A 115,343-nucleotide genomic window follows, 5' to 3' on the forward strand; every position below is an offset into this window, starting at 1 on the left:
TCCGAAAACAGGTTCTGGTTATTCTTACATCTTTGACACGTTAAAAAACGGCTCTGATGTGACAAAAGGTAAAAAATCTGTCGACGAACTCGGTGTTAAAGCAATCGATGACAAAACGTTAGAAGTAAAACTTGAGCGTCCGGCTCCTTACTTCCTCTCATTGACATCTTTCGGTACGTACACGCCAATTAGCGAAGATTTCTACAAAAAGAATGAAAAAGACTTCTCACTTAAACCAGATAAATTGCTTTATAACGGTCCTTTCGTTTGGGAATCGTGGAAAACGGATTCAAAACGTGTTCTGAAAAAGAACGATAACTACTGGGATAAAGATGCCGTCAAACTTGATGAAGTTACGATCAGTGTCGTTAAGGATACGTCAACAGTAGCGAATCTTTATGATTCAAATGAGATTGATTATGCAGCTCTGACTTCAGAGCAAGTTGAAGCTTATAAATCGAAGCCGGAATTCAAAACAGCTCTTCGCTCTTCGATTGCTTATTTGAAATTCAACAACGAAGATGCAACGATGAAGGACGTGAATGCACGTAAAGCCATCGCTCGTGCGATCGATCCAAAAGGAATCACGGATACGCTTCTTGCGAACGGATCGATTCCAACAACAAGCTTCATTCCAAAAGAATTTGTCAAAGATGCATCAGGAAAAGACTATACAAGCGACATCAACTGGTTCGATCGTGATGCTAAAGAAGCAGCAGATCTTTGGAAAAAAGCAAATGGTAACAAAAAAACAACGATTGAATTGCTCTCATTCGATAGTGAAGATGCGAAAAAAATCGGTGAGTATATGAAAGGTCAAATCGAGAAGAATCTTCCAAACGTCACAGTTGCCATCAAGCAACAGCCGTTTAAGAATAAACTCGATCTTGAAGCAAAAGGAGATTATCAAATCTCTTACTCACTTTGGGGTCCAGACTACCAAGATCCAATGTCTAACCTCTCGATCTTTGAATCAACAAACAGCCAAAACGACGTCAAGTATAAATCCTCTGCTTATGATAAATTGTTGAATGCAGCGAATGAAGAGTCAGATTTAACAAAACGTCTTGATCTCTTTAAACAAGCGGAAGCACAATTGATCGAAAAAGATCAAGCGATTGCTCCAATTTATCAAGCTGGTTCTGCATATTTAAGCCGTCCGACGGTCAAAGATTTCAACCGTCAATTGTTCGGAGCAGATTTCCAATACAAATACGTTGACATTAAGTAATCGAGAATGGGAGCGTCCCCTGATCAGTTCGGGTACGCTCCTGTTTTATACTACTTTTTCTGAATGGAAACTCATTTTTTACGAAAATGTGAAAGTTTCGTAAAAAAGTAGTTCTAATTACTTTGTTAGCAAAGTATAATGGAATCAAACGAAAAATTCTGACTATTGGATGAAATTAGAAAAACATCCAAACGAACATCAAATCAAAGCACAATAAAAAAGAATTTTTAAATTTTTATGACAAAATTCTTGAATGTTCCGACAATTGTGGGTCATACTGATTTTATTGATGTTTCGAAAAAAACAGAAAATCTTTATAGGGGGTGCCATCTTATGGGCCGTTATTTAGCTCAACGCCTGATCTACGGCGTAATGACGTTTTTACTCATCGCTTCGTTCACTTTCTTCTTGATGGATCTGCTACCAGGTTCACCGTTCCAAAACCAGGAGAAACTTTCTCCTGAACAGTTGAACATCCTTCGGGATAAGTACAACTTGAATGATCCACTTCCGCAACGCTACGCAGCGTACATGGTCAACTTGTTCCAAGGAGATCTTGGTATTTCATTTAAGTATGATAGCCGTCCGGTAACGGATCTGATCTCTGAACGAATTGGACCATCGGCTCAACTTGGAGTTCAGGCGTTGATTCTTGGCGTCCTACTAGGGCTTGTACTTGGTGTTATCGCGGCGCTTCGTCACAACACAGTGATTGATTATGGTGCGATGTTCGTATCGGTTATCGGGATCTCAGTACCTTCCTTCGTATTCGCCTCACTCCTTCAGTACTATGTCGGCGTGAAATGGGGCGTTTTGCCAGTCGCGTTCTGGGAAAGCCCGGCGCATACTATTTTACCGACCATATCGTTATCACTTGGGGTCACGGCCTCGATTGCTCGATTCGTCCGTACAGAGATGTTGGAAGTTACAGGTCAGGATTACGTCACGTTAGCTAAAGCAAAAGGCCTAGATGGTCAAGCGATTACTTGGAAACACATGGTTCGGAATGCTTTGATTCCGGCAATCACGATTCTTGGACCGATGACAGCTGCGCTAATCACAGGTACGCTTGTTATTGAAAAAATCTTTGCGGTACCAGGACTGGGTGAGTTATTCGTATCATCGATCACACAAAATGACTACACGGTTATCATGGGAACGACGTTATTCTTCTCGGCAGTCTTCATTCTCATGATCTTAATCGTCGATTTACTGTACGGTGTCGTTGATCCACGGATTCGTTTGGGGGGTAACAAATAATGGCTGAACAAAATTCAAATGCAAAATCAGAACAGTTTGATTCGTCACTGTTCCAACACGTTGAGTTCAATGAACAGGCGGGAGAACGCCTTGCTGGTAAAAGTTTAAACTTCTGGCAAGATGCATGGATGCGTTTGCGTAAGAACAAAGCGGCGATCCTATCGTTAGCGGTCATCATCATCATCGCGATCATGTCACTAGTGGGTTCTTCACTTTCTGGTAATGATCCTTATACCCAAACAATCACACAGGCTAAACTTCCGCCTAAAGTTTCAGGGTTAGAGTGGGCTGGTTTTGATGGTATGGCAACACTTGGTGAAACACCGATTGATTTTTATAAACAAAAACAGGTGACAGAGAACTTCTGGTTTGGTACGGATCACCTTGGTCGTGATCTTTGGTCACGTGTCTGGGAAGGCACAAAGATTTCCTTATTCATCGGTTTAATGGCAGCAGTCATTGACGTTCTCGTAGGTGTCACATACGGTGGTATCTCTGCTTATTATGGTGGACGTGTCGATAACATCATGCAACGGATTGCTGAAATTTTGACAGGTGTACCGAACTTGATCTTAATTATCTTGTTCATCTTAATTCTTGAACCAGGGATTACGACGATCATCCTTGCGATGACGATTACCGGCTGGATCGGGATGAGCCGACTTGTTCGTGGTCAAATTTTGAAACTAAAGAACCAAGAGTTCGTTCTTGCAGCACGGACACTTGGTGCTTCTAGCACACGGTTGATCTTCAAACACTTGATTCCAAATACCTTGGGAACGATCATCATCTCACTCATGTTCACGATTCCAAGTGCAATTTTCTTTGAAGCATTCTTAAGCTTCATCGGTTTAGGACTTGCACCACCACAACCGTCACTTGGTACTTTGATCAACGAAGGGTATAAAGAACTCAAAACGTTCCCTTACTTGCTCGTTGTTCCATCGACGGTCATCGTACTCCTCATGATCAGCTTCAACATGTTGGCAGATGGATTACGTGATGCGTTCGACCCACGTTTACGACGCTAACGGAAACTAGAGAGGAGCTCATTCACAATGGAAACTATTTTATCTGTTCGCGACCTGAATGTCGCTTTCCATACGTATGCCGGGACGGTTCAAGCCGTCCGCGGTGTATCGTTTGATTTGAAAAAAGGCGAGACACTCGCAATCGTTGGTGAGTCTGGTTCTGGTAAGTCAGTTACTTCAAAAGCAATCATGCGTTTGATTCCAAACCCACCGGGTGAAATCACGAAAGGCGAGATTTTATTCGAAGGTCGTGACTTAGTTAAGCTTTCCGATAAAGAGATGCAAAAAGTCCGTGGTCGTGATATCGCAATGATCTTCCAGGATCCAATGACATCACTTAACCCGACGATGACAATCTATAAACAAATCGCTGAAGGCTTAAAACGTCACCAAGGTTTAACGGGTGACGCAGCGAAGAAACGTACACTCGAACTTTTGACACTCGTAGGGATTCCAAACCCAGAAGCGCGTCTGAAACAATACCCACACCAATTATCAGGTGGGATGCGTCAACGGATTGTCATCGCGATCGCACTTGCTTGTAACCCGAAAGTATTGATTGCGGATGAGCCGACAACTGCACTCGATGTTACGATTCAAGCTCAGATTCTTGAGTTATTGAAAGACATCCAGCAAAAAACGGGTACAGCGATTATCTTCATTACACACGATTTAGGTGTCGTAGCGAACATGGCTGACCGTGTAGCCGTCATGTATGCTGGTAAATTGATTGAAAAAGGAACGGTAGATGAGATCTTCTATGAGCCACGTCATCCATACACATGGGGACTACTTGGTTCGATGCCACGTCCATCGGATGACCGTTCGCAAGATCTTCCAGCAATTCCTGGAACGCCACCGAACTTGATGCACCCACCAGTAGGTGATGCGTTTGCACCGCGTAATAAATACGCGATGAAGATTGATTTCGAGAAAGAACCACCTTTCTTCAAAATCTCAGATACACACGAAGCGGCGACGTGGTTGCTACATCCACAAGCACCATACGTCGAACCACCTGCAGCAATCCGTGACTTGGCATTAAAATACCGTCCGGACAGCGTGTTCTCAAAATCGCTTCTGAAAGGCGGTCTGAAGTAATGGAAAACCGTAAGAAACTACTTGAAGTAAAAAACTTAAAACAACACTTTAATATTGGTCGCGGTCGTGTCGTTAAAGCAGTCGATGGTCTCTCGTTTGATATCTATGAAGGAGAAGTGCTCGGTCTTGTAGGGGAGTCAGGCTGCGGTAAATCGACAACTGGTCGTTCGATCATCGGCTTGTATGATGCGACAGACGGCGAAGTCATGTTCAAAGGTGAAAACGTACACGCGAAAAAATCGCGTAAAGAGAAACTGAAGTTTAACCGTGCGATGCAAATGATCTTCCAAGATCCATATGCCTCTTTAAATCCACGTATGACAGTCGGTGATATCATCGCTGAAGGTATCGATATCCATGGCTTAGCGAACTCGAAAGAGGAGCGTAATAACCGTGTGTATGATTTACTTGAGACTGTTGGTTTAACGAAAGAACACGCGAGTCGTTACCCGCATGAGTTCTCAGGTGGTCAGCGTCAGCGGATTGGGATCGCACGCGCACTTGCTGTAGAGCCGGACTTCATCATTGCGGATGAGCCGATTTCAGCACTCGATGTATCGATTCAAGCCCAAGTCGTCAACTTGATGAAAAAACTACAACGGGATCGCAGTTTGACATACTTGTTCATCGCCCACGATTTATCGATGGTCAAGTATATCTCAGACCGGATCGGTGTTATGTATCAGGGTCACCTCGTTGAATTGTGTGATGCAGATCGTCTGTATGAGAATCCAGTTCATGCGTATACGAAGTCACTTCTATCTGCGATTCCGCTTCCGGATCCAGAGCACGAGCGGACACGTAAACGGATTATCTTTGATCGTCCGACGAGTGGACCGGTTGGTAAATCGGATGAAGATTCGAGCATTCCACCACTTCGTGAAATCGAGCCAGGTCACTTCGTTTCGATGACGGATGCAGAACTTGAAGCGTATCAAGCGCAACTCGTATAATTTTTTAAAATAAAAGGCATTTCCACGTTGATCGTGGAAATGCCTTTTTAATTTTCTGATGCGATACGCGGTAGATGAGCAAATCGGTGGACGACTGAATCGATCGCATCAAGACGACGCATGGCTTCTTCAAAGTCAATTTTTTCGTAATGATGGAGTCCGCCCGGCTGTTCTTCCAGCGTATCCGCATCATGAACAAGTTGTTGAAGAGGTGTTCGGTTGATCGCACCTGGTGGGAGATAGGAATCCGTATGCAAAAGAACAGCGAGAGCAATTTCTTTTGCGCGTGCTGGTTCTTCACCAAGGCGAATCAATAGTTTATGAGCACGTTCAGCTCCTTTAATGGCATGAATATCATTTTGGCGATATAAATCATAGTTCCAAGTGCCGTCTGTATACCATTCGTAATGACCAATATCATGTAAGAGTGCTGCCTTCGTAGCAGTGTCAGCATCTAAACCACGTTTCGTAGCGAGTGTCAGTGCGCGTTCCGCTACTGAAATCGCATGATTCAAGCCAGAACGAGATAAATATTTTTGAGCGATCGGATGATCGAGAATCGTAACGAGTGTTAATGCCATGAATGAAAAACTCCTTTCTGAGCGTTGATATTTCTATATACTCTACAGAAATTTGAAAGAAATTGCAACTATTTTTCATTTATCAATCGACAATCTCACATATTTAATTGCTTAAAGTAGGAATAGATTTTTGAGATACGTGGTATACTTACTAGTGTAGAAGATGATTTATTCGCTTTCGTATGGTTGTTAGTTCTGTTTCGGGCCGAATGGGGTGTCGGAATATGAAAGAACGTGACAAGAAGAAAAAGCTGAAGAAGCGCCTTTTGCGGGACATTTTAGAGAAAAAACTGAAAGAAATGAAACTTCCTAAAGCAAAAGAGACGATTTCTCAGCCATTTGATCACACGCCAGCTTGTTAAAGCCACGTGGTGGCTTTAACAAGCTTTTTTACGAAAAGTTCTTTCATCTTTAGAAAAAAGCTAGGTTTTCTGCTTTATTAGATGTAAACTGTCAAGTAATAGAACCATCATCAATATCTGCTTATTCACATAGGTGTTGAATGATGTTAAATCAGGGGGAGGATGTTTTTCAATGGTAACACTCTATACTTCACCAAGTTGTACTTCTTGTCGGAAAGCACGCGCGTGGCTTGAAGAACATGAAATCCCGTTCGTAGAACGTAATATCTTTTCTGAACCATTATCGCTCGATGAAATCAAACAGATTCTTCGTATGACGGAAGATGGAACGGACGAGATTATCTCAACACGTTCAAAAGTCTTCTCGAAACTCGATGTTTCCGTTGAAAACTTATCGTTGCAACATCTATACGATTTGATTCAAGAATACCCGGGATTATTGCGTCGCCCAATCTTGATTGATGAAAAACGCCTTCAAGTGGGATACAACGAGGATGAAATTCGTCGATTCTTACCTCGCAAGGTGCGTACGTTCCAACTTTTGGAAGCGCAGCGTCTTGTCAACGAGTAATTTCAAAAAGCACGCTGCTTCGTGAGCAGTGTGCTTTTTGTTACCGATAAAAAAGGTTAAAATAAAGATAACAAAGGAATAGAAATATATCCTTCGGATTCAAAACCATGAATCCAAGTTATGTCCTCGTTCGTATTCTAGATAAGGAACGAGAAGAAAGGAGTGGACAGTTTGAAAATCGAACGCGTCAATGACAATACGGTCAAGTTCTTCATCACGTACACCGACATCGAACGCCGTGGTTTTGCCCGAGATGAGATTTGGTATAACCGGGAACGGGGAGAACAGTTATTCTGGCAGATGATGGACGAAGCGAATGAAAAAGAGTCCATCTCCTTCGAAGGTCCACTGTGGATACAAGTGCAAGCATTTGAAAAAGGTCTTGAAGTCACTGTAACGATCGCGAAAAATGCAGTTGATGGCGAGCAAGTCGATGAAGACGAACTCGATTCACTTTTACGATCAGCGATGTCTGAGACAGAAGATAAAGATACAGAGTTAAGCCAAGATGTTTTATTTGAAACTCGCGATTTCGAACATATCATCGCGCTCAGTCAATATGCGAATGCTCCTGTATTCGCAGAACTTGAAACAGCGCTTTATCAAAAAGATGGGCTCTATTTACTGCATGTTCATTTCGAAGATGATGTGAACGTAGAAGCGCAAGAAAACGTCATGAGTTTAATCGCAGAGTATCTCCAGTTCAGCGAACAAACAATACATCCTGTAGCTGAATACGGGAAACAGATCATTGCTTCAGATGTCTTTCCGTTCATTCGGAAACATTTTCCGAACTAAGGTCAGAAAAAGTGCGAGGAAAAGGAGGATCACATATCGTGATACCTCCTTTTGTTCTGGTATTAAGTGAGGGTATAGCCTCCATCTACGATGAGCGCTTGACCGTTGATGTAACTCGCTTTGTTTGATAATAAGAAACAAACGACCTCAGCGATTTCAGAAGGTTGTGCAGGCTCACCTCGAAGGTGATGTTTCATTGCGAGGTCAAATTTATCTTTCCCGCCATATAACGCATGACTGAGCGCTGTATCGACTGGTCCCGGGCAAATCGCATTAAATCGGTACTTACCATGGAAGCGGGCGGCGTATGTCTTTGTTAGCGTCAGTAAAGCACTTTTAGACGAAGCGTAAGGCAGTAGCATTGCTGGAAACTTAACATGACCTACGATGGCGCTATTATTGACGATGGAAGCACCTTTTGAAAAGCGTTTCGTCGCGAGCTGGATGATTCGTTCGGGTGCGTGATAGTTCACTTGGAATACTTCTTTTTGTTGATCGGAGACACGTTCAGGTGCAACGGGTTTACCGAAAGTACCTGCATTGTTGAAAATACCATCGATTTCTGGGAAATCTTCTTGTGTTTCTTCAAAGAACGCATCGATTGCAGAGGAATCAGTTAAGTCGACAGGGAAGAAATATAAACGTCCTTCTCCATTTGATTCAAGCGAGGATCCTTTATCTTCATTACGACCAATCGCAAGGACAGTATGTCCCTCTCGGATGAGTTGAAGCGCAGTTGCCTCACCAATTCCACTTGTTGCACCAGTAATGATATACGTACCCATTTAAACGCTTCCTTTCTGTCATCAGTTTAAATACGATTTGTACTACTTACATAAAAGGAGGGGGATTCATGCTACGACGTGTACAACTTCTCATGACCCTCATCTTGACCATCGGCTTGATTGCCTTTTTATCCTACTATTGGAGTGTCTACATGGTAGGTTGGCTGTCCATCGTCATCATTTTGGTCGTCATGAGCGTGTTCGTCATCATTCTACTCGAAAATCGGAACCCAGAACGAACGCTCGTCTGGGCACTCGTCATGATGGCATTGCCTGTCGTTGGCGTATTCGTGTATTTCACATTTGGTCAGAACTACCGCCGAAAACGAATGTTTCGACTGAAGGCAATGCTTGATGAGGAGTCTTACATTAAATATCGTACCCAGTTTAAGGCAGGGGTACACCAATCAGTGTTCCAAGAAGGGCGTTATGGAAAAGTTGTGACACTTATCGATTCAATCAGTCGTCTTCCGATTTCGTATAATACACATACAAGAATCTTGACGAATGGTCAGGAAAAGTTTCCGATTCTTTTAGAAGAGATTCGTCAAGCACAGCATCATATTCATTTGGAGTACTATATCGTACGGGATGATCAACTTGCGCTTCAGCTACAGGAAGCGTTGATTGAAAAGGCCGAGCAAGGAATCGAGGTCCGTTTTCTTTATGATGCAGTCGGATGTTTTTCGACGGATAAGCATTATTTCAAGAAGATGCAGGCGGCTGGCGTTGAGGTTCGCGCGTTTTTCCCTGTCGTCTTACCGTTTATTTCGAGTAAATCGAACTACCGGAATCATCGGAAAATTGTCGTCATCGATGGAACGGTTGCATTTACAGGCGGAATCAACATTGGGGATGAGTATATCGGTCGCGATCAACATTTTGGTTTTTGGCGTGATACCCATCTTCTCGTAAGGGGAGAGGCTGTCTCTGAACTCCAACTGATTTTTCTCCAAGACTGGTATTACATGACAGGTGAACGGCTGTTTACACCGTTTTACATGGAGCCACTTGAGTACGTTGAAGAAGCAACAGGGGGTGTTCAAATCATTGCGAGCGGTCCTGATGAGCCACATGAGGCAATGAAATCACTTTACTTCGGGCTCATCACGGAAGCGCGTGAATCAGTCTATATTGCTTCTCCGTATTTGATACCGGATGAAGACCTGATGACAGCACTGAAGACAGCTGCTATGGCAGGGATTGATGTCCGTATTTTGCTACCGAGCTTTCCAGACCATAAAATCGTATTTTTTGCGAGCCGTTCTTATTTTGATGACTTGCTACGAGCTGGTGTGAAAATTTACGAATACAATAAAGGATTCATGCACTCGAAAGTCATCGTTGTGGACGACGCCATCGCAACGATTGGGACAGCGAACATGGATTTACGTAGTTTTCATTTGAATTTCGAAGTGAATGCTTTCTTATATGGAACGAACTCTGTCCATGAACTAACACGTGATTTTTATGAAGATTTTAGCCATTCGACACAAGTTGATGCTGATATGTTCCATCGGCGTCCATTACGCCGTCGATTGATTGAATCGATTTCACGTTTATTCTCACCGTTACTCTAGAAAAAGGGGACGATTCAGATGTTTGAAGCCATTGATGCTTCTGGTAAACGCATCATGATTCACAGATTTCCCATCCATGAATTAAAAGCGATGTCCTTACGTTGTCCGTATTGCCTGAAGCCCTTGCGCGTCAGGCAAGGACGACGACCACATTTTGCACATATCTCAGCTTGTTCAGGAGAAAGTAGTGTGCATATGTCCTGGAAAAAGCGCATTGCCGATTCTTTAATAAATGCAGGTATCCAAGTCGAAATTGAATGGGTGACTGGAGAGAGACGTTTTGACCTGTGGATACCAGAACAGAAACTTGGAATTGAGATTCAACGTTCTCCGATGTCGGCAGAAGAATGGATTAGACGAGCATTACTTGATGCGAAACAAGAACAAACGGTTCGGTGGATCGGATTTCATCCTTCACATGGTGTCACGTTGCGATTGCAGGGTTGGATGCGACAAGCATTTTTACAAAATGATTATTTGGATCTGATCGTCGAGAATCAAATCCGGAGATTTCGACATCCAGTTCCTTTTGCAAAACACCATGTCTATTGCACGGTTCAATCGCTCTCGTTATCTGATTTTCTCTCGACAGAGCCTTCATCATTTCCTCGGAAATTTTCAATCGCTCGATGGCAAGGGATCGTTCATCGCTATCGGAGACGTCCTTTTTATCCTTCATTACCTCCACGCATTCTCAAGACCCCACTGTATCAAGCAGGTCTCCATCTACAAAACCTTCCCTCATTTGTGTTTCTTCCGATCACACGTCTATTATTTCTCCCTGTCCATCCCTTTGAATTTCAAATCGCAGTCTTTTTAAAGCTAAAAGGGAGATATACTTCAATCCATCTAGAACATGCCATAAATCAACTGCTTTACCAATTGAATCTATCGATTGAAAGAGATTTGATTGATGCTCTCGTCGGAGAATGGATGGAACGGATCGAGGAGGCGAATAAGCTGTTTTAGCAGGAGCACTTCGATTGTTTGTCGAAAAGAAAACAGGTATAACTGAATTAAAGGAGTGAGGGAAATGGCAGAAGTATTAACACGTCAAGATGTTGACGTTACAGAAACATGGAATCTAGAGTCGATTTACGCAACGAACGAAGCGTGGGAAGAAGAATTCGAATCGGTGAAAGCGATGCTTCCATTACTCGTCGAGTATAAGGGTCGTCTTGGACAGAGTGCAGAAACACTCTATGAAGGGTTACAGTTACGCGACGAAGTCTCAAGACGCCTTTATAAGCTTTATACATACGCGCACATGCGTTATGACGAAAATACAGCAGACAGCTTCTACCAAGCTATGAATGACCGTGCTCGGACGCTCGCGTCGCAAATCGGAGCAACACTTGCTTTCATGACACCAGAATTGTTAGCTGTACCTGAGTCAACGATTGAGACGTATCTTAATGAGAATCCAGATCTTGCGATGTATCGTCATGCATTTGATGAATTGAATCAAGAGCGTGAACACGTCCTGACGGAAGCGGAAGAAGCGATTCTTGCAAAGGCAGGAGAAGTACTCGGTCAATCCGGTACGACGTTCGGCATGTTGAACAATGCAGATCTGACATTCCCGAAAATCAAAGGGGAAGACGGAGAAGAGACAGAGTTGACACATGGTCGCTTCATCACATTCCTCGAGTCATCTGATCGTTCGGTCCGTGAAGCTGCATTTAAAGCGATGTATGGAACATATGCAAAATACACGAATACGCTCGCTTCGACACTTGCTGGGTCAGTTAAGAAAGACAACTTCTATGCGGATGTCCGGAAGTTCCCATCGGCACGCGCAGCAGCTTTACATGGTAATGCGATTCCTGAGTCAGTCTATGATGGATTAGTTGAAGCGGTACATGAGCATTTACCATTACTCCATCGTTACGTCGCTTTACGTAAGCGAGTACTTGGACTTGATGAACTACACGTGTATGATATGTACACACCGCTCGTTTCTGAGGTGGAGATGAAAGTCTCTTACGAGGAAGCGAAACAATTGATGGTTGAAGGACTTGCACCGCTTGGAACAGAGTATAAGCACATCCTCGAAGAAGGATTGTCTGAACGTTGGGTTGATGTCCGAGAGACGCGTGGTAAACGGAGTGGAGCCTACTCTTCTGGTGCTTATGATACACAGCCGTTCATTTTGATGAACTGGCAAGACAACATCAACAACCTCTTTACACTCGCACATGAATTCGGACATTCTGTCCATAGTTATTACACGCGGAAGTCTCAACCATATCCATATGGTGATTATTCAATCTTCGTCGCAGAAGTTGCCTCAACGACGAATGAAGCATTGTTGAACGACTATCTATTGAAGAAAGTAACGGATCGTAAAGAAAAACTCTATCTATTAAACAATCAACTCGAAACATTCCGTGGAACATTGTTCCGACAAACGATGTTCGCCGAGTTCGAACATGCAATTCATGATGCGGCTCGTCTTGGCCAATCGCTGACACCGGAATTCTTAACGTCAACGTATTATACGTTGAATCAAAAATACTTCGGAGAAGAAATTGTATTGGATGAAGAAATCGGTCTAGAATGGGCTCGGATTCCACACTTCTATTACAATTATTATGTCTATCAGTATGCAACGGGCATTTCTGCTGCCGCTGCTTTGACGGATCAGATTCTAGAAGAAGGACAACCTGCTGTAGAGCGATACATTAACAATTTCTTAAAAGCGGGATCAAGTGATTATCCAATCGAAGTATTAAAAGCTGCGGGTGTCGATATGACAACAAAAGCGCCAGTTGAAGCAGCATTGCGTCAATTTGAACGTGTCCTAGATGAATTTGAAGCTTTGTTAGCAGAGTGACATCTTTGTGACAAAGTGAACAAAGAGTGGAAAAGAGGCGAAGTCCACGATATACTTATATTGTGAAGAGGGTCACGTTCCCCAGTCGATTCTCTTTTTCCCCCATCCAGTGGTCAAAAGAAAAGTCCTTCTCGTCATGAAGGACTTTTTCTTATTCTATGAGTAAATACTAAAAAGGGACAGTGAAGAATTCTTCACTGTCCTTTTTATTGTTTTTATCATGCGTGTGCCGAATCTTTTAAATGACGCCATACTTTTCCATCACAGTACGATAGAGAAGCACATTTTTGTTGCAAGACCAGTTTTTTTAATTCGTGTTCAATCTGGGATTCAGGAGCATCATAAATAAAGGCGATTTCAGCCGTTGTTGCTGTTTCATACCGTCTCAAGAATTGTTCGAGTGGTGGCTTCGGTTGTTTCTCGATCGTATGATCTAGTAATTCACTTAAGATCGAGACATACACCAAATACTCATAAGGTCCTTCTGCTTTGATCGCTTCTTCGTCTCCGACAAAAGCGAGTGTTGGAAGAATCCGAACATCCCAATCGGTGACTAGTTCGGTTTCTTTCTCGAGCATTTGCTGAATCGTATCCGACGAGACATCACGATGAAACTCTTCTAAATCCAAACCATACTCCGTTAATGCCTCTGCTAGCCGCATCAATGATGGGCGACTATAAGCACTTTCTCCTTCGACGTTATGAAGCATTCGAAGGCGTCGCATGAATCGCATACCAAACGTCTTTCCTTGAAGCTCAATTGCTTTTAGAATGACGAGTGGTGACATATCGCATGCAGATCGTGATGGAGCACATGGAATCGTTGCAATCGTCCGAAGACGGAACAGATGACCATATTCTAGTTCTAGCTTCTTGAGGACGGGTATCAACCGTAAACCATCCGTTTGTGTCACATCTAGAAAATGATAGATTTCCAGAGGTTTCGTCGGTTGTTGAATCGATGGTTCGTCCAATGAACAATAAGATCCGTTACATTGTGAGTGTTCCATCCGTTCACCCCTTCCTGTTGTTATCGTTACCCTATTTTAGCAACGAAAAAAAAGAAAGAGCAAAGGTTTTGCTTGTTCATTCTTACACGAAAAATCAAGAAAGCGCTTTACGCTCCATGAAGCGAACGATTTTGTTTTTTGTTTTGCGCTGGGGAATGTCATGTTCTGAAAGAAGTCGCTCGAAATCCTTTTGCCCTTGTTCGAAGTTACTGACCTCAAACTCTAACTCATAATCGGTGTGTCCGAGATAGCGACTTTTATCAAGGACAAGCAATCCTTCCGGGAGCACGGTTTCGATTCGTTCTGTCTCTAATCGACCTAAATGCTCCAAAGATCCCTGTAAATCAAATGACTTTAGCTGTTCGTTCATCTCTTCGGAATGAATTAGACCGTATTTGAACAGATCTTCTGCTTCAGTTGATGATAACGTGACATGCGTTTCAAGCAACCCTTCCTCATGGGGTTGTTTTAAAGTCAGGACGAGCCCTTGTTTTTTCTCACGAATCCGTAATGCAGCACCTTTTTTTCGAAGTTCAAAATCTGGCGTATCAAAATAATCATTTGCTTGCCAAATGGGTTGTTTAGCTGATGCATAATGGGTAAATAACGATAGATATTCTTGTTCAGACAATAAGTTCTTAAATTCGATTTCCAATTCTTGTCTAATCGGAATCACGCCTTTCTAGTTGAATGTCTGAAAATATGATAACATGAATGAGGTAGGAACAGGCAGTGAACCAATACTATTCGATTAAAAGTGGTGACAAATCAGATGACAAAAGAAAATTGGGATTTATTTCTTGCACCGTATCAGATCGCGGTCGATGAGTTGAAAGTTAAGCTAAAAGCGATTCGTAAACAATTTCAGCAACGGGGAGAACATTCACCGATTGAATTTGTCACAGGACGGGTCAAACCTGTAAAGAGCATTCTTCAAAAAGCGGAACGAAAAGCAATTGCGCGTGAGTCATTAGAACAAGACATGCAGGATATCGCCGGATTACGTATCATGTGTCAATTCGTCGATGATATCATTCATGTCCTTGAGCTGTTGCGCTCGCGCGGAGATTTTAAAATCGTCGAAGAACGGAACTACATTACGCAAAAAAAGGATAGTGGCTATCGATCGTATCACGTCATCATTGCCTATCCGGTACAGACGATCGAAGGTGAAGTTCCGACGTTAGTCGAGATCCAAATTCGAACGCTTGCGATGAACTTCTGGGCAACGATTGAACACTCGTTGAATTATAAGTACCAAGGAAATATTCCGGAAGAGACGCGTGAGCGTCTGCGTCGTGCAGCAGAGGCAGCATTTTTGCTTGATGCGGAGATGAGCCAGCTGAAAGTAGAAATCCAAGACGCACAACTCGTCTTTCAACGCGACGCTAAGGCGTCTGAACGATTAAAAGAGTAGGGGGATGACCATGCGTTTTGCAATCACGGCTCGTGATGATGAGCGATCTCATGCGCTGAAACAGCAACTCGAGCAGGCATTGACGGATCGGGGATGTATTCTTGATGTCAGCCAGCCGGAAATCGTCGTCTCGATTGGTGGAGACGGAACGATGCTACAGGCGTTTCATTCGTATCTCGATCAAGTAGAGACGATCACGCTTGTTGGGATTCATACGGGGCATCTTGGTTTTTATGCGGATTGGCGCCCTGAAGAAATGGATGAACTGATTGATCATATCGCGAAGCAGGATTTAGCGACGGTTCAATACCCGTTGCTTGAACTCTCGATTGATTATGCGGACGGTTCACACAACCAACTGCTTGCCTTGAATGAATGTACGATTAAAAGTTTTAATCAGACGCTCGTTTGCGATTTATCGATTCGAGGCGACTACTTTGAGACATTCCGAGGTGATGGACTGTGTGTATCGACACCGTCTGGTTCGACAGCGTACAATAAGGCACTCGGCGGAGCGATCGTTCACCCGGCGCTCGAAGCAATTCAAATTACAGAGATGGCTTCCATCAACAATCGTGTCTACCGGACGATCGGCTCACCGATGTTGCTACCCAAACATCATGATGTCGAAATTCGTCCCGTTAATCCGATTGATTTTCAGATGACCTATGACCACTATGCTTCGATCATTCATCAAAACGTGACATCGATTCGGTGCCGGGTCTCTGATAAAAAAGTGAAATTTGCTCGTTTTCGTTCTTTCCCGTTCTGGCAACGGGTGCGGGAATCTTTCCTGGCAGACGAAAGACGTTAAAGTAAAGGAAATGGAAACATGAATGGATTTCAGCTACAACAGATCGTGACTGACATTGAGGATGGCTGGCGTGTCAGTCATTTTTGTACGACCCGCTTAGGGATTTCGCGGAAAATGTTAGTATCGATTAAAAATCATGGGGATATCACGCGTAATGGTCAGCATGTTAACGTCCACGACGTCTTACACGCGGGTGATCGTGTCCATGTCTTCTTCCCGGAAGAGACACCAGCACCGGATATGGTGGCGACAGAAGGGGAACTTGATATTTTGTTTGAAGATGATTGGTTGCTCGTCGTCAATAAACCGCCGGGAATGGCATCGATCCCGTCACGACTGCATCCGGAACGCTCATTATCGAACTATGTGCTTGGTTATTACCGAAAACAAGGAATTCCGTATGCAATCCATATCGTTAATCGGCTCGATCGTGATACGAGTGGTCTTGTCTTGTTCGCGAAACACGGGCTTGCCCATCACCGGATGAGTCTCATGCAACGATCTAATGAATTAGAACGACATTATTTAGCGTATGCACCCGGAAACGTACCGGTACAAACGATTGATCAACCGATTGGTCAAACCGATCATTCCTTTATGGAACGGATGGTACGACCAGATGGTCAACGTGCCATCACTCATATCTTAAATAGCCGTCTAGTTCGAGCCTTTGACCAAGAAATTTCATTACTCGATATCCGACTAGAGACAGGTCGGACACACCAAATTCGTGTCCATCTTGCTTTTCTTGGGCATCCCTTGATTGGCGATACGATGTATCAAGGGAACCCGTTACTTCCGCGTCAGGCGCTCCATAGTGCGTCAGCAACGTTCCTTCATCCTGCGACGGGAGAACGGGTTCGTTTTGAAGCACCACTTCCTGAGGATCTTCGATTGGAAGGATAAAGTACACAAATAAAAGGCAATGGACTCGGTCCACTGCCTTTTATTTGTGTTTAGTCTTCATCGAACATGGAAATCCGAGATTGAGAGGCGATTGCCATGATCAATCCTAGACCGACGAGGTTTACGATCATCGTTGATCCCCCATAACTGATGAACGGTAAGGGAAGACCTGTGATTGGTAAGACACCAATCGTCATCCCGATGTTTTGGAAGATTTGGAACGTAAACATCGCGACATATCCTGTCACGATATAGGTACCAAATGGATCCGCTGTCTCGAGAGCAATCTGAATCAAGCGATAGACGAACAGGAACAAGACGATCAAGACGATGGCAGCCCCGATGAAACCGTAGTGTGAGGCAATCGTCGTAAAGATGAAGTCTGTATGCAATTCCGGAACGAACACTTGCAGTTTCCCGTATCCAACGCCGAACATTTGCCCTGAACCTGTTGCGTTGATTGCTTGGACGAGTTGGTACGACAGATCATCCGCATATTCGAACGGTTGCAACCAAGCCATGATCCGGTTCATCGCGTGACCTGGGAAAAAGGTTGCGAGTAAATCGTTTTGGAAAAAGAACAGGTAAAAGAAGATGATGACGGCTCCTGCGAACAGACCGAACATCGTCAAAAGCCATTTCCAGTTTAGTCCGGATAACAACATCGCACATGCTAAGATGACGCATAGAATCAAACCGATCCCTAGATCGGGCTGAATGATGATAAGACCGAGCGGTAAGGCTGTAACCGCGACCAACTTGATAAGTAACAAGAGATCTCTTTCATGTTGAACATAACGCGCATTGTGCTCGGTAATGACGGCAGCGAGCGTAACGATCAAAAAGAACTTCATGAACTCAGCCGGTTGAACCGTACCGATAACGGGGAATTGATACCAACCGTATGCCCCTTTGATTTCAGTGACGATTGGTGTGTTTCGAAGAACGACAAGACCGATCAATGACACGATACCTGCTCCATATAAAAACCAGTGGAATCGCTTCAACTGTTCATAATCGATGAAAATGACGACGGATAACGCCATGAAGCCGATGACATACCATTGAATTTGTTTGGCAGAGAAGTTAATGGCACTGATCGCACCTTTAAGCGAAGGTTGTGCTGTATAGATGGCGATGATACTGATGACCATCAGACAGGCGAGTAAAAAAAGCAACGTATGATCATAACGTTGTGTAAATGATTTGAATCGATTCATTTCATCCCTACTTTCTATCTCTTTCTATATTACCGTAATTTATCAAATCCGCAATATCAAGAGCGATGGTTGACAGAAGCGTTACGTTTTTGTAACCTGAAGATAGGTTTTATTACCAGGTACTAATTCAAGGGGGACTTTATCATGAATATTTATCCTTCACTCGAAGGCAAGACGTACGTCGTCATGGGCGTCATTAACCAACGTTCGATTGCATGGGGTATCGCACGTGCGCTCGACGCTGCTGGAGCAAGCCTGGCATTTACATATGTCGGAGAACGTTTCAAGGCACCACTTGAAAAATTAGGACAAGAATTATCACGACCGGCTTCTTATTATACGTGTGATGTCACGAGCGACGAAGAGATTGAACAGGTCTTCCAAACGATTCATGCGGACCACGGTAAGATTTCAGGGATCGCTCACTCGATCGCATTCGCGGATAAAGAAGCGCTTCGCGGTGAGTTTTCTGGGGTAACGCGTGAACAGTTTGCGCAAGCACTTGATATCTCAGCCTACAGCTTAACAGCAGTCGTCAAGGCCGCGAAGGATTTCTTCACGGAAGATGCATCCGTCATCACGTTGACATACCTCGGTGGTGAGAAAATGGTTCCGAACTACAACGTCATGGGTGTTGCGAAAGCCGCATTAGATGCAAGCGTTCGTTATCTCGCTGCTGAATACGGTCAGCAAGGCGTTCGTGTCAATGCGATTTCAGCTGGTCCAATTCGGACAGTATCCGCAAAAGGTGTCGGCGACTTCAATTCCATTCTTGATAGCATCGAAGAACGAGCGCCACTTCATCGTAACGTGACGACGGAACAAATTGGTCAAAGTGGATTGTTCTTGCTTTCGCAAATGTCGAGTGGGGTGACAGGAGAAATTCTTCACGTCGATAGCGGATTCCACATTCTTTAATAAACGATCGATTAAGCCAGGCTTTCCCATGCGGGAGGCTTGGTTTTTTTTGTGCTCGATCGGGGAACTACCAAATATAAGTGTCACTAGAAGGAGAGAGGAAGTGCAGAGGATGAACGCAATCGATTTTACAGTCGTACAATATGTCAATCGTCAAGTACGTGTCGATCCACAGCTAAAGACTGAACCAGTCGCTCGAGTTCAACCGATACGCCCAACTGACCCTTACCGCGAACACGAAGCGGACGACTTTTTAGAAGAACAGGCAAATGCATACGGTGTATTACCAGAACTAAAACTTCCCGGTCGAAGCTTCGACCGGGAAGTTTAATCATTCATTGACCTGTGAAGCGGAATGTCTCATAGACACTCCAAGCACCGTTCTCCAGTTCATACAATAAAGCCATTTTCGTGACGTCCTCTTGGAAACGGATATCTTCCATCTTGAGACGTTCTAGTACATCGAACAGTTCGACATCCGACAGTTCTTGACCGATTGTGATGTGTGGCAAGAAATCGTATTTCGGCTTATGTTCGAGTGGTCCCGTATGCAAAGCGCGATGTAATTGTTCTAACTCATCCGTCGGCATTACTTTAAGGAACAAGACATTGTTCGTCGGATGGAACGAACGAGCTCCTTGGATGTGCAAATTGACAGGCTTCGTTTCGGACGCGATTCGATTCAACTCCGTCACGATGTGGTCTAATTCTGTCTCATCAACTTCCATCCGCTCCCGTAGCGTGATATGAGGTGTGATCAGTGCATACTTCGAGTCATATCTCTTTCGGTATGAATTTGCAAAATCTTGAACGCGTTTCGATGGAAACAATACAACCCCGATGTTCATCGAAAATCCCCTACTTTCCCCTGAAATGATAACGCTTTACAAAATAATCATGACGGATTCTGGCGTCGATGTCAAAGAAGTTTGAGAGGAGCTTCAGAATCCGTGTATACTAATGAAGTACTTTGTTGGAGAGGTGGATATAGTCATGAAGAAAACACATTCAAAAGAGGTCAAACAGGCAGCTATCGATAAGTTACATGAACGTGGGGTGACGATTCATGCAATCGCTGAGATCGTGTACCAAATGCAGGCCCCCTACACGGTGGATCTGACAATTGAAACATGTGTCAGTTCAGTAGAACGTGTTCTTGAAAAACGTGAATTACAACATGCGATTCTCGTCGGAGCAGAACTAGACATCCTGGCGGAAAAAGGGTTATTATCAGAACCCCTCCTGTCCATCATCCAAAGCGATGAAGGGCTATTTGGCGTAGATGAGACGATTGCGATTGGTGCCGTCAACACGTATGGTTCGATTGCGGTTACGACATTTGGCTATTTGGATAAAGCAAAGGTCGGTATCATCAAAGAACTCGATACGAAACTTGGGGACGGAAAAGTCAATACGTTCATGGATGATATCGTCGCAGCCATCGCAGCAAATGCATCCGGACGACTAGCGCATCGTTTGCGAGATAAGGAAGACTATTCAGCAGAAGAATTAGAAGAACGTAAGGGGACATACTGATGCGGGGTGCGAGAGGGGCATGGATTGGTGCATCCATCGCTGTCGTCTTATTCGTGATCATCGCTGTCTCCATTCGGACGACAGGCTATTTTTTATTTGATGCTCAATTATCGTCATATATGTCGCAACACGTCCCAGGGGATTACGTTTCTTGGTTCACTCAACTCGGATCAGGTCCAGGGGCGATGACGATGACGGTGTTACTTGGAATACTGAGTTATGTTTTGTGGCGGGATCGCATTGCAAGTATCTGGTATGTAATCATGGCAATATCAGTAGGTGTATTGAATCAAGTCGTTAAATTCGCTTTTGTCCGAGAGCGCCCCTCATTAAATGAATTGGTTGGTGGCGTAGGATACAGTTTTCCGAGTGGTCACTCAGCGATGGCTTTTGCCGTCTATACTGGGTTTCTCGTCGTTGCGTTTCGTCATTTGAAAACAGGTGGGAAGGTACTTGTATCGATCGTGACGATTGGATTATTCCTCGCCATGGGAGCTTCTCGAATCATTTTAAACGTTCACTATTTCTCAGATGTCATCGGTGGATATTGTTTTGCCGCGATTCTTTTATGTAGCTCCTATGCATTCATCGTCTCCCGTAGAAAAAAAGGAGTGGCTTGATGTTACTGTTAGATGTTGATCATAGTTTATTATTTGATGAAGAAACGATGCGCTCCATCGACAAGCCGACGTTGCTTGTCGAGCGAGTCGCTGGGCGACCTCGTTTCATGACGATGCGAGCGCATCTTAGATTAAAACGGTTAGTATCGATTAACGGTGTTGTTCCGGTGACGAAACGAACGATGGAAGAGTACCAGCAGTTGGAACTCTTTCAAATCGATGCGCCACCGAAGTGGGCGATCATTGACGGTGGAAAGATTTTGCTTAAAGAAGGAAAAGTGGATCGTCGATATGAAAATTGGCTTCGTCAATTCAATAAGGAGACATCACTTGATTCCATCCTTGAGTATCTCATCGAAATGGAACAAGTTTCGATTGATGTATATCCTTCTGAGACGTTATCCAGTGTAATCACGCTTCCGCATGAGCCGATTCAATGGACGACGGACGAAGCCGTATTATTAGAAGAACTATTTCGTAAGTATGAAACGACATGAAAAAACCGGACGGTCTCAAGCAGACCGTCCGGTTTTCATCGTTTCGTGCAAGCTATCAAGTTGTTGGTAAAGGAATCTCATCAAACCAGTACACACCGACCGTCTCAGCGCCAGCATGTGCCAAGATGGAAGGACCAAATTGGGTAATGCGTACTTGAAGCTCCGGATGTTCTGTAGAAATCAAGCGCCGTAATTCTTCAGCAGCGGCATGAGCGAGCGTATGACTGACATAAAGCGTCCGATCATATACACCATGAGCACTGACTTTTGATGAAATTTCACTGACCATTTCTTTAAAAGCTTTTTTGATGGAACGGACTTTTTTAAATGGGACAAGTCGTCCTTCCTCATTAAATTGAGCGATTGGTTTAATATTGAGCATGTTTGCTAGTAAAAATTGACTTCCTGAGACACGTCCGCTCCGTCGCATCGTCTCCATATTTCCGATGATCAGATAAAAATGCGATTTGTGTTTGAATGTCTCAAGCGTAGACATGACTTCATCTGGACCTTTACCAGCAGCAACGAGTCGTTGTGCGATCCGGACAAGTTCTTGCTGATTCGCAGCACCTGTATACGAATCAATCGCGTATAAGGGGAAACCGACAGCTTCAGCTGCAGCGACGGAACTCGAATATGTGCCGCTCAGTCCACTCGTGATATGAATCGCATACCCATAATCATAGCCATCTTCAAGCAATTGTTCATACAAGGTTACGAAGTCACCGAATGATGGTTGAGAAGTCGTCGGTGAAACGTGAGAATCTTCTCGCATTTTTTGATCAAGCTGTTCAATCGAGATATCGACATACTCCCGGTAAGACTCTCCGTTCAAGATGAGTAAAGTCGGTATCACATGGACTCCGATTTTTTCAGCCTCTCCTGGCTCAAAAAAAGCCATGCTGTCGGTAATCCAAGCAATCTTATCCATGTATATGACGCCTCCATTAATAGAACCATTTTGTTCATCATACCATAGCGATGAAAGCGGAATCACTAGCTAGCGCGTTTTTGTGTGATAGAAGCACTGGAAACGTGTCCAAACCATGAACTGATACCGAAGGCGATGAGTGTTGGGAATAACCATTCTAAACTTTGATCCACTAAAGGTAAGGATTGATAGAATGTCTTAAGATTTCCCGGGAAAAGCGAAAGTTGATTCAACGCACTACAGAATGAGAAGAAAATTGTTACACTAAGAGTTGATTGATAAACAACCGACTTACGACGGAACAGATGACGCATGAATGTCAATGCGATCAAGACGATAACGATTGGATAAAGGAACATCAATACCGGAACAGCAATGGATAACAATGTTTGCAATCCGACGATCGATACCGTAAGACCAAGAGCAGTCGTGAAGATACTTGCCGCTTTTAAAGATACACGGTTGGAAATCGTCATCATATATTCTGCAAATGCGGTGACGAGACCAACTGATGTCGTCAAACATGCAAGCAGAATTGCAAGACCAAGTACAGCTAAACCGATTGAGCCGAAGGCAGTATTTGCATAATGTTGAAGAAGTGCTGGACCATCAACTTTTCCGATGGTGGCAAATGTGTTACGTCCGATCATTCCAAGTCCGACATAGACGAGAGTCAAAGCAGTGGCAGCGATGATTCCGGCACGAGTGACGACTTTAAATTGTGCTTTTCGTTCATGAACGCCTCGGCTTTTCAATGTATGCAGTACGACGACACCAAATACCAAGGCACCGAGTGCATCAAGCGTTAAGTATCCTTGAAGGAAACCTTGAATGAATGCCTGTCCAGTCGTCTCATACGCTTCGTTTGGTGAAGTGACGCTCGAGAGTGGCGAAATGATGCTACTGATGCTTAATGCAGCAAGAGCAATCAGTAATAATGGTGTGATGAAACGCCCGATGATCTCAAGTAATTTTCCTGGTCGTAGTACAAGATAAAGTGTGGCAAGGAAAAAGAGACTCGATGAGATGATCAACGTCATTTGTGAGGGAGCACCAAGAAATGGTACGACTCCGAGCTCATACGTGACAACCGATGTGCGCGGAATTCCGAAAAAGGGACCGATCGCAACATAGAGTGCGAACGTCAAGGCAGCACCTACAAAACGAGGGAGTGGTGCAGCAAGTGTTTTGATGCCACCCCCGATAGAGGCAACTGCAAGTAAGCCGAGCAAAGGAAGACCGACACCCGTTACGATAAAACCAAGGATGGCAGGAAGGAACTGTGAACCCGCAAGCGCACCGAGTTCCGGTGGGAAGATCAGGTTACCGGCACCGAAAAATAAAGCAAAAATCATAAATCCTAAAGCAAATGTATCTTTTGTCTTAAACATGTGTTGTCCTCCATTCATCCTAATTTCATAAAAAAAGCCTCATCCACTAAGTTTGTGGATAGGCGTCGTTTGCTCAGACGCCTTGTCGAAATGACGAAAAGGGCCTGGATCTTCATTTTCTCAAACGAGAAATGAATCTTCAGTCCCTACTTTTAATCACAATCAGTCGTTCTTGGATGAGCGTTGCGTGTGTCATGTTTAAAACCTCCTGTTTGAATTTTTCTAAGGATAACATGAAGAATTTAATAAAACAATATTTTCTGAAAATTCATCACCGAATTTTTGAAAATAAATAACGCCTCTAGTAGAGATGAGGTTCTCTACTAGAGGCGTTTCGGATTACATATCAGCTCGTTGCAATCGAGCGCGTTTTTTTGTGGCGTTTCAATTTATGGAGGAGCCAAGCGTGAACGACCTCACAGGATTGACGTGGTAACGTCAGTTCAACAAGCGATTCCTGCTGTTGCCCTCTAATGATGAAAAGTCCATTTTCTTCATCGACAGGGGCGATGGTCATTGAACTCGCTTCATTCAGCGACAATTTCACTTCACCGAGTGTCGCATCCTTTAATTTCAGGATGTTCCCATTTGTCGCAAATTTCGTGAATGAGCCAATTCCGTTCACTTTTAACTGATCCATATTGAATTCCTCCTTCTGCTGATTCCAGTACTATCCCTATAAAAAACAGGGTCTAACTTCTATCTTGAAAAGGTTATCCTCATTATAGCGAAGTCTTCACAAGATGCTAGTCTTATTTTGTGTGAAAATTCGAAAAATTTTTTAACAATATTGTCATATGGATAGGAATACCTGTTAAGAGGCAATCGTGATATGAAATTCAAATAGAACAAAAGCATCCTTTTCCAAAAGAAAAAGATGCTAAAGGTCAATCTAACTCAAAACTCCATTTCTTTTTGCGACAAACAAGCGATCCACGTCGAAGGATCGATTCTTTCTCTGCTTCAAAATCTTCATGTAATACGTTCATGTCTTCGTACCGTCCTGCTACATAGACGGGAATCGTGATATTTCTTGAGAAAACAGACCGTTTTGCACTTTCGAAATCAATCAATACTCCTTCTTTGAGAAGATGACGGATATGAATCATGATTTCAGCTGTTAAAGCGATCGAGGCGACGGATCGTGCGTGCTGACGAAATTTCCGTTGTACGAGATCAGAGATAAGTTGTTCTACCCGTGACCAATCCTTCAAGTAAACAGAAGCATGAAGACCATCGTGTTCGCTAAAATAGACCAGTTCATTCTCGATCGAGTCAAGGAAAGGAAGCGGTGTCCCTCGTTTCATATGCATTAAAAATAATAACTCCGCGATTTCGACATCCGTCAATACATCAAGCGAATGAGAGGAGCGAATATCAATAGCAGTCAAAGGATGACGCTGGACATCCGTTGATTGTGAAAACTGTTCGATCTCATGCGCTTCGATGTAATGAAGCATCGTTCGAAACGATTGTTTCGTCTGTTTGAAATCACTTCCTGAAATGAGTAAAGGACGTTTCAAATCGACGGCTGCAGCGAAATCAGAGAAGTGTACTCCTGACATCGTTAATCGTTGATTTTCCTCGTCCTCATATAAGTAAAGTAACGCACTCGACATACCACTTCGCTTCCTTTCCATGACTAACTCCTTCATAATTTAATAGTAGCAAAACTTCGAATTGCCTGAAAGGATATTTACTTCTGAAAACGGGCATACTACATAGAGAAGCATAAAGAGAGGTGATGGAGCATGTGGGGCTTGCGAAAGCCTTTCCCGGAATTGCGGACCGAGCGCTTCATATTACGTGAGCTCGAAAACCGTGACGCACGCGAATTGTTTAAAATCCTATCGGACGATAAAGTCATGTATTATTACGGATCAGATCCGCTCGTGACGGTCTATGAAGCTAAAAATGTCATCAGTTACTTTAAAGAACAGTTCACGCAAGGTAAAGCGATTCGCTGGGCAATTGCTGATGCACAAACGAATCAATTGATCGGTACGATCGGTTTTCATAACTGGCTGTCTCAATACCATCGGGCTGAAATTGGTTTTGAAGTTAGTCAAGATTATTGGCAACGTGGTGTCGCTTCGGAAGCGGCAAGAGCTGTTCTGACATATGGCTTTGAAGAATTTGCTCTCCATCGAATCAGCGCCCTCGTCGCACCTGAAAACCTCGCTTCTAACGCATTGGTTCAAAAATTAGGATTCAAAGCAGAAGGATTACTAGAAGATTATGCATACAGTCATGGTCGTTTCATGGATTTGACGATGTACCGTATGCTCGCATCTGAATGGAAGGGATGAGGTAGTCAATGGAAAAACAAACACTTGTACTCCTGCATGGATTTACAGGAGGAACAGATTATTTTAATCGGGTAGAGGCAAATTTACGACATTCCTTTGATGTCTTACCACTAAGTTTACCGGGGCATGAGGGACTTGATGTTGGTCCGGATACGATTGAAGGCTTTGCCGAATGGGTCATGCATGAACTTGATCGACGTGGTATCAAAAAGCCGATCATCATCGGACATTCCTTTGGTGGATACATCACAGCTGCAATCGTTGAAGGGTATGCGGATCAAATCAGTGGATACGGTCTTGTGTATTCGACAGCTAAAGCAGATGATGAACAAGCGAAACAAAAACGAAATCAAAACATCACACGCGTTGAAGAAGTCGGTGTCAGAGAATTCGTCAATGGTCTTGTTCCATCCTTATTCGCTGAAGGGGCAGATGAGTTCGCTGTCGCTGAAGCACTTGAAATCGGGTACATGATGACGGTCGAAGGAGCGATTCGTGCGCTCTCTGCGATGCGAGATCGGCGAGATATGACGAAGGTCTTGACGAGGTCAAACGTGAAGGGTGTCATCATTCACGGCACGAAAGATCAACTGATTTCAGAGGAAAGTGCATTTGCACCAAAGAATGATCATCTCATACATCGGTCAACAGACAGTGGACACATGGGGATGCTTGAGACACCGGATGCTTTCGTTGCAATCATCGAAGAGGCATTCAAGTAAGTTTTTGCCCTACAGTCACGTCTGTAGGGCATTTGCTTTGCATTTCAGATGAGATATCTGAAATGATAGAAATGGAGGGGATACACATGAAAATCGTAGCGATTGAACCAACACCAAGTCCAAATAACATGAAAGTCATCGTTGATGAGGTCTTTTCGGAAAAGGGGCAGACATTCGAGCATGCCTTTGGCGCACCGGAACACATTCAGCGATTACTTGAAATACCTGGCGTTAAGTTCGTTTATCAGGTCAGTGACTTTTTATCGATCGAGCGTTATCCGAAATATGATTGGCGCTCGCTTGTCATCGATATACGACGTGCGTTCGGTGAAACGTTGAATGATGTTGAACAGCACGAGACAGATGCTGAGTATGAGCCTGTCCATCTATTCGTGCAGTTCATTTTAGGCGTACCGATGCAAATCAAAGGTGTGAAAGGATTAGAAGAAAAACGAGAAGGACTGTCGGAACGTTTCCGAGAAGCAGCGCTATTCGTCCAACCATTCGTTCAGAATGTCATTAGCGATCGACGCTGGGTGGAACAAGCACCTCGATACGGAGATCTTGACGAAAGTTTGCGTGAAGTAGCGAATGAGATTGAGATTGCCTATCCAGTCGAACGTATCGAACGTCTCAAGTCGCTCGCAGCAGGAGAAGATATTACGTTTAGCGGTCAAGCGATTCAATCATCCGATTGGAAAGAACGATTCGCGGCGCTCGATGAATTACCTGTTGAGATGGAATGGGTTCCAGCTTATGCTCGCCTGTTACAGGATGAGAAGATGCAAATTCGGCGTCAAGCGATTGTAAAGCTTGGGATGTTCGAAGATCACCGAGAAGAACTGTTAGAGTATTTGACGAGTGCACTGCATGATCCGTCAGGGATCGTTCGTCGGACAGCAGGCGATACGATTTCAGATTGGGCGATGCCAGAAGCTGAACCAATGATGATGGAAGCGTTAGCGGATAAAAATAAATTAGTACGCTGGCGAGCTGCACGCTTCCTGTTTGATGTCGGAACGGAACAGTCAATCCCAAGACTGCGTGAAGCAAGCCGAGACCGGGAATATGAAGTAGCTCTACAAGCCGAACTCGCATTAACGCGGATCGAGAGTGGGGAAGAAGCACTAGGAACGGTTTGGCAGCAAATGAATCGAATGATAGATGAAAGTTCATGAGAACTTAAAAAATAATTGAGTGAGAGAATCATTCGACAAAATGAGTCACTAATTGTCTAGGTATATATTCCCTGTTTCCTAAAAATACTGGTAAAATAATCAAAATCATGTTGTCATCTTTTTGAAATCGAAATGAAATGTGTTGGAAATGCTTATTAAAACGCTTGCATCTAACAACTAAATGGATTATTCCAAAATATCCCTGATGAAATTGAAATATTGTTTTGAAATGAAATGTCGAATGACAATTTTCTTCTTTTTTCTGCCCTTTGGTACAGTTAACCTACAATAACGAATTCGGAACATGTAGGTCATCTCTTGGCTGGGCATTATGAATGAGAAAAGGGGAGAATCGGGGATATGTTACTTTTCGCTGAAACTGATTTAGCAGTAGGATATAAGGAACGGACAAAAACAGGGGTATATGTAACGATCGAAACAATCGACAGTCGTACGATTACATTAGTCGCACCAGCAAACGCGGCAGAGGATATTTGTGACGAACTGTTTGCGACAGGACTAGAGCAATTGTTTTCATTCAAGATGAATCCATCGACTTTACCTGTGGCATAAGTGAATAACCGTGCGAGAGAGGAGAACCCTCTCTCGCTTTTTTTGTGATAAAATTATTAGAGATAAAAGGAGGGATGAGATGAAACGTCTCGTTTTCATTCTGCTACTGCTTTCTGTTTGTTTAGCAGGTTGCCAAGAAAAGAAACAACAGGCAACAACAACTACGAACGAACCGATTCGGATCGCAGTCAAAACGACAAAGCAGGACGACATGATGCAATTAGACATTTCTTTAACGAATCCAAATGATCACAGTGTGAACGTGACGTATCCTTCCTCACAACGTTTTCAGGCTCAATTGATTGATGCGAAACAACACGTAACGTATGATTTTGAGAAAGAGCAAGTATTCACGCAAGCGATTGAAAAAGATACGTTCACGAAACATGAAACGAAACAGTATACGGTTGAATTACCAATCTCCTCTTTAGGTGATAGCACGGAAGTTCGCGTATCGACAATCCGTCAATTCAAGGGAGCAAGTGCAAAACAAACGACGGATCAACAAATGATTGATTCAAAATGACGATCAACACAATGTGAAGGAGTGAAGCGATTCATGCAAAAAGAAATCATCCAAGTAACAGGAGTAAAGCCTGTCATTGACCCAGCACAAGAAGTAAACGAGCGGGTAGCCTTCTTGAAAGCGTATCTCAACCATACAGGAGCAAAAGGATTCGTATTGGGCATCTCAGGGGGACAAGATTCTTCGCTCGCAGGTCGTCTGTGCCAACTGGCAGTTGAAGAGTTGCGAAAAGAAGAGGGGAAAGATGTCGCATTTTATGCGGTCCGCTTGCCTTACGGGGAACAACAAGATGAAGCAGACGCACAGACAGCCTTGACGTTCATTCAACCGGATCATTCGCTTCGTGTGAACATTAAACCAGCAGTTGAAGCATCGATGCAGGCGTTCAAAGAAGCGACAGGTGCAGAACTTTCCGACTTTAGTAAAGGAAATACGAAAGCGCGGGAGCGAATGAAAAGCCAATATGATTTAGCTGCTCATTATGGCTGTTTAGTCGTTGGAACGGATCATGCAGCTGAATTCGTGACGGGATTCTACACGAAACACGGTGATGGTGCATGTGATTTGACGCCATTGACAGGACTGAACAAACGGCAAGGGAAACAACTCTTACGTTACTTGAACGCACCAGAAGTCTTGATTGAAAAAGTTCCGACAGCAGATCTTGAAGAAAATCGTCCGGCATTACCAGACGAAGTGGCACTTGGAATGACATACGAAGAAATTGATGATTATTTGGAAGGAAAGACGATTTCAGAAGCAAGTCAAGAAAAGTTAGAGACGCAGTATAAACGTGTTGGACATAAGCATCATATGCCCGTTTCACCACTCGATGAATGGTGGAAAGCCTAATCCAAAATAAGGAGACGTGATTTCAATCGTGAAATCACGTCTTTTTTCATGTTCTTCGATTCTTCTTCAATTGTTATGGGAAAAGAAGAGAAACGATGATTGAGGAGGCGAGAGTATGACGATTGGGATTATAGGTGGAGGGTTATCCGGCTTGACGGCAGCTGCATTATTCGCAAAACAAGGAACGCCGGTCACGCTTTGGGATGCGGGATTACTTGGAGGACGTGCCACCTCTCAAACCGTAAAAGGATTTACGTTTAATTACGGTGCTCATGCGATTTATGGACGCGATCAATCGATTCTTCGCAAATTAACGAAACAGCTTGGTATCGAAGTGACGTGGCTGGATTTCTCAGCGAGTCGTGCGAAATATGAGTTTTCAGGTCATTTGACGGCAGTTCCTGCGAATGCCTGGGGATTATTGAAAACAGAAGTCATCGAAGGAACGAACAAAGTACGTTTCACATGGGAAATCATTAAAACGATTTTACGAGTCGAACGAGGGGATCCGCAACAATCGATCGGGCAATGGTTAAAAACAGAACGAGTCGATGAACAAGTGGCACAGTTGATGCTTGATTTGGCATCAACGAACTTTTTTACGGCAGAACCCGAAAAAATTCCGTCAGACGTCTATTTCGAGTATTATCAAAAACTTTTTCGGACGCGCAAGCCTGTCTCATACATCGAAGGGGGGTGGCAAGGGTTAGTACAGGAGTTGGAACGGATCATTCTAGAGAACCGCGGAGAGATTCTGAAAAAAACAAAAATAACAGCAGTCGAATCGACTACGACAGGATTCTTAGTACGTGATCGAAAGAAACAAGAATGGAACGTCGAACGGATCATCTTTGCCGTACCACCGCGTGAAATCTTAAAAATGGCGACCCCAACTGCCATTCAACGATTTGTTACACCGTATGCAAGTCATGAACCGGTAGAAGTATTCGTGTATGATCTTGGACTTCATCCGTATATCCAAACACCGTATTCATACATCTACGACCGTTCGCATCGAGCGTTCATCACGGATTTATCACATTATGATGCAAGTCTTGCACCGAAGGATGGTCAAGTCCTTCAAGCAATCGCCTATCTTGAACACGATCGACTTGAGGATCCTGATTATATTGGACATGTCCGAACAGGAATCGAACAGATGCTTGACGTTCATTTTGCAGATTGGCGACAACGTATCGTCGCAGAACGAACGATCAAACGAGCAGTCGTACAAGAAATCAAATGGAAAATGGGGCAAGCGCCGCTTGCGACTCATATTCCGGATCATGCAGGTGTCGCTTTCGTCGGGGACTGGTGTGAAGGTACGGGACAGCTCTCAGAGCTTGCGTTCTCAAGCGCCGTCAGCGTCTTCAATCGATGGGCGTGATATCAAACGACAAAAAAGAGAAGTCGAATCGACTTCTCTTTTTTGTATCTTATGCTTCATTGTTCGAACGTGCTGGATAGAACGCTAGAATCAAGAGTAATGTAAAGGCAATGAGACTCATCATCGGAATCGTCAAGAAACCAAAATAGTTGACCCACTTGATGAGACAGCCGCTTGTACATAACGCTTCGCCATCGGGTAAGCGCTCAAGAATGACGTGGTACAAGGCGACACCAAAGCCGGCAAGCACATACAGGCGGACGAAGAGTGGATCAATCGTTTTCGACCGGAATAGCGAGATGAGCAAATAAAAGGCAGTCGTATACATGAATAGTCGTTGCCACCAACAGAGAGGGCAGGGGATGAATCCACGAATTTCACTGAAATAGAGACTGCCAAGCGTTGCAATCGTTGAGATGATGAACATAAAATGATAGCGTGTCATATGTATCGTCCTTTCTAACGTGTTAAACTAATGCCATCTTATATCATGAGGAGTCGAATCTCACATTGCAAGTGTCGGAAATGGAAATGTTGATCACCTTATCGGAAGAATTGAATATGAGGCGCGCTGCCGAACGATTATTCGTCTCGCAACCTGCGCTTAGTCAACGTCTCGTTGCGATTGAAAGACGCTGGGGAACAAAATTATTCATTCGTTCATCGCGTGGGTTAAGCATCACACCACAAGGAGAAAAAGTAATCGGTCTCGCAAAAGAGATGAATCGAAAGGAACTTGAGTTAAAAAGTGAATTGACAGCAGAAGAGGGTGCCGTTTATGGAACGCTTCGGATTGCCGTCGCTTCCATCATGGGGCAATATTGGCTCCCTCGTGTCTTGAAACGATTCGTTGAGCGTTACCCGCATGTCCGTGTTCAGCTTGTCACGGGATGGTCCAGTGAGATGATGCGTCATATGTTAGAGGAACATTTTCATATCGGGATCATTCGTGGAAACCCGGACTGGAAAGGTGTTAAAGAACGTCTTTTCTCGGATCCGCTCTATTTAGTCGATAGTGAGTTGACGTCAATCGAACAGTTACGCGTGACGGATCGACCATTCATCCAGTTCAAGAGTGATTCAACGTACTATCAAGAAATTTTAGAATGGTGGCAAGATCGGTTCGCAAGTCCACCATCTCGGACGCTGGTCGTCGATCAAATCGAGACATGTAAGCAGATGGCTCTACATGGAATTGGATTTGCGATTTTACCCGAGTCGACGATCCAACAATCAAATGAAGTCATGCAGCTTCCGTTAAAAACATCGTCCGGAAAGATATTAAAGCGAGATACATGGATTTTGTCTACGGAATCGATGCTTGAACTAAAACAAGTTCAAGCATTTTGGGACATCGTAAAAGAAGAAGGAGGAAGTCAGTCAGATGGAATACGCCATTGAAATGCGGCGCGCGCTTCATAAAATACCAGAACCAGGGTTCAAGGAATTTAAGACGCAAGCTTTTATATTGGAACAAATTCGTGCTTATCCACCAGATCGTGTCACGTATGATACGTTTGAAACGGGTGTTTTCGTTCGAGTGAAAGGATTGACTGGGAATCGGACGATTGGATACCGGGCAGACATTGATGGGTTACCGATTGAAGAAGCGACAGGTCTTCCATTTTGCTCGGAACATCCAGGCTTCATGCATGCCTGTGGTCACGATATGCACACGTCGATTGCGTTGGGATTGATGAAACGAATCATTGAATTGCCGGTCATGGATGATGTCGTCTTTTTATTCCAACCAGCGGAAGAAGGTCCGGGCGGGGCAGAACCGATGATTAAAAGTCCGTTGTTTGAAAAATATCGTCCAAGTGAGATGTATGGTCTTCACGTCGCACCGGAGTATCCAGTCGGTACGATTGCAAGCCGTCCCGGCGTCTTGTTCGCGAGTGCTCGAGAAGTCCATATCACGATCTATGGTCAAAGTGGTCACGCGGCATTTCCTCATTTGACGATTGATACGGTCGTTGCGCAAGCAGCCTTGATCATGCAATTGCAAACAATCGTCAGCCGATCCATCAATCCGATGAACTGTAGCGTCATCACGATCGGAAAGGTCGATGCCGGGATTCGAGAAAACGTCATCGCCGGTAGAGCTGTTCTTGACGGTACGATGCGCGCACTCAACGGGGAAGACATGGAAAAACTGGAACGACGCGTTCGTGACATCATTCGAGGAATCGAAGCTTCCTTTGGCGTCAAGATTGATCTGCAATTCGGAAATCGTTATTACGAGGTCGTCAATGACCGACACATCGTTGATAAATTTTCATCATTCGTCAAGATGAATGCGAACTACATTGAATGTGATGCAGCAATGACAGGAGAAGACTTCGGATTCATGTTGAAGGAAATTCCAGGGATGATGTTTTGGCTTGGAGTCGACAATCCGACATCTGGACTTCATCAACCAACCTTGAATCCGGATGAATCCGCGATTCCATTTGTGATTGATTTACTCGATCATTATTTCCGAGAATATGTTTAAAAAAGTTTTATGAAATAATGAAGGACATTAAGCTTTCCCTTTCGAAATCAAGAATGGGAAAGCTTTTTATATATGTAAGAATAGGAGTTTTCGAACATTTTGTGAAAAAAATCACGTGCACATGTGAACAATTTGTTACATCAAACATTATAAACAGACATAAAGGGTTATGTTCTCTATGATACGGTTATAGACCATATAGAGAAGTATGTTTTAGGAAGAGGGGGCTATATACATGTTCAATGATCCCGTATTGCTCAGTCGATTGTTGACAGGGCTCACATTAGCGTTTCATATTATATTCGCGACGATTGGCGTCGGGGTACCACTTATGGTACTCGCAGCTGAATTCATCGGTCTGAAACGCAAAGATCCGGATTATATTTTATTAGCAAGACGGTGGACGCGTGGATACGTCGTTACCGTCGCAGTTGGTGTCGTGACAGGGACGGCCATCGGATTGCAATTATCACTACTTTGGCCGTCACTCATGCAAGTAGCTGGTCAAACGATCGCACTACCGCTATTTATGGAAACATTCGCATTCTTCTTTGAAGCGATTTTCCTCGGTATTTATCTGTACACGTGGGATCGGTTCAAAAACCCATGGTTACACTGGTTGATCGGGATTCCGGTCGTCATTGGTGCGACAGCATCAGCATTCTTCATTACGACGGTCAACTCTTTCATGAACTCACCAGAAGGATTTAAGATCGTCAACGGAACGCTAACGCAAATTGAACCATTAAAAGCAATGTTCAATACAGCAACACCTACAAAAGCAACACACGTCATCGTATCGGCTTATTTAACAGTCGCCTTCATCTTGGCGGCAATCGCGGCGTTCCACTTACTCCGCAAAAAAACACTCTCAGCAGCGGAAACAGCGTATCATAAAAAAGCACTTCGCTTAACGGTCATGGCTGGATTGATTTTTGCTTTCTCGACGGCACTTGTCGGGGACTTCTCAGGGAAATACTTGGCGAAATATCAGCCAGAGAAACTCGCGGCTGCTGAATGGCATTTTGAAACGACAAGTGAAGCAGAATTGATTTTTGGTGGGATACTTGATCAGCAAGAAGACGGCAGTTATGAAATCAAGGGAGCCGTCAAAATCCCATATGCACTCTCGATCCTTGCGGGTGGAGCTCCAGATACAGAAGTCATTGGTCTAAATGAGTTCGCAAAAGAAGATCAAGCACCGCTGATCGTTCACTATTTCTTCGATATCATGGTTTCGATTGGTATGTATTTGGCTGCCATCTCTGCCTTGTTCATCTTGGCATTCCGTTTGAAAAAATTAAATCCTTATAACAAATGGATTTTAAGAGGTGTCTTCATCGGTGGACCTCTGGCGATGATTTCAATTGAAGCAGGTTGGATGTATGCTGAAATTGGTCGTCAACCTTGGACACTGTACGGCATCATGCGGACAGCAGATGCGGCGACGACATCAACTGCTGTTGGTCCGATGTTGATTCTATTCAGTGCCTTGTACTTGATGCTCGGTACGATTTGTACAGTCGTATTATTACGGATGTTCAAGAAAAACCCGGTTGGAAAAGAACTTCAAGAACTTGCTGAAAACCACCACGCGCGTGGGGAAGCTATGTTCGTGGATGATAACAAGTAAGGAGGGAACGATTTGGACGTTCAAACACTAGGAATTACGGTCCTTTGGACTTTCCTGTACGGATATCTCATCGTTGCCTCAATTGACTTCGGTGCTGGATTTTACGCCTTTTATTCAAAATATACGAAGCGGGATCATTTAACGAATCGATTGATTCTTCGTTATCTCTCACCAGTGTGGGAGGTAACGAATGTCTTCTTCGTATTCTTCTTCGTCGGACTAGTCGGGTTCTTCCCGGATACCGCTTATTATTTCGGTACGGCACTGCTCGTGCCAGCCTCAATCGTTCTCGTATTAATTGCGATTCGTGGTAGCTTCTATGCATTTGCCAATTATGGATCAAACGACAGCATGTTCTATACGTTCTTATATGGAGCAACTGGTCTATTGATTCCGGCGGCGATGTCAACGACTTTGACGATCAGTCAAGGTGGATTCATTCGTAAAACGAATGAAACAGTCGAGTTTTTAGGAACAAAATTATTTACGAACTTTTACTCTTGGTCGGTCGTAGCACTCGCTATCGTATCCGTCCTCTATATCAGTGCGATGTTCCTCTTGTTCTACGCAGATAAAGCGAAGGATGAAGGGGCTACTCCGCTAATTCGTAAATGGGCACTCTTCTGGAGTGGTCCAACGATTCTAGTCTGTGCACTCGTTTTCTTTGGATTGAAAAATCAAGCGGCATGGCACTATGAGAACATCTTAAACGGGAACTGGTGGTGGTTCGCTGCTAGTTTCATCTTCTTCCTTGTTGCGGTGACACTCGTCTACATGAAGAAGAATTACGGAATTGCTTTCGTCGCGGTCATGCTACAGTATGGAGTGGCATGGTTCGGTTACGGTTATACGCACTTACCATATATCTTGTATCCATATATCGATATCAACAAAGCGGTCGTTAACGAAACAATGGCTTCCGCACTCGTCGTTGTCTTCATCTTCGGACTCTTACTCTTGATTCCGGCGTTGTACTTGATTTTACGACTCTTCTTGTTCGATAACGATTATGTACGTGGGAAATCCTCAAAATAATGGATGAATACACGCCTCTGCGAATCGCAGGGGCGTTTATAGTATTTTTAAATTGAATCAGGTACACTACTAAGGAAGAGCGATTGTGAAGGAGAGTTGTGAAAATGAATGGAGAGTTTGCAGTAATTGGACTAGGGCGCTTTGGTGGCTCGATTGTCCGTGAATTATCGAAAAATGGGTACGATGTCTTAGCGATTGACTCCGACGAGGAGCGCGTCAATGAATTCATGGGAATTGCGACGCATTCCGTCATCGCGGACACGACGGATGAGAATGTCTTAAAAAGTCTAGGAATCCGAAACTTCGACCATGTCATCGTTGCCATCGGGGAAAATATTCAAGCATCTATCTTGACGACATTGATCTTAAAAGAGCTCGGGGTACAATCGATCACCGTTAAAGCGACGAACGATTACCACGAAAAAGTATTACGAAAAATTGGAGCAGATTTCATCGTTCACCCCGAACGGGATATGGGAGTCCGGATTGCAAATGGTTTAATGAGTTCCAATATTCTTGACTATCTCGATTTATCTCAAGAATTTTCGATCGTTGAAATTAAAGTCAGTGATCGGATGGCAAAACAAACATTGATTGACCTTGATTTACGGAGCAAATACGGAGCGAACGTCGTCGCCATTAAACGTGGAGAAAACGTTCTGATTTCTTTACAAGCTGATGAAATGATTGAAAAAGGGGACTATCTCGTCGTCATTGGTGAAAATGAGGACCTCGACCGTCTAGAGCGTGCGATTCATAAAGTGAAGAACTAAAAAAAGCTGAGGCGCGCCTCAGCTTTACATTTACTTAATTAAATGAGTTGGAATTCTTTTAATCCGTGTGCGATACCGTCCTCAAGGATGGGTTTCGTGACATAGTCAGCGGCAGCTTTCGTTTCTGGAAGTCCGTTGCCCATTGCAATACCCGTTCCGACGTAGCGAAGCATCTCTAGATCGTTTAAAGCATCACCAAATGCAAAGGTATCTTCGCGGCGAATATTCGTCAATTTCAGGAATTGTTTGATCCCTTCTGCTTTCGAAGAACCGACATTGATGACATCCATTGCATGTGGGTGCCAACGAATGAAATCAAATGCGTCATAGCGTTTAACATAATCGCTCTCTTCTTCAGCTGTGCAGTAGACGAGCGTTTGGAAAACATCATGCGATAAGAATGCTTCTTCATCGTGAATCGGCAACGGCATATCAAGCTCCCCGAGTGAATCGACGACATGAACATCATTTGATTTCGTCGTGAAGCCTTTTGTTTCGCCAAGATAAACGAGTGTATGCCCGTTTTCTTTCGCTTGTTGCGTTAAATGCGTTAAATCCGTCTTCGGTTGTGGACGTTTGTAGATGATTTCATTTTGATGAACGACGATTTGCCCGTTATAGCCGATAATCGTATCGATGTTGAGTAGTTCACGGATTCCAGACAACATCGCAGGTCCGCGTCCGGTTGCAAGGGCTACATAGACACCATTTTCTTGAAGCTTACGAATTGCCTGTTTTGTTGATTCCGGAACAAAATGACCATCATGCAATAAGGTTCCGTCGATATCGAAAAAGACGACTTTCTGATTTGCCATGGTTTCACCTTCTCTTTTTAATTGGTCGAAATGACCTGTTCATGTGAAAGTATAGCATAACCAAAAGCGTGTTGCCGGAAGGGAACATGCCGAATAAGGATGAAAAATAGTCCATGTATCGTGTATACTGTACTAAGGACAAAAAACAATGTACTGATAAGGAGTTGCTAGGCATGATTTTTAAAGTATTTTACCAACCGCTTCGTTCGGAAGCACCTGTTCGTGAACGGACAGAAACAATGTATGTAGAAGGGGAAAGCATTCGTGACGTGCGATCAACGATTGACCACCTCAAAGATATCAACATCGAGTTCATCCGCGAAGTCAGCGGAGAATTTTTGACATACGAACAACAACATCCTGATTTCAAGGTTGCGACGTTCGAATGAAGTTCGTCAAAAACCATCAGGCCGCCGTTTTCGCACTCGGTGGACTCGGGGAAATCGGGAAGAACACGTATGTCGTTCAATTCCAAGATGAGATCATCGTCATTGACGCGGGTGTCATGTTCCCAGAAGATGAATTACTTGGAATCGACTATGTCATTCCAGATTACACGTACTTGATCAAGAACAAGGATAAGGTCAAAGGCGTCTTCATCACACACGGTCATGAAGATCACATTGGTGGTCTGCCTTTCTTGCTTAAACAAGTGAACTTACCGATTTACGCTGGGAAGATTGCGATGGGTCTCATCAAGGTGAAGTTAGAAGAGCATGGTTTGCTTCGCAACGCGGAACTGCATGAGATCGATGAAGATTCGGTCATCAAGTTCCGGAAGACAAGCATCTCGTTCTTCCGTACGACACACTCGATTCCGAACTCGTTCGGTGTCGTCGTCAAAACACCACAAGGGAACATCGTGCATACAGGGGACTTCAAGTTCGATTTCACGCCAGTCGGAGAGCCGGCTGATTTAGCGAAAATGGCTGAACTCGGTAAAGAAGGCGTATTGTGTCTTCTATCGGACTCAACGAATGCAGAAGTGGAAGGGTTTACGATGAGTGAACGTGTCGTTGGGGAAACGATCTCAGACATCTTCCGTAAAGCGGAAGGACGGATCATCTTCGCGACGTTTGCGTCGAACATCTATCGTCTGCAACAAGTCGTCAATGCTTCTGTAGAAGCAGGACGGAAAATCGTCGTCTTCGGACGTAGCATGGACAAGGTCATGATGATTGGTCAAGAACTTGATTTCATCAAAGCGCCGAAGGGTACGATCATCGAGCCGAACGAGATGAAACGTTATAAATCAAATGAGTTGACGATCCTTTGTACCGGTTCACAAGGAGAACCGATGGCTGCACTTAGCCGTATCGCAAACGGAACACATCGTCAAATCTCGATCATTCCGGATGATCTCGTCATCTTCTCTTCGTCCCCAATCCCAGGAAACGTCGTTTCTGTCGGAAAGACGATCAATCAGCTATATAAAGCTGGCGCAGATGTCATGTACGGTAAACTGAATGATATCCATACATCAGGTCACGGTAGTCAACAAGAGCAGTTGCTCATGTTACGTCTATTGAATCCGAAATACTTCATGCCGATTCACGGGGAATACCGGATGCTGAAGAAGCATATGTCGCTTGCGATGGATGCTGGTGTACCGGAAGAGAACTGCTTCGTCATGGATAACGGTGAAGTACTGGCATTAGATGCGAATGCAGCCGCTATCACTGGGAAGATTCAAGCGAATGCCGTTTATGTCGATGGAAAAGGAATCGGAGACATCGGAAACATCGTTTTACGCGATCGCCGTATTCTCTCAGAAGAGGGACTCGTCGTCGTCGTCGTGACGCTTGACTCGAAGACGAATCGTCTCGTCTCTGGACCGGACATCATCTCGCGTGGTTTCGTCTACATGCGTGAGTCGGGTAATTTGATTAAAGATGCTGAACGTCTACTCAAGCGTTCGCTTGATCAATCGCTTGCGAACCGTAATACGAAATGGACGGACATCAAACAAGTCATCAATGATACGCTCACACCGTATTTAACAGAAAAAACACAACGTCATCCAATGGTCATGCCGATCATCATGGAAGTCTGATTCAAAAAAATCCTCGTCTCCGAAACGGAAACGAGGATTTTTGCATTACGTGGCAGGACCGTATTCCTTGAACGGTTCTTTTTTATCAATCCGATCATAGAACATGACGCCATCTAGATGGTCATATTCATGCTGGCAGACGATTGCTTTCATCCCTTTTAAACGTAATTTTACAGGATTTCCGTTATGATTGATGCCAGTTAGGGTAATACGCATATAGCGCGGTACATGTCCTTCGACTTCACGATCGACGGACAGACATCCTTCGCCGCCCGTTAAATAGGTCTGCTCGACGGAATGACTGATGATTTTTGGATTATAGATACCAAATTCCAATAAATCATCTCCATCCGGTAAGCGGATCGCGAACATGCGCTTGTTGACACCGATTTGTGGTGCTGCAAGTCCAATGCCGCTTCGTAAATCGTATTTCTTCGCAATTTCATCATCTTGACTGTTGGCGAGGAACTCGCGCATGAGTCGCATCGTTTCCTTATCCTCATCGCTGAGAGGGAAGGTCACTTCTACTGACCGTTCGTGAAGAGCAGGAACGTCTTCGCGTACGATTTCATTCATGGTGATCATGAACAACACTCCTTTCGTCTACAAAAAGTATAGCATAGGAAAGTGGGGAATGATGACAACTAACACAGTAGGAAAATATCGAATGATACAGAAGATGGAATATTCTAGTTTTGTGATTGAATTCACAATGTGAAACGCGAAAAAAATAAAACATTTCCTTTGATTTTAAGGTGTTACAGATTTATACTTGTAACGTAATGAACAAGACACTATAACGTGTCGATTCATGATAATACAGTTTACTCAACTGAATAGGTACACAGACACATGTTCAAAGGATAGTCACACGGGACTTCGTTTTTTGGACACTATTGTCATGTGGGCAAATCAGTCAGAGGAATATTTCGCTGAACGCAGTGAAAGGATGAGGTGAAAAGATGAACGTAAACATGTTTAAAAACGTGGAAGAAAACTTTGAAACGTTCCGCATTCTTGACGAGAAAGGTGAAGTCGTCAATAAAGACGCTATGCCAGACCTCTCGGATGAAGAGCTTACGGAATTAATGCGCCGTCTCGTATACACACGTATCTGGGACCAACGTGCAATCTCACTTAACCGTCAAGGACGCCTTGGTTTCTACGCTCCAGTAGCTGGACAAGAAGCGTCAATGATTGGTACGCAATTCGCTTTGGATAAAGATGACTGGATTCTTCCTGGATACCGTGATATTCCACAAATGGTCTTCCATGGCTTCCCACTTTACAAAGCATTCTTGTTCTCACGCGGTCACATCACAGGTGGTAAGATTCCTGAAGGTGTTAACGTCTTAATGCCACAAATCATCATCGGTGCGCAGATCGTTCAAGCGGCTGGTGTTGCTCTCGGTCTTAAGAAAAGCGGTAAAGAACAAGTCGCAATCACTTACACAGGTGATGGTGGTTCTTCACAAGGTGACTTCTATGAAGGTATGAACTTCGCTGGAGCTTTCAAAGCACCTGCAATCTTCGTCGTTCAAAACAACCGTTTCGCAATCTCGACACCTGTCGAAAAACAATCTATGGCGAAAACAATCGCTCAAAAAGCTGTCGCTGCTGGTATCAATGGTATCCAAGTCGACGGTATGGACGTTCTTGCTGTATACGCAGCTACGAAACAAGCGCGTGTTGAAGCACTCAACGGTGTTCCGACATTGATCGAAACATTGACTTACCGTTACGGACCACACACACTCGCTGGTGATGATCCAACACGTTACCGTACAAAAGACATGGATGATGAGTATCAAGCACAAGATCCACTCGTCCGTTTCCGTGCTTTCATGGAAGCAAAAGGTCTTTGGAACGAAGATAAAGAGAACGAAGTCATCGAGCAAGCTAAAGCTGACGTTAAGGAAGCACTTGCACAAGCTGACAAAGAACCAAAACAAAAAGTTACAGATTTCATCAACGTGATGGCTGAGAAGCTTCCACAAAACCTGCAAGAGCAGCTTGATGAGTATACAGCAAAGGAGTCGAAATAACCCATGGCACAAATGACGATGATCCAAGCGATCACTGACGCAATGCGCGTCGAGATGAAACGCGACGAACAAGTTCTCTTGTTCGGTGAAGACGTCGGTAAAAACGGTGGGGTATTCCGTGCGACAGAAGGTCTTCAAGATGAGCTCGGCGAAGACCGCGTCTTCGATACACCACTTGCAGAATCAGGTATTGGTGGTCTTGCTGTCGGATTCAGTCTGACAGGATTCCGTCCAATCATGGAAATCCAATTCTTCGGATTCGTATTCGAAGTATTCGATTCAGTCGCAGCACAACTTGCGCGTCTCCGTTACCGTTCAGGCGGCACATACAGTGCACCTGTTACAATCCGTTCACCATTCGGTGGCGGTGTTAAAACACCGGAACTTCACGCAGATAACCTCGAAGGACTCATGGCTCAGTCACCAGGACTTAAAGTTGTCATTCCTTCAACACCTTACGATGCAAAAGGTCTTTTGATCGCGTCAATCCGCGACAACGACCCAGTCGTATTCCTCGAGCACATGAAACTCTACCGTTCATTCCGCGGTGAAGTGCCAGAGGGCGATTACACGATCGAACTCGGAAAAGCTGATGTAAAACGTGAAGGTACAGATGTAACAATCGTCACTTACGGTGCGATGGTACACGCTTCACTTAAAGCAGCGGAAGAGCTCGAAAAAGAAAACATCAGCGTCGAAATCATCGACTTGATGACAATCAGCCCAATCGATATCGATACGATTCTTGCTTCTGTCAAGAAAACAAACCGTGTCGTCGTCGTTCAAGAAGCACAAAAACAAGCGGGTATCGCTGCAATGGTTGCAACTGAAATCCAAGAACGTGCAATCCTTGACCTCGAAGCGCCAATTCTTCGTGTTGCTGCTCCAGATACAATCTTCCCATTTGCACAAGGTGAAGACGTCTGGATCCCAGATCACAAAGATATCGTTGAGAAAGTCAAAACTGTCTACAATTTCTAAGAGCATTTCGGAAAATAAGGAGAGGGGTCCATTCTCTCCTTGCTTCCGTTTTTACAGATAACAATCGACTAGAAGAGTGAACTAAAAGGAGGCATATTCAAATGGGTTTATTTGAATTCAAATTGCCGGATATCGGTGAGGGTATTCATGAAGGTGAAATCGTAAAGTGGTTCGTAAAAGCGGGCGACACTGTCAAGGAAGACGACGTTCTTCTTGAAGTACAAAACGATAAAGCAGTCGTTGAAATCCCATCACCAGTTGATGGTACTGTTAAAGAAGTTAAAGTTGACGAAGGTGTCGTAGCTGTCGTTGGCGACGTCCTCATCACTTTCGAAGTCGAAGGCGAAGGTTCTGCTCCTTCTGAAGAAGCAGAGCAACCAAAAGCTGAAGACAACGCGAAAGACGTTCAAGATACGGATCAAAAAGTGGAAGACAAACCAAACGAGGTTCAAATCCATAAATCAGAACGCGTCATCGCGATGCCATCTGTCCGTAAATATGCACGTGAAAAAGGTGTCGACATCCGTGAAGTCCAAGGTTCTGGAGACAACGGTCGTGTCGTCAAAGAAGACATCGATGCATTCGCAAACGGTGGTCAAACTTCTGAAGCACCAGCAACAGAAGAAAAAGCACCAGCTGCAGCTGCTTCTGCACCAAAAACAGAAGTTAAGCCATACGTTGCTGCTCAACCTGAACTTGAAACACGCGAGAAAATCAAAGGAATCCGTAAAGCGATTTCGAAAGCAATGGTTAACTCGAAACATACAGCTCCACACGTAACACTCATGGACGAAGTCGATGTTACGAACCTCGTAGCACTCCGTAAAAACTTCAAAGAAGTTGCGGCTGCTCAAGGTACGAAATTGACTTACCTTCCGTTCGTCGTAAAAGCATTGACTGCTGCTGCTAAAAAATACCCAGCAATCAACGCATCAATCGACGATGTAAACGAAGAAATCGTCTACAAAAACTACTTCAACATCGGTATCGCTGCAGATACAGACAACGGTCTTGTCGTACCAGTCGTTAAAGATGCAGATCGTAAATCGATCTTCTCACTCGCTGACGACATCAACGACCTTGCTGGTAAAGCACGCGAAGGTAAACTTTCTGGCGAAGAGATGAAAGGCGGATCAATCACGATCACTAACATCGGTTCTGCTGGCGGTCAGTGGTTCACACCAGTCATCAACCACCCAGAAGTTGCAATCCTCGGTATAGGCCGTATCGCTGAAAAAGCAGTCGTTAAAAACGGCGAAATCGTTGCTGCACCAGTTCTTGCACTTTCATTCAGCTTCGACCACCGTCTCATCGATGGTGCAACTGCACAAAACGCGCTTAACTTAGTTAAACGCCTATTGAACGACCCACAACTTCTCATCATGGAGGGATAAGCAATGGTAGTAGGTGAATTCGCACAAGAAACAGATTTACTCGTAATCGGGGCTGGCCCTGGTGGTTACGTTGCTGCAATCCGCGGCGCGCAACTCGGTATGAAAGTAACAATCGTTGAACGTGAAAACGTCGGTGGTGTTTGCTTAAACGTTGGATGTATCCCATCAAAAGCCTTGATCACTGCAGGTCATAACTTCCAGCATGCTAAAGGTTCAAGCGATATGGGGATCACTTCTGAGAATGCAACTGTCGATTTCTCGAAAGTTCAATCTTGGAAACAATCTGTCGTCAACAAATTGACTGGCGGCGTTAGTGGTCTTCTTAAAGGGAACAAAGTCGAGACTGTCGTTGGGGAAGCTTACTTCCAATCAGAAGATACAGTCCGTATCATCAACGAAGATTCTTCGACTCCTTACAAATTCAAGAAATGTATCATCGCGACAGGTTCGACTCCAATCGAACTTCCAGCTTTCAAATGGTCAAAACGCGTTCTTTCTTCAACAGGCGCATTGAACCTTCCTGAAATCCCGAAAAAACTCATCGTCATCGGTGGTGGATATATCGGGATGGAGCTTGGTACAGCGTATGCGAACTTCGATACAGAAGTCGTCATTCTTGAAGGAACAAAAGACATCCTTTCTGGTTTCGAGCCTGCTATGACGCAAGTCGTTAAGAAAAAGCTCAAACAAAAAGGTAACATCACAATCCACAACGAAGCACTTGCTCAAAGTGTGGAAGAGTCGGAAGATGGCGTTAAAGTAACATTCGAAGTCAACGGTGAAGCACAAACAGTTGAAGCGGACTACGTCCTCGTCACTGTCGGTCGCCGTCCGAACACTGGTGATCTTGGTCTTGAAATGGCAGAAGTCAAAGTCAGCGACCGTGGTCTTGTCGAAATCGACGATCAGTGCCGTACTTCAAACGAAAACATCTACGCAATCGGTGATATCGTTCCAGGACCACCACTTGCACACAAAGCTTCATTCGAAGCTAAAATTGCTGCTGAAGCAGCTGCAGGACACCCTGCATACCTCGACTACAGCGCGATTCCAGCGGTCGTCTTCACAGACCCAGAACTCGCTACTGTCGGTTACACGGAAGCACAAGCGAAAGAAGAAGGACTCGACTACATCGCGTCTAAATTCCCTTACGCTGCGAATGGTCGTGCACTTGCACTCAACGAGCCAGACGGCTTCTTGAAAATGATCACTCGTAAATCAGATGGTCTCTTGATCGGCGCGCAAATCGCTGGTACAGGCGCATCTGATATGATCGCTGAAATGGGACTCGCAATCGAGTCTGGTATGACAGCTGAAGATATCGCACTCACAATCCACGCGCACCCATCACTCGGTGAAATCGCAATGGAAACTGCTGAAGTTGCAATCGGTAGCCCAATCCACATCATTAAATAATTTCGAAACACCTCATACACGGGGAGCCGACCGTGTATGAGGTGTTTTTTTGTTTGGTCTTGATACAAAAAAGGAAAAGAAAAAGTAAAAATCGGAGAGGGTGGACGCACATGGAATCCGTGACTACCTTAGAGGAGCTGTATTACGTATCGGAAATGGATAAGGTTCGTTTTGTCGGCTGGACGACTGCACTCGCCCGCTATGATTTTGCTGTCGTCTGTACGGGACAATTCTTCGGGAAAGTACTTGTCGTCAGTTTAACCGGTGGTCAGTCAGCGTTACTCGATCAACAGGATGTGTTGAATGGAGATGTCTTAATTCGTACATTTGCGATTGAACGAGAGGATGTCGAAGTAATCGGTGAAGCACTCGCAGCATTCATTCCTTGTTCACCAAACGATGAGTACGCAGAATGAAATGACAAAAAAAGCAGTAATCCTCATTAACTAAGGATTACTGCTTTATCTTGTCTTCACCGAATCGCATTCGATTGTTGAATGACTTTGATCGTCTCAAGCGAATGATCTTCAAGACCTTGAACCGGAAGACCGGCTTCGATGTTTTCTTTAATATAGGCAAGGTTGTCTGCCGTGATCATTTCGCCTGGGATGAAGATAGGAATACCAGGTGGATATACCATCATGAATTCAGCCGAAATCCGCCCAACCGCATCGATCAACGGAATCGTCTCTGTCTCTTCATAGAATGCATCACGAGGACTGAGAGCGAGCGCTGGGATGTCTGGAAGAACAATCGAATGATCAGTCGTCTCGGCGGCATTATTTTGATAACGTGCGACAAGTAATGACATCGCATGTAAAAAGGCATCAATCGTCTCTTCTGAGTCGCCAGACGTGATGATGACGAGAATGTTGTTCAAATCAGAAAGTTCAACTTCGATCCGGTGTTCTTCACGTAAGAACTCTTCGACGAGGTGACCAGAAATGCCAAGCCCTTTGACGGAAACAAGCACTTTCGTTGGATCAAAGGCGAACGTCGCACTCGAATGAAGATCGGATTCACCGAAAACAGCGAGATAAGGAAGCTTCGCTAATCCAAAGCGCATCCGTGTCGCAAGTTCAAGTGCCCGACGATTCATCGCTTCACCGTTGATCGCAAGATGACGCCGAGCGCAGTCAAGAGAAGCGAGCAACAGGTAAGATGTCGATGTCGTCGTCAACATCGAGAGCACTGCTTGAACTTTATCTGGAGAGACAAGTCCGCGACGAACGTTCAGGACAGAGCTTCCTGTAAGTGAGCCACCGAGTTTATGCACGCTGGTTGCGGCAAGATCAGCTCCTGCTTGCATCGCAGACAACGGCATATCTTCGTGGAAGGCGATATGGACGCCGTGTGCTTCGTCGACGAGTACCGGAATACCTTTACTATGGGAAAGCTTGACGATGCTTTCTAAGTCACCAGCAACGCCGAAATAGGTCGGGTTGATGACGAGTACTGCTTTTGTATCGGGATGAAGTGCAAGGGCACGTTCTACCGCGCTTGGTGTGATGCCGTGCGCGATTCCGAATGTCTCATCGAATTCAGGGTGAATGAAAATCGGATGCGCACCAGAAAGAACGATAGCTGACATCACCGATTTATGCACGTTCCGAGGAACGAGAATTTTATCATCAGGTCCGACGACACTCATGATCATCGCCATGATGGCCGTTGAAGTTCCTTGTACGGAAAAGAACGTTTCGTCGGCGTGGAAGGCTTGAGCTGCCAATTGATGAGCTTCCTTAATGATTGCCTTTGGATGATGGAGATCATCAAGGGGAGCGATATTGATTAAATCGATATCGAGCGCATTCTGACCGATGAACGATCGAAAGGCTGGATCCATTCCCTGACCATTTTTATGACCGGGAATATGAAATTGAATTGGTTGACGTTTCGCATGCGCGAGTAGCGCATCGAATAAAGGTGTATCGAGCTGTGTTAAGCTTTTTGTTTGCACCAGATTTCCCCCCTTAAAACCGAATAAAAATACAATCAAACAAGCTAACTATAACAAGTTTTCGGACGGTTGCAACTGTTTTATGCTTCTTTTCCGTGTAAAATAGAAAAGTGCAGAAAGGAAGTGGGAATGATGGCATTGAATTATCCGCTCAATTCCGATTGGTCGACTGAAGAAATCGTGAAAGTCATCGACTTCTTTAATTTAGTCGAGCAAGCGTATGAGACAGGTGTTGAACGACAACGGTTGCTCGAAGCGTATCGTGAATTCAAGCAAATCGTCACCTCGAAATCCGAGGAAAAACAGTGGGATCAGTTTTATATGGAAGAGACCGGTTGCTCGAGTTATCGGACGATGCAACAAGCAAAACGTCAGGAAGAACCGATTGTTCGTATGAAGAAATAATTGGATCATGAAGATAAGACTCCTATGCGATCGCGTAGGAGTCTTATCTTTTAATCCGACTGGAAATGTGCGGGAAATGATCAACATTTGTTTAAAGTGGAAAGGAAGCGGCTATATACTACATACAAGACGTTGGCCTTACAAATATGTGAAACTGTATTTTTTAAAATTAGATGCTTTACATCTAAGTTGAATCGTACTATTATAGATTCAATCCACTAATAAGTCGCAATTGTCTGACAAATTAAACCTCTGTTTATCCCGCGAAGGAGTGTGGTTACTGTGAAACAAGTGATAGAAGCATACAAGAGAAAAGATGCAGAAAAACGCATTCCTGTATTGCGTCTCGAAATCGATTATGAGCTTGCTACATTACACGATGCGATGGTGGCAAGTGACGCAGAAGCTGTTGGCGCAAGTAAAGAGCGCCTCGAAAAATATCGTCAAGAGATGGTACGTCTTGAAGCTTGATTTCAACGTTCCAATCTCTACCTTATAATAAAATATCAACTCTTCAACCAGCGAACTGTTCGCTGGTTTTCTTTTTTTGTTACTATAGAAGAAGCTGGAAACAACGATGAAGGAGTGAACTCAAATGCAGATTGAGTTGGATGCGATAGATTTGATCAAACGAGCGGGAAAGTACATTCGCGAAAAAATTGATGGTTCGTATCACGTCGAACAAAAAACCGGAAAAAGCGATTTAGTGACAGAGATTGATCAAGCCGTCGAGGATTTATTGATTCAAGGTATTTTAGATCGCTATCCGAATCATCATATTTATGGGGAAGAAGGGCGAATCGCTCGACCTGATACACTCGAAGGCACGATCTGGTTCGTTGATCCGATTGATGGAACGATGAACTTTATCCGTCAAAAACGAATGTTTGCCATCTCGATCGCGATTATGGTGGATGGTGAGTTACGCTATGGATTCGTCTACGATGTCATGGCGGACGAGTTGTTCCATGTCATCAAAGGGCATGGTGCTTATCAAAACGGCATACGATTACCACAAATCGAGGAGCGGAGTGTTAAAGAAGCAATCATCTGTATGAACGCGACCTGGGTGACACCAAATCGTCGAATCAATACGGATCGTCTTGCACCACTCGTACGACACGCGGTAGGTGTACGAGCAATCGGTGCAGCATCACTCGAACTCGCATGGACAGCTGCAGGGCGTGTTGACGGGTATATCACAATGCGTAATATGCCTTGGGATTACGCAGCCGGTCAGTTGTTGATTGAAGAGGTCGGTGGGCGTGTCGGAACGATCACAGGTGAATCGATGTCATTTCTCGAACAAACGAGTGTGCTAGCAGGGAGCCAGACGTTCGTTGAAGATGTGTTGACATTCGTACAAACACAAGAGGATTGAAAAAAGGTTTCTTTCGTCTTGAACGAAAGGAACCTTTTTGCTCATGCTTGTTTTCGTAAACGTGCTTTTAAGACGAACCCAGCACCCATCGTAACAATCATCAAGATGACAGAGGCGATCGTCATCGGGACGTTTTGTTCCGCGATGAAGATGCCGATGGCTGCCATGGATCCTACGGCAAGCATGGCGAGTAATAAAAATAGCAGGCGCATGTTCTTTTCCCCCTCTACCCGTGAGTACGTTAACAGTGTAGCGTGAATGAAGGATAATGAAAAGGCTTTCGGACTGATGTCGAATCTTAGTCATTGCCAATTAGGACTCTACCTGTGCTATACTCTTAAAGTTGACCGAAAGTATGATAAGATTTATTTAAATGAATAGAAAGAGGTACACACCTATGACAACATTAGTACGAAATGATTTACGCAACGTTGCGATCATCGCCCACGTTGACCATGGTAAAACAACATTAGTCGATGAGCTTTTAAAACAGTCTGGTACGTTCCGTACGAACGAACAAGTCGAAGAACGCGCAATGGACTCAAATGACATCGAGCGGGAACGTGGAATCACGATTCTTGCGAAAAACACTGCAATTGATTACAAGAACACACGCATCAACATCGTTGATACGCCAGGACACGCCGATTTCGGTGGAGAAGTTGAGCGGATCATGCGTATGGTTGATGGCGTTATCCTCGTTGTCGATGCACGTGAAGGCTGTATGCCACAAACACGTTTCGTTTTGAAAAAAGCACTCGAGCAAGGACTTCAACCAATCGTCGTCGTCAACAAAATTGACAAACCGATGGTCCGTCCTCTTGAAGTCGTCGACGAAGTCGTTGATCTCTTGATCGACCTCGGAGCTGACGAAGATCAACTCGAATTCCCAGTCGTTTATGCATCGGCAGTCAACGGCTCAAGTTCATTTGAACCTGAATTAGAGAAACAAGAAGATACAATCACAAACGTTCTTGATTTAATTCTTGAGCACACACCAGCGCCTGTCGATAACACAATGGAGCCGCTTCAGTTCCAAGTGACGATGCTTGACTATGATAACTACCTCGGACGGATCGGTGTCGGTCGTGTCTTCCGTGGAGAAATCAAAGTTGGTGATAGCGTTTCGCTTTCAAAACTTGATGGTTCAACGAAGAACTTCCGTGTTACGAAGTTGTTCGGTTACTTCGGCCTAAAACGTGTCGAAATCGAAACAGCAAAAGCTGGAGATTTGATTGCGATCGCTGGTATGGAAGATATCAACGTCGGTGAGACGGTTTGCCCGACTTCACACGTTGATCCACTCCCATTATTACGTATCGATGAGCCAACGCTTCAAATGACATTCATCGTCAACAACTCGCCATTCGCTGGTCGTGAAGGGGATCTCGTTACTTCACGTAAAATCGAAGAGCGTCTTGAAAAAGAACTCGAAACAGACGTTTCACTTCGCATCGAAAACACAGACTCACCGGACCGCTGGATTGTTTCTGGTCGTGGGGAACTTCACCTCGGGATCTTGATCGAAAACATGCGCCGTGAAGGATACGAAATTCAAGTATCGAAACCGCAAGTAATCATCAAAGAAGAAGAAGGCGTCAAAGTCGAGCCATTCGAACGCGTCGTCATCGATACACCAGAAGAGTACACAGGTTCTGTCATGGAATCGATCGGTCTCCGCAAAGGTGAATTGACGAACATGCAAACAATGGACAACGGTCAAACAAAAATGGAATTCATCGTTCCTTCACGTGGTTTGATCGGTTACCGTAACGAATTCCTTTCTGCTACACGCGGATACGGAATCATGAACCACACATTCGAAGAATACCGTCCGTTCATCCAAGCGGATATTGGTGGACGTCGTAGTGGAGTTATGGTCTCGATCGAAACAGGTAAAGCAACTGCTTACGCGATCTCAGCTCTTGAAGACCGCGGAACGATCTTCATCGAGCCTGGTATTGAAGTATACGAAGGTATGATCATCGGCGAATGTAACCGTGATGTCGATCTCGCTGTCAACGTCGTTAAAGCAAAACAATTAACGAACATGCGTGCATCTGCAAAAGATTCAACGAACGTTCTTAAACGTCCACGTGTCTTCTCACTTGAAGAGTCGTTGACATTCTTGAACGAAGATGAGTACTGTGAAATCACACCACAATCGGTTCGTCTCCGTAAACAAGTCTTGAATAAGAACGAACGTGAAAAGCAAGAAAAACGTCGTCGTCTAGGTAAAGATTAAGTCTTGAACGAATAGGGGGACTGGCAATGAATGCACAAGCTGCCGTTGCTTCTGATTTCTCGAAATACGATATTCCGTTCATCGCGAAACTTCTCGGTATCGGAAGTGATCCGAATAACATCGAAGCGGGATTTTATCCTTTAATGATCACTGTCGTCATCTTGACACTTGTCGTCTTTAAGTTAGGATTTGCTAAGGAACTAGCATGGTGGAAATCACTGATCGTCTATCTCTTGCTCGCCGTCTTCTCGGCAGCATTGACGCTTGTCTTCTGGACATGGCCGATTCCTGAAGTACTCTTAGCGATGGTCTTCGTACTTGGTATTTATCGCTTCCGGATGTGGATGGTCAAGCGTGAACGTGAACGGACAGCTTCTTGACGGAAGCATGTCATGAATCAAAAGAACGAATCTCTTCGGAGGTTCGTTCTTTTTTTGAGCCAATTCAGATGCATGATTTAAAGCGTAGCGGGAACTAGAATACTAAAAGGGGGAGAAAACATTGAAGATCAAGTATGTCATATCACCCCTCCTGTTAGCGGGTATTCTGATGGGTTGTACACAAACGTCAGAAGAATCGTCAACAGAGGAAACGAATCAGACGACACAAGAAAACAATCAACAGGATTCAGGTGATCAAGAAGCGACGCAATCATCTCAAGCACAAGAAGGTGTCGTATTTAAAGAACTAAACGCTCCGTGGAATATTGTCCGAGAAGGAGAGGTATTTTACATCACGGAACGAGAAGGAACGATTGTCAAAGGAGAAAAAGATGATTATGAACGGATGCGCCTTCAGCTGAAAGAGGATGTCCTCGCTGAAGGAGAAGGTGGATTGCTTGGGATGGTACTTGATCCTGATTTTAAGGACAATCAGACAGCATACGTCTACCATACGTACGCCAAACAAGGACAAGCGACGAATCGCGTCATTGAGATAAAAGAAGAGGGTGATCAGTGGACGGAAGAACGTGTCTTACTCGATGATATTCCCGGAGCGACGATTCATAACGGGGGACGACTGGAGTGGGGACCTGAGGGCGCACTCTACGTCACAGCAGGAGACGCAGCAAATCCCGAACTAGCGCAAGACATTGATTCATTGGCAGGAAAGATTTTACGCATCACATCTGAAGGGAAACCGTTCGAGGGGAATCAAAAAGGATATGTCTACAGTCTCGGTCATCGGAATCCACAAGGACTTGTTTTCGTCGATGATCAACTGTATGCAAGTGAACATGGGCAAAGTGGGCATGATGAAATCAACCGAATCGAGCAAAAGAATTATGGATGGCCGACGATTGAAGGGAAAGAACAAGCAGATGGACTGGTGACGCCGTGGTACGAAGTAGGAGAACAATCTGTAGCACCAAGTGGAGTTGCAACGGCAGAGAATATACTTTATTTTGCAACACTTGTCGGACAACGATTACAAACCATCGATCTAGAGACGAAGCAAGTCAAGACAATCGTCGAAAATCAAGGTCGGATTCGAGATGTCTGGATTGACGAGACATCGATTTACTATATTACAAATAATACGGACGGAAGAGGGAATCCATCGGCAGATGATGATCGACTCGTTCGTATCAATCGATGAACAATAAAAGGTCTGTCAGGGAATTTCCCCGCAGACCTTTTGTTTACCAGTGTTTTCGTTTCGTTTCCCAAGTCGGGTATAGATGGAATTGCCCAGAAGCGTGGCGTTCAAGTGTCCGTTCTTCTATGCGTGATCGACATTCATCACAAATGTGGACACGAACAGGTTTATTGCGTAATCGCTTCGCCGTGAAGGACCAATCATCAATCGTTTCACGCTTATCGCAAATCGTACATTTCACTCGCATGCCAGGTCCTCCCTTTTTTTCTTAGTATATCATATTAGAAGATTATTCAGATGTAAAAAAGGGAAACGAGAAGTATATCTCGAAATATCATCACTAAGTCGTAGAGGGGGTGATGTCATGGCAAATAAAGTTGAACAACAGCTCAACTCAGATCAACTAGAAGCACTATCGCAATTACCACTTGTTTTTTTGATTACGCATGATCAATCCAAACATTGGCCCATCACACACGCAATCAGTTGGGTACATGCGACGGATTCGCAAACGGTTCGTTTTACAATCGAAGCAGATTCTCATCTCGTTAAAACATTACGAGAACATCCGGTCTTCACATTGATCTTTTTTGCAGATCAATCGACGTACAGCTTAACGTGTACGGACGTCAAGGCGTTTACGCCGCAAGAAGACCTTCCGTTGCCACTCGCTTTTTATGAGGGACGCGTTGAGGAGGTACGTGACATCTTGTTTTACGGAGCAGCGGTCACACAACGACCAACTATCGAAAAAACATACGATGAACAGGCAGCTGAACGGTTGGATCAACTCGTTCATCGCATCCTAAAAGCGTAACATTCATCACAAACTCGACTCTAAAGGGGCGAACGATGGAATGAAAAAAATATACGTACTTGATACTAATGTCATGCTTCACGATCCACTTTCTCTTTTCCAATTCCAGGAGCACGACGTCGTCATACCAGCGATCGTATTAGAAGAACTAGATGGAAAAAAACGCAACATGGATGAGGTTGGACGTAATGCACGAGAAACAGCTCGCATTTTAGACCAATTACGAGAAACGGGTCAGCTTCATGCGGGAGTGCCACTCGGAAATGGCGGTATTCTTCGCGTCGATATTGGGGACTCCATTCATGAAGGTTCGCCGTTTACGCATGAATCGAACGATAATAAGATCATTGAACTGGCGTGGTCGATTCATCAGGAACAACAAACCGAAGCGACCCCACGAGATGTCATTCTCGTCTCAAAAGATATCTTAGTCCGCGTCAAAGCGGATGCGTATGGATTAGTCGCTGAAGATTATATGACAGATCATATCGCTGATTTGACCGGTCTTTATACAGGATTCATCGAAGTGACCGTCGATCAGGAATATATTGATGCCTTCTATCAGGACAAACGGCTTTCGGTGGATGTCTTGCCAGAAAAAGTGCAACCGAATGAGTTCGTCATCTTAAAAAGTAACATGTCGAAAGCTTCAGCCATCGCCGTCGTTGATCAGAACCTGCCAATCATTCGGGCACTTTCGATCGATGTCGATCAAGTCTGGGGCGTCATTCCACGAAACGTCCAACAACGGATGGCATTTGAGTTATTATTACGTGACGATGTACCACTTGTGACACTCGTTGGTAAGGCAGGTACCGGAAAAACGTTACTTGCACTCGCTGCGGGTCTCCTGCAAGTGGAAGACGAGCATAAATATAAAAAACTGGTCGTTGCTCGTCCGGTCGTACCGATGGGAAACGATATCGGCTACTTGCCGGGTGAAATGGAAGAGAAGCTTCGTCCGTGGATGCAACCCATCTACGATAACCTTGAACACCTTTTCAATACGGGATCGGGAGACGAACTAGGTAACATTCTCGCCGGAATGAAGACGATTCAACTGGAAGCTTTAACGTATATCCGGGGACGCAGTATGCCGGGACAATTCATCATCATCGATGAAGCGCAGAATTTGACGAAACATGAAGTCAAGACGATTTTGACACGTGTCGGTGAAAACTCGAAAATCGTGTTAGTCGGGGATCCACAACAGATTGATCATCCGTATCTAGATGAGTATTCCAATGGTTTATCCTACGCCGTAGAACGACTTAAAAATGAGAAGATGACGGGACACGTCAAACTCGTCAAAGGGGAGCGCTCGAACTTGGCGCGCCTCGCAGCCGATTTACTATGAAAAAACGTGGTGCGTCTATTCAGGCGCACCACGTTTTCCTTATATGACGGTAACCTTATGAACGGATTTGACGATCCGTTGTCCGTGTAACAGATGAACGGGTCCATCTGCTAATACTTTGCCGTCTTGTGAGAACTGCAGATACACTTCGTCGAGTTGCTCAAGTGGAAGTTCAACCGTTTCTTCGCCTTCAAAACGAATGGCAATCGCATCTGGTAAAAGTTCGGCATTCCGGATGAACGGTGCAAGCGCCATGGCGAATGACCCTTGAAGCGCGGCTTCTTTTTCAGCACGTGTCATCGGACGATTGTGATCCGTACGACTGCCTTCCATGATGCCTTTATCCCACGCAGCCCCCATTTTCGCGTAGTACGCTTCTTGTTCACTTGTGTCGGCTGGTTGACCGATTTTCTCGATTTCCACCTTTCGTTCATCAAAGATCCAGACTGTCGGATCAATCGTCAACTGATGCCGTACTTTACCGTTAATCGGAAAAATCATTTGTTCTACCCCCTAAATGTGTAAGTCCAACAAATCCATTATACCGAAACGTTGAATTGTTGGCGAAAGTAAGGTAAAGTTTAGCTATAACAGGAACGCGTCATTTGATGAGGAGGGATTGGATTGTCAACTGAAATCGAGACAGTTCATCGCCAGCGCGCTCTTGAGCTACTAGAAGCGGATGCACAAAAAATCCGCCGGTTGATCGAGGTCCAGCTTGCGAATTTAACGATGCCACAATGTCCTCTTTACGAGGAAGTATTGGATACACAAATGTTCGGATTATCCCGTCAGATTGATTTTGCGGTACGTCTTGAACTGATTGATGCGGGTGAGGGGAAACAATTACTCGAATCACTTGAACAGCAATTATCTGATTTACATGATGCGGAGACGTGCTGATTTTCTACTCAAACGTGAAATGCGGCGTTTGGGTATTTTTTTTTAGAAAATGAAAAAAGGACGTGTACATATGTTAGCGAAGTTTAAAGAAAAACGAGCATTTTTTGACTATGGTCTCTTCTTTACGATGCTCATCCTCATGGCGATCAGTACGGTCATGGTCTATAGTGCGAGCGTGTGGAACGGTGGGGATTATGCGAATACGTCCTTCTTTGAGAAGCAGTTGATGTTTGATGCGATGGCGATCGCCTTGTTCCTTTTCGTTTCGCAAGTAAATCATGAGGTGTTCCGTGGACCGGTTATTCGCTTACTCTTGTACGCGATTACATGGTTGATGTTGATGGCAACGTTGTTTTCGGCTCCACTCAATGGTGCTCGTGCATGGCTGAACTTCGGTATCTTCTTGATTCAACCGATCGAGCTCTGTAAATTCGTCCTCGTCGTCGGACTTGCGAGTTATTTTGATCAAAAGCACAAAGGGAAGATGGACGGCGTGATTGGGATCGTCCACCACTTCATCCATCGTCAAATCAAAGCGACGTCTCCAGGCCGAAGAATTTTACTTAGTTTCTCGGACTGGATTTTGATTCCGATGGTTGTGTTACTGGCACCATACGCAATCATCATTCGCATGCAACCGGATGACGGCGGATTGTTCATTCTGTTGCTCATCACGGCGATGATTTTATTCGCAGTTGGATTACCGAGTGGTTACATCATGTTATGTGTCGTCACCGTACCAATCATCTTCATGTATGCCTGGAACAACTTTTCGGATAATCAGATGCAACGGATTCAGGCAAGTTTGAATCCCTTCCTTGACGCAGAAGGTAAGGGATATCAGCTCATCAACTCCGTCATATCGATTGCACACGGGGGATTATTCGGAGTAGGTCTCGGGAATAGCTTTCAGAAGTATGGTTATTTGCCTGAACCTGAAACTGACTACATCATGTCGATCATCTCGGAGGAACTTGGATTCGTCGGTGTCCTCGTCGTGCTTGGTCTACTGTTCTACTTGATGATTCAAGGGGCGATTATCGCTAACCGGTGTGTTTCTATTTATTCGAGTATGCTTGCGCTTGGGATTTCAGGTATTATCTTCATTCAGACATGTATCAATATCGCGGCGATGTCTGGTCTCTTTCCAGGAACCGGCGTCACCTTGCCATTCATCAGTTACGGTGGGTCATCGTTACTCGTCATGAGTACGATGCTTGGTGTAATGGCGAACATTTCCATGCAAAACAAATATCGAGTGGCATATCAGAAAGAAGTGCGGACTGCACGTTCGATGAGTGCCACAAGCTCATTAACTAAAGGGGGAGCATCAGTTGACTAAAATCCAGAAGATTCTCGTAGCAAACCGCGGGGAGATCGCGATTCGCGTTTTCCGTGCAGCGACAGAACTCGGTATTCGTACCGTTGCCATTTATTCGCGAGAGGATATGGGTTCTCTTCATCGCTATAAAGCCGATGAAGCGTACCGGATTGGAGAAGGGAAAAAACCGATCGAAGCTTATCTCGATATTGAAGATATCATTGCAACAGCGAAAAAAGCTGAATGTGATGCGATCCATCCTGGTTATGGATTCCTCTCTGAGAATATTGAGCTAGCCAAACGTTGCCGTGAAGAAGGAATCATCTTCATCGGACCGCAAGAAGAACATCTCTATAAGTTCGGGGATAAAGTACGGGCACGGACGACAGCGATTGAAGCCGGTCTTCCTGTCATTCCGGGAACGGATGGTCCGATCTCATCCATTGATGAAGCATATGCGTTCGCAAAGGAAGCAGGCTATCCACTCATGGTCAAGGCATCGCTTGGCGGTGGTGGACGCGGTATGCGTGTCGTCCGGACAGAAGAAGAGCTTCCAGACATGATTGAACGTGCGAAATCAGAAGCCCTGAAGGCATTCGGTTCGGATGAGATTTACGTTGAAAAATTGATTGAACGCCCAAAACATATTGAAGTCCAAATCATCGGCGACGCCCATGGAAACATCATTCACCTGTTTGAACGTGATTGTTCCGTGCAACGTCGTCACCAAAAAGTCGTCGAAGTGGCGCCATGTGTGACACTTTCAGACGAAGGTCGACAAAAAATTTGTGACGCAGCCGTCACGTTGATGAAACATGTCGGATACGAAAATGCAGGAACGGTCGAATTCCTCGTGACACAAGATGAATCTTTCTATTTCATCGAGGTCAACCCACGTGTCCAAGTCGAGCACACGATTACGGAGATGATCACGGGCGTAGATATCGTCCAGACACAAATCCGTGTTGCTGAAGGCGAATCGTTACATAGCGACCTCGTTGGTATTCCGCAACAAGAAGACATTAAGATGCTTGGTTTTGCGATCCAAAGCCGAATCACGTCAGAAGATCCGGAGAACGGTTTCTTGCCGGATACAGGGAAAATTAAAGCCTATCGTTCACCAGGCGGTTTTGGTGTACGTCTCGATGGTGGGAATGCTTATGTCGGAGCGGAAATCTCACCATATTATGACTCACTGCTCGTTAAAATCTCGACGCATGGTTTGACATACGACCAAGCCGTCGCGAAAATGCGTCGAAACTTAAGTGAGTTCCGAATCCGTGGGATCAAGACGAATATCCCATTCTTAAGCAACGTCTTGAAGCACCATGCGTTCGTCAGCGGGGATTACAATACATCTTTCATTGATGATACACAAGAATTATTCATCTTCCCGAAACGTCAAGACCGAGGAACGAAACTTTTGACGTACATCGGAGAGGTTTCCGTCAATGGATTCCCGGGAATCGGAAAATTGGACAAGCCGCTTGCGCGTGACGTCCGGATTCCGAAAAATCTCCCGACAGACTATACACCAGGTGCAAAAGCGATTCTCGATGCGGAAGGTCCAGAAGCCGTCGCAAAATGGTTGGCAGCTCAGGAGAACGTTTTATTGACAGATACGACATTCCGTGATGCCCATCAGTCGCTCCTTGCGACGCGGATGCGGACGAAGGATCTCGTTGCGATTGCAGAGGCGGAAGCGAAACTGCTACCTGAACTGTTCTCTGTCGAAGCATGGGGAGGCGCGACATTTGATGTCGCCTACCGATTCTTATCGGAGGATCCATGGGTTCGTCTGATGAAATTACGTGAAAAGATGCCGAACGTCCTCATTCAAATGTTGCTTCGTGGTGCGAACGGCGTTGGTTACAAAAACTATCCGGACAATGTCATTCACACGTTCGTCAAGGAAGCGGCGCAGGCAGGAGTCGACGTCTTCCGAATCTTCGATAGCTTGAATAACCCGGAGTCGATTCAACTTGCCATCGATGCGGTCTTGCCGACAGGTAAAATCGCGGAAGCAGCTGTCTGTTATACAGGGGATTTATTCGATGCGAATCGACCGAAATATCACCTGCCGTATTACGTCAATCTGGCGAAACAACTGGAAGAAAGCGGCGCTCATATCATTGCCATTAAGGATATGGCGGGTCTCTTGAAACCGGAGGCAGCCTACGCGCTCGTATCAGCACTTAAAGATGCGGTATCGCTACCAATCCATCTCCATACACACGATGCGAGTGGGAACGGGATTTATACGTATGCGCGTGCGATTGATGCAGGTGTCGACGTCGTAGACGTCGCGGCATCAAGCATGTCGGGACTGACGAGTCAGCCAGCGGGTGGTAGCTTGATTCATGCCTTAAGTGGTCATCCACGTCAACCGCTCGTATCAGCACAGAAGTTTGAACAGATTTCGGATTATTGGCAGGACGTGCGTCATCTGTATCAAGCATTCGAACTCGATATGATCGCACCGAATCCAACGGTCTACGACCATGAGATGCCGGGTGGACAGTATTCGAACTTACAGCAACAAGCAAAAGCGGTTGGACTTGCGGATCGTTGGTCTGAAGTCAAAGAGATGTATGCGCGTGTCAATATGCTGTTTGGCGATATCGTCAAAGTCACACCATCGTCAAAAGTCGTTGGAGACATGGCACTCTTCATGGTTCAACATCATCTGACAGAAGAGGATGTCTTGCACCGTGCAAGTGGACTTGATTTCCCGGATTCAGTCGTCGAACTGATGAAAGGGGAGCTCGGAACACCACCAGATGGTTTCCCGCAAGACGTTCAACAGGCTATTCTCAAGGGAGCTGCTCCGCTGACAGAACGTCCAGGTAAGATGATGGAACCACTCAATTTTGATGCGATCAAACATGAGTTGTTCGAAAAACTTGAACGTCCCGTTACAGAATTTGATGCACTCGCTTACGCGCTCTATCCAAAAGTCTTCATGGACTACAGTTCGTATGTCGCGCGATATGGCGATATCTCTGTTCTTGATACGAATACGTTCTTCCATGGAATGCGTCTAGGGGAGACGATCGAGGTTGAAATCGAACGAGGCAAGACACTCTACCTTAAGTTGATTCAAATCGGTCAGCCAGACGATCATGGTATGCGGACGATCTATTACGAGATGAACGGCGTGCCTCGTGAAGTCGAAGTCAAAGACATCAGTATCAAGGAAAGTTCATCAAGTCGTCCAAAAGCAGATCGAAGCAATGCGAAACAAATCGGTGCCTCAATGCCGGGTAGCGTGCTGAAGGTACTCGTCGAGACGGGTACACGTGTCCGTAAAGGAGAGCAACTCCTCGTCACGGAAGCGATGAAGATGGAAACGACGATCCAAGCACCGGAAGACGGTGAAATCAAAGCCGTCCACGTCAAGGAAGGCGAAGCCATCGCGAGTCAAGACTTACTAATTGAATTCGTATAAGGTCACAACGAAAAACAGGCGCACGCTCGGCGGGCTGCCTGTTTTTCATTCAATACGTAGTGGGAGAGGATACGATTGAACATTATTTGTTGGGTACGAAGTGATTTTCGATTACAAGATAACCACATGTTGGCACGTGCTGTTGAATTACTAAATGAAAATCCGAAGGCGACGGTCGAGTTCGTCTTTTGGCTCAATCCGGATTACATCGGAGAATATGAAGCACGGCAACAATATTTCTTCCAAGCGCTCGAGATGTTTTCTGATGCCTGCAAAGAGAAAGGGATGCCAATCCGTTTCATCGAAGGCGATGAACAGGCTTTCTTAGACGCAACCGGTGATGCGGACGTTTTGTTATTTAATGCGGAATATGTCGAACCATTTAAGACGCGAGATGAAAAAATCATTAAAAAGCGTAAAGATCGTCAGACGGAGCGACTACTAGACCGGCATCTTCTTCATCCACATGACATTAAAAAGCAAGATGGAAAGTTCTATAAAGTATTCACGCCATATAAGAATGCATTCATGAAAAAAGACATTCCTGCACCATACGAAGTCAAATGGCAAACGCTGCGGGATCATTATCAAAAGCGTCAGCACGATAATAGTTTCATCAACGCTTATTTTAAAAAGGCAGAGTCGGAAGCTGTCTTCTATCCAGGTGAAAAGCAGGCGAAACAACGCTTGAAGAAATTCATCGAACAATCGCTTGAAGATTACGAAGAGTACCGTGATTTTCCTGCTGTCGACGGTACGAGTTTACTTTCTCGCTATTTACGGACTGGAGAAGTCGGCATCCGGACCGTCTATGCGGCTGTTCAGGAGGCAAAAGAATCAAAAGGGAAACAGACCTTCATCACCGAACTCATCTGGCGTGAATTCTATTACATGATTTTAATGCATTTCCCGGAATCAAAACGACAAGCCGTCAATACGCAATATCGGGAAATCGAATGGGAAGAAGATGAAGAGGGCTTCAAGGCGTGGTGTGAAGGCAAGACGGGCTATCCGATCGTTGATGCAGCGATGCGGCAATTGAATCAAACGGGGTGGATGCATAATCGTCTACGGATGATCGTCGCTTCTTTCCTGACAAAAGACTTGTTGGTCGATTGGCAGAAAGGCGAACGATATTTCCAGCAGAAACTCGTTGATTATGAAGCGGCATCAAACATCGGGGGTTGGCAATGGGCAGCATCAGTCGGAACGGATGCCGTCCCGTACTTCCGCGTCTTCAATCCGACGACTCAATCGAAGAAGTTCGATAAGGATGGAGCGTTCATTCGAAAGTATGTCACGGAAATCAAGGATTTATCAAAGCAGTATATTCATGAACCGACTGCTGAACAACGCAAGGATTATGGCTATCCAGAACCAATCGTCGCACATGACGAAGCGCGAAAGCGTGCGATTGCTCGATTCAAATAATGAAAAAAGGATGTCCCTCAAGTGAGGAACATCCTTTTTTTACGACCTTATTGAAGACGACTATTTGCCTTACGCGTTCGGAATGCATGGTACGTCAAGTAAGATAAGACCCCGAAGTAACATGTGATCAAGAAGGCGTGGAGTAACGGCACATACGTTGCATGTCCACCAAGAACGATCCAAGCCCCAGTGGCGACTTGGCACGAGATGAAGAACGTCGCGAACGCCATACCAATCGTTGTCGTCCGATGCTTTAAGCGAATCGCAACGACATGGACGAATAAGGTGAACAGGAACAGTAATCCTGCCATGATTCGGTGAATCATCTGCACCCACGCTTCGAACGTCATGGAAGGTTGAGAACAGACAGGCCAACCAACGCAAGCATATGTAGCCCCGACGTGGCGTACGTAAGCACCCGTATAAACGACGATCAGCGTATAGATGAGTAGACCGTACAAGAGCTTCCGTAAGAATGCTGGGACAGATTCCCTGAATTCCTGACCCGGACGCTCCATGATCAACAGTGTCAAAATCAATAGCGAAGCAAAGGAAATCAAAGAGATTCCGAAATGTAACGCCATGACGAGGTCTGATTGTTGCCAAACGACTGCTCCAGCACCGACGATCGATTGAATCAACATGAAGATGAAAGCAAGAAACGCAAAGATCTTCGTATCTAATCGATCCTTGAAGGCAACGAGCGTCCAGAGACATAAGGCGATGATTAAGAGTCCAACGACTCCAGTCACAGCGCGGTGACTATATTCAATCATCGTTTCAACACTTGGGTTCGTCGGAATGAGTTCCCCGTGACAGAGTGGCCAATCCGTTCCGCAACCATCTCCCGAATCCGTTTTTGTGACTGTCCCACCCATCAGTAAGACGATCATCATCGTAAACGTGACGAAGGCTGAAAACATCGAAAGTTTTCGATTCAAGATTTGGACACCACCTTTCTAAAAAAATACGAAATACATGGATTTCCATAGGTCTAGTATCGCATAAAAAGTACTGAAAGGGTTGCAATCTTTTAGAACAACGCTATTCTAGTATTAGGTAAATATGGTGAACTGTGATGAAAATCACATAGATTTCACATTTTGTTCATTATGTCGAAAGTATTTTCATACGTCACGGTCCTCGATATGTGGTATCTTTTATAGAGAAAAGGGCGTTTCGTGGCATGTCTGTGTTATTTCTGTGAAGAAATTACGTGAAGCTTAGGTGCTAAACGGAAGCAGACGGTGAAAAGGAGGGAACAGCATGGCGAAAGTTACTGGAGAGGCACTGGATATGGCGATCGAGCAAGCAGATCAGCCGACATTCAAGGACTATATTACCCTAGCAAAAATGGGGATTGTTCGTGCCAATCTGATTACGGTCTTCGCGGGGTATGTCGTAGCAGCATCGTACATAACGGATGATGTCCTGTTGTACTTGTGGCAAACCAAGTGGATGTTACTGTGGACGCTTCTCGGGAGTGGATTGGTCATTGCCGGAAGTTGCTACCTCAATAACTACATTGACCGGGACATCGATTACAAGATGGAACGGACGATGGGAAGACCAAGCGTTACTGGGAAGATGGATGGACAGCGGATACTCGCACTAGGACTCGGTATTCTTGCGACCGGTACGGTATTGTTGTTGATCGTCAACCATGTGGCGGCAGTGTTCGGATTGATCGGATCATTCGTTTACGTCGTGATTTATACGATGTGGTTAAAGCGGACGCACACGATCAATACAGTCGTAGGTGGTATATCAGGAGCTGTGCCACCAATCATTGGATTTGCGGCAGTCACTCCGACGCTTCACATTGATGCGTGGATTTTATTCCTCATCATGTTCGTGTGGCAACCACCACATTTCCTTGCACTCGCGATGCGACGGACAGAGGAGTATCGGGCAGCAGGTATCCCGATGTTACCTGTCGTAAACGGATTCGCGATCACGAAACGACAAATTGTATGGTGGATTGCAGTACTCATTCCATCATCACTCCTCTTAGCACACTATGGCATCATCTACATGATCGTCATGGCATTGCTCGGTGGATATTGGCTCTATATGGGACTGAAAGGTCTGAAGATCCAAGATGAACAAGCCGAAATCAAATGGGCGTCGAAGATGTTCTTCTTCTCACTGTTTTATTTCACGGCTTGGATCGTGACGGTCGTACTCGTTTCTCTCTAAAACGATTTGACATAATTCACGTACACCATTACGAAAGACAAAATTGGGGACAAAGAAAGTGGGGATGGTTGTGAAAAAATCAGTAAAAATGCTCTTCCGGCTTCTTCCAATCGGCTTGATGGCACTCATGTTATCAGGTTGTGGAATTCCGGAATTGTCTGCGCTACAGCCTCGCGGAGAAGGCGCTGAGATGCAACTTGAGATCATCAAGCTTAGCTTGTGGGTCATGTTGTTCGTCCTTGCGATCGTAGCCGTCATTTATATTTACGTACTTATGAAATTCCGTCGTAAATCAGGTGATAACACGGTTCCGAAGCAAGTCGAAGGGAACCATACGCTTGAAATCATCTGGACAGTCATTCCGATTCTTCTTTTGATCGTTCTTGCAATTCCGACGATCAAAACAACGGTTGAACTCGCAGATGCAAAAGAAGCGAAGAAAAACGAACAAATCAACGTTACAGCAAACCTCTACTGGTGGGAGTTCGAATACCCAGACAAAGGTGTTTCGACAGGACAAGAACTTGTCATCCCAGTCGGTAAACGTGTTGCTGTTAACTTGACGTCTAAAGACGTCATTCACTCGTTCTGGGTACCAGCTCTTTCTGGTAAAACAGATACGAACCCAGGTCTTGAGAACGAAATGTGGTTACAAGCAAAAGAAGCAGGCACTTACTACGGTAAATGTGCCGAGTTGTGTGGTCCTTCTCACGCATTGATGGACTTCAAAGTCGTTGCACTTGAACAAGACGACTACGACAACTGGTTGAAAGATATGAAAGCTGCGAAAGAAGCAGAGACGAAGCAGCTTGATAAAAAGAATGAAAAGAACTGGACGACTGGCGAGAAAGTCTATGCCCAGAACTGTCTCAGCTGTCATGGTGGCGGGAAAGTCGCACCTAGCTTGACGAACTTCGGTGATCGTCAACGTATCGCGGGTTACCTCGACCATGATAAAGAAAACCTCGAAAAATGGATTCGCGATCCTCAAAAAGAGAAGCAAGGTACGAAAATGCCTGGATTCTCTGAAGATCAGATCAGCGATGAAGAATTGAGCGAATTGGCAGATTATCTATTGGACAAAAAGCTCCAATAATTTTTTAAGGGGGAATCATAGTGGGGACACATACTATGGGTATGCCGCAGAAAAAAAGCGGCATCATGGACTGGCTAACGACAGTCGACCATAAGAAAATCGGGATTCTCTACATCATGTCTGGATTGTTCTTCCTTCTAGTCGGTGGCGTAGAAGCCCTAATGATTCGTTTTCAATTGATTAAACCGATGAACGATTTCGTCAGCGGTGAACTCTTTAACCAATTGATCACGATGCACGGTACGACGATGATCTTCTTGGCAGCGATGCCGATGTTGATCGGATACATGAACGCAGCAGTACCGCTTCAAATCGGGGCACGTGACGTTGCGTTCCCATTCTTGAATGCACTTGGTTTCTGGTTGTTCTTCTTCGGTGGAGTCTTGTTGAACCTTTCTTGGTTCTTCGGCGCTGCACCGAACGCAGGGTGGACTGCATACGCACCACTCTCGACGGTACCTGAGTCTCTCGGTGTAGACTTCTACGCGTTGGGTCTTCAGATTTCTGGTTTCGGTACACTTATGGGGGGGATTAACTTCCTCGTTACGATTTTGAACATGCGTGCACCAGGTATGAAACTGATGCGGATGCCGCTCTTCACATGGACAGCATTCGTTGCTTCTGCCTTGATCGTTTTCGCATTCCCACCACTTACGGTTGGATTGTTCCTCTTGACGTTCGAGCGACTCTTCGGAGCGCATTTCTTCGACCCGGCAGCGGGCGGGAACATCGTCATCTGGGAACACCTCTTCTGGATCTTCGGTCACCCGGAAGTTTATATCTTGATCTTACCGGCATTCGGTATTTTCTCTGAAATCATTCCTACATTTGCTCGTAAGCGTCTCTTCGGTTACACGACGATGGTCTTTGCGACGATGTTGATCGGGTTCCTCGGATTCATGGTTTGGGTCCACCACATGTTCACAGTTGGTCTCGGTCCAGTCGCAAACGCGATCTTCGCCGTAGCTACGATGGCGATTGCTGTACCGACAGGGGTCAAGATCTTCAACTGGCTCTTTACGCTATGGGGCGGTAAGTTGACGTTCCCAGTCGCAATGCTTTACTCGGTCGCGTTCATTCCATCATTCCTTGTTGGTGGTATGACAGGGGTTATGCTTTCTGTTGCACCTGCCGATTACCAGTACCATGACAGTTACTTCGTAGTAGCTCACTTCCACTACGTTATCGTTGGTGGGGTTGTCTTCGGTCTCTTCGCAGGTCTTTACTACTGGTTCCCACTCATGTTCGGGAAACAGCTCAACGAATTCTGGGGAAAAATTCAATTCTGGTTGTTCTTCATCGGCTTCCACTTGACGTTCTTCCCGCAACATATTCTTGGTCTTACAGGTATGCCACGTCGTGTCTTCACGTACTTGCCAAACCAAGGCTGGGAAACAATGAACTTACTTTCATCAATTGGGGCAGCCTTCATGGGTGTGTCGACGATCGTTCTCGTCATTTCGATTGCAGCAGCATTGATGTCAAAAGAATATGTAAAACGCGACGTCTGGGGAGATGGACGTACACTTGAGTGGACACTTCCAGTTCCAACTCCAGAGTATAACTTCGCTCAAATCCCACTCGTCAAAGGTTTGGATACGTATTGGCTCGAAAAAATGGCAGGAAACAAAACAGTTTCTGTATCGGAAGAAGTCGGCGATATCCACATGCCGAATAACACGATCTTGCCATTCGTCATGTCAGTCGGTCTATTCCTTGCAGGTCTCGGATTTATTCTTCGCCTAGACTATGGAACTGTTGGTCTCGTCGTTGCCTTGATTGGTCTTGCGATGACATTGATCGCGATGTTCTTCCGTTCTTGGATTGACGATGAAGGATACTACATCCCGAAATCAGTCGTCGAAGAAGATCTACGCCTTGAAGCAGAAAAGGAGGCGAAGTAAGATGGGTCATCATTCAGTACCGAATAACCCGATCACGGGTATTCCGGATCATGTTGAAAAAGCGACACTTGAGGGTAAGAATAAATATGTAGCCTTCTGGTTCTTCCTTGGAGGAGAGACGACTTTGTTCGCCTCTCTCTTCGGGACATACATCGGTCTCCATAACTCCGGTGCAAAAGAAGGATTACGCAGTTATGACATCTTTGAAATGGGTCTCGTCTTCATCATGACGATGCTTCTCTTGACGAGTTCATTAACAAGCGTTCTTGCAATGATGGCAATGAAACGTAATGATGTGAAAAAGATGAAGCTTTGGCTCATCATCACATTGCTTCTCGGTCTTGGATTCTTAAGTGGTGAGATTTATGAGTTTAATCACTACTACCACATCGGTCATACGTTCACGTCGAGTGCATTTGGTTCTGCCTTCTACACTCTTGTCGGATTCCACGGTGCGCACGTCTTGTTCGGTCTTCTCTGGATCTCGACATTGCTCATCCGGAACTGGAACCGTGGCATCACGGTCGTGAATGCGCCGAAGTACTATGTTTCAAGTCTTTACTGGCACTTCATTGACGTCGTCTGGGTCTTTATCTTCTCAGTCGTCTACCTCATGGGGATGGTGAAATAAGATGGAAAAACACGAACCGCAACTTACGCGCAATCAAATCGAGCTTGAGATGAAAGCAGAACGTGGTCGTGAGACACAACTGCAACTCATCAGTTTCGCACTCATGATTTTCTTGACGCTCATCGCTTTCGGTGCTGTCATGGCTGATCTCATGCCGCACTGGGCAGCTGGTGGTTTCTTGATCATCATGGCAATCGTTCAGGTTTACCTGCAGCTTTACATGTTCATGCATATGAACAACAAAGGCAACACATGGATCAAAGTCATGATGGGTCTCGGTGTATTCGTCGCCTTGACGATCGTTGCGACGCTTCGTCTGTTGATCTGGTAAGAAATGTGACCATTCTGCTAACGTTTAGCAGGATGGTCTTTTATTTTGGAATCGTTTTATGAGAAACCTTTACAATGAAATAGGGGAACGGTAATCTTAGTTTGTAAGAGAAAGGAACGGGGTGAAAAAATATGTTAGGCAATTTAAGGGGAGCACTTTCGCAATTCGAATGGACTGTCTTATGGAGTCCGTATTATGCGTTGATACTCGTTGGATTGTATATCCTATATGCTGTCGTGACAGAAAAGTTGCGTCGTCCGGATGAGCCGGAAACAACGCTTGGGCAAAAGTTTTCGATGCTCGCGGCATTGATCGTTTTTTACATCGGTTTTGGAAGTCCGTTAGACCTGCTAGCACATATCACGTTCTCAGCACATATGCTGCAGATGGTATTCGTCTATATGGTCGCACCGCCGCTCTTGTTGATTGCGATACCAGAGTGGCTTTATAAGCGCTTGTTCGATACACCGTATCTTGGAAGAATTCTTCGCTTCTTCATCAAGCCGTTGATTGCACTTGTCGTCTTTAATGCCTTGTTTACGTTCTATCACATGCCATTTATTTTTGATTATGTCTTGACGAACTATACCGTTCACCGTCTGTTCCACGGAACATTGATTTTCTTGAGTATGACGATGTGGTATCCGATCATTGCACCGGTCAATGAGGCGGACAGCCTTTCTGACCTGAAGAAGATGGTCTACATCGTAGCGAATGGTGTGTTGTTGACACCAGCCTGTGCCTTCATGATCTTCAGTCAAAGTTTTCAGTATCAAGCGTATCAGGATCCAGCTACGTTCGCGAAAGTACTCGCTTACTGTATGCCGAACAATGATTTAAGCGGATTGAACCTGGAACGATTGCTCGGAACGACAGATGACTTATTAGAGGACCAACGCTTTGGTGGTGTCCTCATGAAGCTCGGTCAAGAACTCGTGTATGGTCTATTCTTCGGACTGACCTTCTTTACATGGGTGCGCCGTTCAAAAAGTACTGCCGTGGATGAAGGCATGTCCTTCACACCAAAAGCGGATTAAATTGGAGGAAGTTGGAACATGAGTTATTTGCCGTTGATTTGTGTGTCGCTGATTGTCATCAGTGCGATTTTCGTAGCGATTGGCTGGTTTTTAATCGCCCAAACGCGTCGTAACATGAAAGCTCACCAAACCGTGATGACGATTGCAGCTGCACTCGCTTTATTATTCTTCATCATGTATGCCTTGCGGACGATTCTGCTCGGTAACACAGCCTTTGGCGGTCCAGAGTCCGTCAAAGCCTACTACACAGGATTCTTGATCTTCCACATCCTTCTTGCGACATCTGGTGGGGTGCTCGGTTTGATGGCACTCTATCACGCGTATAAGAAGAACTTTGCACGTCACCGTAAAATCGGACCGGTGGCCTCAATCGTTTGGTTTTTGACAGCCATTACTGGTGTGATCGTGTATTGCTTACTATATGTCGTCTACGATCCAGGTGAGACGACGAACGTATTCCGGGCGATCTGGAGTCATTAAGGGGGAGCCAACTTGAAAAAGAATAGTTACTTGACGGTCGCTGCCGTCGTCCTTATCTTAGTTGCGGCAGCCGGGGGATATTATTATTTCTTCATGAAAGAAAAGTTACCTGTCATCGCTGAACCGACACCATTTGAATTAACGAATGCCGTAGACGGAAAATCATTCAATTCGGAAGACGGAAAAGTCAAAGTGTTGACGTTCTTCTACTCGAACTGTCCTGATATTTGTCCGTTGACGTTAAATGATTACCGTAAGCTTGAGAAGAAGCTTCGGAGCGAAGAATTGTACGGAAGTGACGTCGAACTCGTCGCAGTGACGGTTGATCCAAAAGTGGATACACCGAAAGTCTTGAAAAAGTATGCTTCGAACTTTGAAGCAGATGCCAAAGGGTGGAGAGTATTGACGGGAGATCCAGTCGTCATCGATCGTTTGACACGTCAGTTGAATTTCTATTACTCGAAGGCTGAGAGCGGCTTGGTGACACACGGAACACAAATGTTCATTTTGGACCGTGAGAATAAAGTACGGGCGATTTCGTCTATGGCGAAGACACCGGATGAACCGGTCGACTTAGAAGAGGTCATGTCTTCGGTCACACAATTAGCAAAGGAGTGAAGGTAGATGACTTATGAAGAGTACATGCAAGGAGATGTTACCGTCTCTATTCAAGCCATCGAGGAATTACTTGCTTGTGCGATCGAGGATTATGGAATCCATCACTCCCGGATCAAACGGATGGACCGGGAAGAGATTGCATTTAGCGTAAAGGTCAATGCACCGGCAACGTCACTTCACGCACTTTATCTTCATGTACGCGAGCAGCTTGGGATTCAGCTCGGAGACGATGTCGTATCTTATGTACAATTCGTCGCGCGTTAAAAGCGATTTCGCGTGTATTAAAGAATAACAATCAGGTGGACAGAACAGCTAATGATTTCGTGGATGATGCGAGGTCGTTAGCTTTTTTGTTTGGCATGAAAAACAAAAAAATAGAGGCTCCTCATTGGAACCTCTACGTGTGGATCTTATTTTTCGAGTGTTTCGAGCAATGCTGCTAAACGACGTTCGCAGTCTTTGACGATTTCCGGAGGGAACGTCTCATCATACTCGACACCGTGTGGATAGTAGTGTTTACCGAGAAGTGGTGTCATCATACGAACGACAGCATGGCGGTCTTCAATCTCGCCTTGGATCGCATAGACAGGAACACGCAGGTAGAATACTTCACCTGTTGATTGTTTTTCATATTTCATGTCGTACATCGCGCGTTCGTAATCCCACTGTCCTTCACGAACGAAGCGGTGATGTTCCATGATTGTTTCGAGAAGACCGAACTTCAGTTCCTTGCCTTCGATGCCATATTGTTCAAACTTCATGTTTGAATCCCCCTATACCCCAGTTTGCTAGTAGATACTAGTCTTTCCAAACTATCATACCATAATGAATGAAACGATGACGTAAAAGATGTGAAGTCATTTTGAAGAATTCATGAACTTCCATATTTTCGTTCGACATATTCAAGAATCGTATCCGGTGCGTGGATACCAAGGTGATTGAGACCTTCCCCACCGAAGAAGACATTGAACTCAAGAACGTACCACTGTCCGTCACGGATGATGAGATCAAAACCAGCGTGATCGATATCGAGCTGTTTCGCGAGAGCGAGCACGAAGTCGATCGCTCCTTGTGGCACATCATCAAAATCAAGGACACCACCTTGAGCGACGTTATTTAAGAACTGAGCACCACCGACGCGCCAGTACGCAGCAAGAACTTGATCGCCGACGACGACGACACGTAAGTCCTTCTCATTCGGAATGTACTCCTGAATGTAGAACGTCTCGTGTGTATCCGTGTATTTCTTCCAGTCTGTTTCATTTTTGATGAGATGGACACCTTGTCCCATGGAGCTACGGACTGTCTTCGCAACGAACGGAAACGAAAATTCACGTAAGACACGTTCGACGGTGAATTCATTTTTTCCATAGATGCCGGTTCGAGGGATGTTATCCGGAATGACGGTTTGAAAAATCCGCGTCATCTCGATCTTGTCATGACCTAAGTGGAACGTAGCAGCCGACGGGAAAATCGGTTTTTTCATTCCGTAGATGATTGAGTGGATTTGCCAGTATTCCGGGAACAGGACGACATCCGCCTGTTCGATTTTTTTCAAGGAATCAAAGTGATAATCTGATTTGGCATGTTCCGTCTTGATTCCAATCGTCCGGAACATATTAAAAGAGAGCAGTTGCATAAAGTTCATTCCTTCCTTCTGAACAAATTATACACAATTCAACAGGCTAGGAGGGAGAGAAATGTTATGATAAGATGGTAAAGTTAAGGAGGAGATTCGTTGTGATATATACCGATAAGACGATTGACCTCATCAACGCAGCGGAAGACCTCATTCGATCTCTCGCTCAAAGTGAAACGGGGCAAGCATATAGATGTGCGAAACAAGCACAGCAAGAGTCAACAGAGGCACAGGCTGTCATTCGTGATTTTCATCAAGTCAAGGAGGACTACGAACTCGTACAGCGATTCGGACGGTATCATCCTGACTATCAGACGATCACGAAAAGGGTCCATGAAGTCAAACGGCGACTTGATTTACAAGAGGAAGTCGCGCAGTTTAAAAAGGCGGAAAAACAACTCGAGACGTTACTCGGACAAATCAGTCTGAAGCTCGCTGGAGAAGTATCACCGCAAATTAAAGTACCGACGGGAAATCCTTTCTTCGATCAAGGATGCGCTGGAGGTTGTTCGACCGGTGGCAGCTGTAGCTGTAGCGGATAACGAAGGTGAAGGGGGTAGGCTGGCGTGATCAAGGAACGAGTGGGACTCATCGTCTATGTCAATGCGATGAAAGCATCCCGTCAATTACGCCGTTACGGGAACGTCTACTTTACGTCTAAACGTGAACGATACGTTCATCTGTATGTCGATTTAGATCAGCATGAACAGGTGATGGAAGTCATTTCGACTCTCCCGTTCGTCGAATCGATCAAACGTTCAGAACGACCGTTCATCACGGAGACGTTCGCGAACAAAAAAGGTAAAATGCCAGAAGAAGCATAATCCATGGAGCGATGAGGACATCCTCGTCGCTTCTTTGTTGAAAGGAATGAAGGAAATGCGAGTCATTTCAGGGGAACGGAAAGGTACACGATTAAAAGCAGTGCCAGGGGATCAAACACGACCGACGACGGATAAGGTAAAAGAATCCTTATTCAACGTCATCGGTCCTTATTTCAACGGAGGACGAGCACTGGATCTGTTTGCGGGGAGCGGTGGTCTTGGGATTGAATCTCTTTCAAGAGGATGCGATGAGGCGGTGTTCGTCGACCAACACCATAAAGCGATCCAAACGATCCAAGATAATTTACGAACGACGCGCTATACGGACCAAGCACGTGTTTTAAAAAAAGATGTAGCGATCGCTTTAACGGAACTCGCATCTGAAGAGCCGTTTAAGTTGATTTATCTAGACCCTCCCTATGCAAAAGAGCGATTGACGGAACATGTCACGTACATAGAGCAACACAATATGTTGACGGACAATGGTGTCATCGTCTGTGAACATGACTCAGCGGTTGAATTACCGGACCAGATCGGACGACTAGAAGTCGTGCGTCGACTTCGTTATTCCGCTGTCATCTCGATTACATTGTACGAATTCATGGAAGCGGAGGAAGACCACGAATGAAACGAATCGCCATTTGCCCAGGTAGCTTTGATCCGATCACGAACGGACATTTAGACATCATCGAGCGTGCCGTTCCGATTTTTGATGAGATCATCGTTGCCGTACTGAATAATTCTTCGAAGCAACCACTCTTTTCTGTCCAGGAACGGATGGAGTTAATTGCCGATGTGACATCGCACCTACCTCAAATCAAGGTGGATTCCTTTAATGGTCTACTGGTCGATTATGCGGCGGAAGTTGGAGCAACCGCGATCGTACGCGGTTTACGAGCAGTTTCGGATTTTGAATACGAAATGCAAGTCGCTTCTATCAACAAGAAGATGAACGATCAAATCGAGACACTATTCATGATGACGAATAATCAGTATTCCTTCTTGAGTTCTTCAATCGTCAAGGAAGCTGCCAAATATGGTGCTTCCGTTGCCGATCTCGTACCGCCTTCCGTCGAAGAGGCGCTACGTCAGAAATATGCGAAAGGAGAACTGTGATGAAAGCTTGGAAACCTGCCTTAGCAGCGATCATCGCTGCCTTGATCGTATTTTTCTTACCACTTCCTTATTTCATCTCCTATCCGGGTGACGCGACGTCGACGGAAGATTTGATTGAAGTATCTGGAGGCGACAAGGAACCGGGAGATTTGATGATGCTGACGATCGCACAACGTCGGGCAACGCCTTACTTTCTCATTGAAAGCTTATTTCTACCGTTCTCCGAAACATCGAGTGTAAGTGATTATCTGTACGACGGCGAGTCGGACGCGCAGTATGAAACGCGTCAGAAGCTGTATATGGAAGAAGCACAACATAACGCAACAATCGAAGCGTATGAATTAGCGGATCAAAAGGTCGATGTCGATTTCGAAGGGGTCTACGTCTCCGGCGTCATTCCCGGTGGTCCAGCCGAAGGGAAACTGAAGGCAGGGGATCGGATTACAAGTGTTGACGGAAAACCGATTACGTCATTTGAAGGTTTCATGAAGACGATTCAAGCAAAAAAAGCCAAAACAGCTGTTCCGATTCAGTTCACGCGTAAATCGGAAGACAAGAAGACGACGATTCGAGTGGATCAGTTATCTAAAGAGGTCAAGCGAGTCGGGCTCGGCATTTACGAACCGCTCCCGATCTCGAACGTGAAGACGGATCCTGAGATTGCGTTTCAGGTCGAAGACGTCGGGGGACCTTCTGCAGGAATGATGTTCACTCTTGAAATCTATGATCAATTGACGCCGGGAGATTTGGCGAAAGGGCATAAAATCGCCGGCACAGGAACCATTGAAGAAGGTGGCAAGGTGGGACCAATCGGTGGAGCGTGGCAAAAGGTGGTCGCTGCAGACGAGGCAGAAGCAGAAATCATGTTCGTACCAGCAGGAGAGAACTACAAAGAAGCAAAACCATCCATCAAAAAACTCGGAACGAACATGAAGCTCGTTCCGATCAAGACAGTCGAAGATGCGATTGATTATTTAGAAGAACTTCCAGCGAAATAAGGAAAGCGACGGTGTTCAAGCAACGCGTCGTAGCGAGCCAAGGGCAGTGCATATGCAGCTGTCACTTGGCTTTCTTTCGTTAGCCAAGGATGACTCGTGAAGGTGCTGAATACGGCAGTCCGCGTTTTGATGGTTTTGAGTGCCTGTCGTCCTCGTTCTGAAAAGGCGAGGGGACGAACGAAATCAACATGGTCGTAATCGATCCGTGCGACCTCCTCTGCCGTCGTTGAGGTCAATAGATAGATCAAGGCACGCTGCAGGCTAGTCCGCGTATAACGGCGTGTTTTGACGTAATTCAGAAAGGTGTCGAACGTCGTTGCTTGTTTAGCCCCTTCGATGAGTCGTGGTGCTAACGAAGCGTCGATCCCAGCGATTCGCATCAACTCGGGTACTGGAGTCGTTAGTAGACGTTGTCGAATCCATGGATAATAATGCGAGAAGTTGGCGAAAGAGGCACTTGCTAAGACGTCTTCGGTCTGTTCAGGAAGTGCAAGCAGCTGACCGTGTGTCTGATGATGGGCGCGTATCGCGGTGGCGCTCATGATGTCCCCGGTGGATAAGTCGTGGTAGCCACTTCCAATCCGTTTCGTCGTGTGGAGCGATAGGGTATTTGCGGCGCGAGCGTAATAATAGCCAAGCGTATTGTTCGGTTGTGTCAAATCAAGCGTCTGTGAGACGCTCCTGAATGCTTGACTGGCGGCGTGAGCAGAAGAGAGGCCCGCTGATAATCCATCGTGTAACGCTTGCTTGTATGCAGGTGTCTCTTCGATCTGTTCCGCTGCCGCATGCAGAAAAGGTTCGATGTCTCCACACTCGCTTCCAAACGAAAGCGACTGACAGCCGATTGTCTCGGCAATCGTCACACCACCGAGTGCAAAGCGATCAGCACGCTGGACAGCAAAATAGAAGGGAAGTTCAAGAACGAGATCGATGGCACCGCTCGCGACGGCTGCCTGAGCACGTGTCCATTTATCCGTAAAGGCGGGCTCACCACGCTGCATGAACGTCCCGCTCATGATGGCGACGATGACGTCGGCATCCGTTTCCCGTCGTGCTGTTGTCGCTTGATAATAGTGTCCGTTATGAAACGGATTGTACTCTGAAATGATAGCTGTCATCCTCATGAAAACTTTCTCCTTTGCAAACCGAATTAAGTGCGGTAATATGGATAAAGACGTCCAAAAGTGTTCGTTCTCTAGCGATTTCAGTGTAAAGAAAAAACATTGACAAAACAAGATGTCCTCTCTATAATTCATATTGTTGCAATTGAGGTGATTCGGATGAAATGGTCCCTGATGCAATTGAATAAATTGCGCAATCTGGGTCAACTTCAGGTTAACGAGACGATCGAGCTCAATGAGCTAGTCGCCCTCCATCCGGATATCCGGGCGGTGCAACCTGTGCACGTTCGTGCAAATGCATCGTTTACATCGAATCAATTAATATTCAATCTTCGGATTACCGGCGAAATGACGCTTCCGGATGCCCGGACGCTAAATGACGTCGCTTATCCATTCGAGATTGAATCCATCGAGCCATTCCTGCTCGAGGTCGATGCTGTTTCGAACGAAGCAGATGACATCAACGTGCCGATCGGGAATACGGTCGATCTTCGACCGCTCGTGCAAGAATTGATTTTACTTCATGTGCCAGTGCAAGTGCATGGGGATGATGAAGAGAATCAGTTGGTTGAGGGGGAAGGCTGGACGATTCTTTCTGAAGAAGATCCAGAGGAAACCGAACCAAAAATCGATCCGCGACTCGCGGGTCTCGCTCAGTTCTTTAAAAAAGATCAGGATTCCTGATTTCTGAAGTAAAGGCGAGTGTATTTTTTCAAGGAGGTGGACAACGATGGCAGTACCATTCCGCAGAACGTCGAAAACACGCAAACGTCTTCGCCGTACTCATTTCAAACTCCGTGTACCAGGTATGGTCGAGTGCCCAAACTGTGGTGAAATGAAACTTTCACACCGCGTTTGTAAAGCATGTGGCTCGTACAAAGGTAAAGAAATCGTCAGCAAATAAGCTGATTGATCGGTATAAAAGCGACCTTCGAATCGAGAAATCGGTTTTAAGGTCGCTTTTTTCATGAAAGGGGATAGGAATAGATGAATGTTGGAATCATTGGCGCGGGTGCCATCGGGTTATTGCTTGCCTCTTATTTATCGGAAGATCATGCAGTCACGCTTTATGTGCGACAAGAACAAGATGAGGAACGACCAATCATTCGCGATGGACAAGCGAGTCGTCTCGTACGGATCCGGAAGATTGATCGGCTCGAGTCAGAAGACTTGGTGTTTGTCGCGACAAAGTCGTATGATATAAAAAGTGTGATTCCATTCCTTAAACGGCTGACGTGTCCCGTCATGTTCCTGCAAAATGGAATGGATCATTTGAAATGGAAAGAGCAATTGCCGCATGTCTTATTTGGTGTCGTCGAACATGGTGCCATGCGCACTGCACCGTTTGAAGTCCAGCATACTGGAAAAGGACGCATCCGCTACGGAAATCAAGAGGTAGTGAACTTGTCGTCAAAGCAGCTGTGCTTTGAACTTGAGTCAGATATGGAAGCCGTTTTATTGACGAAGCTGTTCATCAACGTCGTCATCAATCCAGTGACGGCTTATTACGGTGTTGAGAATGGATCCTTATTAGAGATGCCTTATCGAGAAGAAGCCCGTCAATTATTTGACGAAATGCGGACGATTTTCCCGCACCATGACATTACTTATTCCGAAATCGAGCGGATCATGAAGAATACGAGCAAAAATCGTTCTTCCATGTTACGAGATCTTGAGTATGGACGACGAACGGAAGTAGAACCGATACTTGGATACGCATTACGTCAGGCGACGACTGCGACGCCACGTTTATCTTTTTATTATGAACAGATCAAACAGAGGGAGGGTCCGCAGTGACAGTCTTCATCATTTTTCCTTTATTCAGCCTGATTGCGTTGTATCTCGTCTTTCTACTTCTATTTCGGAAACATGGGAAGGCCGTTCGATTTGCACTCGACTTTGGAACATTCATCGTTCTGTATGCGATTCATGTTGCATTGATTGCCTTGACCGGAACAAATTACTTAGGGTGGATCGTCATCGTCGTATTGTTGGTGTTTGCGTTGAATGCACTCTGGCAACGAATTCGTCAACTTGATGTTGATTTGAGACAAATGATTCGCCACAGTTGGCGGATCATCATCTTGCTGGCATTACCCGTCCATTTCATACTGTTCGTACTCGGTATTCGTCAACTGTTCATCAGCTGACCAGTTAGGTAAGAAAGAAGGGATTTTGTTTGAAGGTACAACCATTTGAAGCCTTATACGATGATAACTCGTTGATGCATCGTGCTTCACGAGAAGAATTCTTAACATATGTCGACCACCTTGGAGAGAGTGGTTTAGCGTCGAGGAGCCGTTTGCTTGAAGAACGTCACTATCCGCATCTTGCGGCACTGACAGACGAACTAGAACGTCGAAATCCGAACATGACGGAGCGTTTGCGGGAACGTGTCGCGAAGCTTCGTACGGGTGAAGCTCAAGTTGTCATTACAGGGCAACAAACGGGTATCTTTGGCGGACCATTATATGCCATCTATAAATTGTTGACCTGTCTGAAGGTCGCACAGCAGGCGGAAACGACACTTGGGCGGCCTGTCGTTCCGATTTTTTGGCTCGCGACCGAAGATCACGATTTTGATGAGATTAACCATGTTTACGTTCCGACAGCGGATTATCAAACGCGTAAAATCGCTGTCACACCTTCAGAATCGATTGCCCGCTCGGTCAGTCGGCTCTCTTTTGATCAAGCAGCACTTCTTGAAATCATCGAAGAGACATTCCGAGCAATGCCAGAAACGGTTCATACGAAACAATTAGTTGCGCGCCTGAAGCAACTCGTTGAAGCGTGTACATCGTATGGGATGTTTTTCTCACAATTGATCGGTGAATTGATCGATTTTGATATCGTCTTCTTTGATGCGGATACACATTCTGTCCGTGAACTCGAGATTCCGTTCTTTGAACGGTTGATTCAAGACAATGCGGAATTTAGACGAGCATTGACGGATGGTATTTCACAGACGCAAGAGTTACCGGATACATTCTTGAACGAGGAAGCGGCGCATCTTTTCGTCGATGATCACGGTCGTCAGTTACTGTATCCGACAGCAGACGGATTCGAGACAAAACAAGGAAAGCAATATACGGAGCTTGAATTGATCGCGTTGCTGTACGCCAGTCCGGAACGTTTCTCCAACAGTGTCGTCACACGTCCATTGATGCAGGATTACCTGTTCCCGACGCTTGCCTATATCGGGGGTCCGGGGGAGTTAGCATACTGGACACGCTTACGACCGCTCTTTCATCACCTGAATTGGACGATGCCGTTATTGATTCCCCGCATGGGTGGGTTACTCGTGCGCCGTAGCGATGAAAAGCGTCTTGCTAAACTTGAGGTGTCGCTCGAAGAAATCGTCCGATCAGGCGTACCGATTCCGCTCTATTCAGAAGAGAAGATGACAGGACGTATGCAGACGGCAGCGATGCTAAAAGACAGTTTCGTCTCGGAATTCCTCTCGCTCGAACAGAATCTACTGCGGACATCGAGTAAGAGTGAGAAGGTCAAGAGACAGCTCGATCAAGCAATTGCTAGTCTACTGGCAGAAGATCGACGTCAGTTTGACCGACAGACACGGCAATATAAAGAGATGGCTTATCATCTTCTTCCTGATGGAGCGCCACAAGAGCGGATTCATTCTGTCCTCCCGTGGTTGAATCACCATGGTCTTGATTTTGTTCGGGACTTAAGAACAGCCTATGAAGCGAATACGAGTGATCAACTGAAGATTTTCCTCTAAACCTGCTGAAACTAGCAGGTTTTTTCTCTTTTTTAGCGAAAATTACACAAAAGTTAAATAAATCAAGGAAACTGTCTCATTTTCGTAACGTTTTCACGAGAGAATGTGATACATTGAAAAAGAGTAACGTCCTTCAAGGACAGTGAAAGGTGAGGCAGGACATGTTTGAGCATGAAACAGTATTGAAATGGGAGTCGATCGAAGGACTCGCGATTAAACCCGACGGTATTTACGTCGATTGTACATTAGGTGGAGCAGGACACAGCGAAGAGATCGTCAAGCAATTGACGACAGGTCATCTATACGCATTTGATCAAGATGATGTCGCCCTCGCTCATGCAGCAGAACGTCTCGCGGCGTATGAAGGTCGCTTTACTTTAATAAAGAGTAATTTTGCTTATCTGAAAGAGCAATTAGCAGCACATGGCGTCGAGAAAGTGGACGGCATCTTATTCGATCTCGGTGTCTCTTCACCACAATTAGACGAAGGGGAACGGGGATTTAGTTACAATCACGACGCACGTCTCGACATGCGCATGGATCAATCTTCTCCACTTTCTGCTTACGAAGTCGTCAATGAGTGGTCGTACAATGATCTCGTACGTATCTTCTTTACATATGGGGAAGAGAAATTCTCGAAACAGATTGCGCGTAAAATCGAAAAAGCGCGGGAAGAGCGACCGATCGAGACGACATTTGAACTCGTCGAATTGATCAAGGATGCGATTCCGGCACCAGCACGACGTAAAGGTGGTCACCCTGCGAAACGGACTTTCCAAGCAATCCGGATCGCTGTCAATGATGAACTGAACGTCTTTGATCGTGCGGTACACCAAGCCATTGATTTATTACGGGTCGGTGGACGTCTATGTGTCATTACGTTCCATTCACTTGAAGATCGCATGTGTAAACAAGCAATCAAAGAAAAATCATCACTACCCGAGCTTCCACCGGGGTTACCGATGATTCCCGTCGAAATGGAGCCGGAACTCCGACTCGTCACACGCAAGCCGATTACGGCGGGTGTTGAAGAGCTCGATGATAACCGTCGCGCCCGATCGGCAAAATTACGAGTTGCTGAAAAAATGAAAGAAACTTGAGAGGAGCATTCCAATGGCAGAACCACTTCGTAAATCGGTCCAAACGGTTCAACCCGTTCGTCAACAACCTGTTCAGGAACCACGGAAGACGGAAGATATCGCGCGTCGCGTCGCCGTCCGTCCGAAGTATCGCTTGTATCCCTTTGAAAAATTCTTATACAGCGCGATGATTGGTGGTCTTGTGTTATTTGGGAGTTTGACGATCAGTACGCATAACGAAGCGTATAATGTGAGCCGTGATTTAGCGAAAGAGAACCAAGTCACACAATCACTCAAAAAAGAAAACGAACGTTTACAACTAGAGGTCACGAACTTAAGCTCTCCGGAACGGATTTATAAGATTGCAAAAGAACAGGGTCTTGATATGCGTAAAGGGAACATCAAGGTGATTCCTAAATGAATCCACTGAAAAAATCCCGTTGGAGAGTAGCCTTTATCATGGTGATATTTGCTACTCTCTTTTTTGTGTTCATTGGTCGATTTTTATACTTGGCGACAACAAAACAATTCCATGGGGAAGACATGATCGCCTATGCTGAGAAAAAGCGATGGGAGTCTCAGGAGACGCTCGGGGCAGAACGCGGTGAAATTTTCGACCGACTCGGTTCACCGATCGCGATCAATGTTCCATCCTATCATTTGATTGGTATTTACCGACTAGGTGGCGTCAAAGATCCGGACGAGACGATCGTCGATTTTAAAAAGACGGCTGAAGGTCTTGCACCGATTCTTGGAATGACAACGAAGGAATTAGAGACGTATTTGATTGAGAACAAAGACCGTTCTCAAATCGAATTCGGAAAAAAAGGAAATGATTTAACGCTCGATCAAAAAGAGAAGATCGACAAGTTGAAACTCCCTGGAATCCGGATGATCGAAGAACCAAAACGATACTACCCGAACGGTATCTTTTTGTCCGATACACTCGGATTCGTCCAAAAGATCACGGAGGAGAATGGTCGTGTCGCTTTACAAGGACAGATGGGAATCGAAAAACAGTATGATCATGCCTTGAGCGAATCTTACGGAGCACGCGTCTTCGAGAAAGACCGGAGCGGTAATCCGTTGATCCAAGGTTCGTCGCGTGTCTCGAATGAACCGAAGGACGGATCGAACCTCTATTTGACGATCGATCATCGCATTCAACAGTCGCTCGAGAAACAGATGCAAAAAATGTACAACACGTACAAACCGAAAAATGCGACAGGGATCGTCATGGATGCGAAAACCGGTGAAATCCTTGCCATGGCGGATCGTCCATCGTTCAACCCGAACTTACGTGACATGAAAGATTTCACGAATTTTGCCGTCTCGTCACGGTTCGAACCCGGTTCGACGATGAAAATCTTTACGCTCGCAGCGGCGATTGATGCGGGAGTGTTCCGTCCGAATGAGATGTATAAATCGGGTAGTTATAACTACAAAGGAACGGTCATCAAGGATTATAACGATGTCGGTTGGGGAACTATTCCGATGATTGAAGGAGTCTATCACTCCTCGAACGTCATGTTCTCGAAGTTGACAGCAGAAAAACTTGGGATTGAGCGTTATAAAGAATACTTTAAGAAGTTTCATTTTGACCAACGAACGGGTATAGACATCTCGGGAGAAGTAAACAGTCAATCTGACTTGTCGAAACCGTTGAATGCGCTCATTACGTCATGGGGACAATCGACTGCGGTCACACCAATGCAACTGCTTCAAGGGGCAACGGCAATTGCTGGTGACGGCGAGATGGTCAAACCGCATATCATCCAAAAAGCGGATCATACGGATAAAGCACCGTACCGGGCGAAAACAGAAGTCGTCGGTAAGCCGATTTCGGCAGAGGCGGCAAAAGCGACGCGGGATGCACTTGACGGTGTCGTCAATAGTAAAATCGGAACCGGGCAAATGTATAAGTTGAAAGACTACCGTGTCATCGGGAAGACCGGTACAGCTCAAATTTCTGAGAATGGGAAATACATTCAAGGACAATTCATTCACTCGTTCATCGGTATGGCGCCAAAAGATGATCCGGAATTGATCATGTACATCGCAGTCGATCGTCCTTCGAAAAGTGAATCGTCTGTTTCAGGACCACTCATCATGAGTCCGGTGTTCAAGAGTGTCATGAACACAGCATTGCAATACCGGAGCATTCAACCGGAAACGCAAAAGGACTCGGTGGATGTCAAAGCGAAAATTACGCCAAGCTACATCAAGAAGAGTGCCCGACAAGCGACGGATTTAGCAAAAGAACAAGAGGCTGTTCCAATCATCCTAGGCGATGGTGCTGAAGTCGTTTCGCAGATTCCGTCTCGTGGTCAAGAATTCGTCAGCGGAGAGCGTGTCTTGCTGAAGACAGCAAATACGTTCAAAATGCCGGATTTGACGGGGTGGTCGCAGCGAGACGTCAAAAAACTCGTCAGCTTGTATGACTTGAAGCTTGATGTCATTGGTAAAGGTTTTGTAACCAAACAATCAGCTCGAACTGGTACACTAGTGAGGGAAAATGGAAAGTTAACGGTCGAACTAGCTGAACCTAAAGAATAACGGTGGGGCAAATTTCCTGATTTCTACAGGAAGACGAGGACGAACAGGAGTCATTCGTTGACTTTTGCATTCGTCCTCTTTTGCTGTCATCAAATGGAGGTATATATCATGTTAACAATTACGCAACTCGCTGAATGGTTGCATCTCGATGTGAAAGATGATCGTATCGTTCGTCATTTTGCAACGGATTCACGCGCACAACTTGAAGACGGTCTCTATGTTCCGATTCAAGGAGCACGCGTTGATGGTCATCGATTCCTTGAAGGTGCAAAAAAACAAGGAGCGATCGTCACCTTATGGAAGAAAGGTATTGATCGACCAAACATCGACATCGTCTTTTTAGAAGTCGATGAACCATTGGTTGCCCTGCAACACATCGCAAAACGATACTTACTGCAGGTTGCGCCGAAAATCGTCGCCATCACTGGATCAAATGGGAAGACATCGACGAAGGACATGGTCGAGAGCGTACTCAAGACGACGTTTAAGACACATAAGACACAAGGAAACTTCAATTCGGATATCGGAATGCCGTTAACGATTCTCATGATGCCAGCTGATACGGAAGTCGCTGTGCTTGAGATGGGAATGAACGGGTTTGGCGATATTGAATTCCTATCGAATCTAGCTGAGCCAGATATCGCACTCGTCACGAACATCGGCGAATCGCATGCGGAGCAAGTCGGTGGACGCAGTGGCATCGCCAAAGCGAAGCTTGAGATTCAATCCGGACTCAAACCAGGTGGTCATTTATTCGTTGATGGTGACGAACCACTTCTCGCAGAAGTCGAAGCGGAGAAGATTGGCTATCAGATCGGAAATACGTACCGGATCGAAACGAAGGAAGCAACGTTCTTTGGAACGGCCTTTACTTACGATGGCACCGCTTTTCACCTACCAGTGCTAGGGAAACACCAAGTCCGAAATGCAGCATACGCGATTGCGACAGCACGTGCACTTGGCGTGACGGACGCCCGAATTCAAGAAGGGTTCGATGCGGTTGAATTGACACCGATGCGGATGGAACGATTACTCTTTGAAGAGACTGCGGTCATCAATGATGCGTATAACGCGAGTCCGACATCAATGAATGCAGCGATTGAGACGGTCACTGCGCTGGAAGGGTATACGACACGCGTTCTCGTCCTCGGCGATATGTATGAATTAGGGGACCAAGAACGCTTATTACATGCCTCGGTCGGAAAGCGGATTGCGTTACCTGTCTCGCATGCTATCCTAGTAGGGGAGAAAGGCGCGTGGATTGCTGAAGGAATCAGCGACCCGTCTGTTCAAATCCAATTCGCGACAACCGTCGAGGATGCTGCAAAACGATTGCGCCCATTGCTCGGAGAACGAACAATCGTCTTATTGAAAGCGTCACGTGGGATGGCGCTTGAACGGATATTAACCTATCTGAACGAAAACTAATTTTTGAAAAAGGGTGTCTGCTATGATCACATTATTCATCAGTCTTATTCTTGCATTTCTTGTTGTATTACTCGTCATGCCAAAAGCGATTCCGTTTCTACACCAATTGAAGTTCGGTCAGGAAATTCGGGAAGAAGGACCGCAATGGCATCAGGTCAAATCCGGAACACCGACGATGGGTGGAATCGTCATTCTTGTCGCGATGATCGTCAGCGTTCTCGGTGCAGTCGTCATGGGCGATCTATCGACGACACAATTATCGTTACTGTTTTTAACACTTGCGTATGGCGTTATCGGCTTCATTGATGATTACATCAAAGTCGTCAAGAAACGTAACCTTGGTCTGAATTCGAAACAAAAATTACTTGGACAAATCGTCGTCGGATTGTTATTTGTCTGGTTGAGTGGTGGATTTACAAGTGACGCGACGTATCTATCGATTCCATTTACCGATTTTGAGCTTGATTTCGGTATCGTCTATCCGTTTGTTGCCTTGTTCTGGTTAGTTGGTTTCTCAAATGCAGTCAACTTGACGGATGGATTGGACGGTCTCGTATCATTTACAGCGATTCCAACATTCTTGTTCTTCGGATTATACAGTTGGTTTATCGCAGATGAAGTAGGCGCTGCTTGTTTTGCTTTCTCAGCGGTCGGTGCCTTGATCGGATTCCTATTATTCAATGCGCACCCAGCGAAGATCTTCATGGGAGATACAGGGTCACTTGCACTTGGAGCTGCATTAGCAGGTCTATCGATTGTCTTAAAACTGGAATTACTACTCGTCTTAATCGGTATCGTTTTCGTTGTCGAGACATTATCAGTCATTCTACAAGTCATCTCCTTTAAGACGACAGGAAAACGAATTTTCAAAATGAGCCCAATTCACCACCACTTCGAAATGGTCGGTTGGAGCGAATGGCGGATCGTCGGTACATTCGCAGGAATCAGCTGTTTGATGGCATTCATCGCCTATCTATTCGTGTAATAAAAAAGAAGAGAGAAAGTGAGCGATTCAACAATGGAACAACGACAATGGAATGATCAAAAAGTGCTCGTTCTCGGAACGGCGAAAAGTGGAATCGCAGCAGCTCGGTATTTAGCGAGTGTTGGTGCAGAAGTAACGGTCAATGACGGGAAAACGCCGTCCGAGAGTGATCAAGCGACGCTTGCATCACTCGATGTTAAGACGGTCTACGGTGAGCACCCGCTCACACTACTCGATGACATCGATTTGATCGTCAAGAATCCAGGAATTCCGTATCACATCGATCTGCTACAAGAAGCCTTACGACGCGACATTCCGGTTTGGACAGAAGTAGAACTAGCGTATCAAGCAACCGATGCGACGTGGATTGCCATCACAGGATCGAACGGGAAAACGACGACGACGACGCTGGTCCATGAGTTGTTGAAAACCGGTACGCGGCGTGTACATTTGGCAGGAAACATTGGATTCCCGGCAATTGAAATCGCATGTCAGGCGAAACAGGACGATATCATCGTCATTGAATTATCAAGTTTTCAATTGATGGGGATCGAGCAGTTCCGACCATATACGGCAGCATTTTTGAATTTATCACCAGCACATCTGGATTATCATGGTGATTTTGAATCGTATGGCGAAGCGAAAGCCCGGATCTTTAAGAACATGAAAGAAACGGATCGTCTTGTCTTGAATGCCGATGATGCGTCCGTCAATGCACTCGGAAAGACAGCTGAAGTAACGCCACTCTTGTTCTCTCGTCGTCAATCGGCGTATGCAGAAATCATGAACGATACGTTGACAATCAATGGGACGAGTATCTTACCTGTTAGTGAACTAGCTCTCGGTGGTGGGCATAATGTCGAGAACGTTCTCGCAGCCTTAACACTCGTCGAACCGTTTAACTTAGCATTATCTGACGTTCAACATGTTCTACGGACGTTTGGTGGTGTAGAGCACCGGACACAGTTCGTCGGTGAAATTGCTGGTCGAAAAGTTTACAACGACTCAAAAGCGACGAATAATGTGGCAACAGAAGCGGCGTTGTCTGGATTTACGGCACCCATCATCTGGTTATGTGGCGGACTCGAGCGTGGAGCGGATTTGACACCGTTACTCGATGCAATGAAGCATGTCAAACATGTAATCGGACTTGGTGAGACGGGTCATCGATTCGGAACGCTTGCGTCAGAAAATGGCTATGCGTCAACCGTCGTTGAGGCGATGGATGAAGCCGTGAAAGTAGCGTTTGAAGTGTCACGACCCGGCGACATCATTCTTCTGTCACCAGCATCTGCAAGTTGGGATCAATACAAGACATATGAAGAGCGCGGCGATCATTTCGTTCGTGCCGTACATGAAGTAGGAGGAACAACAGTATGAAAATCGTCGTCTCTGGAGGCGGTACAGGCGGTCACATCTATCCGGCACTCGCTATGATCCGGGAGCTCGAACAACGCATGCCGTGTGAGGTCCTCTATATCGGAACAGAAAATGGTCTCGAGGCGGATATCGTTCGTCGTGCGGGAATTCCATTTGAATCGATTGAGATTTCTGGCATCCGTCGTTCCTTGTCGTTCGAAAACGTCAAGACTGGTATCCGGTTCGTCAAGAGCGTCCGGCGTGTTCGTCGACTACTGCGTCAGTTCCAACCGGATATCGTCGTCGGTACAGGTGGGTTCGTTTGTGGACCGGTATTGTATACGGCTGCAAAAATGGGTTTCAAGACACTCGTTCATGAACAAAACAGTCTACCTGGTATCACGAATAAATTTTTAGCTCGGTATGTGGATCGTGTTGCACTCTCTTTTAAAGGGTCTGGACATCACTTCGGTAAGAATGAAGCGAAGACGGTTTTAATCGGAAATCCGCGTGCTTCTGAAGTGGCAGAGCTCAACATCAATCCGCTTGAAGAGCGACAACGTTTCGGTTTTGAGGAAGGACGTCCTCTCGTCGTCATCTATGGCGGTAGTCGTGGCGCACCTGCAATCAACGAAGCAGTCGTCGATATGATGCCAAAGGTCGAGCAAGCAGGCTGGTCGCTCCTCTTCGTTACTGGTCAAATTCATTACGATACGATTATGTCACGCGTTGGTTCCTTACCAGAACGCATTCAACTTCGCCCATTCGTATATGATTTACCGAACATCTTAAAAGCAAGTCAACTCGTCATTTCACGTTCGGGAGCAAGCACATTGGCAGAACTGACGACACTCGGCTTACCGAGTGTGCTCATCCCGAGTCCTTACGTGACGGAAAATCACCAAGAGGTCAATGCCTCATCACTCGTCGAGACAGGTGCGAGTCTATTGATTCGTGAACAAGAGCTAACGGGTGATCGGTTGTTTGAGGCATGCGAAAAAGCGTTAGCACAACAACAAATGATGTCTGAAGCGGCGCTTGCGCTCGGTATGCCGAACGCTTCACGGGACTTAGTTGATGAATTGTTACGACTGACAGGACAAAAAAACTAAACTATTGCAGGAAAAGACCGATAGGGAAATGAATTGTTACGTTATAGAGGGGGAATGAGACGTGAGGGAACGGAGAGCGGTTGGACGACCACAAGAGGACGAGAACGTCCGCAGCCTCGAGGATAAGATACCTTATATCCGTGAACAACGTCGCAAAAAAGCCAACCGGAGGCTCATCTATGTCCTGATTCTGATTGGTCTATTGGTCGGTGTCGTTTTTTATCTACAGTCGAGTTATTCTCGGGTCGCTCGATTTGATATTGATGGTAATCTTAATGTCAAAACATCAGATATCTTGAAGGCATCAGGAGTAAAGGTGAATGAGACACACGCCTTTAATCTATCAGAGGAAGACATTCTTGAACGAATCGAGAGGGTTCCAGGCATTCAGGAAGCAACGATGCAAAAACAGTTTTTGCATCAATATCGCGTGACGGTGACGGAAGAGAAAGAGATCGCTTACGCAAAGGATAAACCAGGAGACCGGATCGTACTGGCGGACGGAACGATCATTCCCGGAAAGTCGAAGGAAGAATTGTTCGATGCACCAATTCTGACTGGATTTACGGATCAATCATTAAATCGGTTGACGAAGGAACTCGTTAAGATCGAGCCGAAAGTACGTAGTCGGATCTCTGAAATCGTCGCAAACGATAAGACGGACAAGGGTGGTCTGAAATTATTCATGACGGATGGGAATACGGTGTTACTCAGTACATCATCCTTTTCAAATTCCTTGAATGAATACGTAAAGGTCATTTCTGCCTTACCAAAAGGAAAGACGGGAACGATTACCATTGATGGCGGTATCTATTTCAAGCCATATAAAGGAAAAAAATAGAAGATTCGTAAAGGGCTGACGAATAAAAAAACAAACGTGTGTTTTCATTCGTCGACCTTTGTTCGAATCGTCATCAAATCGTAATCTATTCGAACGCTAAGACGGGCAATAACTTCTTTTCGTAAGTATTTATATAGTGTAGACTTAAACGAGAAGAAGCCTGACTCATTCCTAGAATATAATTAGGAATAAAAAGGATTAGTATTATGAAAGTGGAGGTGTCACTCCCATGGAAACGAAAGGTACGATTGCCGCGCTCGACATTGGGACATCGGAGGTGAAACTCATCGTCGGTGAACTACTTGGTGGAACGCTGAACGTTCTTGCTGAAGGTTCTGCACCATCCGCGGGTGTTAAACGAGGTGTCATCGTTGACATCGATCAAACGGTACAAGCCATTAAACAAGCGGTTACGGAAGTGGAACGTACACTTGGTGAACCAATTGGTGAAGTATATGTCGCTATTTCCGGTGAACACATTCAAGTGAAGGATTGCCAAGGGATGACATCGATCAAAGGTGAGGACAATGAAATCACGGATGATGACGTGAAAGACGTTCTGCATTCTGCGATGGTCATGCGAATTCCGAACGAACTCAGTGTCGTCGATGTCTTGCCGAAGACCTTTACGGTCGATCAGCAAACAGAAATCACTGATCCGAGAGGAATGATCGGTTATCGTCTCGAAGTAACAGGGAAGCTCATCATCGGAGCGAAGACGATCCTACATAGCATTAAACGTTCCATTGAACGGGCTGGTTTAGAGCTTGCTGGATATGTGCTGGAGAGTTTAGCGGTATCTAGAATCGCAGCATCGATTGATGAACTCGAACTCGGTGTCGGAATCATCGATATCGGTCATGAGACGACGACACTTTCCATCTACGAAAAGAATGATCTCGTCTACTCGACGACGTTGCCATACGGTGGTGATCATCTGACACGTGATTTGACGTACAAGATGAATTGTAAATATCAAGACGCGAAACTTGCTAAAGAAGAATATGGTGTTGCGCTTGAAGCACTCGGGGATTCGGAAGAGAAAGTTTCCTACGTCACGATCAACGGCGAACATCGTTTCGAACCACAATCAGAGATTGGATTCGTTTTAGAAGCACGACTTGAGGAAATCTTCGAGATGATTCAAAAACGAATGACGCAAGCAGGATACGCTCACATGAATAGTGGCTTAATCTTATGTGGGGGAAGTTCTTCATTACCGGGAATCGATCAGCTCGGAAAACGAATCTTCAAGCAGAGCGTCAATGTCTATCAACCTGCTAGTCTTGGTATTCGTCATCCGAAGTATGCCGTCGCAGCCGGTATGTTACGTTATGTGCTCTCAAGAAGCGCCGTATCGAAATCAGGTTTCGACCGGGCGGAAGAGAAGGAAGCCGTAGCGCACGGACATGAACAGGATGCACTGCTCATGAACGAACAGACGTCACCTACGCGAAACGAACGGCCAACACGTGAACAGCCTCCGAAAGAGAAAAAGTCATTCAGTAGTTTCTTTGAGAAATTCTTTGGTTAATGCCTACAAAAAATCCAATGAGTAAAAAATATTAGGGGGCCCTTTTTATGTTGCATTTTGATGAAATGATGGACCAAGTAGCAAAAATCAAGGTCATCGGTGTAGGTGGTGGCGGTTCGAACGCCGTCAACCGAATGATTGAACACGGTGTCCAAGGCGTAGAATTCATCGCAGTAAACACGGACGCGCAGGCATTGAACATGTCACAAGCTGACGTAAAACTACAACTCGGTGCTAAATTGACACGTGGTCTCGGTGCGGGTGCCAATCCGGAAATCGGTAAAAAAGCGGCGGAAGAGAGCCGTGAGCAATTAACAGAAATCCTTTCAGGCGCTGACATGGTCTTCGTCACAGCTGGGATGGGTGGCGGAACTGGTACAGGAGCTGCTCCTGTCATCGCGGAGATTTCAAAAGAAATCGGTGCATTGACAGTCGGCGTCGTCACAAAACCATTTATGTTCGAAGGACGTAAACGGATGCAACATGCTGTTTCAGGTGTCCAGAACTTCAAAGAAAAAGTCGATACGTTGATCGTCATTCCGAACGATAAGTTACTTGAAATCGTTGATCGGAACACACCAATGCTTGAAGCGTTCAAAGAAGCAGATAACGTCTTGCGTCAAGGTGTACAAGGTATCACTGACTTGATCGCCGTACCTGGTCTGATCAACCTCGACTTCGCCGATGTGAAGACGATCATGACGGAAAAAGGTTCTGCTTTAATGGGTGTCGGTGTCGCGACAGGCGAACACCGCGCGACGGAAGCAGCGAAAAAAGCGATTTCGAGTCCGTTGCTTGAGACCTCGATCGAAGGCGCGAAAGGTGTTCTGATGAACATCACAGGTAGTGCGAACCTTAGCTTGTACGAAGTGACGGAAGCCGCACAAATCGTTCAGAGTGCAGCTGATGAGGAAGTCAACTTGATCTTTGGTTCTGTCATCAACGATAACCTAGAAGATGAAATCATCGTTACAGTCATCGCGACGGAATTCGAAAACGAACCACTCGATTTCGAAATTCCATCCGCTCAAGAAATGATGAAGAATTTATTGAAGAAAAAACAAGCGACTCCACCACCAACAGAGGAGTCAAAACCACAAGTCGAAGAGACACCTGTCAGCTCGAATCCCGAACCGGCTAAAGAGCCAGATGTCGAAGAAACGATGGACATCCCATCTTTCCTTCGCCGGAATAATCGTTGATCGATGTTCCAGTGACACGACTGCTAAACGATGAGGTGTCGCGAAAGCGGCGCCTCTTTTTTTAAAATCAAAGGAGGCATGAACATGTTTGGACAATGGATCAAATGGGATACACCGACAGGTACAGTACGTGCCGCCTTTACGACGAAGTTCGCTGCCCCTCATGAAAACGGAAATTTAGGGTTACATGTCAACGATGATCGCGACGGTGTCATCCAGAATCGACAAGTCATCGCACGTCAGCTTGATCTCTCCCTCGAGAACTCGATTTGGGCACAGCAAGTTCACGGAAATCACGTCGAACAGGTGACGACACTTGACTCCGGGCGCGGTGCTTTGGATTACGAAACAGCGATTCCGGGTACAGATGGATTGGTGACGACCGATTCGAATGTCTTATTGATGATGCTCTTCGCTGACTGTGTGCCGCTTGTCTTCTGTGATCCGACGACAGGAATCATCGCGAATACGCATGCCGGCTGGCGCGGAACCGTTGGCAATATCGTCGAGGAAACAGTCAAGCAAATGGAACGTGCGGGTGCGAGTCGTTCATCGATTCAAATGGTCATTGGTCCATCGATCCGTGATTGTTGTTACGAAGTCGATCAACCGGTCATCGATGCAATCGATGCGCTTGAACTCGATGAGTCTCCTTACATACGCAAGGAAGATGGAAAAGCGATGTTATCGCTACAAAAAACGAATGCTGCGCTAGCTGAGCGTTGTGGAGTCGGTGATGTCCTTGACTCAGGTCTATGTACACACTGTCAGGCGGAAGATTACTTCTCTTATCGCCACGGTGACCACGGTGGGCGCTTTGCAAGTTTGATCGTAAAGGAGTCATTGGATGTCAATTCTTGATAATGTACAAGAAGTTACAAAACGAATGGAACAAGCGAGTGAAAAGAGTTCTTCTGAAAAGCAGGTACAGTTGATTGGTGTGACGAAATCAGTCTCAAGTCAAGTTGCTTCTGAATTATTAGCAGCTGGCGTGACCCATCTCGGAGAAAATCGTCCGGACGGATTGCTTGAAAAACAGGCAGAGCTCGGACGAACTGCTTGTACGTGGCACTTCATTGGTACACTACAAACGCGTAAAGTTCGTCAAATCATCGATGCCATTGACGTGTTGCATTCCCTTGACCGTCTTCATTTGGCGGAAGAGATCAATAAACGAACAGACCGAATCATTGATTGTTTCATCCAAGTCAACGTTTCTGGGGAAGAATCGAAGCAAGGCATCGCGCCTGAGGATGTACCATCGTTCTTACACGAAATCGGTCAATATCCCGCGATTCGTGTCATCGGACTGATGACGATGGCACCGTTGACGGAAGATACGGCGCGTATCCGTGAGGTATTCCGGTCATTAAAAACATTGCAAGAAGAGGTCAAGGCGAAAAAATTGTCGTATGCTCCATGTACGGAGTTATCTATGGGAATGTCATCGGATTTTGAAATCGCCATCGAAGAAGGGGCGACGTTCGTCCGAATCGGGACGACGCTCGTTCACACCTAAACGAGAAGAAGGGAGAATGGATATGGGTTTTAAATCAAAAATGCAAAATCTATTTCTCGGCAACAGCGACGATTTAGATGAACTTGAATATGAAAATGATGCTACAATAAATAAAGGTAGAGGTGCTTCACAACAAGAGTATGAAGAGTATTACGAGGAATCTAGCCCAAGTGTTACTCAAAAGGAGGACAGCGTGAGACAATCGAATATCGTGCCGCTTCATGCGACGAAAAAAACGAAATCGCAAGTCATCTTGAGTGAACCACGTGTCTTCAACGAAGCCCAGGAAATCGGGGAACATCTTCGTCAGAACCGTGCTGTCATCGTCAATATGCAGCGTATGTCAAAAGATCAATCACGACAGATGATTAATTTCTTATCTGGTGTCGTCTTCGCTCTCGATGGAACGATTACGACGATCAGTCAGAATACCCTCCTCTGTGTTCCGAACAACGTCGAGTTAGCTGGTAGCATCTCGAATCTTCTTGGAGAAGATGATATTAATCATAAGGGGTGGTAAGTATGGATTCTCAAGTGATGTACGCAATTGGTCGTACATTGAGTACGTTGTTACAGTATTACAGTTACGTCATGATCGTTTATATCCTGCTTTCGTGGTTCCCGAATGCCCGTGATTCTAAATTCGGACAAGTGCTCGCGATGTTGGTCGAGCCATTCCTAGCGCCCTTCCGTCGTATCATCCCGCCTATCGGGGGCATGCTGGATATCTCGCCGATTGTAGCCTTCCTCGTCTTGAACTTGGCTCAATCGGGTATCCGAGCAATCTTTTTAGTATGAGCGTATATGATCATTATCGTGGAAGCGAGCGGGAATTCGTCGACTCAGTCTTGAACTGGATCGATCATGTGGAAGCGACCTATACGTTCAAATTAACGGATTTCCTAGATCCACGTGAACAACAAATCACACAAGAACTCGTCGGTTCGAAATGCGCCCTCTTTTTTGAGGGCGGTTTCGAAGGCGCTGAACGTAAACGGGCAATCCTCGCACCAGATTATTATGAATACAACGCGGATGACTTTGACATTTCCATCTATCGCATTCATTATCCTACTAAATTCGTTGAACTTTCTCATCGTCAAGTCACCGGTACATTATTGAACGTCGGATTGAAACGAGCCAAATTCGGCGACGTCATCATTCAGGATCAAGTACAGTTTGCCGTCGCGGACGAAGTCGCGACCTATATCGAAGCAAACGTCGAACGAGCAGGGAAGACGAAGATTCGTCTTTCGCGCGTAGACGCGGAAGATCGCTTGAAAGTGAAGGATCAAGAGTGGGAAGAGACACTTGGGTTTGTCAGCTCACTTCGGTTCGATACGGTCGTGAGTGAAATTCTAGGCTTCTCACGTCAAAAAGCACAGGCGCTCATTAAACAGGGTGAGAGTAAAGTGAATTATAAAGTAGTGGATGATTCGAGCTTCATGCTAGAAGAAGGCGATTTACTTTCCTTGCGTGGAACAGGACGCGTCAAGTTGATTGCAATCCTCGGATCAACGAAACGTGATCGAATCAAACTACAATACGGTATTTTAAAAGGATAAGATAAATGCGGAGGAGGAATTCATCATGCCATTAACGCCACTCGATATTCATAATAAGGAGTTCACACGAAAGTTTCGCGGCTATGACGAAGATGAAGTGAACGAATTCCTAGATCAAGTCATCAAGGATTTTGAATTGTTGTTACGTGAGAACCGTCAACAACAAGAAGTCATCCAAAACATGCAAGCGCGTGTCGACTACTTCAGTTCGATGGAAGAAACGTTGAATAAATCGATCATCGTTGCACAGGAAGCGGCTGAAGAAGTCAAAGCCAATGCTTCAAAAGAAGCGAGCTTGATCCTAAAGCAAGCAGAACGTGAAGCAGAGCAGTTGCAAGATGCGGCGCAACGCCGGGCACAACGGACAGACTTCGAAGTCGAGCAAATGCGCAAAAAAATCGAACTCTATCGTAATCGATTCAAAGTATTGATCGATGCGCAGATGGAATTATTGACGAGCCATGACTGGGATGCGTTTGATTTCTCTTCTCGTGGAGCGCTTGACGATGTTCCAGCAGTTGCGTATAATGACGACGATGTCGTATAAATAAAATCAATGACAAGGACACGTCGTATCTTGGACGGTTGACAGCGAATCGGGGGAATGGTGGAAGCCCGAGCAACGAAAAAGATGGGGTATCCCCTTGGAGTGCATGACTGAACGTTCGCTGAACAGTAAGTCATGCCGGCTCACTCCCGTTATCGAGTTCTTAAGCGGTCCTGCGTCGTCAAACTGGCGAGCGGGATTAGTAGGGTGGTACCGCGAGTTCAGCCAAGCTCGTCCCTATCTCAGGGATGAGCTTGGCTTTTTTTGACTTTTAAAGCGAAAGGTGAGAGATGGTCAGATGGATTACAAAGAAACCTTATTGATGATGAAAACGGAGTTTTTAATGCGAGGCAACTTGCCAAAACGTGAACCAGATATGCAAGCACGATGGGAAGAGATGAATCTCTACGCTGCGGTCCAGGAAAAGAACGCTGGAAAGCCGACGTTCATCCTCCACGATGGTCCTCCATATGCGAATGGTGACATCCACATGGGTCACGGATTAAACAAAGTTTTAAAAGACATCATCGTCCGCTACAAATCGATGAACGGCTTCCAGTCTCCGTACGTGCCTGGTTGGGACACACACGGATTACCGATTGAAACAGCACTTCAAAAAGCCGGTGTTGATCGTAAATCGATGACGGTCGCAGAATTCCGTGAATTATGTGCGAAATATGCGCTCGAACAAGTCGATCACCAACGCGAACAATTCAAACGCCTCGGCGTTCTCGGTGACTATGACAACCCATACATCACCCTGCAACCAGAATTTGAAGCAGCTCAAATTCGTTTATTCGGCGATATGGCGAACAAAGGCTATATCTACAAAGGGAAGAAACCGGTCTATTGGTCACCGTCTTCTGAATCGGCATTAGCTGAAGCAGAAATCGAATATCAAGATAAACGGTCAGCTGCCATCTATGTCGCGTTCCAAGTCATGGACGGAAAAAACATCTTAGAGCCGACGGATCATTTCGTCATCTGGACGACGACACCATGGACGATTCCAGCGAACCTCGGAATCTCTGTCAGTGCGGAATTAACGTATGCGCGGATCGAGTATCAAGGAAAAGGCTATATCGTAGCGGAAACACTTGTTCCTGAAGTCATCGAAGCACTCGGATGGGAAGATGCAACAGTCGGACGTGTCTTTAATGGTGCGGATTTCGAATACATGAAAGCAAAACATCCACTGTACGACCGTGAATCACTCGTCATGCTTGGCGATCACGTTACAGCGGAAGCGACAGGTGTCGTTCATACGGCTCCAGGTCACGGGGAAGATGACTTCCGCATCGGTCAAGCTTACGGTCTTGACGTCCTTTGCCCAGTCGACGATAAAGGGATCATGACAGCAGAAGCACCTGGATTCGAAGGCATGTTCTATGAAGATGCGAATAAAGAGATCGGTCTTGCCCTCGAAGAAGCCGGTGCACTCTTGAAACTATCGTTCATCAAACACTCGTATCCACATGACTGGCGGACGAAAAAACCGGTCATTTTCCGGGCAACACCACAGTGGTTCGCTTCAATCAAAGACTTCCGTGCGGAAATCCTTGATGAGATCAAAGGCGTCCAGTGGGTACCAGAGTGGGGGGAAACACGTCTCCACAACATGTTCAAAGACCGCGGCGACTGGGTCATCTCACGTCAACGTGCTTGGGGCGTTCCACTTCCAATCTTCTACGCTGAAGATGGAACGGAAATCGTCACACCAGAAACGATTGATCATATCGCGAATCTATTTGCAGCTCACGGATCAAATGTCTGGTATGAGCGCGAAGCAGTCGACTTGCTTCCTGAAGGATTCACACATCCAGCAAGCCCGAACGGTATCTTCAAAAAAGAAACGGACATCATGGATGTCTGGTTCGATTCTGGTTCATCACATGCCGGTGTCCTTGCGACACGTCCTGAATTGACACGTCCAGCGGATCTCTATCTTGAAGGATCTGACCAATATCGTGGTTGGTTCAACTCGTCGCTATCGACAGCCGTCGCAACGACAGGAAAAGCACCATACAAAGCGGTCGTCAGTCACGGATTCGTTCTGGATGGTCAAGGTCGCAAGATGTCGAAATCGATCGGTAACACGATTGCACCGATTCAAGTCATGCAACAATTTGGAGCAGAGATCCTTCGCTTGTGGGTGGCATCAGTCGATTATCAAGCTGATGTCCGAGCATCGATGGATAACTTCAAACAAGTCTCAGAATCATATCGTAAAATCCGGAACACGGTTCGTTTCCTCCTCGGAAACTTGGATCAATTCGATCCTGCGACGCACCGCGTCGCATTTGAAGACTTACCAGAGTCAGATCGTTTCATGCGTACGAAACTGGACCAACTTGTTGGAAAAGTAAAAGCGGCTTATGATGCGTACGACTTCATGTCGGTCTATCAATTGCTCCATAACTTCTGTGTCCTTGATTTGTCGTCGTTCTACCTCGATTACACGAAAGATATCCTGTATATCGAAAAAGCAGACGCGACATCGCGTCGTGCGGTTCAGACGGTCATGTATGATACAGTCGTTGCCTTGTTGCAATTGATGGCACCTGTCTTGCCACACACAGCAGACGAAGCATGGGAATTCGTACCAGCTGTTGAAACGAAGAGTATCTTCCTGATAGACCTTCCGAAAACGGTCGAAGTCTCAGAAGAAGGACTTGCCCTCATCGAGAAATGGAACGCGTTCCTGACATTCCGCGATGATGTCTTAAAAGCACTCGAGGAAGCGCGCGTTGAGAAACTCGTCGGTAAGACACTCGAAGCGAAACTCTTGCTTGCACCGAAGGAAGAGACGAAAGCCTTGCTCGGAACAATCGATCATCTTGAGCAGTTACTCCAAGTCTCACAACTCGAATTCGTTGAAACGGCGGATAAGATGTATGAGACGACCGGCATCACGGTTCAAAAAGCTGACGGTGAAAAATGTGAACGTTGTTGGACATATTCGACGGAACTCGGACAAGATCCGGCTCATCCGACTCTTTGCCCACGTTGTACTGAAGTCGTCAATTCTTTATAATGATACAAAGGGAGGGGCGACTGCGACTTCGCAGGACGCCCCTCATTATTTTTGGATGCGGAGGACAATAGGATGTGGCTTTACTTAGGGATTGCTGCTTTACTCGTTGGAATCGACCAGTTGACGAAATGGATTGTCGTTCAAAATATGACGATCGGTCAAGCCATCACGGTCATTCCGGATTTCTTTTATCTCAACTCGTATCGGAATCGAGGCGCTGCGTGGGGCATGCTCGAAGGTAAATTCGGCTTTTTCTTCATCGTTACGGTCGTCGTCGTCATTGGATTGATTTACTTCCTCTACAAGGAAGGCACGAAAAATAAGGTATTTGCTTGGAGCATCGCGTTATTACTCAGTGGTGCGATCGGAAATTTCATTGATCGAATGGCACGAGGAGAAGTCGTTGATTTCTTCCACTTCTTCCCGTTCGGCTATAATTTTCCGATCTTTAATGTCGCAGACGTCTGTTTGACGTTTGGTGTCATCACGATGCTAATTAGCGTCATGTTCGAAGAACGGTTGACTAAGAAAGGAACGATGGATAAATGAATGAAGTAGAAACATGGTCCGTGCAAGCGGATGGAGCGACAGGGCGCATTGATAAATGGCTCGCAGAACAAAACGATTGGTCGCGTTCGCAAGTACAGGAATGGTTGAAAGCGGGGCGCGTCGAAGTCGACGGTCGTGTCGTCAAACCGAACTATAAATTATCGGGAACGGAATCGATTGAGGTCCATATCCCGGAAGCAGTGGAACTCGAAATCTTGCCGGAAGACATCCCACTTGATGTCGTCTATGAAGATTCGGACGTCATCGTCGTCAACAAACCAAAAGGGATGGTCGTCCACCCGGCGGCAGGGCATGTCTCAGGAACGCTCGTCAACGCCTTATTACACCACTGTCAAGATCTCTCAGGCATCAATGGCGTCAAACGTCCAGGAATCGTTCACCGAATCGATAAGGATACGTCAGGTCTGTTGATGGTCGCTAAGAACGACTTAGCGCATGAATCACTTGCACATCAATTGAAAGAGAAGACGACGGAGCGTCTTTATATCGCGCTCGTACACGGTGAAATCCCGCACGAACTCGGAACGATTGAAGCGCCAATCGGACGCGATAAGAACGACCGTCAACGGATGACGGTAACGGATAAGAATTCAAAGTCTGCCGTGACCCATTTCCGTGTTCTCGATCGGTACGAGGGCTTTACGGTCGTTGAATGTAAACTTGAAACAGGACGGACGCACCAAATCCGTGTCCACATGCGTTATATCGGTTTCCCGCTTGCTGGTGACCCGAAATATGGTCCACGCAAGACGATGAAAATGAACGGTCAAGCCTTGCATGCTGCGGTTCTCGGTTTCGAACACCCACGGACAGGTGAGTGGATGCGGTTTGAAGCACCGCTCCCAGAAGAGATGACATTTGAAATCGGTCAATTGAAAAAACTTGAATTAGAGTCTTGACGTTTTTCTAATAAAACGGTAGAGTATCACCTAGAGAGCGATGCGAGACATCCTCTACTGACACTTCGGTCGTCCGAGTGACGATCCTACCTAACTAGTATCACCTTTAATCGAGTCCGGAGAGGCTGCGAAAGGGAGAACCTACCACGATTGTGTGTAGGCATGCATACATGACGTATGCCATGATTCTGTCTTCGATGACCTTCTGCGGATTTCCGCAGAAGGTCTTTTGTATGAAAGGAGAAAACATGAAACCAGCCGTCATCTTAGATGAAGCCGCGATCGGACGTGCACTGACACGGATCGCCCATGAAATCATCGAACGTAACAAAGGAATTCATGATTTGATGATTGTCGGAATCAAGACGCGAGGCGAGACACTCGCTCGTCGACTTGCGAAGCGCATCGAACAAATCGAAGGAAAACCGGTCTTACTCGGTGTCGTCGACATCTCAATGTACCGGGATGACTTGTCGAAACGAAGTTTAGAACCAGAAATCAAAGGTTCTGATTTACCGGAAGACATCACCGGGAAAATCGTCGTCCTCGTTGACGACGTGCTCTACACAGGTCGCACCGTTCGCGCCGCGATGGACGCGCTCGTCGACCATGGAAGACCGAGTATGATTCAACTCGCTGTACTCGTCGACCGCGGACATCGGGAGTTACCGATTCGACCAGATTTCATCGGTAAGAACGTCCCGACATCCCGTGAGGAACAAGTCGTCGTTGCGCTCGCCGAAGTCGATGAAGCCGATCAAGTATTCATTAAACGCTAAAATTCAAAACCTTTAAGGTGGTCCAGAGAGACCAGAAAGGGAGTCATCCATATGGCAAAACATGCCGCAGTACTTGATGTACAAGAAGTACCTACTCACCCTCTAAACTGGCTGATGCTCAGCCTACAACACGTCTTCGCGATGTTTGGTGCGACCGTGCTCGTCCCGCTCTTAACGGGACTCAACACATCGGTCGCGCTCGTCGCAAGCGGAGTCGGCACACTGATTTTCCTCGCCGTTACCCGCTTCAAAGTACCCACATATCTTGGTTCGAGTTTTGCCTACATTGCCCCGATCATTGCCGTCAGTGAACGGTGGGGTGTCGAGGATGCGTTAATCGGCGGAATGGTCGCTGGACTCGTCTATGGACTTGTCTCACTCCTCATCCGCTACACGGGAGCTTCTTGGTTGCTTCGCTTACTCCCACCGGTCGTCATCGGACCGGTCATCATGGTCATCGGTTTATCGCTCGCCCCTACCGCTGTCAACATGGCGATGAACGGAGCGGACGGCAAGTACAACGGACTGTACTTCCTCGTTGCGATGGTCACGCTTGGCGTCACACTCCTTGCGATGACGTACTTAAAAGGAATGTGGAGCACGATTCCGATCCTGTTCGGGATCACGGTTGGTTATCTCGTTGCGGCATCGGTCGGAATCATTGATTTCACACCACTCCAACAAGCAACGTTCTTCCACGTGCCGGACTTCACGATTCCGTTCTTGAATTACACACCATCGTGGAATACAGCCGCGTTGCTTCTGATTGTTCCCGTGACGCTCGTCACACTGACGGAGCACATTGGCGAACAAAAAGTGACATCACGGATCATCGGGCGCGAGACGCTCCTCGATCCAGGGATGCACCGGACCGTACTGGGTGACGGGATCGCGAAGACAGTCGCTTCGATGCTTGGCGGACCACCGGTTACGACGTATGGTGAGAACAACGGTGTCATGTCGATCACTCGTGTCTACAGTGTCTACGTCCTCGGTGGTGCGGCGGTTCTTGCGATCAGCTTCGGATTCCTCGGATATGTCGAAGGATTCATCAAGACGATTCCGACACCGGTCATGGGTGGAATCAGTATCCTCTTGTTCGGAGTCATCGCGTCGAATGGTCTCCGGACGCTGACGGAAAGTAAGATCGATCTTGCCGATAAACGAAATCTGACGATTACAGCCGTCATTCTCGTCACAGGTATCGGAGGCGCGGCGCTCAAAATCGGCAACTTCTCTCTCGAAGGAATGGCACTAGCGACGATTCTTGGAATCATCCTGAATCTAGTTCTTCCGAAAACGACAGAGCAGGTCGAAGAAACAACGGAAACCTCTACAACTCAATCGGTAGCTAACAACTTTTAAGACGTTCCGAGAGAACGATAAAGTGAAGGCCATGAAAAGATGCAGGGAATCACTCTGCCTTCTTTCGGCGCACCTTCACTTAGAAGGTGCGCCTTTTTCATGACCTGAAGAGGAGTGAATGATATGAAGACGATCCTAAAAACCCGGCATTTCGTCAACCTAGAAAGTTTATCCACGACGGAAATCAATTCTTTGATTGAACGCAGTCTCGCTTTTAAACGAGGCGAGCCAGCACCAGATTTTTCCGGTAAGACACTCGTCAATCTGTTCTTTGAAAACTCGACGCGGACACGCTCTTCCTTTGAGATGGCAGAGCATCGTCTGAATATGCATCTACTGCCGTTCGAAACGGCGACTTCCTCCGTGCAAAAAGGAGAAACGTTACGCGATACATGCAAGACACTCGAAGCAATCGGCGCAGATGCTTTGGTCATTCGTCACGGAGCAACCGGATATTACGAAGAACTGATGCAGACGCTCAATATTCCGATCATCAATGCGGGAGATGGGAGCGGTCAACATCCGTCTCAGTCCTTACTCGATTTGATGACGATGGTCGAAACGTATGGAACGGTCGAAGGAAAAGTCGTCGTCATCTGTGGGGACTTACAACATAGTCGTGTCGCCCGATCGAACGCTGACATCTTAAAACGACTCGGTGCCATCGTCTATGGATCAGGACCTATTGAGTGGTACGACCCTGCGATGGGCATACCGTATCTTCCGATGGATGAAGCCGTCGAGCAGTGCGACATCTTGATGTTACTGCGTGTCCAGCACGAACGGCATGACGGGACGACGCGATTTGATCCAGCAGTCTACCACACAACGCACGGATTGACAGATGAGCGGATGAACCGTCTGAAGCATTCCGCGATCGTGCTTCATCCGGCACCGGTCAATCGGGGAGTCGAGATTGCCGACGAACTGGTCGAACATCCGCGATCGCGGATTTTTGAACAGATGAAAAACGGTGTCTTTGCACGGATGGCGATTCTGGAATGGTGCTTTTCAACGAAATCAATCAAAGGAGACGATGCAGATGACAACACGAATTGAGAATGCGAGATGGTACGAGGCGGGACAAGTTCGAACGGGAGATATTCGGATTGAAGCCGGGAAAATCACGGATTTAGCAGCAACACCGCAAGCGAATGAAACGGTCATTGATGCGTCCGGCTTATTCGTCGCACCAGGATTCGTTGACATCCATGTCCACCTGCGGGAACCGGGTGGCGAACATAAGGAGACGATTGCGACCGGCACGGCAGCGGCGGCAGCGGGTGGATTCACGACGATTTGTCCGATGCCGAACACGCGCCCCGTACCAGACGATCGTCAAACACTTGATGCGTTGTTCCAAAAGATTGAAGAGACAGCGTCCGTTCGGGTTTTGCCTTACGCGGCGATTTCAAAAAATCAACTCGGACAAGAACTCGTCGCGTTCGACCAATTAACAGATGCTGTCGCCTTTACGGATGATGGTGTCGGCGTCCAGACGGCAGCAGTCATGCGGACAGCGATGCAACAGGCGGCACGGCTCGGGAAAACGATCGTTGCTCACTGCGAAGATGATTCGTTAAAAGCAGGATGTGTGCACGAGGGGAACTACAGTCGACGGGAAGGACTACAAGGTATTCCGTCGCTTGCTGAGAGTATCCACATCGCACGTGATGTTCTGATCGCAGAAGAAACCGGCTGTCATTATCACGTCTGTCATGTCTCGACGAAAGAATCGGTCCGTGTCATCCGTGACGCGAAACGAGCAGGGATTCGGGTGACGGCAGAAGTCACACCGCACCATCTGGTGTTGATCGATGAAGACATACCGAATCAGGACCCGAACTTTAAAATGAATCCTCCCTTACGAAGTGAAGCAGATCGCCAAGCATTGCTCGAGGGGTTAGCGGACGGAACGATTGATTGCATCGCGACCGATCATGCTCCCCATGCGGCAGAAGAGAAGGCACTCGGTATCGAACGCGCCCCGTTCGGCATCACAGGGTTCGAGACGGCCTTCCCACTCCTCTATACGAAGCTCGTCGCTGAAGGAGAGATGACACTTGAGACACTGATTCGGAATTTGACGGATAAGGCAGCAGCCATCTTTGAACTTCCTTACGGGAAACTCGAAGTGGGGGCGGAAGCAGATCTAGTTTTGCTTGATCTAGAAACGGAGCGTACCGTATCACCGGAACGATTCCGCTCAAAAGGCAAGAACACACCGTTCGCAGGAGAACGGTTAAAAGGATTCCCGGTCATGACGCTCGTCAAGGGAGAAATCGTATTCAAGGAGGACACAGCACATGCGTAAACGGACACTGATACTAGAAGATGGGATGACGTTTGAAGGAACGGCGTTTGGATCAGATACGACAACAACAGGAGAGGTCGTCTTCCAGACCGGAATGACAGGATATCAGGAAATGTTATCGGATCCATCTTACTGCGATCAGATGATCGTGTTGACGAACCCGTTGATCGGAAACTACGGGATTAACCGAGAAGATTATGAGACGACGCGTCCGCTCGCTAAAGCACTGATCGTACGTGAACATTGTCAGACGCCGTCGAATTTCCGAAGTGAGATGTCACTCGATGCAGCACTTCAAGATCTTGATATTCCAGGATTAAGTGGAATCGATACGCGTCAACTGACACGGCATATCCGTTCGAAAGGTGTCATGCGTGGACGACTCGTTGACGGTGAGTTCGATTTAGCAGCAGAACTGGTTCATCTTCAAAATGCACCTATCGAGACGGATCAAGTCAAGCGGGCTTCAACGGAACGAGCGTACATCATTCCGGGTGCTGGACCGCGGATCGTTCTCGTCGATTTCGGTGCGAAGCTCGGAATCGTCCGCGAACTCGTCAAACGCGGCTGTGAAGTCGTCGTCGTGCCCTACGACGTCAGTGCAACGGAAGTCTTACGCTATCGTCCGGACGGTGTAATGCTATCGAACGGACCAGGGAATCCAAAGGATGTCCCGACAGCGATTCCGATGATTCAAGAATTGACGGGAAAAGTCGTCATCTTCGGCATCTGTCTCGGTCATCAGTTGATCGCACTAGCGCACGGGGCGGATACGTTCAAGCTCCCATTCGGTCACCGAGGGGCGAATCATCCAGTCCAAGATATCCGGACTGGTCGCGTCGATATCACGTCGCAAAACCACGGGTATGCCGTCGACGAACAGTCATTACGCGATACCGTGCTTGAAGTGACGCATCTTGCGATCAACGACGGAACGGTCGAAGGAATCCGTCATACGACAGCAGCGGTCTTCTCCGTCCAGTACCATCCGGAAGCATCACCTGGTCCGATGGATGCGAACGGTCTATTCCAACAGTTTTTAGAAGAAATCACGAAACAACAGGAGGTCTCTCATGCCTAAACGTCAAGATATCCAGAAAATTCTCGTTATCGGGTCCGGTCCTATCGTGATCGGACAAGCAGCTGAATTCGACTACGCTGGAACACAAGCGTGTCAAGCCTTGAAGGAAGAAGGATATGAAGTCATCCTCGTCAACTCGAACCCAGCAACGATCATGACGGATCCAACGGTCGCTGATCGTGTCTACATCGAACCCCTCCAAGCAGAGTTCGTCTCACGGATCATCCGCAAGGAACGTCCGGATGCTTTGCTTGCGACACTCGGAGGTCAAACGGGTCTGAACTTGGCTGTCGAACTGGATCGTCTCGGTGTCCTTGCTGAGTATGGTGTCGAGTTACTCGGTACGAAATTGTCAGCAATCGAAGAGGCAGAAGATCGTGATTTGTTCCGTCAACTGATGTTTAAACGCGGGCATGGTGTGCCGGACAGTGAAATCGTGCATACGCTCGAAGAGGCACAACAATTCCGGCAACAGATCGGTCTACCGATCATCATCCGTCCGGCGTATACGCTTGGGGGAACGGGCGGCGGAATCGCCAACACACCAGAAGAGTTCACGCGAATCGTCGAAGGGGGACTCAAGGCAAGTCCGGCAACACAGGTACTTCTTGAAAAATCAATTGCCGGGATGAAGGAAGTCGAGTTCGAAGTCATGCGCGATGCGACGAACCAAGCGATCATCGTCTGTGCGATGGAAAACTTCGATCCCGTCGGCGTTCATACCGGAGACTCGATCGTCTTCGCTCCGACGCAAACGCTATCGGATCGCGATTATCAATTGTTGCGAAACGTCTCGCTCGATATCATTCGTGCACTTGGAATCGAGGGCGGATGTAACATCCAGTTCGCACTGGATCCGACGAGCTTCGACTACTATGTCATCGAAGTCAACCCACGTGTCTCACGCTCGTCTGCACTCGCGTCAAAAGCAACGGGTTACCCAATCGCAAAACTGGCTGCGAAAATTGCCGTCGGGTATGCCTTGTCCGAATTAAAGAACCCGATCACCGAGACAAGTTTTGCTTCGTTCGAACCGGCACTCGATTACGTCGTCGCCAAGATTCCGCGCTGGCCGTTCGATAAATTCGAAACGGCGGACCGGACACTCGGCACACAGATGAAAGCAACTGGTGAGGTCATGGCAATGGGACGGACGATGGAAGAGGCATTACTGAAAGCGGTCCGTTCGCTTGAAATCGGTACAGCGGATCTGTATATGCCACGCTTCATCGAAATGGCAGATGATACGTTACAACAAGCGATTCGCCAAGCGACGGACGATCGACTCTTCGCCTTGTACGCGGGCTTCGTCCGCGGTTACAGCGTCGAACAGATTCATGACTGGACAGCGATTGATCGCCTGTTCCTTGAAAAGTTGCACCATATTTGGCAGCTCGAGCAATCAGTCGCAACTGGTTTGACACCTGAGCTACTCCTGCATGTGAAGCGATATGGATTCAGTGACCCGATGCTCGCTCGGATCACCGGACAAACGGAAACGGAGATTCGCCGGATGCGTGAAGCACAAGCGATTCACCCGGTCTATAAGATGGTCGATACGTGTGCGGCAGAGTTCGCGTCCGACACGCCATACTACTACGGAACATACGAACGCGAAAATGAAGCAATCGCGACGAACCGTTCTTCGATTCTCGTCCTAGGATCGGGACCGATCCGGATTGGTCAAGGAGTCGAGTTCGATTACGCGACAGTCCATTCGATTCAAGCGATTCGACAAGCCGGCTACGAAGCAATCATCGTCAACAACAATCCAGAAACGGTGTCGACCGACTTCTCGATTTCCGATCGGCTCTACTTTGAACCACTGACGACGGAGGATGTACTGGAAGTCATCCGAAACGAACGTCCACTCGGTGTCATCGTCCAGTTCGGTGGACAGACAGCGATCAACTTAGCCGAGTCATTAGCAGCAGAAGGTGTAAAAATCCTCGGGACATCGCTTGAGGATCTCGACCGGGCTGAGGACCGGAAACAGTTCGAAGCAGCATTGACGGCGCTCGACATTCCACAGCCACCAGGTAAAACGGCCGTGACAGTCGAAGAGGCGGTCACGGCAGCAGCGTCACTCGGTTACCCGGTTCTCGTTCGTCCATCGTACGTCCTCGGCGGTCGGGCAATGGAAATCGTTTATGCTCAAGAAGAACTGGAACATTACATGAAACACGCGGTCATCGCCTCACCGGAACGACCAGTCCTCGTAGATCGCTACCTGACAGGAATCGAACTCGAAGTCGACGCGATCTGCGACGGAACGGATGTCGTCATTCCAGGCATCATGGAGCATATCGAACGTGCCGGTGTTCACTCGGGTGACTCGATTGGTGTCTATCCGCCACAACGGGTCTCCCAAGACATCAAGGACCGGATCGTCGACTACACGACACGGATTGCAAAAGCATTCGGCATCAAAGGATTACTCAACATCCAGTTCGTCTACGCGGACGGCGCCCTCTATGTCCTTGAAGTCAATCCGCGTGCTAGCCGGACGGTGCCATTCATCTCGAAAGTGACGGGACTTCCGGTCGCGCGTCTCGCAACGGACATCATTCTCGGTGAGACACTCGCTTCTTATGGATTAACAAGTGGTGTCCTACCGGAAGAACCACTCGTCTCGGTCAAAGTACCGGTCTTCTCATTTGCGAAGCTTAAAGAAGTTGATCCGACACTCGGACCGGAAATGAAATCAACCGGTGAAGTCATCGGAACGGACCGGACGCTCGAAAAAGCGCTCTATAAAGGGTTGCTCGCATCAGGGATGGCGATTCCAGAGCACGGTCGTGTCCTCTTGACAGTCGCAGATCCAGATAAAGCAGAAATGACGGATCTCGCACGACGCTTTGCCTCACTTGGATTCACGTTACTTGCAACGGAAGGAACGGCAGCGTACTTGACGGAGCAAGGATTACCGGTCCAGACGGTCGGCAAAATCGACTCGTCTTCCGAATCGATGCTCGACGTGATTGAAAAAGGGGAAATCGAATACGTCATCAATACGATGAGTCGGGACTCGCAAGTCACGAAAGATGGCTTCATCATTCGCCGGGCAGCAGCCGAGAATCAAGTCGTCTGTCTGACATCACTCGATACGGCGGAAGCAATTCTACGTGTCATCGAAAGTCGCTCATTTGAAGCCAGTGCGATCCAAGCCTTCACACATGAAAAGAAAGTGGTGATCCAATGAAGCAACTCTTGACGGTCGTCTCTCGACGAACGGTAGCTCAAGGTGCGACAGAACTCGTCTGTCGCCTTGAGCAACCTCAGGTCATCGCGCCAGGGCGATTCATGCATCTTCGCGTCGGGCCACTCTTACGCCGACCGATCTCGATTGCCCGGGTCGACCATGATTTGATCACGTTTCTCTTTAAAGAAATCGGACAAGGAACAGCAGAACTGGCTTCTTTGCGTCCGGATGATACGATCGATGCCCTCGGACCGCTTGGAAACGGGTTTCCGATTGCTGCTATCCATCCAACTCAACGCGTCGTCCTCGTTGGTGGGGGGATCGGTGTACCACCGCTGTATGAGACGATGCGCCAACTTGTCGCCCGGGGTGTGACATGTGAAGCGATTCTAGGATTCGATACGGCAACAAGTGTTTTTTACGAAGCGGAATTCCAAGCGCTCGGTAAGACGACGGTCACGACCGTCGATGGGACGCATGGTATAGCAGGATTCGTCACGGCTGCCTTACATCCGGAAAGCTACGATGTCCTACTCGCCTGCGGACCGGAACCGATGCTGAAGTCACTACAGCAACAACCGATTGAACATAAGTATCTGTCGATCGAAAACCGAATGGGGTGCGGGATCGGAGCATGCTTTGCCTGTGTCTGTCAAACACCGACGGGCGGGTACGTCAAGACGTGTTCCGATGGTCCAGTCTTTCGGGCAGAGGAGGTCGTACTATGACGGAACGATTGCGTGTCGAGTTGCCGGGACTCTCTTTAAAAAATCCGATCATGCCGGCATCCGGATGTTTTGGGTTCGGTGAGGAATATGCGAAGTTGTATGATTTATCAGAGCTTGGGGCGATCATGATTAAAGCAGCGACGGGTGAAGAACGCTACGGAAACCCGACGCCGCGTGTCGCAGAGAGTGGGATGGGGATGTTGAATGCAATCGGTCTCCAAAACCCGGGTGTCGATGGCATCCTAACGAATAAGATGCCTTTCCTCGAGACGTTCGATACGGCGATCATCGCCAATGTCGCGGGTTCGACACCGGAAGAATATGAGCTCGTCGCAGAGAAAATGAGTCAGTATCCTGGCATTCATGCACTGGAATTAAATATTTCTTGTCCGAACGTCAAATCGGGTGGAATTCAATTCGGAACGGATCCGTCGCTTGCTGCTGAATTGACACGACGTGTCAAACGGGTCTCGACTAAACCAGTCTACGTCAAACTATCACCGAATGTCACCTCGATCGTTGAGATGGCACGTGCCGTCGAAGCAGCTGGTGCAGATGGTCTGACGATGATCAATACACTCGTTGGGATGCGAATCGATGTCCGGACGGGGCAGCCGATCCTTGCCAATCGGATTGGTGGATTATCCGGTCCATCGATCAAACCGGTTGCGATTCGGATGATTCATGATGTCGCGCAAGCCGTTTCGATCCCGATCATTGGCATGGGTGGCGTGATGGAGGTCGATGATGTCCTCGAAATGATTTACGCTGGAGCTTCGGCTGTTGCCGTCGGTACCGCAAACTTCGTCAATCCATACATCTGTCAAGAATTGATTCAGCAGTTACCGGAACGCATGGACGAACTTGGTATTGATCATATTTTAGACATCAGGGGGAAAGCATATGAATCAACTTTACATCGCGCTTGATTTTCCGACCGAAGCAGAAGTCTTTTCGTTTCTCGAACGGTTCGAAGCGACAAGACCAGCTGTGAAAGTCGGGATGGAATTGTTTTATGCAGCAGGCGGAACCTTCGTCCGAAAACTCGTCGAGCGCGGACATGCGGTGTTCCTCGATGTCAAAGTCCACGACATTCCAGAAACGGCACGTCGGACGATGCGTATCATCGGACAATTAGACGTCGAACTGACGAACGTCCATGTTGCTGGTGGGAAAGAGATGATGATCGCAGCCCGAGAAGGACTGCGTGAGACGAACGCTGAGACACAACTGATTGGCGTGACTCAGTTGACATCGACGGATGAAGCGATGTTACGCGATTTAAAGATTGAAGGAGTGATGCCGGCAGTCGTTCGTGAATATGCGCAACTCGCAGAAGCAGCAGGACTAGATGGTATCGTCTGTTCAGCACTCGATCTTCCGGAACTAGTTTCAGCTTGTCGGACAGATTTTCGGTTCGTCACACCCGGCATTCGTCCGACGAACAGTCAAGCGGATGATCAAAAGCGGGTCGCGACCGTTCTTGACGCTCGTCAAAATGGAGCGACGGATTTAGTGATCGGTCGTCCGATTACGCGTGCAGAACATCCAGAACAGGTCTATCTGATGTTACTTGAACAATGGAAGGGGCAATTCTCATGGTAAATCCAATCGCTAGTGCGTTACTCCGTATTGAAGCCGTCACCTTATCGCCAAACGATCCATACACATGGGCAAGTGGACTTCGTTCACCGATTTATTGTGATAATCGTTTGACGCTCTCGTACCCAGAAGTTCGTTCCTTGATTGCAGATGCACTCGCTGAGAAAGTGAAGGGACTTGCAGTCGATGTGATTGCTGGAACTGCGACGGCAGGTATTCCACACGCAGCATTCGTCGCGGAACGACTAGGATTACCGATGGTCTACGTACGTAGTGGCAACAAGAAACACGGTAAAGGGAATCAAATCGAAGGTGTCATTCAACCTGGACAACGTGTCGTCGTCATCGAAGACTTATTATCGACGGGGATGTCTGCAATCGAAGCGGCGCAAGCTCTGCAAGCGAAGGGAGCAAATGTCATTCGCATTCAAGCGATCTTCTCGTACGGGATGGAGCGCTTGTCAAACAATCTCCGCGACGCAAAGATCGAAGCGGATGCATTACTGACGTTCGAAGCGTTACTCGAAACCGCACAACAACAAGGTGATATTACTATAGAAGAGCAAAAACAGTTGGCGGATTGGTCGAAAGATCCAGTCGCTTGGAGCGAACGTTTTACAGCGAACGTCTAAAATCGATAGATTCCGTCGGACGACCTACGATTTCTAGTGAATGTTTTGGTACACTAGAAAAATAAAGGAGGTCGTCGACTATGGTGACGCATTATCGTGATTATGAACAGTTCAAAAAGGTCGTCCTCCCGTTTTTGCTTGAACGTCCGGATACCCATCAGTTGATTCTTGGCATATTAGAACGTGGGGATGAACCGCTCTTGATGGCAACGGCACAAGAAGACGATCATCGTCTCGTCATATTGCAAACGATACCGGAGCAAGCCATCGTCGCAGGTGATGTGTTCTCGCAAGAAGGAATCCGAAAGCTCGCGCGAATTCTGGATAGTCCAGGATTCGTCGGAGAACAGGCCATCTTAGCGCCGCTTTTACTCCCACATTCCATGTATGAGGTACATATGGAACAAGGGATGTATGCACTGACAGAGGTCGAGATGCCGCTTGTTCCGGAAAACGTCGTCTTCCGACCGATTTCGGACGATGAAAGACAACAAGCCTTAGCATTTGCGTCCGGATTTTTACATGAAGTTGAAACGCGACCTTCTGAGCGACAGCTTACGCAACTCCATCAGTCGATGACGCGCCACATCCAGCAAGGAAGCTTGTTCGGACTGTTTCGTGGAGATATGCTTGTCGCGATGGCGGCAGCAACGCGTCCGACGCAAACTGGGATTACGATTTCTTACGTCTATACGCCGAAAGAACTGCGTGGAAATGGGTATGCCTCTTATCTCGTCGCCAAACTATCTGAACATCTACTAAAGTCTTATCCGGTCGTGACGCTCTACACCGATTGGTCGAACCAGACAGCGAATAAGATCTATCAGCATGTCGGTTTCGAGTTAGTCGGGCGATCCTTACATATCAAGAAACAAGAGCGCTATCGATGAATATCGAGCCACTTGTTTCTTGGACATGTCTAGACATTGATATGTACAACAACAGCCGATCATCCTGTTATCTAAGGACGATCGGCTGTTTCATGTCAAACTGAGAAATCAATTGAATGTAGCGATGATTTTACCACGGACATGGCGTTCAGATAGACGTTGCAATCCTTTGACGATGTCCGCTGCTGGAATCTCTTCTGTGACGAGTGGATCTAGTTCTTTTGCTGCGACGAGTTTTAATAACTCGCTTGCCATATGACCGAGGTTTCGGATGGCACGGTCATCTTCGCTTGCATAAGCAGCCGCGAGTGCTACTTCATGGATCGAAGGGGAGAGCGTGAACGGCTTGACGACCGACTGATCGGGACCACCGGCGATGAAGGCAAGTTGCCCCGAGAAGGCAAGACGTCCGAGATCCGCTGTTGCTTCATCTCGACCGACCGTATTAAAAATCAAGTCAGCGCCGCGACCATTCGTCCAATCGCGGATGACATCCGTGACATTTTCTTTTTTGTAGTCGATTGCAAGATCGGCACCGAGTCGCTTGACCCACTCGTGGTTTTCCGTCGAAGCTGTCGTTGCGACTGAAAGACCAAGGCGTTTTGCGAGTTGAATGCCGATGCCACCAACACCACCTGCACCAGCATGAATGAGGATCGTCTCTTTTCCTGTCGTGTTCATCTTCTGAATGATGGCTTCATAGGCCGTCATGCCTGCGCAAAGAATCGCAGCGGCTTCAGCGAATGAGATGTCTTCCGGAATCAGAGCGAGGGCACGTGTATCGACGAGTGCATATTCAGCAAAAGCACCATCGCGTTGCAGGTTCGTATGAATCGCTACGCGATCGCCGATTTTCACTTCTGCGCCGGGTCCGATTTGTTCGACGACACCAGCTAGATCGACGCCTGGAATATGCGGGAACGTCCAAGCTGGATTGTTAGTCGCCTTATAGTCGACGGGATTCAGTGCGACGGTCTTGACGCGAATCAAAGCTTGACCTTCTCCTGGCGTCGGCGTCTCGACCTCTTCAAATGTCCATTGATCAATGGCTGTACCTGAGTGATTTAACCATGCTTTCATGTTTAATACGCTCCTTCCGAATACGTGAGTTCATACGAGTGAGAGTAGATTTCGACGAGGTTACCGAATGGATCCTCACAGTAGACCATTCGATACGGCTTGTCTCCCGGATAGTATTCGCGGATTGGCATCCGTTGTTTGCCACCATGGGCAACGATTTTTTCGACGAGTCCTTCGACGTCTGGATCTTGAATCGCATAATGGAAGATGCCTGTTTTCCAGAATTCGAAGTTGTTTTCGGGTTGTTCATTGTTCGGGAATTCGAACAACTCGATTCCGATGCGGTCACCTGTCGCCAT

The 115,343-nt window shown here is 46.2% G+C and carries 122 protein-coding genes (2 of these 122 running past the window's edge); 99 read left to right on the forward strand and 23 right to left on the reverse strand.

Features of this window, described 5'->3' with window-relative positions:
* The 5 genes from EXG77_RS05020 to EXG77_RS05040 form a co-directional block, all read left to right on the forward strand.
* Window positions 1–1,231, forward strand: the 3' portion of a protein-coding gene (locus EXG77_RS05020) for a peptide ABC transporter substrate-binding protein (protein ID WP_035396669.1). The gene continues 383 nt to the left of window position 1, outside the view; the window shows 1,231 of its 1,614 coding nt (coding positions 384–1,614); its start codon lies off the left edge, out of view; the stop codon is at window positions 1,229–1,231.
* Between the two features lie 333 nt (window positions 1,232–1,564).
* On the forward strand, window positions 1,565–2,491 hold the full coding sequence (opp3b, locus tag EXG77_RS05025; RefSeq protein ID WP_023468895.1) for an oligopeptide ABC transporter permease: 927 nt from the start codon (window positions 1,565–1,567) through the stop codon (window positions 2,489–2,491).
* A complete protein-coding gene (gene opp3C / locus EXG77_RS05030) occupies window positions 2,491–3,522 on the forward strand; it encodes an oligopeptide ABC transporter permease (RefSeq protein ID WP_023468894.1) in 1,032 nt (343 codons plus the stop codon). Before opp3b ends, opp3C begins: the two co-directional genes overlap by 1 nt.
* A 27-nt stretch (window positions 3,523–3,549) precedes the next feature.
* Window positions 3,550–4,623 carry an ABC transporter ATP-binding protein gene (locus tag EXG77_RS05035; RefSeq protein ID WP_023468893.1) on the forward strand — a complete coding sequence of 358 codons (1,074 nt, stop codon included), beginning with the start codon at window positions 3,550–3,552 and terminating at the stop codon, window positions 4,621–4,623.
* Window positions 4,623–5,576 (forward strand): ABC transporter ATP-binding protein, encoded by a 954-nt coding sequence (locus EXG77_RS05040; protein WP_023468892.1) that lies wholly within the window; start codon window positions 4,623–4,625, stop codon window positions 5,574–5,576. Before EXG77_RS05035 ends, EXG77_RS05040 begins: the two co-directional genes overlap by 1 nt.
* A 47-nt stretch (window positions 5,577–5,623) precedes the next feature.
* On the opposite strand, the gene EXG77_RS05045 is transcribed toward EXG77_RS05040, so the two are convergent.
* Window positions 5,624–6,157 carry an HD domain-containing protein gene (locus EXG77_RS05045; RefSeq protein ID WP_023468891.1) on the reverse strand — a complete coding sequence of 178 codons (534 nt, stop codon included), beginning with the start codon at window positions 6,155–6,157 and terminating at the stop codon, window positions 5,624–5,626.
* Window positions 6,158–6,381: 224 nt separating this feature from the next.
* On the opposite strand from EXG77_RS05045, the gene EXG77_RS16415 reads away from it, so the two are divergent.
* The 3 genes from EXG77_RS16415 (at window position 6,382) to mecA (ending at window position 7,888) form a co-directional block, all read left to right on the forward strand.
* The gene (locus tag EXG77_RS16415; protein WP_023468890.1) at window positions 6,382–6,519 is read left to right on the forward strand and encodes a hypothetical protein; all 138 of its coding nucleotides are present in this window, start codon (window positions 6,382–6,384) and stop codon (window positions 6,517–6,519) included.
* A 172-nt stretch (window positions 6,520–6,691) separates the two neighbouring features.
* Window positions 6,692–7,090 carry a transcriptional regulator SpxA gene (spxA, locus tag EXG77_RS05050; protein WP_012370920.1) on the forward strand — a complete coding sequence of 133 codons (399 nt, stop codon included), beginning with the start codon at window positions 6,692–6,694 and terminating at the stop codon, window positions 7,088–7,090.
* 162 nt (window positions 7,091–7,252) lie between these two features.
* Window positions 7,253–7,888 (forward strand): adaptor protein MecA, encoded by a 636-nt coding sequence (gene mecA / locus EXG77_RS05055; RefSeq protein ID WP_369815310.1) that lies wholly within the window; start codon window positions 7,253–7,255, stop codon window positions 7,886–7,888.
* A gap of 62 nt (window positions 7,889–7,950) precedes the next feature.
* On the opposite strand, the gene EXG77_RS05060 is transcribed toward mecA, so the two are convergent.
* Window positions 7,951–8,673 (reverse strand): SDR family NAD(P)-dependent oxidoreductase, encoded by a 723-nt coding sequence (locus EXG77_RS05060; protein WP_023468888.1) that lies wholly within the window; start codon window positions 8,671–8,673, stop codon window positions 7,951–7,953.
* Between the two features lie 68 nt (window positions 8,674–8,741).
* Between EXG77_RS05060 and cls the strand changes: the two genes are divergently transcribed.
* From cls to pepF, 3 genes are all read left to right on the forward strand, one after another.
* On the forward strand, window positions 8,742–10,253 hold the full coding sequence (gene cls, locus EXG77_RS05065) for a cardiolipin synthase (protein WP_023468887.1): 1,512 nt from the start codon (window positions 8,742–8,744) through the stop codon (window positions 10,251–10,253).
* 18 nt (window positions 10,254–10,271) lie between these two features.
* Window positions 10,272–11,222: a competence protein CoiA family protein gene (locus tag EXG77_RS05070; protein ID WP_035396671.1), complete on the forward strand. Its 951-nt coding sequence runs from the start codon at window positions 10,272–10,274 to the stop codon at window positions 11,220–11,222.
* Between the two features lie 64 nt (window positions 11,223–11,286).
* Window positions 11,287–13,089, forward strand: a complete 1,803-nt coding sequence (gene pepF / locus EXG77_RS05075) for an oligoendopeptidase F (RefSeq protein WP_035396673.1) — start codon at window positions 11,287–11,289, stop codon at window positions 13,087–13,089.
* Between the two features lie 218 nt (window positions 13,090–13,307).
* On the opposite strand, the gene EXG77_RS05080 is transcribed toward pepF, so the two are convergent.
* On the reverse strand, window positions 13,308–14,099 hold the full coding sequence (locus tag EXG77_RS05080; protein WP_023468885.1) for a DsbA family protein: 792 nt from the start codon (window positions 14,097–14,099) through the stop codon (window positions 13,308–13,310).
* 94 nt (window positions 14,100–14,193) lie between these two features.
* Window positions 14,194–14,754 (reverse strand): CYTH domain-containing protein, encoded by a 561-nt coding sequence (locus EXG77_RS05085; RefSeq protein WP_052017102.1) that lies wholly within the window; start codon window positions 14,752–14,754, stop codon window positions 14,194–14,196.
* A 117-nt stretch (window positions 14,755–14,871) separates the two neighbouring features.
* Here EXG77_RS05085 and EXG77_RS05090 point away from each other — a divergent pair, with 117 nt between their 5' ends.
* The 3 genes from EXG77_RS05090 to EXG77_RS05100 are packed head-to-tail and all read left to right on the forward strand — an operon-like array spanning window position 14,872 to window position 17,236.
* Window positions 14,872–15,516: a GTP pyrophosphokinase family protein gene (locus EXG77_RS05090; protein ID WP_035396676.1), complete on the forward strand. Its 645-nt coding sequence runs from the start codon at window positions 14,872–14,874 to the stop codon at window positions 15,514–15,516.
* 10 nt (window positions 15,517–15,526) lie between these two features.
* The gene (locus EXG77_RS05095) at window positions 15,527–16,330 is read left to right on the forward strand and encodes an NAD kinase (RefSeq protein ID WP_023468882.1); all 804 of its coding nucleotides are present in this window, start codon (window positions 15,527–15,529) and stop codon (window positions 16,328–16,330) included.
* A gap of 18 nt (window positions 16,331–16,348) precedes the next feature.
* Window positions 16,349–17,236, forward strand: coding sequence for an RluA family pseudouridine synthase (locus EXG77_RS05100; protein ID WP_035396678.1), 888 nt, complete (start codon window positions 16,349–16,351; stop codon window positions 17,234–17,236).
* Between the two features lie 50 nt (window positions 17,237–17,286).
* On the opposite strand, the gene EXG77_RS05105 is transcribed toward EXG77_RS05100, so the two are convergent.
* The gene (locus EXG77_RS05105; RefSeq protein ID WP_035396680.1) at window positions 17,287–18,456 is read right to left on the reverse strand and encodes an FtsW/RodA/SpoVE family cell cycle protein; all 1,170 of its coding nucleotides are present in this window, start codon (window positions 18,454–18,456) and stop codon (window positions 17,287–17,289) included.
* Between the two features lie 144 nt (window positions 18,457–18,600).
* Between EXG77_RS05105 and fabI the strand changes: the two genes are divergently transcribed.
* The gene (gene fabI / locus EXG77_RS05110) at window positions 18,601–19,374 is read left to right on the forward strand and encodes an enoyl-ACP reductase FabI (RefSeq protein WP_029342212.1); all 774 of its coding nucleotides are present in this window, start codon (window positions 18,601–18,603) and stop codon (window positions 19,372–19,374) included.
* A 112-nt stretch (window positions 19,375–19,486) separates the two neighbouring features.
* Window positions 19,487–19,705: a hypothetical protein gene (locus tag EXG77_RS05115; RefSeq protein WP_023468878.1), complete on the forward strand. Its 219-nt coding sequence runs from the start codon at window positions 19,487–19,489 to the stop codon at window positions 19,703–19,705.
* A 4-nt stretch (window positions 19,706–19,709) separates the two neighbouring features.
* Here EXG77_RS05115 and EXG77_RS05120 read toward each other — a convergent pair whose 3' ends face one another.
* Window positions 19,710–20,222, reverse strand: coding sequence for a YjcG family protein (locus tag EXG77_RS05120; RefSeq protein ID WP_023468877.1), 513 nt, complete (start codon window positions 20,220–20,222; stop codon window positions 19,710–19,712).
* Window positions 20,223–20,367: 145 nt separating this feature from the next.
* Here EXG77_RS05120 and EXG77_RS05125 point away from each other — a divergent pair, with 145 nt between their 5' ends.
* The 3 genes from EXG77_RS05125 to EXG77_RS05135 are packed head-to-tail and all read left to right on the forward strand — an operon-like array spanning window position 20,368 to window position 22,027.
* Window positions 20,368–20,910: a phosphatidylglycerophosphatase A gene (locus EXG77_RS05125; RefSeq protein WP_034786059.1), complete on the forward strand. Its 543-nt coding sequence runs from the start codon at window positions 20,368–20,370 to the stop codon at window positions 20,908–20,910.
* Window positions 20,910–21,530 (forward strand): phosphatase PAP2 family protein, encoded by a 621-nt coding sequence (locus EXG77_RS05130; RefSeq protein ID WP_023468875.1) that lies wholly within the window; start codon window positions 20,910–20,912, stop codon window positions 21,528–21,530. The genes EXG77_RS05125 and EXG77_RS05130 overlap by 1 nt, the downstream gene beginning before the upstream one ends.
* A complete protein-coding gene (locus EXG77_RS05135; RefSeq protein ID WP_035396682.1) occupies window positions 21,530–22,027 on the forward strand; it encodes a hypothetical protein in 498 nt (165 codons plus the stop codon). Before EXG77_RS05130 ends, EXG77_RS05135 begins: the two co-directional genes overlap by 1 nt.
* A gap of 55 nt (window positions 22,028–22,082) precedes the next feature.
* On the opposite strand, the gene EXG77_RS05140 is transcribed toward EXG77_RS05135, so the two are convergent.
* The 4 genes from EXG77_RS05140 to EXG77_RS05155 form a co-directional block, all read right to left on the reverse strand.
* The gene (locus EXG77_RS05140; protein ID WP_023468873.1) at window positions 22,083–22,958 is read right to left on the reverse strand and encodes a DegV family protein; all 876 of its coding nucleotides are present in this window, start codon (window positions 22,956–22,958) and stop codon (window positions 22,083–22,085) included.
* Window positions 22,959–23,023: 65 nt separating this feature from the next.
* Window positions 23,024–24,349, reverse strand: coding sequence for a branched-chain amino acid transport system II carrier protein (gene brnQ, locus EXG77_RS05145; RefSeq protein ID WP_035396685.1), 1,326 nt, complete (start codon window positions 24,347–24,349; stop codon window positions 23,024–23,026).
* 346 nt (window positions 24,350–24,695) lie between these two features.
* Complete coding sequence (locus EXG77_RS05150; protein WP_023468871.1) at window positions 24,696–24,989, reverse strand: hypothetical protein; 294 nt, start codon at window positions 24,987–24,989, stop codon at window positions 24,696–24,698.
* 247 nt (window positions 24,990–25,236) lie between these two features.
* The gene (locus tag EXG77_RS05155) at window positions 25,237–25,989 is read right to left on the reverse strand and encodes a hypothetical protein (protein ID WP_235147585.1); all 753 of its coding nucleotides are present in this window, start codon (window positions 25,987–25,989) and stop codon (window positions 25,237–25,239) included.
* A 111-nt stretch (window positions 25,990–26,100) separates the two neighbouring features.
* Between EXG77_RS05155 and EXG77_RS05160 the strand changes: the two genes are divergently transcribed.
* The 7 genes from EXG77_RS05160 to EXG77_RS05190 all read left to right on the forward strand — a co-directional run bounded on the left by EXG77_RS05160 (window position 26,101) and on the right by EXG77_RS05190 (window position 31,896).
* Window positions 26,101–26,658: a GNAT family N-acetyltransferase gene (locus EXG77_RS05160; protein ID WP_023468869.1), complete on the forward strand. Its 558-nt coding sequence runs from the start codon at window positions 26,101–26,103 to the stop codon at window positions 26,656–26,658.
* Between the two features lie 8 nt (window positions 26,659–26,666).
* Window positions 26,667–27,380 carry an alpha/beta fold hydrolase gene (locus tag EXG77_RS05165; protein WP_035396687.1) on the forward strand — a complete coding sequence of 238 codons (714 nt, stop codon included), beginning with the start codon at window positions 26,667–26,669 and terminating at the stop codon, window positions 27,378–27,380.
* Window positions 27,381–27,466: 86 nt separating this feature from the next.
* Window positions 27,467–28,558: a conserved virulence factor C family protein gene (locus tag EXG77_RS05170; protein ID WP_035396688.1), complete on the forward strand. Its 1,092-nt coding sequence runs from the start codon at window positions 27,467–27,469 to the stop codon at window positions 28,556–28,558.
* 360 nt (window positions 28,559–28,918) lie between these two features.
* The gene (locus EXG77_RS05175; protein WP_023468866.1) at window positions 28,919–29,131 is read left to right on the forward strand and encodes a hypothetical protein; all 213 of its coding nucleotides are present in this window, start codon (window positions 28,919–28,921) and stop codon (window positions 29,129–29,131) included.
* A 79-nt stretch (window positions 29,132–29,210) separates the two neighbouring features.
* Complete coding sequence (locus tag EXG77_RS05180; RefSeq protein ID WP_023468865.1) at window positions 29,211–29,657, forward strand: BsuPI-related putative proteinase inhibitor; 447 nt, start codon at window positions 29,211–29,213, stop codon at window positions 29,655–29,657.
* Between the two features lie 33 nt (window positions 29,658–29,690).
* A complete protein-coding gene (gene nadE / locus EXG77_RS05185) occupies window positions 29,691–30,509 on the forward strand; it encodes an ammonia-dependent NAD(+) synthetase (protein ID WP_035396689.1) in 819 nt (272 codons plus the stop codon).
* 115 nt (window positions 30,510–30,624) lie between these two features.
* Window positions 30,625–31,896, forward strand: coding sequence for an FAD-dependent oxidoreductase (locus tag EXG77_RS05190; protein ID WP_035396690.1), 1,272 nt, complete (start codon window positions 30,625–30,627; stop codon window positions 31,894–31,896).
* Window positions 31,897–31,945: 49 nt separating this feature from the next.
* On the opposite strand, the gene EXG77_RS05195 is transcribed toward EXG77_RS05190, so the two are convergent.
* On the reverse strand, window positions 31,946–32,341 hold the full coding sequence (locus tag EXG77_RS05195; RefSeq protein WP_023468862.1) for a disulfide bond formation protein B: 396 nt from the start codon (window positions 32,339–32,341) through the stop codon (window positions 31,946–31,948).
* Window positions 32,342–32,406: 65 nt separating this feature from the next.
* On the opposite strand from EXG77_RS05195, the gene EXG77_RS05200 reads away from it, so the two are divergent.
* The 5 genes from EXG77_RS05200 (at window position 32,407) to EXG77_RS05220 (ending at window position 37,834) form a co-directional block, all read left to right on the forward strand.
* Window positions 32,407–33,297 (forward strand): LysR family transcriptional regulator, encoded by an 891-nt coding sequence (locus EXG77_RS05200; protein WP_029342184.1) that lies wholly within the window; start codon window positions 32,407–32,409, stop codon window positions 33,295–33,297.
* On the forward strand, window positions 33,281–34,393 hold the full coding sequence (locus EXG77_RS05205) for an N-acetyldiaminopimelate deacetylase (protein WP_023468860.1): 1,113 nt from the start codon (window positions 33,281–33,283) through the stop codon (window positions 34,391–34,393). The genes EXG77_RS05200 and EXG77_RS05205 overlap by 17 nt, the downstream gene beginning before the upstream one ends.
* A 235-nt stretch (window positions 34,394–34,628) precedes the next feature.
* Window positions 34,629–36,026 carry a cytochrome ubiquinol oxidase subunit I gene (locus tag EXG77_RS05210; RefSeq protein ID WP_023468859.1) on the forward strand — a complete coding sequence of 466 codons (1,398 nt, stop codon included), beginning with the start codon at window positions 34,629–34,631 and terminating at the stop codon, window positions 36,024–36,026.
* Window positions 36,027–36,038: 12 nt separating this feature from the next.
* Window positions 36,039–37,061 carry a cytochrome d ubiquinol oxidase subunit II gene (locus EXG77_RS05215; RefSeq protein WP_023468858.1) on the forward strand — a complete coding sequence of 341 codons (1,023 nt, stop codon included), beginning with the start codon at window positions 36,039–36,041 and terminating at the stop codon, window positions 37,059–37,061.
* Between the two features lie 104 nt (window positions 37,062–37,165).
* On the forward strand, window positions 37,166–37,834 hold the full coding sequence (locus EXG77_RS05220; RefSeq protein ID WP_023468857.1) for a TrkA family potassium uptake protein: 669 nt from the start codon (window positions 37,166–37,168) through the stop codon (window positions 37,832–37,834).
* Between the two features lie 38 nt (window positions 37,835–37,872).
* On the opposite strand, the gene EXG77_RS05225 is transcribed toward EXG77_RS05220, so the two are convergent.
* Window positions 37,873–38,649, reverse strand: coding sequence for a Cof-type HAD-IIB family hydrolase (locus EXG77_RS05225; RefSeq protein ID WP_023468856.1), 777 nt, complete (start codon window positions 38,647–38,649; stop codon window positions 37,873–37,875).
* 173 nt (window positions 38,650–38,822) lie between these two features.
* Here EXG77_RS05225 and EXG77_RS05230 point away from each other — a divergent pair, with 173 nt between their 5' ends.
* Together EXG77_RS05230 and rnjA are read left to right on the forward strand one after the other, a co-directional pair.
* Window positions 38,823–39,038: a DNA-dependent RNA polymerase subunit epsilon gene (locus EXG77_RS05230; RefSeq protein ID WP_023468855.1), complete on the forward strand. Its 216-nt coding sequence runs from the start codon at window positions 38,823–38,825 to the stop codon at window positions 39,036–39,038.
* The gene (gene rnjA / locus EXG77_RS05235; protein WP_035396693.1) at window positions 39,035–40,702 is read left to right on the forward strand and encodes a ribonuclease J1; all 1,668 of its coding nucleotides are present in this window, start codon (window positions 39,035–39,037) and stop codon (window positions 40,700–40,702) included. Before EXG77_RS05230 ends, rnjA begins: the two co-directional genes overlap by 4 nt.
* Before the next feature lie 45 nt (window positions 40,703–40,747).
* Here rnjA and def read toward each other — a convergent pair whose 3' ends face one another.
* A complete protein-coding gene (def, locus tag EXG77_RS05240; protein WP_035396695.1) occupies window positions 40,748–41,287 on the reverse strand; it encodes a peptide deformylase in 540 nt (179 codons plus the stop codon).
* A 377-nt stretch (window positions 41,288–41,664) separates the two neighbouring features.
* Here def and pdhA point away from each other — a divergent pair, with 377 nt between their 5' ends.
* The 5 genes from pdhA (at window position 41,665) to EXG77_RS05265 (ending at window position 46,954) form a co-directional block, all read left to right on the forward strand.
* Entirely contained in the window at window positions 41,665–42,747 is a 1,083-nt protein-coding gene (pdhA, locus tag EXG77_RS05245; protein WP_023468852.1) for a pyruvate dehydrogenase (acetyl-transferring) E1 component subunit alpha, read from the forward strand.
* A gap of 3 nt (window positions 42,748–42,750) precedes the next feature.
* The gene (locus EXG77_RS05250; RefSeq protein WP_023468851.1) at window positions 42,751–43,728 is read left to right on the forward strand and encodes an alpha-ketoacid dehydrogenase subunit beta; all 978 of its coding nucleotides are present in this window, start codon (window positions 42,751–42,753) and stop codon (window positions 43,726–43,728) included.
* A 101-nt stretch (window positions 43,729–43,829) separates the two neighbouring features.
* Window positions 43,830–45,122: a dihydrolipoamide acetyltransferase family protein gene (locus EXG77_RS05255; protein WP_023468850.1), complete on the forward strand. Its 1,293-nt coding sequence runs from the start codon at window positions 43,830–43,832 to the stop codon at window positions 45,120–45,122.
* A 3-nt stretch (window positions 45,123–45,125) separates the two neighbouring features.
* Window positions 45,126–46,538 carry a dihydrolipoyl dehydrogenase gene (lpdA, locus tag EXG77_RS05260; RefSeq protein WP_029342176.1) on the forward strand — a complete coding sequence of 471 codons (1,413 nt, stop codon included), beginning with the start codon at window positions 45,126–45,128 and terminating at the stop codon, window positions 46,536–46,538.
* 110 nt (window positions 46,539–46,648) lie between these two features.
* Complete coding sequence (locus EXG77_RS05265) at window positions 46,649–46,954, forward strand: SAV0927 family protein (protein WP_023468848.1); 306 nt, start codon at window positions 46,649–46,651, stop codon at window positions 46,952–46,954.
* Window positions 46,955–47,010: 56 nt separating this feature from the next.
* Here the strand turns inward: EXG77_RS05265 and EXG77_RS05270 are convergent, their stop codons facing one another.
* Complete coding sequence (locus EXG77_RS05270; RefSeq protein WP_035396697.1) at window positions 47,011–48,498, reverse strand: aminotransferase class I/II-fold pyridoxal phosphate-dependent enzyme; 1,488 nt, start codon at window positions 48,496–48,498, stop codon at window positions 47,011–47,013.
* Between the two features lie 132 nt (window positions 48,499–48,630).
* Here EXG77_RS05270 and EXG77_RS05275 point away from each other — a divergent pair, with 132 nt between their 5' ends.
* The 3 genes from EXG77_RS05275 (at window position 48,631) to EXG77_RS05285 (ending at window position 50,284) form a co-directional block, all read left to right on the forward strand.
* The gene (locus EXG77_RS05275; protein ID WP_023468846.1) at window positions 48,631–48,903 is read left to right on the forward strand and encodes a UPF0223 family protein; all 273 of its coding nucleotides are present in this window, start codon (window positions 48,631–48,633) and stop codon (window positions 48,901–48,903) included.
* A 282-nt stretch (window positions 48,904–49,185) separates the two neighbouring features.
* Window positions 49,186–49,374 carry a hypothetical protein gene (locus EXG77_RS05280; RefSeq protein ID WP_023468845.1) on the forward strand — a complete coding sequence of 63 codons (189 nt, stop codon included), beginning with the start codon at window positions 49,186–49,188 and terminating at the stop codon, window positions 49,372–49,374.
* Window positions 49,375–49,498: 124 nt separating this feature from the next.
* Complete coding sequence (locus EXG77_RS05285) at window positions 49,499–50,284, forward strand: inositol monophosphatase family protein (protein WP_035396699.1); 786 nt, start codon at window positions 49,499–49,501, stop codon at window positions 50,282–50,284.
* A gap of 41 nt (window positions 50,285–50,325) precedes the next feature.
* Here EXG77_RS05285 and EXG77_RS16295 read toward each other — a convergent pair whose 3' ends face one another.
* Window positions 50,326–50,496, reverse strand: coding sequence for a DUF5325 family protein (locus EXG77_RS16295; protein ID WP_158581850.1), 171 nt, complete (start codon window positions 50,494–50,496; stop codon window positions 50,326–50,328).
* A gap of 185 nt (window positions 50,497–50,681) precedes the next feature.
* Between EXG77_RS16295 and typA the strand changes: the two genes are divergently transcribed.
* From typA to EXG77_RS05300, 3 genes are all read left to right on the forward strand, one after another.
* The gene (typA, locus tag EXG77_RS05290) at window positions 50,682–52,529 is read left to right on the forward strand and encodes a translational GTPase TypA (RefSeq protein ID WP_023468842.1); all 1,848 of its coding nucleotides are present in this window, start codon (window positions 50,682–50,684) and stop codon (window positions 52,527–52,529) included.
* A gap of 26 nt (window positions 52,530–52,555) precedes the next feature.
* Complete coding sequence (locus EXG77_RS05295; protein WP_023468841.1) at window positions 52,556–52,909, forward strand: YlaH-like family protein; 354 nt, start codon at window positions 52,556–52,558, stop codon at window positions 52,907–52,909.
* Between the two features lie 121 nt (window positions 52,910–53,030).
* Entirely contained in the window at window positions 53,031–54,128 is a 1,098-nt protein-coding gene (locus tag EXG77_RS05300; RefSeq protein ID WP_081637363.1) for a sorbosone dehydrogenase family protein, read from the forward strand.
* 43 nt (window positions 54,129–54,171) lie between these two features.
* Here the strand turns inward: EXG77_RS05300 and EXG77_RS05305 are convergent, their stop codons facing one another.
* Window positions 54,172–54,375, reverse strand: coding sequence for a YlaI family protein (locus tag EXG77_RS05305; RefSeq protein ID WP_023468839.1), 204 nt, complete (start codon window positions 54,373–54,375; stop codon window positions 54,172–54,174).
* A 117-nt stretch (window positions 54,376–54,492) separates the two neighbouring features.
* On the opposite strand from EXG77_RS05305, the gene EXG77_RS05310 reads away from it, so the two are divergent.
* The gene (locus EXG77_RS05310) at window positions 54,493–54,945 is read left to right on the forward strand and encodes a hypothetical protein (protein ID WP_023468838.1); all 453 of its coding nucleotides are present in this window, start codon (window positions 54,493–54,495) and stop codon (window positions 54,943–54,945) included.
* A gap of 40 nt (window positions 54,946–54,985) precedes the next feature.
* The gene (locus EXG77_RS05315) at window positions 54,986–56,302 is read left to right on the forward strand and encodes a PhoH family protein (RefSeq protein WP_023468837.1); all 1,317 of its coding nucleotides are present in this window, start codon (window positions 54,986–54,988) and stop codon (window positions 56,300–56,302) included.
* 39 nt (window positions 56,303–56,341) lie between these two features.
* On the opposite strand, the gene EXG77_RS05320 is transcribed toward EXG77_RS05315, so the two are convergent.
* Window positions 56,342–56,803 carry a hypothetical protein gene (locus tag EXG77_RS05320; RefSeq protein ID WP_035396701.1) on the reverse strand — a complete coding sequence of 154 codons (462 nt, stop codon included), beginning with the start codon at window positions 56,801–56,803 and terminating at the stop codon, window positions 56,342–56,344.
* A 123-nt stretch (window positions 56,804–56,926) separates the two neighbouring features.
* On the opposite strand from EXG77_RS05320, the gene EXG77_RS05325 reads away from it, so the two are divergent.
* The 4 genes from EXG77_RS05325 (at window position 56,927) to EXG77_RS05340 (ending at window position 63,405) form a co-directional block, all read left to right on the forward strand.
* The gene (locus EXG77_RS05325) at window positions 56,927–57,205 is read left to right on the forward strand and encodes a YlaN family protein (RefSeq protein WP_023468835.1); all 279 of its coding nucleotides are present in this window, start codon (window positions 56,927–56,929) and stop codon (window positions 57,203–57,205) included.
* A gap of 70 nt (window positions 57,206–57,275) precedes the next feature.
* A complete protein-coding gene (locus tag EXG77_RS05330) occupies window positions 57,276–58,547 on the forward strand; it encodes an FtsW/RodA/SpoVE family cell cycle protein (RefSeq protein WP_035396702.1) in 1,272 nt (423 codons plus the stop codon).
* A complete protein-coding gene (locus EXG77_RS05335; protein WP_035396703.1) occupies window positions 58,540–61,974 on the forward strand; it encodes a pyruvate carboxylase in 3,435 nt (1,144 codons plus the stop codon). Before EXG77_RS05330 ends, EXG77_RS05335 begins: the two co-directional genes overlap by 8 nt.
* Window positions 61,975–62,049: 75 nt before the next feature.
* Entirely contained in the window at window positions 62,050–63,405 is a 1,356-nt protein-coding gene (locus EXG77_RS05340; protein WP_035396704.1) for a deoxyribodipyrimidine photo-lyase, read from the forward strand.
* A gap of 47 nt (window positions 63,406–63,452) precedes the next feature.
* Here EXG77_RS05340 and EXG77_RS05345 read toward each other — a convergent pair whose 3' ends face one another.
* On the reverse strand, window positions 63,453–64,346 hold the full coding sequence (locus EXG77_RS05345) for a heme A synthase (protein ID WP_023468831.1): 894 nt from the start codon (window positions 64,344–64,346) through the stop codon (window positions 63,453–63,455).
* Between the two features lie 325 nt (window positions 64,347–64,671).
* On the opposite strand from EXG77_RS05345, the gene cyoE reads away from it, so the two are divergent.
* The 9 genes from cyoE (at window position 64,672) to EXG77_RS05390 (ending at window position 71,965) form a co-directional block, all read left to right on the forward strand.
* Window positions 64,672–65,604 (forward strand): heme o synthase, encoded by a 933-nt coding sequence (gene cyoE / locus EXG77_RS05350; RefSeq protein WP_023468830.1) that lies wholly within the window; start codon window positions 64,672–64,674, stop codon window positions 65,602–65,604.
* Between the two features lie 64 nt (window positions 65,605–65,668).
* On the forward strand, window positions 65,669–66,700 hold the full coding sequence (gene coxB, locus EXG77_RS05355; protein ID WP_081637364.1) for a cytochrome c oxidase subunit II: 1,032 nt from the start codon (window positions 65,669–65,671) through the stop codon (window positions 66,698–66,700).
* A 35-nt stretch (window positions 66,701–66,735) separates the two neighbouring features.
* The gene (ctaD, locus tag EXG77_RS05360) at window positions 66,736–68,604 is read left to right on the forward strand and encodes a cytochrome c oxidase subunit I (RefSeq protein ID WP_029342162.1); all 1,869 of its coding nucleotides are present in this window, start codon (window positions 66,736–66,738) and stop codon (window positions 68,602–68,604) included.
* A 1-nt stretch (window position 68,605) separates the two neighbouring features.
* Window positions 68,606–69,235, forward strand: a complete 630-nt coding sequence (locus EXG77_RS05365; RefSeq protein ID WP_023468827.1) for a cytochrome c oxidase subunit 3 — start codon at window positions 68,606–68,608, stop codon at window positions 69,233–69,235.
* Window position 69,236: 1 nt separating this feature from the next.
* Window positions 69,237–69,566: a cytochrome C oxidase subunit IV family protein gene (locus EXG77_RS05370; RefSeq protein ID WP_023468826.1), complete on the forward strand. Its 330-nt coding sequence runs from the start codon at window positions 69,237–69,239 to the stop codon at window positions 69,564–69,566.
* 131 nt (window positions 69,567–69,697) lie between these two features.
* Window positions 69,698–70,603, forward strand: coding sequence for a cytochrome c oxidase assembly factor CtaG (ctaG, locus tag EXG77_RS05375; RefSeq protein ID WP_023468825.1), 906 nt, complete (start codon window positions 69,698–69,700; stop codon window positions 70,601–70,603).
* A gap of 18 nt (window positions 70,604–70,621) precedes the next feature.
* A complete protein-coding gene (locus EXG77_RS05380) occupies window positions 70,622–71,083 on the forward strand; it encodes a DUF420 domain-containing protein (protein WP_023468824.1) in 462 nt (153 codons plus the stop codon).
* 12 nt (window positions 71,084–71,095) lie between these two features.
* Window positions 71,096–71,701 carry an SCO family protein gene (locus EXG77_RS05385; protein WP_023468823.1) on the forward strand — a complete coding sequence of 202 codons (606 nt, stop codon included), beginning with the start codon at window positions 71,096–71,098 and terminating at the stop codon, window positions 71,699–71,701.
* Window positions 71,702–71,707: 6 nt separating this feature from the next.
* Window positions 71,708–71,965, forward strand: a complete 258-nt coding sequence (locus tag EXG77_RS05390) for a hypothetical protein (protein WP_023468822.1) — start codon at window positions 71,708–71,710, stop codon at window positions 71,963–71,965.
* A 146-nt stretch (window positions 71,966–72,111) separates the two neighbouring features.
* Here the strand turns inward: EXG77_RS05390 and EXG77_RS05395 are convergent, their stop codons facing one another.
* Both EXG77_RS05395 and EXG77_RS05400 read right to left on the reverse strand, forming a co-directional pair.
* Window positions 72,112–72,462, reverse strand: coding sequence for a YugN family protein (locus EXG77_RS05395; RefSeq protein WP_023468821.1), 351 nt, complete (start codon window positions 72,460–72,462; stop codon window positions 72,112–72,114).
* Between the two features lie 110 nt (window positions 72,463–72,572).
* The gene (locus EXG77_RS05400; protein ID WP_231681737.1) at window positions 72,573–73,340 is read right to left on the reverse strand and encodes a RimK family alpha-L-glutamate ligase; all 768 of its coding nucleotides are present in this window, start codon (window positions 73,338–73,340) and stop codon (window positions 72,573–72,575) included.
* 74 nt (window positions 73,341–73,414) lie between these two features.
* Between EXG77_RS05400 and EXG77_RS05405 the strand changes: the two genes are divergently transcribed.
* From EXG77_RS05405 to EXG77_RS05425, 5 genes are read left to right on the forward strand one after another with little or no spacing between them, the layout of a single operon-like run.
* Window positions 73,415–73,882: a YlbF family regulator gene (locus EXG77_RS05405; RefSeq protein ID WP_217448912.1), complete on the forward strand. Its 468-nt coding sequence runs from the start codon at window positions 73,415–73,417 to the stop codon at window positions 73,880–73,882.
* A gap of 24 nt (window positions 73,883–73,906) precedes the next feature.
* Entirely contained in the window at window positions 73,907–74,164 is a 258-nt protein-coding gene (locus EXG77_RS05410; RefSeq protein WP_023468818.1) for a YlbG family protein, read from the forward strand.
* A 46-nt stretch (window positions 74,165–74,210) separates the two neighbouring features.
* Window positions 74,211–74,792, forward strand: coding sequence for a 16S rRNA (guanine(966)-N(2))-methyltransferase RsmD (gene rsmD / locus EXG77_RS05415; protein ID WP_074668417.1), 582 nt, complete (start codon window positions 74,211–74,213; stop codon window positions 74,790–74,792).
* On the forward strand, window positions 74,789–75,280 hold the full coding sequence (gene coaD / locus EXG77_RS05420) for a pantetheine-phosphate adenylyltransferase (RefSeq protein WP_023468816.1): 492 nt from the start codon (window positions 74,789–74,791) through the stop codon (window positions 75,278–75,280). The genes rsmD and coaD overlap by 4 nt, the downstream gene beginning before the upstream one ends.
* The gene (locus tag EXG77_RS05425; RefSeq protein ID WP_035396706.1) at window positions 75,280–76,278 is read left to right on the forward strand and encodes a SepM family pheromone-processing serine protease; all 999 of its coding nucleotides are present in this window, start codon (window positions 75,280–75,282) and stop codon (window positions 76,276–76,278) included. Before coaD ends, EXG77_RS05425 begins: the two co-directional genes overlap by 1 nt.
* Here the strand turns inward: EXG77_RS05425 and EXG77_RS05430 are convergent.
* Window positions 76,251–77,402 carry a nucleotidyltransferase family protein gene (locus EXG77_RS05430; RefSeq protein WP_023468814.1) on the reverse strand — a complete coding sequence of 384 codons (1,152 nt, stop codon included), beginning with the start codon at window positions 77,400–77,402 and terminating at the stop codon, window positions 76,251–76,253. The genes EXG77_RS05425 and EXG77_RS05430 overlap by 28 nt on opposite strands.
* 171 nt (window positions 77,403–77,573) lie before the next feature.
* Between EXG77_RS05430 and EXG77_RS05435 the strand changes: the two genes are divergently transcribed.
* From EXG77_RS05435 to EXG77_RS05605, 35 genes are all read left to right on the forward strand, one after another.
* Window positions 77,574–78,083: a DUF177 domain-containing protein gene (locus EXG77_RS05435; RefSeq protein WP_230088521.1), complete on the forward strand. Its 510-nt coding sequence runs from the start codon at window positions 77,574–77,576 to the stop codon at window positions 78,081–78,083.
* 46 nt (window positions 78,084–78,129) lie between these two features.
* Window positions 78,130–78,303 (forward strand): 50S ribosomal protein L32, encoded by a 174-nt coding sequence (gene rpmF / locus EXG77_RS05440; protein ID WP_012370841.1) that lies wholly within the window; start codon window positions 78,130–78,132, stop codon window positions 78,301–78,303.
* 83 nt (window positions 78,304–78,386) lie between these two features.
* A complete protein-coding gene (locus tag EXG77_RS05445; protein WP_035396708.1) occupies window positions 78,387–79,196 on the forward strand; it encodes a ketopantoate reductase family protein in 810 nt (269 codons plus the stop codon).
* The gene (locus EXG77_RS05450; RefSeq protein WP_023468811.1) at window positions 79,193–79,549 is read left to right on the forward strand and encodes a DUF3397 domain-containing protein; all 357 of its coding nucleotides are present in this window, start codon (window positions 79,193–79,195) and stop codon (window positions 79,547–79,549) included. Before EXG77_RS05445 ends, EXG77_RS05450 begins: the two co-directional genes overlap by 4 nt.
* A 29-nt stretch (window positions 79,550–79,578) precedes the next feature.
* A complete protein-coding gene (bshC, locus tag EXG77_RS05455) occupies window positions 79,579–81,141 on the forward strand; it encodes a bacillithiol biosynthesis cysteine-adding enzyme BshC (RefSeq protein ID WP_035396710.1) in 1,563 nt (520 codons plus the stop codon).
* Between the two features lie 161 nt (window positions 81,142–81,302).
* On the forward strand, window positions 81,303–82,241 hold the full coding sequence (gene rsmH / locus EXG77_RS05460; protein ID WP_035396712.1) for a 16S rRNA (cytosine(1402)-N(4))-methyltransferase RsmH: 939 nt from the start codon (window positions 81,303–81,305) through the stop codon (window positions 82,239–82,241).
* Between the two features lie 13 nt (window positions 82,242–82,254).
* Window positions 82,255–82,641 (forward strand): cell division protein FtsL, encoded by a 387-nt coding sequence (gene ftsL, locus EXG77_RS05465; RefSeq protein WP_023468808.1) that lies wholly within the window; start codon window positions 82,255–82,257, stop codon window positions 82,639–82,641.
* Between the two features lie 89 nt (window positions 82,642–82,730).
* A complete protein-coding gene (locus tag EXG77_RS05470) occupies window positions 82,731–84,776 on the forward strand; it encodes a penicillin-binding protein (protein ID WP_238987918.1) in 2,046 nt (681 codons plus the stop codon).
* 108 nt (window positions 84,777–84,884) lie between these two features.
* Complete coding sequence (murF, locus tag EXG77_RS05475; RefSeq protein ID WP_035396716.1) at window positions 84,885–86,204, forward strand: UDP-N-acetylmuramoyl-tripeptide--D-alanyl-D-alanine ligase; 1,320 nt, start codon at window positions 84,885–84,887, stop codon at window positions 86,202–86,204.
* A gap of 22 nt (window positions 86,205–86,226) precedes the next feature.
* On the forward strand, window positions 86,227–87,189 hold the full coding sequence (gene mraY, locus EXG77_RS05480; protein WP_023468805.1) for a phospho-N-acetylmuramoyl-pentapeptide-transferase: 963 nt from the start codon (window positions 86,227–86,229) through the stop codon (window positions 87,187–87,189).
* A gap of 33 nt (window positions 87,190–87,222) precedes the next feature.
* Window positions 87,223–88,569 (forward strand): UDP-N-acetylmuramoyl-L-alanine--D-glutamate ligase, encoded by a 1,347-nt coding sequence (murD, locus tag EXG77_RS05485; RefSeq protein ID WP_035396893.1) that lies wholly within the window; start codon window positions 87,223–87,225, stop codon window positions 88,567–88,569.
* Entirely contained in the window at window positions 88,566–89,660 is a 1,095-nt protein-coding gene (gene murG, locus EXG77_RS05490; protein WP_035396718.1) for an undecaprenyldiphospho-muramoylpentapeptide beta-N-acetylglucosaminyltransferase, read from the forward strand. Before murD ends, murG begins: the two co-directional genes overlap by 4 nt.
* 61 nt (window positions 89,661–89,721) lie before the next feature.
* The gene (locus EXG77_RS05495; RefSeq protein WP_023468802.1) at window positions 89,722–90,501 is read left to right on the forward strand and encodes a cell division protein FtsQ/DivIB; all 780 of its coding nucleotides are present in this window, start codon (window positions 89,722–89,724) and stop codon (window positions 90,499–90,501) included.
* A gap of 229 nt (window positions 90,502–90,730) precedes the next feature.
* Window positions 90,731–92,035: a cell division protein FtsA gene (gene ftsA, locus EXG77_RS05500; RefSeq protein ID WP_035396720.1), complete on the forward strand. Its 1,305-nt coding sequence runs from the start codon at window positions 90,731–90,733 to the stop codon at window positions 92,033–92,035.
* A gap of 47 nt (window positions 92,036–92,082) precedes the next feature.
* Window positions 92,083–93,237: a cell division protein FtsZ gene (gene ftsZ, locus EXG77_RS05505; protein ID WP_023468800.1), complete on the forward strand. Its 1,155-nt coding sequence runs from the start codon at window positions 92,083–92,085 to the stop codon at window positions 93,235–93,237.
* Between the two features lie 84 nt (window positions 93,238–93,321).
* Complete coding sequence (gene pgeF / locus EXG77_RS05510; RefSeq protein ID WP_023468799.1) at window positions 93,322–94,098, forward strand: peptidoglycan editing factor PgeF; 777 nt, start codon at window positions 93,322–93,324, stop codon at window positions 94,096–94,098.
* Window positions 94,085–94,756, forward strand: a complete 672-nt coding sequence (locus EXG77_RS05515) for a YggS family pyridoxal phosphate-dependent enzyme (protein WP_023468798.1) — start codon at window positions 94,085–94,087, stop codon at window positions 94,754–94,756. Before pgeF ends, EXG77_RS05515 begins: the two co-directional genes overlap by 14 nt.
* Before the next feature lie 193 nt (window positions 94,757–94,949).
* The gene (locus EXG77_RS05520) at window positions 94,950–95,276 is read left to right on the forward strand and encodes a cell division protein SepF (protein ID WP_231496839.1); all 327 of its coding nucleotides are present in this window, start codon (window positions 94,950–94,952) and stop codon (window positions 95,274–95,276) included.
* A 2-nt stretch (window positions 95,277–95,278) separates the two neighbouring features.
* Window positions 95,279–95,554 carry a YggT family protein gene (locus tag EXG77_RS05525; RefSeq protein WP_023468796.1) on the forward strand — a complete coding sequence of 92 codons (276 nt, stop codon included), beginning with the start codon at window positions 95,279–95,281 and terminating at the stop codon, window positions 95,552–95,554.
* Window positions 95,551–96,321, forward strand: a complete 771-nt coding sequence (locus tag EXG77_RS05530) for an RNA-binding protein (protein WP_023468795.1) — start codon at window positions 95,551–95,553, stop codon at window positions 96,319–96,321. The genes EXG77_RS05525 and EXG77_RS05530 overlap by 4 nt, the downstream gene beginning before the upstream one ends.
* 25 nt (window positions 96,322–96,346) lie before the next feature.
* The gene (locus tag EXG77_RS05535; protein WP_023468794.1) at window positions 96,347–96,868 is read left to right on the forward strand and encodes a DivIVA domain-containing protein; all 522 of its coding nucleotides are present in this window, start codon (window positions 96,347–96,349) and stop codon (window positions 96,866–96,868) included.
* A 298-nt stretch (window positions 96,869–97,166) separates the two neighbouring features.
* On the forward strand, window positions 97,167–99,902 hold the full coding sequence (gene ileS, locus EXG77_RS05540) for an isoleucine--tRNA ligase (protein ID WP_035396724.1): 2,736 nt from the start codon (window positions 97,167–97,169) through the stop codon (window positions 99,900–99,902).
* 72 nt (window positions 99,903–99,974) lie between these two features.
* Entirely contained in the window at window positions 99,975–100,451 is a 477-nt protein-coding gene (gene lspA / locus EXG77_RS05545; RefSeq protein ID WP_023468792.1) for a signal peptidase II, read from the forward strand.
* Window positions 100,448–101,371, forward strand: coding sequence for an RluA family pseudouridine synthase (locus EXG77_RS05550; protein ID WP_035396726.1), 924 nt, complete (start codon window positions 100,448–100,450; stop codon window positions 101,369–101,371). Before lspA ends, EXG77_RS05550 begins: the two co-directional genes overlap by 4 nt.
* 248 nt (window positions 101,372–101,619) lie before the next feature.
* Window positions 101,620–102,150, forward strand: coding sequence for a bifunctional pyr operon transcriptional regulator/uracil phosphoribosyltransferase PyrR (gene pyrR, locus EXG77_RS05555; RefSeq protein WP_035396895.1), 531 nt, complete (start codon window positions 101,620–101,622; stop codon window positions 102,148–102,150).
* 51 nt (window positions 102,151–102,201) lie between these two features.
* Entirely contained in the window at window positions 102,202–103,515 is a 1,314-nt protein-coding gene (locus EXG77_RS05560; protein WP_035396728.1) for a uracil-xanthine permease family protein, read from the forward strand.
* Window positions 103,516–103,638: 123 nt separating this feature from the next.
* On the forward strand, window positions 103,639–104,574 hold the full coding sequence (locus EXG77_RS05565) for an aspartate carbamoyltransferase catalytic subunit (protein WP_023468788.1): 936 nt from the start codon (window positions 103,639–103,641) through the stop codon (window positions 104,572–104,574).
* Window positions 104,558–105,829 carry a dihydroorotase gene (locus tag EXG77_RS05570; protein WP_023468787.1) on the forward strand — a complete coding sequence of 424 codons (1,272 nt, stop codon included), beginning with the start codon at window positions 104,558–104,560 and terminating at the stop codon, window positions 105,827–105,829. Before EXG77_RS05565 ends, EXG77_RS05570 begins: the two co-directional genes overlap by 17 nt.
* Window positions 105,822–106,910, forward strand: a complete 1,089-nt coding sequence (locus tag EXG77_RS05575; protein WP_023468786.1) for a carbamoyl phosphate synthase small subunit — start codon at window positions 105,822–105,824, stop codon at window positions 106,908–106,910. Before EXG77_RS05570 ends, EXG77_RS05575 begins: the two co-directional genes overlap by 8 nt.
* Window positions 106,903–110,112 carry a carbamoyl-phosphate synthase large subunit gene (gene carB, locus EXG77_RS05580; protein ID WP_035396730.1) on the forward strand — a complete coding sequence of 1,070 codons (3,210 nt, stop codon included), beginning with the start codon at window positions 106,903–106,905 and terminating at the stop codon, window positions 110,110–110,112. Before EXG77_RS05575 ends, carB begins: the two co-directional genes overlap by 8 nt.
* A complete protein-coding gene (locus EXG77_RS05585; protein ID WP_023468784.1) occupies window positions 110,109–110,840 on the forward strand; it encodes an oxidoreductase in 732 nt (243 codons plus the stop codon). Before carB ends, EXG77_RS05585 begins: the two co-directional genes overlap by 4 nt.
* Window positions 110,837–111,769 (forward strand): dihydroorotate dehydrogenase, encoded by a 933-nt coding sequence (locus tag EXG77_RS05590; protein ID WP_035396732.1) that lies wholly within the window; start codon window positions 110,837–110,839, stop codon window positions 111,767–111,769. Before EXG77_RS05585 ends, EXG77_RS05590 begins: the two co-directional genes overlap by 4 nt.
* Window positions 111,744–112,445: an orotidine-5'-phosphate decarboxylase gene (gene pyrF, locus EXG77_RS05595; protein WP_035396734.1), complete on the forward strand. Its 702-nt coding sequence runs from the start codon at window positions 111,744–111,746 to the stop codon at window positions 112,443–112,445. Before EXG77_RS05590 ends, pyrF begins: the two co-directional genes overlap by 26 nt.
* A complete protein-coding gene (gene pyrE, locus EXG77_RS05600; RefSeq protein WP_074668419.1) occupies window positions 112,439–113,074 on the forward strand; it encodes an orotate phosphoribosyltransferase in 636 nt (211 codons plus the stop codon). The genes pyrF and pyrE overlap by 7 nt, the downstream gene beginning before the upstream one ends.
* 80 nt (window positions 113,075–113,154) lie before the next feature.
* Entirely contained in the window at window positions 113,155–113,964 is an 810-nt protein-coding gene (locus EXG77_RS05605) for a GNAT family N-acetyltransferase (RefSeq protein ID WP_023468780.1), read from the forward strand.
* A 108-nt stretch (window positions 113,965–114,072) separates the two neighbouring features.
* On the opposite strand, the gene EXG77_RS05610 is transcribed toward EXG77_RS05605, so the two are convergent.
* Together EXG77_RS05610 and EXG77_RS05615 are read right to left on the reverse strand one after the other, a co-directional pair.
* Window positions 114,073–115,044, reverse strand: coding sequence for a zinc-binding dehydrogenase (locus EXG77_RS05610; protein ID WP_023468779.1), 972 nt, complete (start codon window positions 115,042–115,044; stop codon window positions 114,073–114,075).
* A 2-nt stretch (window positions 115,045–115,046) separates the two neighbouring features.
* A protein-coding gene (locus tag EXG77_RS05615; protein WP_023468778.1) for a lactoylglutathione lyase family protein crosses the window boundary here: on the reverse strand, window positions 115,047–115,343 show its 3' portion. It continues 195 nt past the right edge of the window; 297 of the gene's 492 nt are visible here — the last part of the coding sequence; its start codon lies beyond the right edge, outside the window; it ends in the stop codon at window positions 115,047–115,049.

The sequence above is a fragment of the Exiguobacterium sp. OS-77 genome, assembly GCF_000414195.2.
Lineage (GTDB): Bacteria > Bacillota > Bacilli > Exiguobacteriales > Exiguobacteriaceae > Exiguobacterium_A > Exiguobacterium_A indicum.

Excerpts from the sequence above, each read along its gene's own strand:
- opp3b (WP_023468895.1), top strand. The coding sequence starts at position 1,565 with ATGGGCCGTTATTTAGCTCAACGCCTGATCTACGGCGTAATGACGTTT.
- opp3C (WP_023468894.1), top strand. The coding sequence starts at position 2,491 with ATGGCTGAACAAAATTCAAATGCAAAATCAGAACAGTTTGATTCGTCA.
- EXG77_RS05035 (WP_023468893.1), top strand. The coding sequence starts at position 3,550 with ATGGAAACTATTTTATCTGTTCGCGACCTGAATGTCGCTTTCCATACG.
- EXG77_RS05040 (WP_023468892.1), top strand. The coding sequence starts at position 4,623 with ATGGAAAACCGTAAGAAACTACTTGAAGTAAAAAACTTAAAACAACAC.
- EXG77_RS05045 (WP_023468891.1), bottom strand. The coding sequence starts at position 6,157 with ATGGCATTAACACTCGTTACGATTCTCGATCATCCGATCGCTCAAAAA.
- EXG77_RS16415 (WP_023468890.1), top strand. The coding sequence starts at position 6,382 with ATGAAAGAACGTGACAAGAAGAAAAAGCTGAAGAAGCGCCTTTTGCGG.
- spxA (WP_012370920.1), top strand. The coding sequence starts at position 6,692 with ATGGTAACACTCTATACTTCACCAAGTTGTACTTCTTGTCGGAAAGCA.
- EXG77_RS05060 (WP_023468888.1), bottom strand. The coding sequence starts at position 8,673 with ATGGGTACGTATATCATTACTGGTGCAACAAGTGGAATTGGTGAGGCA.
- cls (WP_023468887.1), top strand. The coding sequence starts at position 8,742 with ATGCTACGACGTGTACAACTTCTCATGACCCTCATCTTGACCATCGGC.
- EXG77_RS05070 (WP_035396671.1), top strand. The coding sequence starts at position 10,272 with ATGTTTGAAGCCATTGATGCTTCTGGTAAACGCATCATGATTCACAGA.
- pepF (WP_035396673.1), top strand. The coding sequence starts at position 11,287 with ATGGCAGAAGTATTAACACGTCAAGATGTTGACGTTACAGAAACATGG.
- EXG77_RS05080 (WP_023468885.1), bottom strand. The coding sequence starts at position 14,099 with ATGGAACACTCACAATGTAACGGATCTTATTGTTCATTGGACGAACCA.
- EXG77_RS05090 (WP_035396676.1), top strand. The coding sequence starts at position 14,872 with ATGACAAAAGAAAATTGGGATTTATTTCTTGCACCGTATCAGATCGCG.
- EXG77_RS05095 (WP_023468882.1), top strand. The coding sequence starts at position 15,527 with ATGCGTTTTGCAATCACGGCTCGTGATGATGAGCGATCTCATGCGCTG.
- EXG77_RS05100 (WP_035396678.1), top strand. The coding sequence starts at position 16,349 with ATGAATGGATTTCAGCTACAACAGATCGTGACTGACATTGAGGATGGC.
- EXG77_RS05105 (WP_035396680.1), bottom strand. The coding sequence starts at position 18,456 with ATGAATCGATTCAAATCATTTACACAACGTTATGATCATACGTTGCTT.
- fabI (WP_029342212.1), top strand. The coding sequence starts at position 18,601 with ATGAATATTTATCCTTCACTCGAAGGCAAGACGTACGTCGTCATGGGC.
- EXG77_RS05115 (WP_023468878.1), top strand. The coding sequence starts at position 19,487 with ATGAACGCAATCGATTTTACAGTCGTACAATATGTCAATCGTCAAGTA.
- EXG77_RS05120 (WP_023468877.1), bottom strand. The coding sequence starts at position 20,222 with ATGAACATCGGGGTTGTATTGTTTCCATCGAAACGCGTTCAAGATTTT.
- EXG77_RS05125 (WP_034786059.1), top strand. The coding sequence starts at position 20,368 with ATGAAGAAAACACATTCAAAAGAGGTCAAACAGGCAGCTATCGATAAG.
- EXG77_RS05130 (WP_023468875.1), top strand. The coding sequence starts at position 20,910 with ATGCGGGGTGCGAGAGGGGCATGGATTGGTGCATCCATCGCTGTCGTC.
- EXG77_RS05135 (WP_035396682.1), top strand. The coding sequence starts at position 21,530 with ATGTTACTGTTAGATGTTGATCATAGTTTATTATTTGATGAAGAAACG.
- EXG77_RS05140 (WP_023468873.1), bottom strand. The coding sequence starts at position 22,958 with ATGGATAAGATTGCTTGGATTACCGACAGCATGGCTTTTTTTGAGCCA.
- brnQ (WP_035396685.1), bottom strand. The coding sequence starts at position 24,349 with ATGTTTAAGACAAAAGATACATTTGCTTTAGGATTTATGATTTTTGCT.
- EXG77_RS05150 (WP_023468871.1), bottom strand. The coding sequence starts at position 24,989 with ATGGATCAGTTAAAAGTGAACGGAATTGGCTCATTCACGAAATTTGCG.
- EXG77_RS05155 (WP_235147585.1), bottom strand. The coding sequence starts at position 25,989 with ATGGAAAGGAAGCGAAGTGGTATGTCGAGTGCGTTACTTTACTTATAT.
- EXG77_RS05160 (WP_023468869.1), top strand. The coding sequence starts at position 26,101 with ATGTGGGGCTTGCGAAAGCCTTTCCCGGAATTGCGGACCGAGCGCTTC.
- EXG77_RS05165 (WP_035396687.1), top strand. The coding sequence starts at position 26,667 with ATGGAAAAACAAACACTTGTACTCCTGCATGGATTTACAGGAGGAACA.
- EXG77_RS05170 (WP_035396688.1), top strand. The coding sequence starts at position 27,467 with ATGAAAATCGTAGCGATTGAACCAACACCAAGTCCAAATAACATGAAA.
- EXG77_RS05175 (WP_023468866.1), top strand. The coding sequence starts at position 28,919 with ATGTTACTTTTCGCTGAAACTGATTTAGCAGTAGGATATAAGGAACGG.
- EXG77_RS05180 (WP_023468865.1), top strand. The coding sequence starts at position 29,211 with ATGAAACGTCTCGTTTTCATTCTGCTACTGCTTTCTGTTTGTTTAGCA.
- nadE (WP_035396689.1), top strand. The coding sequence starts at position 29,691 with ATGCAAAAAGAAATCATCCAAGTAACAGGAGTAAAGCCTGTCATTGAC.
- EXG77_RS05190 (WP_035396690.1), top strand. The coding sequence starts at position 30,625 with ATGACGATTGGGATTATAGGTGGAGGGTTATCCGGCTTGACGGCAGCT.
- EXG77_RS05195 (WP_023468862.1), bottom strand. The coding sequence starts at position 32,341 with ATGACACGCTATCATTTTATGTTCATCATCTCAACGATTGCAACGCTT.
- EXG77_RS05205 (WP_023468860.1), top strand. The coding sequence starts at position 33,281 with ATGGAATACGCCATTGAAATGCGGCGCGCGCTTCATAAAATACCAGAA.
- EXG77_RS05210 (WP_023468859.1), top strand. The coding sequence starts at position 34,629 with ATGTTCAATGATCCCGTATTGCTCAGTCGATTGTTGACAGGGCTCACA.
- EXG77_RS05220 (WP_023468857.1), top strand. The coding sequence starts at position 37,166 with ATGAATGGAGAGTTTGCAGTAATTGGACTAGGGCGCTTTGGTGGCTCG.
- EXG77_RS05225 (WP_023468856.1), bottom strand. The coding sequence starts at position 38,649 with ATGGCAAATCAGAAAGTCGTCTTTTTCGATATCGACGGAACCTTATTG.
- EXG77_RS05230 (WP_023468855.1), top strand. The coding sequence starts at position 38,823 with ATGATTTTTAAAGTATTTTACCAACCGCTTCGTTCGGAAGCACCTGTT.
- rnjA (WP_035396693.1), top strand. The coding sequence starts at position 39,035 with ATGAAGTTCGTCAAAAACCATCAGGCCGCCGTTTTCGCACTCGGTGGA.
- def (WP_035396695.1), bottom strand. The coding sequence starts at position 41,287 with ATGATCACCATGAATGAAATCGTACGCGAAGACGTTCCTGCTCTTCAC.
- pdhA (WP_023468852.1), top strand. The coding sequence starts at position 41,665 with ATGAACGTAAACATGTTTAAAAACGTGGAAGAAAACTTTGAAACGTTC.
- EXG77_RS05250 (WP_023468851.1), top strand. The coding sequence starts at position 42,751 with ATGGCACAAATGACGATGATCCAAGCGATCACTGACGCAATGCGCGTC.
- EXG77_RS05255 (WP_023468850.1), top strand. The coding sequence starts at position 43,830 with ATGGGTTTATTTGAATTCAAATTGCCGGATATCGGTGAGGGTATTCAT.
- lpdA (WP_029342176.1), top strand. The coding sequence starts at position 45,126 with ATGGTAGTAGGTGAATTCGCACAAGAAACAGATTTACTCGTAATCGGG.
- EXG77_RS05265 (WP_023468848.1), top strand. The coding sequence starts at position 46,649 with ATGGAATCCGTGACTACCTTAGAGGAGCTGTATTACGTATCGGAAATG.
- EXG77_RS05275 (WP_023468846.1), top strand. The coding sequence starts at position 48,631 with ATGGCATTGAATTATCCGCTCAATTCCGATTGGTCGACTGAAGAAATC.
- EXG77_RS05285 (WP_035396699.1), top strand. The coding sequence starts at position 49,499 with ATGCAGATTGAGTTGGATGCGATAGATTTGATCAAACGAGCGGGAAAG.
- EXG77_RS16295 (WP_158581850.1), bottom strand. The coding sequence starts at position 50,496 with ATGCGCCTGCTATTTTTATTACTCGCCATGCTTGCCGTAGGATCCATG.
- typA (WP_023468842.1), top strand. The coding sequence starts at position 50,682 with ATGACAACATTAGTACGAAATGATTTACGCAACGTTGCGATCATCGCC.
- EXG77_RS05295 (WP_023468841.1), top strand. The coding sequence starts at position 52,556 with ATGAATGCACAAGCTGCCGTTGCTTCTGATTTCTCGAAATACGATATT.
- EXG77_RS05305 (WP_023468839.1), bottom strand. The coding sequence starts at position 54,375 with ATGCGAGTGAAATGTACGATTTGCGATAAGCGTGAAACGATTGATGAT.
- EXG77_RS05310 (WP_023468838.1), top strand. The coding sequence starts at position 54,493 with ATGGCAAATAAAGTTGAACAACAGCTCAACTCAGATCAACTAGAAGCA.
- EXG77_RS05315 (WP_023468837.1), top strand. The coding sequence starts at position 54,986 with ATGAAAAAAATATACGTACTTGATACTAATGTCATGCTTCACGATCCA.
- EXG77_RS05320 (WP_035396701.1), bottom strand. The coding sequence starts at position 56,803 with ATGATTTTTCCGATTAACGGTAAAGTACGGCATCAGTTGACGATTGAT.
- EXG77_RS05330 (WP_035396702.1), top strand. The coding sequence starts at position 57,276 with ATGTTAGCGAAGTTTAAAGAAAAACGAGCATTTTTTGACTATGGTCTC.
- cyoE (WP_023468830.1), top strand. The coding sequence starts at position 64,672 with ATGGCGAAAGTTACTGGAGAGGCACTGGATATGGCGATCGAGCAAGCA.
- coxB (WP_081637364.1), top strand. The coding sequence starts at position 65,669 with ATGGTTGTGAAAAAATCAGTAAAAATGCTCTTCCGGCTTCTTCCAATC.
- ctaD (WP_029342162.1), top strand. The coding sequence starts at position 66,736 with ATGGGTATGCCGCAGAAAAAAAGCGGCATCATGGACTGGCTAACGACA.
- EXG77_RS05365 (WP_023468827.1), top strand. The coding sequence starts at position 68,606 with ATGGGTCATCATTCAGTACCGAATAACCCGATCACGGGTATTCCGGAT.
- EXG77_RS05370 (WP_023468826.1), top strand. The coding sequence starts at position 69,237 with ATGGAAAAACACGAACCGCAACTTACGCGCAATCAAATCGAGCTTGAG.
- ctaG (WP_023468825.1), top strand. The coding sequence starts at position 69,698 with ATGTTAGGCAATTTAAGGGGAGCACTTTCGCAATTCGAATGGACTGTC.
- EXG77_RS05380 (WP_023468824.1), top strand. The coding sequence starts at position 70,622 with ATGAGTTATTTGCCGTTGATTTGTGTGTCGCTGATTGTCATCAGTGCG.
- EXG77_RS05390 (WP_023468822.1), top strand. The coding sequence starts at position 71,708 with ATGACTTATGAAGAGTACATGCAAGGAGATGTTACCGTCTCTATTCAA.
- EXG77_RS05395 (WP_023468821.1), bottom strand. The coding sequence starts at position 72,462 with ATGAAGTTTGAACAATATGGCATCGAAGGCAAGGAACTGAAGTTCGGT.
- EXG77_RS05400 (WP_231681737.1), bottom strand. The coding sequence starts at position 73,340 with ATGCAACTGCTCTCTTTTAATATGTTCCGGACGATTGGAATCAAGACG.
- EXG77_RS05405 (WP_217448912.1), top strand. The coding sequence starts at position 73,415 with ATGGTAAAGTTAAGGAGGAGATTCGTTGTGATATATACCGATAAGACG.
- rsmD (WP_074668417.1), top strand. The coding sequence starts at position 74,211 with ATGAAGGAAATGCGAGTCATTTCAGGGGAACGGAAAGGTACACGATTA.
- coaD (WP_023468816.1), top strand. The coding sequence starts at position 74,789 with ATGAAACGAATCGCCATTTGCCCAGGTAGCTTTGATCCGATCACGAAC.
- EXG77_RS05425 (WP_035396706.1), top strand. The coding sequence starts at position 75,280 with ATGAAAGCTTGGAAACCTGCCTTAGCAGCGATCATCGCTGCCTTGATC.
- EXG77_RS05430 (WP_023468814.1), bottom strand. The coding sequence starts at position 77,402 with ATGAGGATGACAGCTATCATTTCAGAGTACAATCCGTTTCATAACGGA.
- EXG77_RS05435 (WP_230088521.1), top strand. The coding sequence starts at position 77,574 with ATGCAATTGAATAAATTGCGCAATCTGGGTCAACTTCAGGTTAACGAG.
- rpmF (WP_012370841.1), top strand. The coding sequence starts at position 78,130 with ATGGCAGTACCATTCCGCAGAACGTCGAAAACACGCAAACGTCTTCGC.
- EXG77_RS05445 (WP_035396708.1), top strand. The coding sequence starts at position 78,387 with ATGAATGTTGGAATCATTGGCGCGGGTGCCATCGGGTTATTGCTTGCC.
- rsmH (WP_035396712.1), top strand. The coding sequence starts at position 81,303 with ATGTTTGAGCATGAAACAGTATTGAAATGGGAGTCGATCGAAGGACTC.
- ftsL (WP_023468808.1), top strand. The coding sequence starts at position 82,255 with ATGGCAGAACCACTTCGTAAATCGGTCCAAACGGTTCAACCCGTTCGT.
- murF (WP_035396716.1), top strand. The coding sequence starts at position 84,885 with ATGTTAACAATTACGCAACTCGCTGAATGGTTGCATCTCGATGTGAAA.
- mraY (WP_023468805.1), top strand. The coding sequence starts at position 86,227 with ATGATCACATTATTCATCAGTCTTATTCTTGCATTTCTTGTTGTATTA.
- murD (WP_035396893.1), top strand. The coding sequence starts at position 87,223 with ATGGAACAACGACAATGGAATGATCAAAAAGTGCTCGTTCTCGGAACG.
- murG (WP_035396718.1), top strand. The coding sequence starts at position 88,566 with ATGAAAATCGTCGTCTCTGGAGGCGGTACAGGCGGTCACATCTATCCG.
- ftsA (WP_035396720.1), top strand. The coding sequence starts at position 90,731 with ATGGAAACGAAAGGTACGATTGCCGCGCTCGACATTGGGACATCGGAG.
- ftsZ (WP_023468800.1), top strand. The coding sequence starts at position 92,083 with ATGTTGCATTTTGATGAAATGATGGACCAAGTAGCAAAAATCAAGGTC.
- pgeF (WP_023468799.1), top strand. The coding sequence starts at position 93,322 with ATGTTTGGACAATGGATCAAATGGGATACACCGACAGGTACAGTACGT.
- EXG77_RS05515 (WP_023468798.1), top strand. The coding sequence starts at position 94,085 with ATGTCAATTCTTGATAATGTACAAGAAGTTACAAAACGAATGGAACAA.
- EXG77_RS05525 (WP_023468796.1), top strand. The coding sequence starts at position 95,279 with ATGGATTCTCAAGTGATGTACGCAATTGGTCGTACATTGAGTACGTTG.
- EXG77_RS05530 (WP_023468795.1), top strand. The coding sequence starts at position 95,551 with ATGAGCGTATATGATCATTATCGTGGAAGCGAGCGGGAATTCGTCGAC.
- EXG77_RS05535 (WP_023468794.1), top strand. The coding sequence starts at position 96,347 with ATGCCATTAACGCCACTCGATATTCATAATAAGGAGTTCACACGAAAG.
- ileS (WP_035396724.1), top strand. The coding sequence starts at position 97,167 with ATGGATTACAAAGAAACCTTATTGATGATGAAAACGGAGTTTTTAATG.
- lspA (WP_023468792.1), top strand. The coding sequence starts at position 99,975 with ATGTGGCTTTACTTAGGGATTGCTGCTTTACTCGTTGGAATCGACCAG.
- EXG77_RS05550 (WP_035396726.1), top strand. The coding sequence starts at position 100,448 with ATGAATGAAGTAGAAACATGGTCCGTGCAAGCGGATGGAGCGACAGGG.
- pyrR (WP_035396895.1), top strand. The coding sequence starts at position 101,620 with ATGAAACCAGCCGTCATCTTAGATGAAGCCGCGATCGGACGTGCACTG.
- EXG77_RS05560 (WP_035396728.1), top strand. The coding sequence starts at position 102,202 with ATGGCAAAACATGCCGCAGTACTTGATGTACAAGAAGTACCTACTCAC.
- EXG77_RS05565 (WP_023468788.1), top strand. The coding sequence starts at position 103,639 with ATGAAGACGATCCTAAAAACCCGGCATTTCGTCAACCTAGAAAGTTTA.
- EXG77_RS05570 (WP_023468787.1), top strand. The coding sequence starts at position 104,558 with ATGACAACACGAATTGAGAATGCGAGATGGTACGAGGCGGGACAAGTT.
- EXG77_RS05575 (WP_023468786.1), top strand. The coding sequence starts at position 105,822 with ATGCGTAAACGGACACTGATACTAGAAGATGGGATGACGTTTGAAGGA.
- carB (WP_035396730.1), top strand. The coding sequence starts at position 106,903 with ATGCCTAAACGTCAAGATATCCAGAAAATTCTCGTTATCGGGTCCGGT.
- EXG77_RS05585 (WP_023468784.1), top strand. The coding sequence starts at position 110,109 with ATGAAGCAACTCTTGACGGTCGTCTCTCGACGAACGGTAGCTCAAGGT.
- EXG77_RS05590 (WP_035396732.1), top strand. The coding sequence starts at position 110,837 with ATGACGGAACGATTGCGTGTCGAGTTGCCGGGACTCTCTTTAAAAAAT.
- pyrF (WP_035396734.1), top strand. The coding sequence starts at position 111,744 with ATGAATCAACTTTACATCGCGCTTGATTTTCCGACCGAAGCAGAAGTC.
- pyrE (WP_074668419.1), top strand. The coding sequence starts at position 112,439 with ATGGTAAATCCAATCGCTAGTGCGTTACTCCGTATTGAAGCCGTCACC.
- EXG77_RS05605 (WP_023468780.1), top strand. The coding sequence starts at position 113,155 with ATGGTGACGCATTATCGTGATTATGAACAGTTCAAAAAGGTCGTCCTC.
- EXG77_RS05610 (WP_023468779.1), bottom strand. The coding sequence starts at position 115,044 with ATGAAAGCATGGTTAAATCACTCAGGTACAGCCATTGATCAATGGACA.